This window comes from Companilactobacillus sp. FL22-3, from assembly GCF_054881455.1.
The window spans coordinates 1-115,343 of sequence record NZ_JBTYYZ010000001.1 but is presented as its reverse complement, the minus strand read 5'-3'; the positions used below and the strand labels follow the sequence as shown (position 1 = coordinate 115,343).

At 37.7% G+C, this 115,343-nt stretch carries 105 protein-coding genes, 1 tRNA gene and 1 other annotated feature (1 of these 107 running past the window's edge); of the genes, 77 read left to right on the top strand and 29 right to left on the bottom strand.

What is annotated here, in order from left to right; all coding sequences use genetic code 11:
- Both ACYT32_RS00530 and ACYT32_RS00525 read left to right on the top strand, forming a co-directional pair.
- Nucleotides 1-335, top strand: the 3' end of a protein-coding gene (locus ACYT32_RS00530; RefSeq protein WP_395263985.1) for a hypothetical protein. The gene continues 1,345 nt to the left of window position 1, outside the view; only the last 335 of its 1,680 coding nucleotides appear in the window; the start codon falls outside the window, past its left edge; it ends in the stop codon at nt 333-335.
- A 39-nt stretch (nt 336-374) separates the two neighbouring features.
- Nucleotides 375-2,087 (top strand): hypothetical protein, encoded by a 1,713-nt coding sequence (locus ACYT32_RS00525; protein WP_461793338.1) that lies wholly within the window; start codon nt 375-377, stop codon nt 2,085-2,087.
- 59 nt (nt 2,088-2,146) lie between these two features.
- Here ACYT32_RS00525 and ACYT32_RS00520 read toward each other — a convergent pair whose 3' ends face one another.
- Complete coding sequence (locus tag ACYT32_RS00520; RefSeq protein WP_395263983.1) at nt 2,147-3,535, bottom strand: hemolysin family protein; 1,389 nt, start codon at nt 3,533-3,535, stop codon at nt 2,147-2,149.
- A 226-nt stretch (nt 3,536-3,761) separates the two neighbouring features.
- Here ACYT32_RS00520 and ACYT32_RS00515 point away from each other — a divergent pair, with 226 nt between their 5' ends.
- The 7 genes from ACYT32_RS00515 (at nt 3,762) to ACYT32_RS00485 (ending at nt 8,047) form a co-directional block, all read left to right on the top strand.
- Nucleotides 3,762-4,319, top strand: coding sequence for a hypothetical protein (locus ACYT32_RS00515; RefSeq protein WP_395263982.1), 558 nt, complete (start codon nt 3,762-3,764; stop codon nt 4,317-4,319).
- 123 nt (nt 4,320-4,442) lie between these two features.
- Nucleotides 4,443-5,339, top strand: a complete 897-nt coding sequence (gene gnd / locus ACYT32_RS00510; RefSeq protein ID WP_395263981.1) for a phosphogluconate dehydrogenase (NAD(+)-dependent, decarboxylating) — start codon at nt 4,443-4,445, stop codon at nt 5,337-5,339.
- A 56-nt stretch (nt 5,340-5,395) separates the two neighbouring features.
- A complete protein-coding gene (locus ACYT32_RS00505) occupies nt 5,396-5,812 on the top strand; it encodes a fluoride efflux transporter FluC (RefSeq protein ID WP_395263980.1) in 417 nt (138 codons plus the stop codon).
- Nucleotides 5,809-6,153, top strand: a complete 345-nt coding sequence (locus tag ACYT32_RS00500) for a fluoride efflux transporter FluC (protein ID WP_395263979.1) — start codon at nt 5,809-5,811, stop codon at nt 6,151-6,153. Before ACYT32_RS00505 ends, ACYT32_RS00500 begins: the two co-directional genes overlap by 4 nt.
- 13 nt (nt 6,154-6,166) lie before the next feature.
- Nucleotides 6,167-6,586: a DUF805 domain-containing protein gene (locus tag ACYT32_RS00495; protein ID WP_395263978.1), complete on the top strand. Its 420-nt coding sequence runs from the start codon at nt 6,167-6,169 to the stop codon at nt 6,584-6,586.
- A 57-nt stretch (nt 6,587-6,643) separates the two neighbouring features.
- Nucleotides 6,644-7,210 (top strand): SOS response-associated peptidase family protein, encoded by a 567-nt coding sequence (locus ACYT32_RS00490; RefSeq protein WP_395264166.1) that lies wholly within the window; start codon nt 6,644-6,646, stop codon nt 7,208-7,210.
- Nucleotides 7,211-7,216: 6 nt separating this feature from the next.
- A complete protein-coding gene (locus ACYT32_RS00485; RefSeq protein WP_395263977.1) occupies nt 7,217-8,047 on the top strand; it encodes a methyltransferase domain-containing protein in 831 nt (276 codons plus the stop codon).
- Nucleotides 8,048-8,118: 71 nt separating this feature from the next.
- On the opposite strand, the gene ACYT32_RS00480 is transcribed toward ACYT32_RS00485, so the two are convergent.
- The gene (locus tag ACYT32_RS00480; protein ID WP_395263976.1) at nt 8,119-8,673 is read right to left on the bottom strand and encodes a TetR/AcrR family transcriptional regulator; all 555 of its coding nucleotides are present in this window, start codon (nt 8,671-8,673) and stop codon (nt 8,119-8,121) included.
- A gap of 139 nt (nt 8,674-8,812) precedes the next feature.
- On the opposite strand from ACYT32_RS00480, the gene ACYT32_RS00475 reads away from it, so the two are divergent.
- The 3 genes from ACYT32_RS00475 to ACYT32_RS00465 are packed head-to-tail and all read left to right on the top strand — an operon-like array spanning nt 8,813 to nt 12,808.
- The gene (locus ACYT32_RS00475; protein WP_395263975.1) at nt 8,813-11,197 is read left to right on the top strand and encodes an ATP-dependent DNA helicase; all 2,385 of its coding nucleotides are present in this window, start codon (nt 8,813-8,815) and stop codon (nt 11,195-11,197) included.
- Entirely contained in the window at nt 11,178-11,894 is a 717-nt protein-coding gene (locus ACYT32_RS00470; protein WP_395263974.1) for a hypothetical protein, read from the top strand. The genes ACYT32_RS00475 and ACYT32_RS00470 overlap by 20 nt, the downstream gene beginning before the upstream one ends.
- Nucleotides 11,891-12,808 (top strand): sce7725 family protein, encoded by a 918-nt coding sequence (locus ACYT32_RS00465; protein ID WP_395263973.1) that lies wholly within the window; start codon nt 11,891-11,893, stop codon nt 12,806-12,808. The genes ACYT32_RS00470 and ACYT32_RS00465 overlap by 4 nt, the downstream gene beginning before the upstream one ends.
- 143 nt (nt 12,809-12,951) lie before the next feature.
- On the opposite strand, the gene ACYT32_RS00460 is transcribed toward ACYT32_RS00465, so the two are convergent.
- Entirely contained in the window at nt 12,952-13,815 is an 864-nt protein-coding gene (locus ACYT32_RS00460) for an NAD(P)-dependent oxidoreductase (RefSeq protein WP_395264165.1), read from the bottom strand.
- 146 nt (nt 13,816-13,961) lie between these two features.
- Here ACYT32_RS00460 and ACYT32_RS00455 point away from each other — a divergent pair, with 146 nt between their 5' ends.
- The 7 genes from ACYT32_RS00455 (at nt 13,962) to ACYT32_RS00425 (ending at nt 22,451) form a co-directional block, all read left to right on the top strand.
- Nucleotides 13,962-14,813 (top strand): YitT family protein, encoded by an 852-nt coding sequence (locus tag ACYT32_RS00455; protein WP_395263972.1) that lies wholly within the window; start codon nt 13,962-13,964, stop codon nt 14,811-14,813.
- Between the two features lie 185 nt (nt 14,814-14,998).
- Nucleotides 14,999-15,577 carry an NAD(P)H-dependent oxidoreductase gene (locus ACYT32_RS00450; RefSeq protein WP_395263971.1) on the top strand — a complete coding sequence of 193 codons (579 nt, stop codon included), beginning with the start codon at nt 14,999-15,001 and terminating at the stop codon, nt 15,575-15,577.
- A gap of 151 nt (nt 15,578-15,728) precedes the next feature.
- Entirely contained in the window at nt 15,729-17,567 is a 1,839-nt protein-coding gene (locus ACYT32_RS00445) for an LTA synthase family protein (protein ID WP_461793337.1), read from the top strand.
- A gap of 120 nt (nt 17,568-17,687) precedes the next feature.
- On the top strand, nt 17,688-19,574 hold the full coding sequence (locus tag ACYT32_RS00440) for an LTA synthase family protein (RefSeq protein ID WP_395263969.1): 1,887 nt from the start codon (nt 17,688-17,690) through the stop codon (nt 19,572-19,574).
- Between the two features lie 124 nt (nt 19,575-19,698).
- Nucleotides 19,699-20,805 (top strand): DMT family transporter, encoded by a 1,107-nt coding sequence (locus tag ACYT32_RS00435; protein ID WP_395263968.1) that lies wholly within the window; start codon nt 19,699-19,701, stop codon nt 20,803-20,805.
- A gap of 114 nt (nt 20,806-20,919) precedes the next feature.
- Nucleotides 20,920-21,843, top strand: a complete 924-nt coding sequence (locus ACYT32_RS00430; RefSeq protein WP_395263967.1) for an aldo/keto reductase — start codon at nt 20,920-20,922, stop codon at nt 21,841-21,843.
- Between the two features lie 14 nt (nt 21,844-21,857).
- The gene (locus ACYT32_RS00425; protein ID WP_395263966.1) at nt 21,858-22,451 is read left to right on the top strand and encodes an NAD-dependent epimerase/dehydratase family protein; all 594 of its coding nucleotides are present in this window, start codon (nt 21,858-21,860) and stop codon (nt 22,449-22,451) included.
- Nucleotides 22,452-22,472: 21 nt separating this feature from the next.
- On the opposite strand, the gene ACYT32_RS00420 is transcribed toward ACYT32_RS00425, so the two are convergent.
- Both ACYT32_RS00420 and ACYT32_RS00415 read right to left on the bottom strand, forming a co-directional pair.
- Nucleotides 22,473-23,141, bottom strand: coding sequence for an ABC transporter ATP-binding protein (locus ACYT32_RS00420; RefSeq protein WP_395263965.1), 669 nt, complete (start codon nt 23,139-23,141; stop codon nt 22,473-22,475).
- The gene (locus tag ACYT32_RS00415; protein WP_395263964.1) at nt 23,141-24,199 is read right to left on the bottom strand and encodes an ABC transporter permease; all 1,059 of its coding nucleotides are present in this window, start codon (nt 24,197-24,199) and stop codon (nt 23,141-23,143) included. Before ACYT32_RS00415 ends, ACYT32_RS00420 begins: the two co-directional genes overlap by 1 nt.
- 127 nt (nt 24,200-24,326) lie before the next feature.
- Between ACYT32_RS00415 and ACYT32_RS00410 the strand changes: the two genes are divergently transcribed.
- From ACYT32_RS00410 to ACYT32_RS00390, 5 genes are all read left to right on the top strand, one after another.
- Nucleotides 24,327-24,887 (top strand): TetR/AcrR family transcriptional regulator, encoded by a 561-nt coding sequence (locus ACYT32_RS00410; RefSeq protein ID WP_395263963.1) that lies wholly within the window; start codon nt 24,327-24,329, stop codon nt 24,885-24,887.
- Between the two features lie 95 nt (nt 24,888-24,982).
- Nucleotides 24,983-26,605, top strand: a complete 1,623-nt coding sequence (locus tag ACYT32_RS00405) for an APC family permease (RefSeq protein ID WP_395263962.1) — start codon at nt 24,983-24,985, stop codon at nt 26,603-26,605.
- Nucleotides 26,606-27,435: 830 nt separating this feature from the next.
- Nucleotides 27,436-29,064 carry an APC family permease gene (locus ACYT32_RS00400; protein ID WP_395263961.1) on the top strand — a complete coding sequence of 543 codons (1,629 nt, stop codon included), beginning with the start codon at nt 27,436-27,438 and terminating at the stop codon, nt 29,062-29,064.
- A 111-nt stretch (nt 29,065-29,175) separates the two neighbouring features.
- Complete coding sequence (locus ACYT32_RS00395; protein WP_461793349.1) at nt 29,176-29,709, top strand: DUF1836 domain-containing protein; 534 nt, start codon at nt 29,176-29,178, stop codon at nt 29,707-29,709.
- Between the two features lie 5 nt (nt 29,710-29,714).
- Entirely contained in the window at nt 29,715-30,563 is an 849-nt protein-coding gene (locus ACYT32_RS00390; protein ID WP_395263959.1) for a DegV family protein, read from the top strand.
- A 90-nt stretch (nt 30,564-30,653) separates the two neighbouring features.
- On the opposite strand, the gene ACYT32_RS00385 is transcribed toward ACYT32_RS00390, so the two are convergent.
- Nucleotides 30,654-32,051 (bottom strand): SLC13 family permease, encoded by a 1,398-nt coding sequence (locus ACYT32_RS00385; protein WP_395263958.1) that lies wholly within the window; start codon nt 32,049-32,051, stop codon nt 30,654-30,656.
- Nucleotides 32,052-32,067: 16 nt separating this feature from the next.
- Nucleotides 32,068-33,057 carry a hydroxyacid dehydrogenase gene (locus ACYT32_RS00380; RefSeq protein WP_395263957.1) on the bottom strand — a complete coding sequence of 330 codons (990 nt, stop codon included), beginning with the start codon at nt 33,055-33,057 and terminating at the stop codon, nt 32,068-32,070.
- A 296-nt stretch (nt 33,058-33,353) separates the two neighbouring features.
- Between ACYT32_RS00380 and ACYT32_RS00375 the strand changes: the two genes are divergently transcribed.
- Together ACYT32_RS00375 and ACYT32_RS00370 are read left to right on the top strand one after the other, a co-directional pair.
- Nucleotides 33,354-34,574: a mandelate racemase/muconate lactonizing enzyme family protein gene (locus tag ACYT32_RS00375; RefSeq protein ID WP_395263956.1), complete on the top strand. Its 1,221-nt coding sequence runs from the start codon at nt 33,354-33,356 to the stop codon at nt 34,572-34,574.
- Nucleotides 34,575-34,588: 14 nt separating this feature from the next.
- A complete protein-coding gene (locus ACYT32_RS00370) occupies nt 34,589-35,716 on the top strand; it encodes a lactonase family protein (protein WP_395263955.1) in 1,128 nt (375 codons plus the stop codon).
- Nucleotides 35,717-35,730: 14 nt separating this feature from the next.
- Here the strand turns inward: ACYT32_RS00370 and ACYT32_RS00365 are convergent, their stop codons facing one another.
- Nucleotides 35,731-36,642, bottom strand: a complete 912-nt coding sequence (locus ACYT32_RS00365; RefSeq protein ID WP_395263954.1) for a LysR family transcriptional regulator — start codon at nt 36,640-36,642, stop codon at nt 35,731-35,733.
- Between the two features lie 97 nt (nt 36,643-36,739).
- Between ACYT32_RS00365 and ACYT32_RS00360 the strand changes: the two genes are divergently transcribed.
- Nucleotides 36,740-38,068, top strand: coding sequence for an enolase C-terminal domain-like protein (locus tag ACYT32_RS00360; RefSeq protein WP_395263953.1), 1,329 nt, complete (start codon nt 36,740-36,742; stop codon nt 38,066-38,068).
- 162 nt (nt 38,069-38,230) lie between these two features.
- On the opposite strand, the gene ACYT32_RS00355 is transcribed toward ACYT32_RS00360, so the two are convergent.
- Nucleotides 38,231-38,758, bottom strand: coding sequence for a PadR family transcriptional regulator (locus ACYT32_RS00355; RefSeq protein ID WP_461793336.1), 528 nt, complete (start codon nt 38,756-38,758; stop codon nt 38,231-38,233).
- A 71-nt stretch (nt 38,759-38,829) separates the two neighbouring features.
- On the opposite strand from ACYT32_RS00355, the gene ACYT32_RS00350 reads away from it, so the two are divergent.
- Nucleotides 38,830-40,248, top strand: coding sequence for an MFS transporter (locus ACYT32_RS00350; RefSeq protein ID WP_395263951.1), 1,419 nt, complete (start codon nt 38,830-38,832; stop codon nt 40,246-40,248).
- Between the two features lie 59 nt (nt 40,249-40,307).
- Here the strand turns inward: ACYT32_RS00350 and ACYT32_RS00345 are convergent, their stop codons facing one another.
- Entirely contained in the window at nt 40,308-41,654 is a 1,347-nt protein-coding gene (locus tag ACYT32_RS00345; protein ID WP_395264164.1) for a cytosine permease, read from the bottom strand.
- 199 nt (nt 41,655-41,853) lie between these two features.
- On the opposite strand from ACYT32_RS00345, the gene codA reads away from it, so the two are divergent.
- Nucleotides 41,854-43,086: a cytosine deaminase gene (codA, locus tag ACYT32_RS00340; RefSeq protein ID WP_395263950.1), complete on the top strand. Its 1,233-nt coding sequence runs from the start codon at nt 41,854-41,856 to the stop codon at nt 43,084-43,086.
- 55 nt (nt 43,087-43,141) lie between these two features.
- Nucleotides 43,142-43,825: a GTP pyrophosphokinase gene (locus ACYT32_RS00335; protein WP_395263949.1), complete on the top strand. Its 684-nt coding sequence runs from the start codon at nt 43,142-43,144 to the stop codon at nt 43,823-43,825.
- Between the two features lie 110 nt (nt 43,826-43,935).
- Here ACYT32_RS00335 and ACYT32_RS00330 read toward each other — a convergent pair whose 3' ends face one another.
- Complete coding sequence (locus ACYT32_RS00330) at nt 43,936-44,478, bottom strand: GNAT family N-acetyltransferase (protein ID WP_395263948.1); 543 nt, start codon at nt 44,476-44,478, stop codon at nt 43,936-43,938.
- Nucleotides 44,479-44,761: 283 nt separating this feature from the next.
- Between ACYT32_RS00330 and ACYT32_RS00325 the strand changes: the two genes are divergently transcribed.
- Nucleotides 44,762-46,432 (top strand): alpha,alpha-phosphotrehalase, encoded by a 1,671-nt coding sequence (locus ACYT32_RS00325; protein WP_395263947.1) that lies wholly within the window; start codon nt 44,762-44,764, stop codon nt 46,430-46,432.
- A gap of 48 nt (nt 46,433-46,480) precedes the next feature.
- Nucleotides 46,481-47,212, top strand: coding sequence for a GntR family transcriptional regulator (locus ACYT32_RS00320; RefSeq protein WP_395263946.1), 732 nt, complete (start codon nt 46,481-46,483; stop codon nt 47,210-47,212).
- 59 nt (nt 47,213-47,271) lie between these two features.
- Here ACYT32_RS00320 and ACYT32_RS00315 read toward each other — a convergent pair whose 3' ends face one another.
- The 3 genes from ACYT32_RS00315 to ACYT32_RS00305 form a co-directional block, all read right to left on the bottom strand.
- On the bottom strand, nt 47,272-47,994 hold the full coding sequence (locus tag ACYT32_RS00315) for a GntR family transcriptional regulator (RefSeq protein WP_395263945.1): 723 nt from the start codon (nt 47,992-47,994) through the stop codon (nt 47,272-47,274).
- Nucleotides 47,995-48,136: 142 nt separating this feature from the next.
- Nucleotides 48,137-49,213 carry a GDSL-type esterase/lipase family protein gene (locus ACYT32_RS00310; RefSeq protein WP_395263944.1) on the bottom strand — a complete coding sequence of 359 codons (1,077 nt, stop codon included), beginning with the start codon at nt 49,211-49,213 and terminating at the stop codon, nt 48,137-48,139.
- 162 nt (nt 49,214-49,375) lie between these two features.
- Nucleotides 49,376-50,215: a hypothetical protein gene (locus tag ACYT32_RS00305; protein WP_395263943.1), complete on the bottom strand. Its 840-nt coding sequence runs from the start codon at nt 50,213-50,215 to the stop codon at nt 49,376-49,378.
- 301 nt (nt 50,216-50,516) lie between these two features.
- On the opposite strand from ACYT32_RS00305, the gene rpsN reads away from it, so the two are divergent.
- The 15 genes from rpsN (at nt 50,517) to ACYT32_RS00230 (ending at nt 65,481) form a co-directional block, all read left to right on the top strand.
- Nucleotides 50,517-50,786 carry a 30S ribosomal protein S14 gene (gene rpsN, locus ACYT32_RS00300; protein ID WP_395263942.1) on the top strand — a complete coding sequence of 90 codons (270 nt, stop codon included), beginning with the start codon at nt 50,517-50,519 and terminating at the stop codon, nt 50,784-50,786.
- 511 nt (nt 50,787-51,297) lie between these two features.
- Nucleotides 51,298-51,447 carry a teichoic acid D-Ala incorporation-associated protein DltX gene (locus ACYT32_RS00295; protein WP_395263941.1) on the top strand — a complete coding sequence of 50 codons (150 nt, stop codon included), beginning with the start codon at nt 51,298-51,300 and terminating at the stop codon, nt 51,445-51,447.
- Nucleotides 51,448-51,468: 21 nt separating this feature from the next.
- Nucleotides 51,469-52,989 (top strand): D-alanine--poly(phosphoribitol) ligase subunit DltA, encoded by a 1,521-nt coding sequence (gene dltA, locus ACYT32_RS00290; protein WP_395263940.1) that lies wholly within the window; start codon nt 51,469-51,471, stop codon nt 52,987-52,989.
- Nucleotides 52,982-54,202 carry a D-alanyl-lipoteichoic acid biosynthesis protein DltB gene (gene dltB, locus ACYT32_RS00285; RefSeq protein ID WP_395263939.1) on the top strand — a complete coding sequence of 407 codons (1,221 nt, stop codon included), beginning with the start codon at nt 52,982-52,984 and terminating at the stop codon, nt 54,200-54,202. The genes dltA and dltB overlap by 8 nt, the downstream gene beginning before the upstream one ends.
- An 11-nt stretch (nt 54,203-54,213) precedes the next feature.
- The gene (gene dltC, locus ACYT32_RS00280) at nt 54,214-54,453 is read left to right on the top strand and encodes a D-alanine--poly(phosphoribitol) ligase subunit DltC (RefSeq protein WP_395263938.1); all 240 of its coding nucleotides are present in this window, start codon (nt 54,214-54,216) and stop codon (nt 54,451-54,453) included.
- 3 nt (nt 54,454-54,456) lie between these two features.
- The gene (gene dltD, locus ACYT32_RS00275) at nt 54,457-55,725 is read left to right on the top strand and encodes a D-alanyl-lipoteichoic acid biosynthesis protein DltD (protein ID WP_395263937.1); all 1,269 of its coding nucleotides are present in this window, start codon (nt 54,457-54,459) and stop codon (nt 55,723-55,725) included.
- Between the two features lie 336 nt (nt 55,726-56,061).
- Nucleotides 56,062-57,186: an acyl-CoA dehydrogenase family protein gene (locus tag ACYT32_RS00270; protein WP_395263936.1), complete on the top strand. Its 1,125-nt coding sequence runs from the start codon at nt 56,062-56,064 to the stop codon at nt 57,184-57,186.
- Between the two features lie 9 nt (nt 57,187-57,195).
- Nucleotides 57,196-57,993, top strand: coding sequence for an electron transfer flavoprotein subunit beta/FixA family protein (locus ACYT32_RS00265; RefSeq protein ID WP_395263935.1), 798 nt, complete (start codon nt 57,196-57,198; stop codon nt 57,991-57,993).
- Nucleotide 57,994: 1 nt separating this feature from the next.
- The gene (locus ACYT32_RS00260; protein ID WP_395263934.1) at nt 57,995-58,963 is read left to right on the top strand and encodes an electron transfer flavoprotein subunit alpha/FixB family protein; all 969 of its coding nucleotides are present in this window, start codon (nt 57,995-57,997) and stop codon (nt 58,961-58,963) included.
- Nucleotides 58,964-59,328: 365 nt separating this feature from the next.
- Entirely contained in the window at nt 59,329-60,540 is a 1,212-nt protein-coding gene (locus ACYT32_RS00255; protein ID WP_395263933.1) for a quaternary amine ABC transporter ATP-binding protein, read from the top strand.
- Nucleotides 60,533-61,396, top strand: a complete 864-nt coding sequence (locus ACYT32_RS00250) for an ABC transporter permease (RefSeq protein ID WP_395263932.1) — start codon at nt 60,533-60,535, stop codon at nt 61,394-61,396. Before ACYT32_RS00255 ends, ACYT32_RS00250 begins: the two co-directional genes overlap by 8 nt.
- Before the next feature lie 10 nt (nt 61,397-61,406).
- On the top strand, nt 61,407-62,312 hold the full coding sequence (locus tag ACYT32_RS00245; protein ID WP_395263930.1) for a glycine betaine ABC transporter substrate-binding protein: 906 nt from the start codon (nt 61,407-61,409) through the stop codon (nt 62,310-62,312).
- A 222-nt stretch (nt 62,313-62,534) separates the two neighbouring features.
- Nucleotides 62,535-63,401, top strand: a complete 867-nt coding sequence (locus ACYT32_RS00240; protein WP_395263929.1) for a helix-turn-helix domain-containing protein — start codon at nt 62,535-62,537, stop codon at nt 63,399-63,401.
- 137 nt (nt 63,402-63,538) lie between these two features.
- Nucleotides 63,539-64,663, top strand: a complete 1,125-nt coding sequence (locus tag ACYT32_RS00235; protein ID WP_395263928.1) for an AI-2E family transporter — start codon at nt 63,539-63,541, stop codon at nt 64,661-64,663.
- 29 nt (nt 64,664-64,692) lie between these two features.
- A complete protein-coding gene (locus ACYT32_RS00230) occupies nt 64,693-65,481 on the top strand; it encodes a hypothetical protein (RefSeq protein WP_395263927.1) in 789 nt (262 codons plus the stop codon).
- Nucleotides 65,482-65,533: 52 nt separating this feature from the next.
- Here the strand turns inward: ACYT32_RS00230 and ACYT32_RS00225 are convergent, their stop codons facing one another.
- The 5 genes from ACYT32_RS00225 to ACYT32_RS00205 all read right to left on the bottom strand — a co-directional run bounded on the left by ACYT32_RS00225 (nt 65,534) and on the right by ACYT32_RS00205 (nt 70,150).
- Nucleotides 65,534-66,745: an MFS transporter gene (locus ACYT32_RS00225; protein ID WP_395263926.1), complete on the bottom strand. Its 1,212-nt coding sequence runs from the start codon at nt 66,743-66,745 to the stop codon at nt 65,534-65,536.
- A 161-nt stretch (nt 66,746-66,906) separates the two neighbouring features.
- Nucleotides 66,907-67,356 carry a PTS sugar transporter subunit IIA gene (locus ACYT32_RS00220; RefSeq protein ID WP_395263925.1) on the bottom strand — a complete coding sequence of 150 codons (450 nt, stop codon included), beginning with the start codon at nt 67,354-67,356 and terminating at the stop codon, nt 66,907-66,909.
- A gap of 106 nt (nt 67,357-67,462) precedes the next feature.
- A complete protein-coding gene (locus tag ACYT32_RS00215) occupies nt 67,463-68,260 on the bottom strand; it encodes an ElyC/SanA/YdcF family protein (protein ID WP_395263924.1) in 798 nt (265 codons plus the stop codon).
- Entirely contained in the window at nt 68,247-68,909 is a 663-nt protein-coding gene (locus ACYT32_RS00210) for an HAD hydrolase-like protein (RefSeq protein WP_395263923.1), read from the bottom strand. The genes ACYT32_RS00215 and ACYT32_RS00210 overlap by 14 nt, the downstream gene beginning before the upstream one ends.
- Before the next feature lie 62 nt (nt 68,910-68,971).
- A complete protein-coding gene (locus tag ACYT32_RS00205; RefSeq protein ID WP_395263922.1) occupies nt 68,972-70,150 on the bottom strand; it encodes a CynX/NimT family MFS transporter in 1,179 nt (392 codons plus the stop codon).
- A gap of 95 nt (nt 70,151-70,245) precedes the next feature.
- Here ACYT32_RS00205 and ACYT32_RS00200 point away from each other — a divergent pair, with 95 nt between their 5' ends.
- Nucleotides 70,246-70,374, top strand: a complete 129-nt coding sequence (locus ACYT32_RS00200; RefSeq protein WP_461793335.1) for a hypothetical protein — start codon at nt 70,246-70,248, stop codon at nt 70,372-70,374.
- Nucleotides 70,375-70,914: 540 nt separating this feature from the next.
- Here ACYT32_RS00200 and ACYT32_RS00195 read toward each other — a convergent pair.
- Together ACYT32_RS00195 and ACYT32_RS00190 are read right to left on the bottom strand one after the other, a co-directional pair.
- Nucleotides 70,915-71,466, bottom strand: coding sequence for a TetR/AcrR family transcriptional regulator (locus ACYT32_RS00195; RefSeq protein WP_395263921.1), 552 nt, complete (start codon nt 71,464-71,466; stop codon nt 70,915-70,917).
- Nucleotides 71,467-71,477: 11 nt separating this feature from the next.
- On the bottom strand, nt 71,478-71,951 hold the full coding sequence (locus ACYT32_RS00190; protein WP_395263920.1) for a nucleoside 2-deoxyribosyltransferase: 474 nt from the start codon (nt 71,949-71,951) through the stop codon (nt 71,478-71,480).
- 422 nt (nt 71,952-72,373) lie between these two features.
- On the opposite strand from ACYT32_RS00190, the gene ACYT32_RS00185 reads away from it, so the two are divergent.
- A complete protein-coding gene (locus ACYT32_RS00185) occupies nt 72,374-73,324 on the top strand; it encodes an ADP-ribosylglycohydrolase family protein (RefSeq protein ID WP_395263919.1) in 951 nt (316 codons plus the stop codon).
- Between the two features lie 75 nt (nt 73,325-73,399).
- Here the strand turns inward: ACYT32_RS00185 and ACYT32_RS00180 are convergent, their stop codons facing one another.
- From ACYT32_RS00180 to ACYT32_RS00170, 3 genes are read right to left on the bottom strand one after another with little or no spacing between them, the layout of a single operon-like run.
- Nucleotides 73,400-74,254: an amino acid ABC transporter substrate-binding protein gene (locus tag ACYT32_RS00180; RefSeq protein ID WP_395263918.1), complete on the bottom strand. Its 855-nt coding sequence runs from the start codon at nt 74,252-74,254 to the stop codon at nt 73,400-73,402.
- A gap of 23 nt (nt 74,255-74,277) precedes the next feature.
- Nucleotides 74,278-74,916 carry an amino acid ABC transporter ATP-binding protein gene (locus ACYT32_RS00175; protein ID WP_395263917.1) on the bottom strand — a complete coding sequence of 213 codons (639 nt, stop codon included), beginning with the start codon at nt 74,914-74,916 and terminating at the stop codon, nt 74,278-74,280.
- Nucleotides 74,917-74,928: 12 nt separating this feature from the next.
- A complete protein-coding gene (locus tag ACYT32_RS00170; protein ID WP_395263916.1) occupies nt 74,929-75,582 on the bottom strand; it encodes an amino acid ABC transporter permease in 654 nt (217 codons plus the stop codon).
- 172 nt (nt 75,583-75,754) lie between these two features.
- Nucleotides 75,755-75,976: a binding site (T-box leader), on the bottom strand.
- Nucleotides 75,977-76,126: 150 nt separating this feature from the next.
- On the opposite strand from ACYT32_RS00170, the gene ACYT32_RS00165 reads away from it, so the two are divergent.
- From ACYT32_RS00165 to ACYT32_RS00150, 4 genes are read left to right on the top strand one after another with little or no spacing between them, the layout of a single operon-like run.
- A complete protein-coding gene (locus ACYT32_RS00165) occupies nt 76,127-76,444 on the top strand; it encodes a PadR family transcriptional regulator (protein WP_395263915.1) in 318 nt (105 codons plus the stop codon).
- Nucleotides 76,434-77,096: a DUF1700 domain-containing protein gene (locus ACYT32_RS00160; RefSeq protein WP_395263914.1), complete on the top strand. Its 663-nt coding sequence runs from the start codon at nt 76,434-76,436 to the stop codon at nt 77,094-77,096. Before ACYT32_RS00165 ends, ACYT32_RS00160 begins: the two co-directional genes overlap by 11 nt.
- Entirely contained in the window at nt 77,089-78,021 is a 933-nt protein-coding gene (locus ACYT32_RS00155; RefSeq protein ID WP_395263913.1) for a DUF4097 family beta strand repeat-containing protein, read from the top strand. Before ACYT32_RS00160 ends, ACYT32_RS00155 begins: the two co-directional genes overlap by 8 nt.
- 57 nt (nt 78,022-78,078) lie before the next feature.
- Complete coding sequence (locus tag ACYT32_RS00150) at nt 78,079-78,879, top strand: DUF975 family protein (RefSeq protein ID WP_395263912.1); 801 nt, start codon at nt 78,079-78,081, stop codon at nt 78,877-78,879.
- A gap of 87 nt (nt 78,880-78,966) precedes the next feature.
- On the opposite strand, the gene ACYT32_RS00145 is transcribed toward ACYT32_RS00150, so the two are convergent.
- The gene (locus tag ACYT32_RS00145) at nt 78,967-79,617 is read right to left on the bottom strand and encodes a metal-dependent transcriptional regulator (RefSeq protein WP_395263911.1); all 651 of its coding nucleotides are present in this window, start codon (nt 79,615-79,617) and stop codon (nt 78,967-78,969) included.
- 117 nt (nt 79,618-79,734) lie between these two features.
- On the opposite strand from ACYT32_RS00145, the gene ACYT32_RS00140 reads away from it, so the two are divergent.
- From ACYT32_RS00140 to ACYT32_RS00125, 4 genes are all read left to right on the top strand, one after another.
- Nucleotides 79,735-80,256 (top strand): HdeD family acid-resistance protein, encoded by a 522-nt coding sequence (locus tag ACYT32_RS00140; protein ID WP_395263910.1) that lies wholly within the window; start codon nt 79,735-79,737, stop codon nt 80,254-80,256.
- 54 nt (nt 80,257-80,310) lie between these two features.
- Nucleotides 80,311-80,384 (top strand) — tRNA-Thr (locus ACYT32_RS00135).
- A gap of 271 nt (nt 80,385-80,655) precedes the next feature.
- On the top strand, nt 80,656-81,525 hold the full coding sequence (locus ACYT32_RS00130) for a DegV family protein (protein ID WP_395263909.1): 870 nt from the start codon (nt 80,656-80,658) through the stop codon (nt 81,523-81,525).
- 170 nt (nt 81,526-81,695) lie between these two features.
- Nucleotides 81,696-83,318 carry a collagen-binding domain-containing protein gene (locus ACYT32_RS00125; RefSeq protein WP_395263908.1) on the top strand — a complete coding sequence of 541 codons (1,623 nt, stop codon included), beginning with the start codon at nt 81,696-81,698 and terminating at the stop codon, nt 83,316-83,318.
- A gap of 126 nt (nt 83,319-83,444) precedes the next feature.
- Here the strand turns inward: ACYT32_RS00125 and ACYT32_RS00120 are convergent, their stop codons facing one another.
- A complete protein-coding gene (locus ACYT32_RS00120; RefSeq protein ID WP_395263907.1) occupies nt 83,445-84,518 on the bottom strand; it encodes an acyltransferase in 1,074 nt (357 codons plus the stop codon).
- A 112-nt stretch (nt 84,519-84,630) separates the two neighbouring features.
- Here ACYT32_RS00120 and ACYT32_RS00115 point away from each other — a divergent pair, with 112 nt between their 5' ends.
- Nucleotides 84,631-85,296 (top strand): CPBP family glutamic-type intramembrane protease, encoded by a 666-nt coding sequence (locus ACYT32_RS00115; protein WP_395263906.1) that lies wholly within the window; start codon nt 84,631-84,633, stop codon nt 85,294-85,296.
- Between the two features lie 83 nt (nt 85,297-85,379).
- Here ACYT32_RS00115 and helD read toward each other — a convergent pair whose 3' ends face one another.
- Complete coding sequence (gene helD, locus ACYT32_RS00110; protein WP_395263905.1) at nt 85,380-87,653, bottom strand: RNA polymerase recycling motor HelD; 2,274 nt, start codon at nt 87,651-87,653, stop codon at nt 85,380-85,382.
- A gap of 333 nt (nt 87,654-87,986) precedes the next feature.
- Between helD and trpS the strand changes: the two genes are divergently transcribed.
- From trpS to ACYT32_RS00090, 4 genes are all read left to right on the top strand, one after another.
- Entirely contained in the window at nt 87,987-89,003 is a 1,017-nt protein-coding gene (gene trpS, locus ACYT32_RS00105) for a tryptophan--tRNA ligase (protein WP_395263904.1), read from the top strand.
- Between the two features lie 130 nt (nt 89,004-89,133).
- Nucleotides 89,134-89,571 (top strand): MarR family winged helix-turn-helix transcriptional regulator, encoded by a 438-nt coding sequence (locus ACYT32_RS00100; protein WP_395263903.1) that lies wholly within the window; start codon nt 89,134-89,136, stop codon nt 89,569-89,571.
- A gap of 25 nt (nt 89,572-89,596) precedes the next feature.
- Complete coding sequence (locus ACYT32_RS00095; protein WP_395263902.1) at nt 89,597-91,099, top strand: MDR family MFS transporter; 1,503 nt, start codon at nt 89,597-89,599, stop codon at nt 91,097-91,099.
- On the top strand, nt 91,099-91,830 hold the full coding sequence (locus ACYT32_RS00090) for a DUF4811 domain-containing protein (RefSeq protein WP_395263901.1): 732 nt from the start codon (nt 91,099-91,101) through the stop codon (nt 91,828-91,830). The genes ACYT32_RS00095 and ACYT32_RS00090 overlap by 1 nt, the downstream gene beginning before the upstream one ends.
- A 44-nt stretch (nt 91,831-91,874) precedes the next feature.
- On the opposite strand, the gene ACYT32_RS00085 is transcribed toward ACYT32_RS00090, so the two are convergent.
- Nucleotides 91,875-98,447: an SLAP domain-containing protein gene (locus ACYT32_RS00085; RefSeq protein WP_395263900.1), complete on the bottom strand. Its 6,573-nt coding sequence runs from the start codon at nt 98,445-98,447 to the stop codon at nt 91,875-91,877.
- A gap of 276 nt (nt 98,448-98,723) precedes the next feature.
- On the opposite strand from ACYT32_RS00085, the gene ACYT32_RS00080 reads away from it, so the two are divergent.
- The 3 genes from ACYT32_RS00080 to ACYT32_RS00070 all read left to right on the top strand — a co-directional run bounded on the left by ACYT32_RS00080 (nt 98,724) and on the right by ACYT32_RS00070 (nt 101,126).
- The gene (locus tag ACYT32_RS00080; RefSeq protein ID WP_395263899.1) at nt 98,724-99,368 is read left to right on the top strand and encodes an ABC transporter ATP-binding protein; all 645 of its coding nucleotides are present in this window, start codon (nt 98,724-98,726) and stop codon (nt 99,366-99,368) included.
- Nucleotides 99,361-100,134, top strand: coding sequence for an ABC transporter permease (locus ACYT32_RS00075; RefSeq protein WP_395263898.1), 774 nt, complete (start codon nt 99,361-99,363; stop codon nt 100,132-100,134). Before ACYT32_RS00080 ends, ACYT32_RS00075 begins: the two co-directional genes overlap by 8 nt.
- Before the next feature lie 71 nt (nt 100,135-100,205).
- Complete coding sequence (locus tag ACYT32_RS00070) at nt 100,206-101,126, top strand: Ppx/GppA phosphatase family protein (RefSeq protein ID WP_395263897.1); 921 nt, start codon at nt 100,206-100,208, stop codon at nt 101,124-101,126.
- Nucleotides 101,127-101,129: 3 nt separating this feature from the next.
- Here ACYT32_RS00070 and ACYT32_RS00065 read toward each other — a convergent pair whose 3' ends face one another.
- Entirely contained in the window at nt 101,130-101,636 is a 507-nt protein-coding gene (locus tag ACYT32_RS00065; protein ID WP_395263896.1) for a YbhB/YbcL family Raf kinase inhibitor-like protein, read from the bottom strand.
- A 31-nt stretch (nt 101,637-101,667) separates the two neighbouring features.
- Here ACYT32_RS00065 and ACYT32_RS00060 point away from each other — a divergent pair, with 31 nt between their 5' ends.
- The 12 genes from ACYT32_RS00060 to ACYT32_RS00005 all read left to right on the top strand — a co-directional run.
- Nucleotides 101,668-102,624 carry a hypothetical protein gene (locus tag ACYT32_RS00060; RefSeq protein WP_395263895.1) on the top strand — a complete coding sequence of 319 codons (957 nt, stop codon included), beginning with the start codon at nt 101,668-101,670 and terminating at the stop codon, nt 102,622-102,624.
- 21 nt (nt 102,625-102,645) lie between these two features.
- Nucleotides 102,646-103,347, top strand: a complete 702-nt coding sequence (locus ACYT32_RS00055) for an NAD-dependent protein deacylase (RefSeq protein ID WP_395264163.1) — start codon at nt 102,646-102,648, stop codon at nt 103,345-103,347.
- A 48-nt stretch (nt 103,348-103,395) separates the two neighbouring features.
- A complete protein-coding gene (gene metG, locus ACYT32_RS00050) occupies nt 103,396-105,414 on the top strand; it encodes a methionine--tRNA ligase (protein WP_395263894.1) in 2,019 nt (672 codons plus the stop codon).
- A complete protein-coding gene (locus ACYT32_RS00045; RefSeq protein ID WP_395263893.1) occupies nt 105,414-106,181 on the top strand; it encodes a TatD family hydrolase in 768 nt (255 codons plus the stop codon). The genes metG and ACYT32_RS00045 overlap by 1 nt, the downstream gene beginning before the upstream one ends.
- On the top strand, nt 106,178-106,759 hold the full coding sequence (gene rnmV, locus ACYT32_RS00040) for a ribonuclease M5 (RefSeq protein WP_395263892.1): 582 nt from the start codon (nt 106,178-106,180) through the stop codon (nt 106,757-106,759). Before ACYT32_RS00045 ends, rnmV begins: the two co-directional genes overlap by 4 nt.
- Nucleotides 106,746-107,624 (top strand): 16S rRNA (adenine(1518)-N(6)/adenine(1519)-N(6))-dimethyltransferase RsmA, encoded by an 879-nt coding sequence (gene rsmA / locus ACYT32_RS00035; protein WP_395263891.1) that lies wholly within the window; start codon nt 106,746-106,748, stop codon nt 107,622-107,624. Before rnmV ends, rsmA begins: the two co-directional genes overlap by 14 nt.
- A 79-nt stretch (nt 107,625-107,703) precedes the next feature.
- Nucleotides 107,704-107,991 carry a Veg family protein gene (locus ACYT32_RS00030; RefSeq protein WP_395263890.1) on the top strand — a complete coding sequence of 96 codons (288 nt, stop codon included), beginning with the start codon at nt 107,704-107,706 and terminating at the stop codon, nt 107,989-107,991.
- A gap of 211 nt (nt 107,992-108,202) precedes the next feature.
- Nucleotides 108,203-109,045: a pur operon repressor gene (gene purR / locus ACYT32_RS00025; protein WP_395263889.1), complete on the top strand. Its 843-nt coding sequence runs from the start codon at nt 108,203-108,205 to the stop codon at nt 109,043-109,045.
- A gap of 74 nt (nt 109,046-109,119) precedes the next feature.
- On the top strand, nt 109,120-110,508 hold the full coding sequence (gene glmU / locus ACYT32_RS00020) for a bifunctional UDP-N-acetylglucosamine diphosphorylase/glucosamine-1-phosphate N-acetyltransferase GlmU (RefSeq protein ID WP_395263888.1): 1,389 nt from the start codon (nt 109,120-109,122) through the stop codon (nt 110,506-110,508).
- Nucleotides 110,509-110,522: 14 nt separating this feature from the next.
- On the top strand, nt 110,523-111,503 hold the full coding sequence (locus ACYT32_RS00015) for a ribose-phosphate diphosphokinase (RefSeq protein WP_395263887.1): 981 nt from the start codon (nt 110,523-110,525) through the stop codon (nt 111,501-111,503).
- Nucleotides 111,504-111,669: 166 nt separating this feature from the next.
- On the top strand, nt 111,670-113,889 hold the full coding sequence (locus ACYT32_RS00010) for a lectin-like domain-containing protein (RefSeq protein WP_395263886.1): 2,220 nt from the start codon (nt 111,670-111,672) through the stop codon (nt 113,887-113,889).
- Between the two features lie 155 nt (nt 113,890-114,044).
- A partial coding sequence (locus ACYT32_RS00005) for an L-type lectin family protein (RefSeq protein ID WP_461793334.1) occupies nt 114,045-115,343 on the top strand: 1,299 nt, incomplete at its 3' end.

The following is a 115,343-nucleotide window of genomic DNA, read 5'->3' as shown; positions in this document are numbered from 1 at the left end:
TCTTTGACTTCAAGCAAAAAGGGTCAAAAATACAGTTCAAATATAAAAATGCTCAAAAGGCAAAAGTTGATGTTCCTGTAATCAGTTATCACGGTTATTCCGCTAAGAATTCCACTGGCAAGGTGTCGGAAATCAGAATGAATCAGGAAAATAATGGCCTAGGTCAGTTGACGATCGATGGCGCAGGGAAAGTTGAGATCGATTACTTCAAAACGACCATTCAAAGAATTAGCCGTAACTGTTCAATTTTTAGTCTGTTTATTTTAATTCTAGGAGTTATCTTTCAGAAAAAGTTACAAAATAGAGTATCTTTAGAGAATAATGAATTAGTATAATAAGGTGTGTTGCATGTATTACAAGGAAGGTATTCTATTTTGCAATTAACTTTTCTGAAAAATAAAAAAATTAAAACGAGTTTGCTGATTATTTTGACAGCATTACTCTTTGCTTTAGTCAGCCTTTTAGCGCTATATCAGGCTGAAATCAGTCATGGAAAAATCTGGGCCTATATCGCCTCGAGTGAAAATAGATTTCAGATGATGCGGATTGAAGGATTGTATCATTCGATGCAACGACATCAATTCTTTCCACTGATCAATATGTCATTTTTGAATGGATTTGGCTATATTGCCAGTATTTTTAATTCTGACTTATTACTGTATCCAGCGGCCATATTACGGTTGATCGGCTATTCTAGTGCTCAAACCACTGTGATTTATTTTTGGTTAATGAATTTTTTGACGTTTGGAATTTCATTTTTATGTTTCTACAAGGCGGTTCCAAAGTATTTCAATAGTCTCGTTTTTAGTTTTGTGTATACTTTATCGACTTATCGCTTGCATATGATGTTGTTTCGCCAAAATATCGGTGAAATCGGGGCACTGCTCTTTTTACCGATTGTGGTATTAGGAATTTATGAAGTCTTTTATGGAGATGAGAAGCACTGGCTGTATCTAGCTTTTGGTATGACTGGTTTGGTATATTCTCAAGCTATTTCACCACTGTTGGTGGCCAGTCTGATAGTGCTGATAGCAATTGCTCAATTTAAGGAATTGCAAAGTCACCGTAGGCGTTTGGTGTCATTACTGTGGGCCGTGATTGCTTCAACTTTGATGAGCCTAGCTTATTATGTCCCCATTTTTGAGCAGCTCCATCACACGAAGTTGATTTTGTCACAAGCTCAAGGCAGATTACCTGATATGGCAACTGACTTCGCAGACATTTTAGGGTGGAGTTTCAATAATACTATCACTCAACCAAATATCGGTTTGATTTTGACTGTCACAGCCTTGATATTATTGATTTCGTTGCCCAAGATTAAGGCGCCTGCTTTAAGACATTTTTCAATTCTAGGTATCTTGATGTTATTAGCTACTTCTAGCATTATGCCGTGGGTCGTGTTTAACCATACGGTCTTGAAATTTATGCTTTATCCTTGGCGCCTAGACTTGTTAGCCACTATTTTGCTGGCAATCGTGCTAGCGGCTGATCCTTTGAAGATTTTTGATAAAAAAACTTTCAAGTTAGGTTTGATTGCATTGACGATGATTTTTGCCGTTTCCGCAAGTTATCGATTAGTCACAGGTGCACCGGTACAAATGAATACCTATGACGCTTATAACCAACAGGAACCCTTTACGATCGATAAGGAGCAGTCGTATTTGCCAGTTGGGACAACTTTAAGTCAATTGCAAAGAAGCGCCCACAAGCCAAAGGTGGTCCAAGGACAGGCTAAGTTGAAAAACTTTAAACAGTATGGAACTAGATTGAGCTTCAACTTCAAACAAGCCAAAAAGGCCAAGGTTGATTTGCCGATCATTGCTTACTATGGTTTCCAATCCACGCAATCGAGTGGGAAGGTTTCTAAACTGCGTGTTGATAAGAACAATAACAATTTAGCTCAAGTTACCATCAATGGTTCGGGAAAAGTCACTGTCGATTACTTTGAGACTATGGCTCAAAAAGTCAGTCGTCGAATTTCCTTTTTAACCCTTTTGATTATAATTGCCGTCGTGTTTATTAATGAGTTAGAGTTAGTTGATTTCAATCGTATCGAAGGATTGAAGATCAATAATAAAGCCAAATGAAAAATGCCTTGCCAACAATCAAATTAGATTGTAGCAAGGCACTTTTTATTTGTTATAGGTTATTCTTTCAAATCATCAACGTCGGTCAATGATGCTAAATTATCTTGTTTAGTAACGGCGGTTTTATCGATGGAAACTTTAAACCAGTTAACGAAACCGTGGTCGAATTCAGCAACGACAAACTTGAAGTTACCCAATTCAATTTCTGAATCCTTCTTTAGGTTAGGGAACTTCTCAATCAAATATCCACCAACGGTGATAATATCGGATTTTTGGAATTCCTTAACATCAGTTCTAAAGTAACGTTCGAAATCGTATAACGTCGTTTTACCTGAAACGTTATAAGTACCATCATCATTTTTGACGATATATTCATCGGAAACATCATCAATCTCATCTTTGACAGTTCCAAATAATTCTTCGTAAATATCTTTATCTGTAACGATACCACTAGTCCCACCATACTCGTCAACGACAATAACGATAGGGGTCTGTTTCTTGATCATCTTGTTCAAAATATCTTGAATAGGCATTGTTTCTGGTACGGTATTAACTGATCTCAAGATCCGGCTGATACCAACATCGCCATCAACTTGGTTCTGACGGACGATATCGTAGGCGTAGACATACCCCAGAATCTTATCTTTATCGTTGTCAGCCACGACAGGGAATCTTGAGAAACCTTGTTGGAGGTAATCCTTGATGACGTCCTTGACCTTGTCAGTAATATCAACGACATAAAGACTTGTCCGATCGACCATGATATCTTTAGCTACTTTATCGTTTAACTCAAAAGCTCTTTGCATAAAGATAACGTCGTCTGGCTCCATATCGCCACCTTCAATCGATGACTTAGAGAGCCGTAAGATCTCTGACTGTGAAAAAACTTCGTTTTCGCTATCGGCTGGTTTCATACCAATTAAGCGAACGATTCCAGAGGCTGAAGCGTTCAGTAACCAAACGAATGGATAAGTTGCCAAATGGAAGAATCTCAATGGTGTAACGACCAACATCAACATGGTCATTGGCATATCAATGGAAATATTCTTTGGCACGATTTCGGTCAAAACAACTTCCAAGTAGGTTAGTAGCAATACCCCGATGATGGAACTCAAGGCATGAAGACCGCTGCTGCCCCCAGCTGATAGATGAACAACACCGAAAACTTCGACTAGCAGATATTCAATTGTACTTTCACCGATCCAACCTAAAATGATACCGGCAATACTGGTACCAACTTGGGTTGTCGAGAGGTACTCGTTGAGGTTGTTGACCATCATCAGAGCCCGTTTTAGCTTCTTTACATTACCTTCGCCCTTTTGAATTGCATCTTCTAGTTGGCTGGAACGAGTTTGCACGAGAGCAAATTCCGCTGCCACAAAGAAGAACGCAAAAATAAAAGTTATTAGAATGATAATAAAGTTTGTTGTTATCGTAGAACTAGACAATATATTATTTCCCTTCTATTCCTGTAAAACGCATTATACACCAAAGAAAAATTAACTGCTTTGGTCACGAGTAAATATTTTATTTTTACATCTTAAGTATAGCCAATTTTGTGGTTAAAATATAGTTAACTAGCACTAAATTTGCGAGGCTAACAGAAATTGTGGTTGAACTTAACTGGCTTTATTTTTATAATGAAGAGAATGAAACGACCTTGGGGGAATCCTTTTGAGTAAAGTAAAAACTAATAATTTATTAACTCCTGCACAAGCTGCTAAGGACTTAGACATCAGCGTTGCAACGCTACGCAAGTATTCTTTGATCGTTGAGAAAACGACTGAGAATAGCAAATATTTTGAACGTAACAGTCAAAATAATCGTCTTTATACAGACAAAAATATCGAAGATTTTAAGGAAATGGTTAAGGTGAGCCATGGCCCTAAAATGACGTTGGAAACTGCCGCTGCTCAAGTGTATCCTGCCGTGACATCAAATAATGACGATAATCCTAAAAGCGATGAGTTATCAGAAATGCAGACGACCATTGCTAAATTGGAATCTGAAAATAAAAAACGCGAGTTAACAATCAAAGAACTTCAACAAGAGTTAACCGATGCTCAAAAGACTAAAGAGCAACTTCAAGCTGAATTATCAACTTTGAAACAACAAGCTGAAGAAAAAGCTGAAAATACACATGTGAAAAATGATGAAACTATCAAAGAACGTGTAAATGAAAAAGTAGACGATGATAAACGAGGTCACTGGTGGAATAGATTCATGGGCTAGTCAGCCAATCAATCCACTAATATCAACCTTTCACACAACCGGTCCGCACCAAAATGTTAACTTTGGGGCGGATTTTTTATGTATAATTAGAAACTGTGATAAGACATATTAGGAGGATTAATTTTGAAATTAGCAATGATTGGGCTTGGCAAGATGGGAATCAATTTGACAGAAAATTTGATTCGTAACGGTAACGAAGTGGTGGCGTTTGATTTAAGCGACGGAGCCAGAAATGACGCTTCAACGCTTGGGGCACAAGTAAAAGACAGTTTGGAAGAAGCTGTCAAAGCTTTAAGTGCACCCCGTATTGTATGGGTTATGTTACCAGCTGGCGATCCAACCAACAAAACCATTGATACTCTAAGTAAGATTCTCGATGAAAATGATATTGTAATTGACGGGGGAAATTCATTTTACAAAGATTCATTAAGACACAACGAGATCCTAACTGCACAAAAGATTAAGTTCTTCGATGCTGGTACATCAGGCGGTATGCGTGGTGCTAACCGTGATGGTAACTTTATGATCGGTGGCGACGATGAAAAGACGTTTGAATATATCGAACCAATTTTCAAAGGAATTGCTCAGACTGATGGTTATCTATATACTGGCAAAGCTGGTAGTGGACATTACCTTAAAATGGTTCATAACGGTATCGAATATGGTATGATGCAAGCTATCGCAGAAGGCTTCGATGTTCTAGCTCACAGCCAATTCGACTACGATAATGAAGCAGTCGCTAAGGTTTGGGAACATGGTTCAGTTATTAGAGGTTGGTTGATGGAATTGACTCAATCAGCATTTTCAAAAGATCCTAAGTTAGATGAAATTAAAGGCGTTATGCATTCATCTGGAGAAGGCAAGTGGACTTTAGAAGAAGCTTTGAACTTGCAAGTTCCAACGCCAGTCATTGCGGCTTCGTTAATGATGCGTTATCGTTCACTAGAAGATGATACCGTTACTGGTAAAGTTGTCGCCGCTTTAAGAAATGAATTTGGTGGCCATGCGGTCGAAAAATAATAAATCGGAAAAACTTGTCTGGGACAAGTTTTTTTTAATTTAGAAAGGATGTAACGATGAAGCAACGCAGTGAAACTTTTATCTATTTATTGGTAGGAGCCTTTGTTGGTAGTGATCTTCGTTATTTGGAGAGTCTGATTTTTAAAACGAAGAGCGGTTTTCCCTTAGGAACGTTGATTGCTAATATCAGTGGAGCGTTATTGTTGCCGTTTTTGATCCATTATTTGCAAGACCGCTTCAAGCTGCCTAAAAAGATCATTTTGACTTTAAGTACTGGTTTATTAGGTTCTTATACTACTTTTTCCACTTTTACAGCAGACACATATTGTCTATTTAGCAACAGTCGGTGGCTTGATTTAGCAATTTATCTGTCCATCACGATGATAGGTGGTTTCTTGGCAGCGTTAGTAGGCAACTATTGGGCCGCCTCAAGGGCATTTAGTGATTATGTGAAGAGGAGACGTCTGAAATGAGTAATTTTTTGATCGTCGGCTGTGGTGCCACGTTAGGAGCCTTTTTAAGAAATGAATTAACACAATTACAGGCAAAAATAGCAATCGATTTTCCCATAATTACGTTGCTGATAAATATTTCGGGAGCCATTTTGTTAGGTATTTTAACTGCACAAATTCATGATGGTGCGATATTATTATTGCTAGGCACTGGATTTTGTGGTGGCTTTACCACTTTTGGAACCTTCAATATGGAATTGAGTCAATTGTGGTTCCAACGTCGAATGTGGCGTTGCTTTTGGTATTTCCTTTTGACGTATGTCTTTGGGATAATAGGTTTCGTCATCGGTATTCACATTTAGGAGAACATTAAACATGCAAATGAAAGAATCAGTCTGGAACGAAAGTTTTCGACCAGGAATAATCTCTTCAACAAAATTGTACTTTCAAGATTTATTTGTTGGTGCTAAACGTATGAGTCGTAAGGACTTTTGGTGGGGTGCTTTGGGCATCTCAATTATTGCTTATTTATTAGTTGCAGTTTTGATTTGGCTAATGACCAAGATGCCAATCAATGATTTCTATTGGAGCTCAATTATTGGTGTCGCAATTGCAATGACCATGAGCTATTATTGGATTGCTTTGTTTACGGCTATTATCAGACGGTTGCATGATCGTAAGTTGAGCGGTTGGTTAATTTTACTTTCCTTAATTCCATTTGGTGGATTGGCGGTATTGATCTTATTGTGCTTACCACAAAAGAATGCTGGTAATCGTTGGCCTAAACAACTATAGAATTTGTTAAACTAGAACAGAGATGTTCTAGTTTTTGTTTTTGAAGGAGGAATGATGATGTGTGGCCGTTTTTTGTTTGACCCTGATAAAAACCCGGAAATAAAGCGAATTTATCAATTGGCAGTAGCTGATGGCTATACTCCCAAGACAGGTGAAGTCTTTCCCACTGATGAGACAGCTCTAATCGTGGCTGGTTCTAAACAGGTGAAAGTCGTGGCGATGAAGTGGGGCTTTCCTGGATTCAAAGCGGGGCAGTCCTTGATCAATGCTCGTTCGGAAACAGTCTTAGAAAAATCAATGTTTTCCCAATCATTCTTGCAACGGCGTTGTGTTTATCCAACAACTGGATTCTTTGAGTGGAATAAATCCAAGCAAAAGTATAAATTCAATTTCGATAATAGTCCCCAAACATTATTTATTGCTGGTTGCTATAATTACTTTGACAATGTGGCCCGAAGTATTTTATTCACGACGGCACCGAATGAGTCAATGATTCAGATTCATGATCGTATGCCCTTGATTTTAGCCAAGAATCAGATCAATGCTTGGATCTATGACACCGATTTTGCCAAAAATTTTTTAAGTAGCGCCATGCCCCAGTTAAAGTCGCAAATAGAGGAATAGGTATTTATGAATAGTAAAATTCAAAAATTTAGTGAAAGTAGTGATTATTTTCAATGTCCCATCTGTGGAGAAGTCTTAGAATTTAACAATAATAGTTTGACTTGTGGACAAAATCATAATTTTGACATCTCTAAAAAAGGTTTCGTAGATTTTGTTTTAAACAAAAAACAAGTGAAAAATTATGATAAGGCTTCGTTTGAGAAGCGTCATTTGATTTTAGAGAGCGGAATGTACGATCATATTGCGGACAAAATGATGTCATTGATTCAACAGCTGAACTTGACCAGTATTTTAGATGTCGGCTGTGGAGAAGGCTATTATTCCAAAAAGATGGCTACGTTAGAGGGCCGAAAGGTCTTAGCCTTTGATATTTCTAAAGATTCAATTCAATTAGCAGCTAAAGGTGTCAATACACCTGTGCAGTGGTTTGTCGGAGATTTAGCTCACTTACCAATTCAAGACCAAGTGATTGATGGGATTGTGGATATCTTTTCGCCAGCCAATTACAACGAGTTTAATCGAATTCTTCAACCGGGAGGATTTGTGCTCAAAGTTATTCCCAACCAATATCATGTCCAGGAATTGCGAAAACAAGCTCAAGATCAACTGCAACAAGCCAGTTATTCCAATCAAAAGGTGTTGGATTACTTCCAAGAGCACTATCAACTGGTCGATCAGATTGATGCCACTAAGACGTACTCAGTTTCCGAAGCGCAAAGGGCAGCTTTTATCGGTATGACGCCGTTATTATTTAATGTGGATAACAGCCTGATCGATTGGAGCCCAGTTTCTGAAATAACTGTTGGTGCCACCATCTTAGTAGGAAAAATGAAGTAAGAATAATTTTTTAATAATTGCTTAAAATTGCAAAGAGCCATCTAACCCTTGTCTTGAGGTTTAGATGGCTCTTAATTTGCATATTTATGTAAAGCGCTTTTGAAATCTCCGCCGATTAATACTTCGATCTCATTAACCAGTTCTTGAGGATCTTCTTTCATATCATGACGGAACCAATCGAAAATCAGTGAAATGAAAGCCAAACTGTAAAAATGGGCGATGAAATTCTTGTGACGTTGTTCAACGTTCAAACCGACAGCTTGCTTTTCCACAATGTTTATCACATAACTGTATAGTACTTTAAAAAGATATTTGAGCATAACGTCGCGATAGGCAGATTGATAAGTATTCTTGGTGATCTTTTGATTTTTTTTAGTTAAGAGCATGATCTGATAAAAACCTTCCTGCCAGTGTTCGTAGTTAGCAGTCCGCTCAAGAATCTCTTTAGCTTCTAGACTAGCGGAATATTCAACTAACTCATAAATATCAGAGAAATGATTGTAAAAGGTCTGTCGAGTCAGATGGCATTCCGTCACAATATCTTTAACTGTAATTTGATCGATATTTTTGTGGTGGAGTGTGGTACACAAGGCTTCACGTAAAATCCGTTTCGTGTCTTTGGTCATTTTGCGTCCCTCCCTGCTCAATCGTGTGATACATATAATTATATAAGTTTCTAGTGAAAACGTCACCGAAAAAGAAATGATTACAGACAAAGTCGAACACATGTTTTACAATGTAACTTAGTAATTTGGGAGGTAAGTCATGACGACTAAGATTGGAATTCGTCAATTGGTAGAATTCGTTCTGCGTAGCGGAGACCTCATTGAGGTTAAGAACAGTCAGAACACGGCGCAAAATGGAGCCCGAATCCATCGTCATCTCCAAAAGTTGCGTTCAAAAGACGTAAATTATCAAAGTGAAGTTTATTTAAAGACGGCTGTTACTATGAATGATACGCAATACCTGATCTCTGGTAGAGCCGATGGCATCACTGCCCAAGCTGACAAAATAACGATTGAAGAAATCAAAACTTCAGAGCAAGCTTATGAAGATTTAAGCGATAACACCCTAGAATTGTATTGGGCTCAGGTCAAAGTTTATGGTTATATCATCTTACAAGACCATCCAGAATTTGATGAAGTTACCTTGCGTCTGACTTATTTTCAAGTGAATAACGAAGCCGTAACGACTAATGATCAAGTATTGAATCGGGCTAGCTTGACGAAATTTTTTCAAGAATTGATCGACGAGTACGAATATTGGTTAGTTCTTAGAGCAAAGTTACGAAAAACGCGCAATGAATCTATCAAACAATTGGCGTTTCCTTTTCCAAAATTTCGAACTGGCCAACATGAATTAGCGGCGGCCGTGTATAAAACTATCGTGCTCAAAAAAAGATTATTTGTGGAAGCACCGACTGGTACTGGTAAGACGATTTCAACCCTTTTTCCAGCAATTAAGGCTATGGGCGAAGAGAAGATTCAACGACTGTTTTATTTAACTGCTAAGCAAAGTACGCGCCATGTGGCTGAAGAGACGGTTACTTTAATGGCCAATCACGGATTAAAAATCAAAAGTATGACTTTGACGGCCAAAGATAAAATTCGTTTTCCTGAAGAAATCGACGTTCCACCGGAAGAAAATCCTTATATGGTAGGCTATTATGACCGCTTGAAACCGGCTTTGGCAGACTTGTTGACGAATGAAGATGCTATTACACGTTCGGTGGTTGAAAGATACGCACGAAAACATATGGTTGATCCATTTGAATTTTCCTTAGATGCTTCTTTGTTTTGCGACTTGATTATTTGTGATTACAACTACTTATTTGATCCACTGGTTTACTTGCAACGTTTCTTTGTGGAAAAAGATACGGACAACTTTTTCTTGATCGATGAAGTTCACAATTTAGTGAGTCGTTCGCGGGATATGTATTCGGCCACGATCAGTGATCAAGCAATTGCTAAATTATTAAAGCAGGCCAAAGCTATTGAAACGAAGGCAAGTGCTGATTTTCAAAAGCAGTTAAAAAAGGTTCGCCGAGTTTTTAATCAGATCAAACGATCGCTCAAAGAACTTGATAAGGAAGAGCAAATCTCAAGTGATGCACCTTTAGAACTACTAAAGGCGCTCGGTAAGTTTGATGATTTTGTTAGTGATTGGATGGCGGAACAAAAAAATTCGGCATTTTTAGACGATGTGAAAGACTATTTTTTTGAAGCTCTAACCTTTGTTAAGATTGGAGCGTTATATAACGACAGCTATAAGACTAGAATCGTTATAGAGGACAAGCATCTCATAGTTAAACAGCTTTGCTTAGATCCTAGTCATTTTATAGATGAATCGCTTAATTTAGGTCTGGGTGCGGTCTTGTTTTCAGCAACCTTATCGCCAATGGATTATTATCAGAGTGTTTTAGGTGGGATTGATAACAGTCTAGCTTACCGATTGCCATCGCCATTCCCCATTGAAAATCAGGAGATTTTGATCACCCAGTATATTCAAACGACTTATAAGCAGCGTCCGTTCAGTCAGGATAGTATTGTGGAAAGTCTCAAGCAAATGCTTGATGGTAAACTTGGTAATTACTTGTGCTTCTTTCCTTCTTACAGCTATTTGAAACAAATTCAGACCGCTTTTGAAACTCGCTATCCACAAATAAAGACGATAGTTCAAGCTAACGAGATGGATAACGCTGCCCGGCAACAATTTTTAGCTCAGTTCGTCGAAAATCCTACGCAGACAATGTTGGCTTTTTGCGTACTGGGAGGAATTTTCTCGGAAGGAATCGATCTGCGAAAAGACCGCTTGAGCGGTGTGGCAATCGTCAGCGTTGGTTTGCCGGGATTGAGTGCTGAGAATAATTTGATTAAAAACTACTATGATCAAAAAAACGGCCAAGGTTTTGAGTATGCCTATCAAATGCCGGGGATGAATAATGTTTTGCAAGCAGCCGGACGTTTGATTCGCGGCAGTCATGATGTGGGAGTCGTCTTGTTATTGGATCAGCGCTTTGCGAGTTTTCGATACACAAAACTTTTCCCCAATCACTGGCAGAACTATCGTCGGGTCAGTTCGTTGCCTCAATTAAGAGGAGCAGTTGATAACTTTTGGAAGGAGCAGAGCCATGAAAACAAAATTGACTAAGAATCTCGAGAGTACGCTCTATCAATATTGTTACGAACAAGGAGCTTATGTGGTCGAAGAAGTCTCAATGCCAGACAAAAAGGGAATCGTGGATACTTTAAGTTATCAACAATTGTCAGATGACCAAATCGAGTGGCGTTGCTATGAACTCAAGGTTACCAAAAATGATTTTCACTCTAAGGCTAAATTGTCTTTTATTGGAAATTACAATTACTTCGTTTTACCACAGAAGTTATACACCGAAGTAGCAGCAGAGATTCCTGCTCACATTGGCGTATTGATTTATCGGCCGTTTGATAAAAAGGCACTTGAAGCGACACCTCAAACTTTACGAGCTCCCGGTTTTTTAACCGTGGCCAAAAAAGCTCAATATCAAGACTTGCAAGTCGATGAAAAGCAGTTAACTAGTCACTTTGTGGCCTCGCTGTTTCGGGAAGTGGATAAAGCTAAACGGGTAGAAAAAGGGTTGCAGTTATATTCAGATGATAAATTGTACAAAGAACTACAAAAGCGCAGTAAGATTGGCTACGATATTTACCATCCTGACCATAATTTTTATGATCGCTTCAATGATGAATTAAAAGATCAAGCTATAACGGCGTTACAGGAAGAATTAGACGCCAGAAACGAAGAACTCCAAACTTTGAAGTTACAAATACAAGAATCACAGCAACCTGATTTGGAGGATAAGTTATGACCTATTTTCCTTATCTTCGTGGCCGGATGTACGATTTATTAGCCTTAAAAGAGCTTTGTGAAGCAGATCAATTAGGTTCTCAAATAGTTCCCATTATTGAGCCTGTGCGGGATTCCAAAGAATTGCAACAGACGGTTCAAACTTTCATTGAACATCAACAACCATTTAGTGTGATAGCTAATCCGCAAGTGAGTGTCTATGGCTTGAATGATACTAAGCTTTTCCCGTTGCCTGAATTGACTGATTTAGATTTTTATTACCCCAGCGCAATTTTAGCGGCCGATTTTAGTGGGGACTTTTTAAAACATAACCGCCAGCAATCAGCCCTTCTCATCGCGAATAACTTTGAAATGTTGAAAGCTTACCAAAATACCAGAGTTTTGCAGACCGTTAAACGTGTTTTTATTCCTGATGAGGCGCGAATGCATCGACTGGTTCCCAAAAAGGCGGCTCTCTTGAGTGATCCGTTGACTTCGATTAAACATGTTGAAGATTATGACATCTTAACGGATGAATTCTTTGAACCAGCATATTGGTATCAACAAGTTGACAATTTTACTGATTATAGCGATTATTCAATGGTCGGGCATATTTATTTTGACAAAGGAATGCCAGCTCGGGCAATCACCTTGCATGTAATTTATGTGACAAGTAAAGGCGATCTAAGAATTCATCATTTTGTTTCCGATAGTAATCAGACGATGGGTGGGCAAAAACAGAAATTTCAAGAAGCTTTAGCAAAATTAGTCGATTGGTCAGCTGAAAATATCTCTGGTCTCAACCAAACTCCTGCGTTACAAGAATTATTGAGTTATCAACAGGTGGATAAGTTTCCCGGCTTAGGGACGGTCAAAAAATTGTCGTTAATGCATCATTTTCAATTGATGAATCGATTACTGAATTTAAAAAATTAGGAATGAAAAAATTAATTATGCTATGGATCAAAAAAATCTCAGTGAATGTAACCATTAAAGGCGGTTAGTTCACTGAGATTTTGCTTTGCAAGACAGTCTATTTTCTTCCGAGACTGTGCGTTAGAGTTAGAATTAAAAACTTTTTACCACCATAATTTCACGAGGGCTTGAGTACCATCGTTACCAAGCTGTTTGTCATCAACTAATTTTTCGTAAAGCGCTTTGGCCTGTTTGGTCATTGGCAGATCCAAGTGCATTTTTTCACTCTCGTCTAGAGCGATTCGCAAGTCTTTGAGGAAGTGTTTTGAATAAAAACCAGGCTCAAAATCTCCTTTAAGAATGCGGGGACCATAATTTTCCAAACTCCAATTATCGCCGCCACCACCTTCGACAGTTTCTAAGACAGATTGTAAATCGAGACCTGCGGCCTTTGCATATACGAACATTTCTGTTAAACCTGTCATAGTACCAGCAATCATGATTTGATTAGCCATTTTTGCGTGTTGACCGGCTCCGTAGGGACCGAAGTAATGATTTGTCTTACCGATGATCTCAAAGATATTTTGCAGTTGCTCAAAGGCTTTTTTCGAACCTCCGACCATGATTGTTAAATTGCCATCACGAGCGCCAACGTCACCGCCAGAAACAGGGGCATCAAGGCATTCGACACCGGCAGTTTCAGCTTTTTCACCAATCTTTTTAGCCAAAGTGGGAGTACTTGTGGTCATATCAACGATAACATCACCAGCACTAACCCCAGCAAAAATTCCATCATCTTTAAAATAGACATCCTCAACATCTTGAGGGAAGCCAACCATGGTGAAGATAATCTCGGCATCTTTTGCGACTGCTTTAGGGGTTGAGAACCAATGAGCTCCCTTAGCAATCAGAGGATCAGCTTTGGACTTAGTCCTTGTATAAATATCAACTTCATAGTGGGCTTTTAGTAAGTTATTTATAATACCGCTACCCATTACACCAGTACCAATAAAACCAATTTTTTGCATCATATTGCCTCCAGTCATTAAAGTCATTATAAAATACAATAAAACTTGTCCACAATAATATGCTTAAACGGTTTTTAAACTAAGTTTGTTTGCTATAATTCTTGTGAAACGTATTCAAAATTAAACAGAATAAGGAGGGGATTTTTATGACATTTGTGAAGGATTATTATAAGAGTATATTAGCGGCCTTATTTTATGGGGTAACTTCGGCCTTAGGTATTCAATTATTACTGCAGCCAGCTAAACTCTACACTAGTGGCGTTACAGGGGCGTCACAGTTAATTGTCAACTTGTTACATGGATTTGCTAATATAAATACGCCAGTCTATCTCTGGTACACATTGCTAAACTTGCCTTTGATTTTATTAGCATGGTTCAAATTGGGTAAAAAATTTACCATTCTATCAATTATTTCATTTGTTTCAGCAGCAATTTGTATTCTGCTCATTCCACTGTATCCCCTCACCAAAGATCCGATATTATCGGCTGTCTTTGGAGGAATCTTGTCTGGTGCGGGAATCGGCTTGTGCTTCCGTTACGGATTTTCCACTGGCGGGACGGATATCATTGCTTTAATCGTTCAAAAGAGTACTGGCCGTTCCGTGGGACAAGTCAGTTTTGCCATTAATGCCATTATTATTATAATTGCAGGATTTGCTTTTGGCTGGAGTTTGGCACTCTACACAATTATTTCCATTTATATTACCAATTGGGTAATTGATAAGATGTACATTCAACAACAAAAGATCACCGTTACGATTTATTCCCACAAGATCGATGAGATTTCAAAAGAATTGCTCAAAACGCTCAATCGTGGCTTAACCCTTGATTATCATTTAAGAGGAGCCTATTCAGGTGAAGAGATTGGTTCAATTACCACTGTTCTGACGAAGTATCAGTTGTTCTTTGCCAAAAAAGTAGTAATGGATATTGATCCGGATGCTTTTATCAATATTCAACCAACTATGTCGATCTCTGGTAAATTTAATGACAATTAATTTTTTAGATGTGAAACCTTGATAAGTTAATCCTGACTTATCAAGGTTTTTTTAGTGATACCAGTTAGTTTAGTAAAGAAATCAGTGATTCATTTTTAATAAAAAAAATCTTACGTTATTGAAATCAAAAGTTTGTTCAAACAGATTATACTGCTATGTATGGAGAAAAGTGAGGAGGTTAAAAAATGAAGACTATTATCTATACGCATCCATACGCTGGCAGTTTTAATCATGAAATTCTTAATCGCTTAACATTCTCGTTCTCGAAGAATGACGAGGAGTTTGAAGTAATCAATCCTTATGCAGATAAGTTTAATCCGACCTTGACTGAGGCCGAGATGAAACTTTATAGCTCTGGTAAAACAGATGATGAATTAGTGCGCCGCTACCAAAGACGGATTGCAAGATCAGATGAATTAATTTTCATTTTTCCTATTTGGTGGCAGGGGATGCCTAGCATGTTGAAGGGCTTTTTTGATAAAACGATGCTTAAGGATTTTGCATATAACGAAGATAACGGGTGGAAAGGGCTACTGACTTATATTGATCGTGTAACGGTGATAACGACTTCAACTGTTACTAAGTCATATTTAGAAAAAGAGTGTGGTGATCCGATTCAAGCGGTCTTTATTGGACGTACTTTAAAAGATTTAGGAATCGATCCTCAAAAGGTTGATTGGATTCATTTTGGTGAGGTTAATACAACCACCGATCAAAAACGAGATGAATTCCTTGATAGTTTACCTGAACGATATTATCAGTAATGATTAATTTCAGCACAATGTCTCATTCTGCAAAATTAGACTAGATATAAAAAAAACTTGGTTTAGAATATATATAAGAATTATTAATGAGGATGTTGTGTAAATGCATATTAAAAGAAATATAGTGATAGGATGCTTGCAGATTTTCTTTATGCTGGCGTCTTCTTTTTTCATCGGGGTAGTATTGAATTATGCGCAGACGAATGATTTTATCTTTACGACGCAAATTGTGTTCGGTAGTAATTTAAATACTTATTTACTGACAGTATTGATTTTGTTCGTAATTTATTTGGGGTTATATGGTCTGTTCAATCGATTTTTCTATGCTTCGGCCATTTATTACTTGTTTTTTATGATTTATGCCGTCGCTGATCGCTTAAAAGTGACTTATCGTTCTGAACCAATTTTACCAAGTGATTTGTCGATGTTAAAAAACGTTAAGAGTCTTTTGGCAATGGTGACGCCTAAGGCTATTGGAATAGTCGTTGTGGCGCTTATCGTTATAGCATCGTTATCAATTCTTTTGGAATTGAAATTTGGGAAATTTATGTTGAAGTTCAAACCTTGGTTAAGGATGATCTTCATTGCTTTGACTGCTTTTAGTATCGGGATTTTTTATACCGCCAGTGATACTAATTCTTTGACCTATAAAACTTTAATGGCCGCGGGCTACACTAATCTGGATTCAAATATCAACCGTTCTGCTAATAGTAACGGTCCGATGTTAACCTTTTTGGGGAATATGTACGTCGATATTATGGATCAACCTAGCGGCTATAATAAACAAAATATGTTGAAGATTGTTAAGGAATATCAAGCTGAGGCTAAGAAGATCAATAAGAAGCGTGCTAACAATAATTTGAGCAAGCAAACTTTGATTTTTGTTTTGAGTGAAAGCTTTTCCGATCCCACACGGGTGCCTAATATTAAGTTGAACCAAGATCCTATGCCTAACATCCGAAGTATCAAGGAGAATAATACTTCTGGTCTGATGATGAGTTCGGGCTATGGTGGCGGGACAGCCAATATGGAATATATGGCAATGACCGGATTAGCTATGAATCTCTTCTCAGATACCTTGCAATCTCCTTATACTCAAGTTGTGAATAAGCAAGATTCACCAATCAATATTTCTAATAGTTTTAAAACTAGTGCTGCGATCCATCTTTATCATGGTAATTTCTATAACCGTAACTCGGTTTATCAAACTTTTGGGATCAATACTTTTAGAAATCTTGATACCAAGGGTAAGCTTGCACTGAAGTATACGAATACGATTCCAGGGATGGAGTATATCAGCGATGAGTCGGCGTATAACGATACCTTGTGGCAAATTGATCAAACATCTGGCGGCCAGTTTATCAATCTTGTAACGATGCAAAATCACATGCCTTATGAAAATAAGTACTCGAACAACGAGTTTAAAAGTACTGGCTCTGGTGTAACGGACAGCAGTCGAAGTCAGGTCAATAACTATACTAAAGGTGTCAGTTTGACTGATACCGCTACAAAGGACTTTTTGGCCAAACTAGATAATATTCAAAAGCCTATAACGGTAGTCTGGTATGGTGACCATTTACCAGGCATTTATGATAACGATGATATGTATAAGTATGATGTTGCGGAACATCAAACTGATTATTTTATCTACAGTAATAAGTATGCCCGCGAACATGGTCAGGGAACGACTAAGTTGACTGATGCTACCGCTGTGACAGATCCTAATGGTTTTATTCCATTAGCCTTGGAACAGATGGATCAAAAGGTAACACCATATTATGCATTGTTGACTAAAGTACAAAAAGAATTACCAGCCATGGCGAAAAATAGTGTTGAGAGCAGTAATTCCTTGTATGTTAATCAAGACAGTAAGGAAGTTTCGGAAGATAGTTTAACGACTAAACAGAAGAAATTATTACACGATTATCAGCTAGTTCAATATGATCTCACCGCTGGTCAGAACTTTACGAAGAATATCATCAATAAATAAAATGATTAATTAATGTAAATTTCCTTTTGGGAGATTTGCATTTTTTTTATTTTTAATTATAAGTAACGGTCAAAAAAGGTTAAGATATGTATTATGATTCAATAATTAAGGGTGTTTATTATGCATAGGAAAAAATCTTTTATTACTTATATTCTGCAATTGGTTTTCATTGTTGTGTCGGCTTTTGTGGTCGGATATTTATTAAACTATTCGCAAACAGGGTCATTCCAAAATACTGACGCTATCTTGTTCAAGACTAATATCGCAACCTATCTTTTGACGGTATTGATATTAGGATTGCTATATCTGGGATTTTATGCTTTATTCAATCGTTTCTTTTATTCGACCGCTCTATATTATATTTTGTTCACTATTTATATCATTGGTAACCGCATCAAAGTGACTTATCGTTCGGAGCCAGTTTTGCCTAGTGACTTGTTATTGTTGTCCAATACTAAGGAACTGCTTTCGATGGTCAGCCGCAAAGTTTTAATCGTCGCTGTAGTGGAGATAGTCTTAGTTATAACGATCAGTATTATTTTAGAAAAAATCTTTTCACAAGAGATGCTACGCTTCAAGCCGTTAACTAGAATCATCTTTTTGACTTTAGCTTGTTTAAGCGTTTTGAGTTTTTACAACGTCAATGATGAAGATTCTCTTATGAGTAAGGCAATGCTAAAGCTTGGTTATTCTAATTTCACTCCTAATATTGGTATGACAGCTACGACTAACGGTCCGCTCTTAACTTTTTTGGGTAATATGCATGTGGATATCATGGATCAGCCTAGTGGTTATAGCAAAGAGACCATGGATAAACTGGTGACCAAATATCAAAAAGTCGCAACCCATATCAATGAAACTCGTCCTAACAATAATCTGGACAAGCAAACTTTAATCTTTGTTTTGAGCGAAAGTTTTTCTGACCCCAGTCGAGTGCCAAATATCAAACTCAATGAGGAAGCTGCCCCAAAGATTATGAAAATCAAACAGGAGAATACTTCAGGTTTGATGTTGAGTTCGGGCTATGGTGGCGGAACAGCTAATATGGAATATATGACTTTCACCGGCTTAGCTTATAATCAATTTTCTAAATCACTGCAATCGCCTTATACGCAACTTGTTCCTAAGCAAGACCACCCCGTCAATATCGTTAACAGTTTCAATAATTCTGCTGCGATTCACCCTTATTATGGTAATTTTTATGATCGGCAGACCGTCTATCCTAAATTTGGCTTCCAAACTTTCAGGAATCTAAACACTACCGGTAAACTGGCTTTGAGATACACTGACAAAATCGGTAGCAGCACTTTTATTAGTGATGAGTCCTCCTATAAAGATACGCTTTGGCAAGTTAATCAAACCCAAAAGGGGCAGTTCATTAGCTTAGTTACGATGCAAAATCATATGCCTTACAATGTGCTTTATCCGGGCAAGCAATATAAGATTTTGAACGGCAAAGCGGCCGAGATTCCCTTGCAAGTACCACAATATGCTCAAGGACTACACTATACCGACGATTCGACCCAATCATTCTTAGAACAACTAGATGAAATCAAAAAGCCTATCACGGTTGTTTGGTACGGTGATCATTTGCCAGGGCTCTATGCCAAGAATTCTATGAAAAAATATAATGTTGTCCAGCATGAGACCGATTATTTTATTTATAGTAATAAATATGCGATCGATCATGGATACGGTACTAAGAAGTTAACTAGCAAGACTAAAGTTACCGATCCCAATGGGTTTATTCCGTTGGCTTTGGAACAGATGCAACAGAAGGTAACACCTTATTATGCACTGCTAACTGAAGTTCAAAAGAAGCTACCAGCCATGGCGAAAAATAGTGTCGGTCAGGATGAAAACTTATATGTTGATCAATCTGGTAAACAAGTTTATGCCAAAGATCTGACAACCAAACAGCGACAATTGTTACATGACTATCAATTGATCCAGTACGATTTAACGGCTGGCAAGGGTTATAGTAAGAGCAAGATCAATCAGAAATAAAAAATCTCGAAGTCGAAAGATTTCGAGATTTTTTATTTTGAAAACATTTTCATTTTTTACATCATTAAAATGAGAGTAGACTTAAAGTATTCACTTACAAAAAAATTGGGGATGAAATTAAGTTTTGAATTTTAAGAGTTTTCTTTATATATTGATACCAACGTTCTTATTCAGCTCAATGGAGATTGCGTTGAAAATTGCCGGAGGACAGTTCAATCCAATCGAGTTGAACTTTATTCGTTTCTTGATCGGTGGCTTGGCACTATTGCCATTTACGATTCTTTACTTAAAGAAAAATCAGATTCAAATCGATAAAGCAGGCTGGTTGAAAATTGCTTTGACCGGTTTTGTGATCGTAGTTGTCTCTATGACCTTGTATCAAATCTCAATCGGTATGTCGAAGGCATCAGTCATCGCTATTATGTTGAGTGCTAATCCAATCTTTGGGTTGATTATTGGTTTTATCTTCCTGAGAGAAAAATTATCTCGGACAAATGTTTTAGCTTTGATTTTGACTTTGATCGGTTTATTAGTAATCATCAATCCCTTGCATCTTTCGGGTGCCATGGGTATCTTCTTAGGTTTATTGTCATCTATCATTTTTGGAGTTTATGGCGTTATGTCTCGGGTCTATGGTGGAAAGCTCGGTTTAAACGGACTTTCAATGACTTGCTTAGCTTTCCTATTTGGTTCAGGTGAGTTAGGGATTTTGATGGGCTTGAGTCACTTGCCAATTGCTCAAAAACTACCAAGCAACTATTCGGAATTCGTCAATATTCCATTTTTCAAAGGTATTTCTTTACAGACACTGCCTTTGATCTTATATATTTCCGTTTTAGTTACCGGAGTAGCTTTTGGTTTGTACTTCGTTTCCATGGAAAAAGTCGGGATCTTACAAGCTTCCCTGATTTTTCTAGTTAAACCAGCTTTAGCACCTGTCTTAGCTCTACTTGTTTTAGGCGAAGCTATGACAGCTAATACAATCGTCGGAATCGTGATCATCTTACTCGGTTCATTGATCACTTTGATGGGCGAAAAGATTGCTTACAAAGTTATGGATATCTTTAGACGTGATAATCCTGAAGGCCATGTAGAAGTGGACGAAATGGCAATTGTTAAAGATAAAATTGAACACAGCGAACTAGCTCAAAAACGTCGTGAAGCTGAGGCGGCTGTTCGGAATTCACTGGAAGAGAAACGTCAAGAAACAGAAGCTCCTTCTGAAGATTAATTATTAATAAGATTATGCCAATGTGCATAATCTTATTTTTTTTGATTTAAATGAGCTATTATATGGGTAACGGTTTCAGAATGATCTGATTTTTAACTAGGAGGTCCAAATTTTATGGCGGATTTAATTAAAATTGGCAATACAGATGTTACTAGTAAAAAAATGGGATTAGGAACGAATAAAGTTGGCGGCAGCAATCTGTATGACGTCAAGGATGAAGATGGCTACAAGGTCGTCAAAGAAGCCCTAGATCATGGATTGAACACCTTAGATACAGCTTTTGCGTATGGCTATGGTCGTTCAGAAGAAATTATCGGCGATGTGATGCAAGGATATGACCGCAGTAAAATCGTCATCGCTACCAAAGCAGCACAAGATGCGAACAATGATTTTAAAATCAATAATGACCCTCAATTTCTCAAGTCAGCCGTCGATGAATCCTTAAAACGGCTCAAGACGGATTACATCGATATTTTTATCATTCATTTTCCAGATGAGAAAACACCGAAGAGTGAAGCTATCGGGGCATTAAATGAGCTCAAAGAAGCTGGTAAGATCAAGGCTATTGGCGTTTCTAACTTTTCTTTAGACCAAATTAAAGAAGCTAACCAAGACGGGTTAGTTGATCTGGTCGAAGACAATTACAGCCTGGTACATCGGGATGCCGAAAGTACCTTGTTCCCGTATTTACGTAAGAATCATATTTCTTTTATACCGTACTTTCCACTAGCGTCGGGCTTATTGACTGGGAAATACAGTGCGGATGATGCGAAGAAATTCAGTAAGAAGTTTAATCAGGCACAGTTCAGCGATATTTTGGCGGCAATTGAAAAGATTCGCCGAGTTGCCGATAAACACGAAGCAACTGTTACCCAAGTGGCGTTGGCTTGGTATATGAAGAATTCTGATATTTCTATCGTCATCCCTGGTGCTAGAAAGTCGGAACAAGTTGATCAAAATATTAAGGCCTTGGATATTGAATTGAGTAATACTGAGTATCACTTTATTGATGAGGCTTTTACAGAATTTGCAAAATAGGAGGAGTAGTATTTATGGCAAGAAAAGTAGTAATTTTTGGAGCAAATGGTTTTGTTGGCGGAGAGTTTGCTAAACAATTTATCGATAAAGGCGATCAAGTAACTAGTGTTTCAAGAACTGGTGAACCATTGGGCAACGAATCTTGGTATGACAAAGTAGACTGGAAGGTTGGTAATGCATTGACACCAGGATTTTGGAGCCAGTATTTAAAAGATGCTGATGTAGTTGTCGATACGATTGGTGAATATAAAGAACAACCTAATGAAAATTTAACTTATGAAAAAGTCAATTATCAAAGTGCTTTAAACGTGGCTGATGCCGCTGAAGAGTATAAGGTTCCGGTCTTCGTTTATATCTCAGTTGACGATATTCCTGGTGCTAATGAGCGCTATATAAGTACAAAACGTGATGCTGAAGAGAATTTGAAGAAGCGTAGTTTCAGATCAGTTTTGATGAGACCAGCAAGTATGCTTTCGGATGACGATCGAGCTGATAGTAAAGAGCCCCACCGTAGTTTGCCAGTTAAAGTAGTTGTTGCTGCCGCAATTAAGGCCGTCGATAATGAAAAAGATAACGTTACCTTGGGAATTGACGATATTGATCAATAGACATCAAAAAAGATGGGCTGCTTAGCTCATCTTTTTTAGTTTGCCATCTTCAATTTGCCAAATCGAGTCGACAAGATCGAGGACTCTCTCATCATGTGTCACCATAACGGCTGCCTTGTTTTCCTGATGAACGGTCTGTTGGATCAATTGGACGACTTCATGTCCACGTTGCGAATCTAAACTGGCGGTAGGCTCGTCAGCTAAAATCAAATCAGGCCGGTTGATAAAGGCTCGGGCAATGGCAACTCGTTGTTTTTCACCACCGGATAAAACATTCGGATAACTATCCAAGCGCTGTTCAAGACCCAAACTTTTAAGCAGGGTATTCGCATCACTCGGTTCTTTGGAAGAGATTTTTTGAATGAATTTCAATTGGTCGGATATTTTTAAATATGGAATCAAATCAGCATTTTGGAAGATAAACCCAATTTGATTTAACCGTAATTTAGTCTGTTTTGCTTGAGATAAGTGGCTGATATCTTGACCGTTTAGAGAAATTGTCCCAGAAGATGGGGTCAAGAGCGCACCCATAATCGTCAAAAGGGTACTTTTGCCAGCACCACTAGGACCGACGATCGCCGCAAATTCACCTTGTTTTACTTGAAAAGAAACGTCTTTTAAAACTTCATTGATTTGTTGTCCGTCAGGATAATTTTTGATGATATGCTTTAATTCTAAAACGTTTGACATTAATTGTTACCTCCAATTGCCTTAATAGGATCAACTTTGATGACTTTGAGTAACGAGAGACTAGCGCTGATCAAGGTTATCAATAAAAAGATCGCACCCGTTCCTAAAACAACCGTTGAACTGATACTAAATGGCATCGAAGCTGGCATTACTGAACTCAGCGCAAAAGTCACACCAAATGAAATTAAAATTGCCACTAAGGAAAGTAGTCCCATTTCCGAAATTACGTGTTTAACTAAATAGTTAGTTGTAGTACCAAGAGCTTTAAGCGTTCCAAAGTCGCGTAATTTTTGAAGATTGATGATGTAGAAGAAAACGGCCAATACGAAGAGGGAAATTATATACAAGAAACCAATCATTAAATAAAGCGACCCTTGTTCAGCTGAATAGCCTGGGATGGCATTGATTAGAGCTTTTTTACTAATGACTTGATAGCCAGATTTTTTTTGCAGTTGTTTTTTCAAAGCAATAGCATTAAAACCAGTCATTTGTGGAATGATGGTTTGAGACTGCTTTTGATTCAAATAAATGACAGGTGTGTGGGAATAGGCTTTATTATTGGTGAATCCAGCAATAGTAAAAGTCTTGCCACTGGCGGAATCTTTAAACTTATCACCTAATTTGTAGCCAGAAGTTTTTAATTTTTCGCTAACGACCACCTTTTTATTATCGTCGTTGGTCAACTTGTGGCCACTGACGATTTTGGGAGCTAAAAAACTGTTGGCATTGATGGTGAAATAAGCGATGTCAGTTTTCTTATTAGCCTGCTTTTGATGTTGAATCGTTGTTTGATTAACAGTCAATTTAGCAGCTGCTTGAGTTTTGAATTTATTCCAATCAGAGTCGGATAATTTAGAGCGGTTCAAACGAGCTTGGGAACCTTTCTGCAAAATGAATGTCTCAGCGGAAGTTTCTTTGATCGCCGAGCCACTGTCATTGGCCAAACCATTTGCAAGTCCGGTAATGAAGAGCACCAAAAAGACGATTAAAAAGATAATTAATCCCAATGCGCTAAATTTGAGTTTGTCATGACGAAATTCTTTCAGTGTTAAAAACATGATATTTCTACCTCCTTGATGCTTTCTATCTTAAAATGGAGGAGTATTAGGAACAATAAACAAAGAACTCATTTTTGTGTTTTAATACACATAAATGAGTTCTTTGTGCAGTGAAATGAGGAAGATTATGAATGAAAACGATCGTCGAACGAGACGCACTCAAAAATTAATCCGGGACAACTTCATTGATTTAATGGCCCAAATGCCAATTGATCAGATAACTATTCAAACTTTGGCTGATAAAGCCGATATCAATCGCCGAACTTTTTATCTACATTACACTGATATCTATGATCTTTTGCATAAGACCGAGGATTATGTGATGGAACACTTTTCTCAAACGTTGACCGAATTTGAAATTCCAGATGATCAAACTGTGATTGGAGCGGCCTTTTTCAAAAATGTTATGGATTATATTGGTGAGAATCAAAAAATGATTGGAGTTTTGTGTCGTAATCCTGATTCAGAATTGATGCAGAAGTTAATTCAGTTAACGGTTATTCACGGTAAAACTGTGATTCCTTTTGTGCATCCGGAAAATGCCCAATATATCTTGAATTACTGTTGTTGGGGGATGGTCGGCGTTTTACACACAGCTATGCGTCAAAAAGATTTTGATATTACAAAATTATCGAAATTGGCAGATCGGCTATTGTCTGTCACCCTTGAAGCGGACGGGATTGAATAAAAAATGACAAGAAATCGTTTTCAACTATAGGTAAATAACACAATAAGTTGTAAAATTTACGTCTGTAGTTAAAAGTTTTTATAAGGGGAACTATTATGGACGATTTAGAACCAAAAAAAAGCTATATTAGCTGGCCTGTATTAGCTCTGATGGATTTTGTTACCGTTATCGGTTTTGATGATTTAACTTATAACTTTCAAAATCAAGGTATGGGAGTTATTACATCCTGGATTATCATGTTATTTTTATATGTCATTCCTTATTCGTTAATGGTGGGTCAATTAGGGTCAGTCTTTAATCATGAGGGGGGCGGATTGACTTCTTGGGTTCGTGGAACTAGTGGCGAATTCTTAGGCTACTTTACCGCTTGGACATACTGGGCTGCCTCGATTCCTTACGTTGTTGATACGGCGAATTCAATCGTTGTTGGACTTGGTTGGGTCTACTACGGGAACGAGCATTTACAAGATCAAATGTCTAATGGTTGGTTTACTTTTTGGACCTTAGTAACATTCTTAGTCTTTATTGTTGTTCAATCACGTTTCAAACATTCTTTGGAAGTTTTGAGTACTATCGGTGGGGCAGCAATGTTTGGTATGACGGTCTTATTCGTTATTATGACGATTGCCGGTCTCGCTAACGGTGGTCATATTGCTACACAACCAATGAATATTCACACAATTATTCCTAAATTCGATTTACATTACTTAACGACGATTGGACTCTTGATCTATGCCGTTAATGGTGCGGAATTGATTGCTCCATTCGTTACTAAAATGCGTCATCCAAAGCGGGAATTTCCTAAAGCCATGATTATGTTGGCTGTGATGACTGCTTTCTTAACAATTTTTGGATCATTTGCCTTGGGTGTCTTCTTTGATGGCTTCCACGTGCCAAATGATTTAAAAATGAATGGTTCATACTATGCCTTCCAAGCCTTGGGAAGACAGTATCATATGGGTAATACTTTGATGTACATCTTCGCATGGACCGAAGTATTCTATCTCGCAGCACTATTGGCGGTGTTACTAGATGCCATGACCAGAATGTTGATTTCTGATACTGGTGCAAAGTACATGCCAAAAGTTTTGAGCAAGAAAAATGCTAATGGTTTACCAGTTAATGGGTATATTTTAACTTGTGGTTTGAGTGCTTTCATTATGTTATTAGGTGTCTTCTTACCAAGTATGAATGATATCTTCAACTGGCTCTTAAACTTAAATGGAATTATTTCCCCCGGTGTTACTTGCTGGATCTTCTTTGCCTTTATTAAGATCAGAATGGATAGTCAAAAATATCCATCAGATTATGTCTACATTAAAAATGATAAATTAGCGCTTTCTGTTGGTTGGTGGTGTTTAATTGTCACTGCAGTTGCAACCATCTTCGGAATTGGACCACAAGATGTTAAGTTCAATTCAGGTACATGGTGGTATGAATTAGCAATCAACTTCGTTGCCATAATCGTCTTGATCGGTTTGGGCGCTATTTTACCTTACGTCACACGCCGTGAAAACCGCAGTACAACCGGATCTGCATTCACACCTTTACAATGGACTGGAATTTTGACAGCTATCGTTGTAACGATCGTTGGTGATTTGTACTTAGGAGGTTCCAATTATATGCACAACATTGCTGCTATTCTTGGATTAAGTATATTAGGAATCGTGCTAGTTGTGCTGTTTGGTTGGAAAGAGTTTAACTTGAAAGACGCCTAAGAAGATTTGATTTGATAGTTCACTGCCGGCTTGCGTTCGGCTCTCAGAGCTCTCACTACAGCCTGGGGTGTTAAAACATGTTTGGATATCCCTTAAGTGAACAAGTTCAAAAGCTAAAGATAAAGGTCAAAAGCTTAAATGCTTAAGGTCTTAAAGATTTAAAGGCTTAAAAACAAATAGAACTGATACTTTTAATAGAAATTAAAAAAATGTATTGAATTGATATGAATATGTCAGTTCAATACATTTTTTGTCTTGTCTTTTATCTTTTGCTCTTAAGCACCAAGGTTTTCCAGCTTCCACTCCTACCAAGCTAAATAAGGAACGTAGGATTCCTATACATATCACTAACAAATCAAATATGCAGTAGCCCTAGTCAGGAGCGGAAGTTCTGGGGGATATCAGTGGTGAAATTTTACTTAATTGGCGGTTTTTGCCAATTTAGTAAACGGTCGAGCTTGAAGACCGTCAGCTTGCTGAGGGGCTCCAAGTCGGCCCACCACGTTCCATATCCCCCAGAACTGGAGCGGATGACGGCAGTGAACCAAAATAACTGCACTCCCAAAAAAGAGTCCATTTGTAAAACAGTAAACTTACTATATCCCACCCAGATTTTTTATGGTAAAATATTTCGAGTTGCTTATTTTCCATAATGTACACCAAAAGGTCAATCGTCAAGATTGCGGTCATGTCGGGTAAGTAAGCGCTTTAAAAATTTTGATATTTTTGAATCATTTTTCAACTATTTAGCTAAAAATATTGTATATTTGAAGTAACCGTTAGGTGAATAAATTAGGAAGAATGATTTATTTTCACTTGAGGAAAACGCCATGACAGAATTAGAGACAAAGAAGAAATACATTAGCTGGCCAGTCTTGGCCCTTATGGATTTTGTAACTGTAGTTGGATTTGATGATCTAACGTACAATTTCCAAAATCAGGGGATGGGCGTTATCACGTCCTGGGTAATTATGATTCTCTTGTATGTTATTCCATATTCATTGATGGTAGGCCAACTAGGGTCAACTTTTGATGATGACGGTGGAGGATTAACATCATGGGTCAGAGAAACTAGTGGAGAGTTCTTAGGCTATTTTGCTGCTTGGACTTATTGGGCTGCCTCGATTCCTTACGTCGTTGATACGGCGAATACGATTGCGGTCGCTTTAGGTTGGGTCGTAAATGGGAATGCTAAGTTGCAGTCGCAAATGTCTAATAGCCACTTCGCTTTGTTTACACTCTTGATCTTTATCTTTTTCATAATTATTCAATCCCGCTTCGAGCGTTCGCTGGAAATACTTAGTACTATCGGTGGAATTGCAATGTTTGGTATGACGGTCTTATTTGTTTTAATGACGGTCACAGCCTTGTCAATGGGTGGTCATATTGCCACTAAACCATTGACTTTCCATACGATTGTCCCAACTTTTAATTTGCATTATTTGACAACTTTAGGATTTTTGATTTTTGCAATCAATGGTGCTGAAAGAATTGCCCCATTCGTAACGAAAATGCGTAATCCTAATCATGATTTTCCTAAAGCAATGATCATGTTGTCGATTATGACGGGATTTTTAACAATCTTCGGTTCATTCTCATTGGGAGTATTTTTCAACGCCTATCATTTACCAGATGATTTGAAGATCAATGGTTCCTACTATGCTTTTCAAGCTTTAGGAGAGAGATTCCATCTGGGGAATACTTTAATGTATCTATTTGCTTTTACCGAGATTTTCTATCTAGCCGCTTTGCTAGCAGTTCTGCTGAATGCAATGACTAGAATGTTGATCTCCGATACAGGCAATCGCTACATGCCAAAATTCTTATGGAAAACCAATTCCGCAGGTTTACCAATTAATGGGTACATTCTAACCGTTGGTTTGAGTGCCTTTATCATGGGATTAGGTATCCTGCTACCTAATATGAAAGATATTTTCAATTGGTTATTGAATTTAAACGGTATTATTTCACCGGGTGTTACTTGTTGGATCTTCTGGTCCTTTATCAAGGTCAGGATGAATGATGATAAGTACAGTTCGGGCTATGTATACATTAAAAACAAAAAATTATCATTGGCTGTTGGTTGGTGGTGCTTGATCTTAACTGGTGTGGCCACAATAGCCGCAGTTGGACCACAAGATGTTCCATTCGCCTCATCCATGTGGTGGTATGAATTAGTTATCAATTTTGTAGCTATTATTGTTTTAATAGGTTTAGGATTCGTTTTACCTTACATTACGAAGCGGGAAAGACGCAGTCAAACTGGCACAGCTTTTACCAAAATCCAAAGTTTTGGCATTTGGGTTGCGATACTGGCAACGTTGTTAGGAGATTTGTATCTTGGTGATATTAATTTCAATCGGAATGTAGGTTATATTATATTATTAACCGCCGTAGGTCTCATCCTAGTGATTGCGATGGGATGGCGTGAACATGATGTGAAAGAAAGTCTTGAATAGAATTCAAGGCTTTTTTTTTTAAACATTTTTATACCTAGTTTTAAAAACTAGATTGCATAGTTAAGATAACTATGATAGATTGTAACAGTAATTATAAAAGGGGCGCAGATGATGGATGAATTAACAGCATGGTTGAATGAAATGGAACAATTTCGGTTACCAAGATTTGAGGAATTACCAGAGTTGGATTTGTATCGAGACCAATTATTGACTTTAGTGGATAAGTATATCGGTCCAATTTGGTTGGAAGATGGTCCAGTGGTAACGACTTCGATGGTCAACAACTATGTTAAAAATGGCTTATTGCCACATCCTGAAAAGAAGCGCTATACTCGTGAACATTTGGCTTATTTGATTGCCATTACTTTCTTAAAGCAAGTTGTATCAATCAATGAGATTCAAGAGGGATTGGAAGTTCAAACTAGGTTGAATGGTGGAATTGGCAAAGCTTATGATTTCTTCTGCGATAAACAGGAGTTAGCCTTGAAGATGTTAAACCATCGAGAAGAAGGACAAGTTTTATCTGAAAAAAATCAATCATCGGCTTATTTGTTAGTCGAAATGGCCACGATTTCCTTTGCCACGAAATTAGTTACGAAAAAGACATTAATGATTGAAAAGCATAATTCAAACGAAAAGAGTTAATAATAATGGAAAAGATTGCTGTATTGGTAGATTCATGTTGTGATTTGCCAAAAGAATATCTTGAAAAAACCGGTATTTACGAATTACCAATGCAAATTGCTTACCATGACAAGACTTATCTTGATCGGGTCGAGATTTCTGCAGAAGAAGTATATCAACAATTACCAGTAGAGATACCTAAAACATCCTTGCCATCCGGTGATTCAATTCAAACAACCTTAGACCGTATTGCTCAAGATGGATATGATCATATCGTATCGATTTCAGTTTCTTCTGGCTTAAGTGGAACTTTTAATTTCTTGAAAGTTTTTCTAGATGAAGATGATCGTTTCACGACCGCCTATTTTGATACGAAACAAGTTGCGGTAGCCGCAGGATTAATTGCCGTCGGTGCTAAGAATATGATCGATGAGGGCGATTCATTTGCTGAAGTAACCAGTAAAGTTGCAGAGATGATTACCAAAACGGTAGTTTACTTCTGTATTCCAACTTTGACTTATTTAAAAGCTGGTGGTCGAATCAGTGCTACAGCTGCTGCCGTTGGTGGGATGTTGAAATTAGCACCAATCATTACTTGTAAAACCGATGGATCCTATACGATTGCTGCTAAAGCTCGTGGCATGAAAAAGGGTCAAAAGATGATGTTAAATTTTGCCGAAGAGTTCTTAGATGATAATGAAAAATATCTCTTGGCGGTCGGTCATGGTGCTGATGAAGCAGGTGGTCAAAAAATGCTAGATCTATTGCATGAGAATGGCATTAAGGGTCAACAAGAATTTTTAGGACAAGTTGGGCCAGCGCTTGGAGTTCATACCGGACCAGGTTTAGTCGGTGTTGGAATTGTTAAAATCTAAAGTATCAATGTTGATTAAGTTGTATTTAAATTTATTATTGAATGAAAAAAAGTCGTCACTCCTTTTGGAATGACGGCTTTTTTGATCAAATTAAGCAATACCCATTAATTGCCAGATAGGTACACAAACGAGTAAACCGATAATATTTAATATCATATAACCGATAGATGATTTGGCCATTGCACCACGAGAAGCCATACTATCTTGAACAGCAGCACTACCAGTTAATATAGGAGCGTTCATGTAAGATAGAATCCAGACGTTAACGCTGGTTGTAACAATGATGGCGATAATTGCTGGGCTAAAGCTCATTTGTGAAAAGAATGGAAGCAGGCCAATCGTTATCAATGTACCTGTGGAAATCAAAGATACGACAACAAACTTACATAGATAAATAATGATAGGCAAGGCGATTACCGTAATGTAGATATTATCGATAATTGGTGAAATAGCTGGAGCTAAGATTTTTCTCAACCAAGTTGTTAATCCAGCTGATTGCATGACATTACCTAAGGCCATAACGGTACCAATAAAGATGATGGTGTTCCAACTTAATCGAGTCTTGAAATCCTCCGGAGTCAAAACTTTTAATGCGACAAGAACACTGACACCAATAATGGCAGTAATAGCTGCAGGGATATTGAAGACTGATTCCAAAATCCAGAAGACAATTGCTATTAGGATGACAGTCGCAGTGATTTTTTCCTCACGTGACATAGGACCCAATTCATTCAATTGTTTAGAAATAAATTCCCGTGAAACAGGCTTATCATCCTTAGGCTTGAATAAGAAGGTCAATAAGAAATATCCCCCGATTAAAATAATGATAGTCCAAGGGATCATCATGATAAACCAATTTCCCCAGTTCAATTGGGCTTGAGCTTTCGCAGGTAATAATCCTTTGAAAGCATAGTTTTGAGCTGTAGCGCTTAAGAAACTAGCTTCAGTGACAAAGAACCCCCAGAGTGCAGCAAGAAATAGTCCTGAACTGCCTTTACCGAAAGGCTTATATCCCAAGGCATTGCTGATTCCCTTGGCAATAGGGGTACTCATAGCTGTTTTGGGATGGGCACTGGGAATCATAGGAGCAATAATTGTACCCGCTGTAAATAGAGCAAGTGTTTGACCCCTAAAATTAGCTGGAAAGAAAGTCATGATTTTTAAAGCAATACGTTTGATTAAACCAGTTTTGGTGGCGGCAGCACCTAAGCCTAGACCTCCAATAATAATCCACATCGTCGTTGTGGAAAAAATTTGATAAGCAACTTCAAATTTAACAGCGCCTAAAACGACCCAAGAAGATAGCATTAACAAACCAGTGGCAAAACTAGGAATAACATTAAAAATCCAGAAGATATTTGCTGTGACTAGAGAAGCCAAAACAATCATACCTGCATGTGTTAGACCATGAGGAGTTGGAATAAAGAATGTGATAATAACTCCAAGAACGATCCCAACTATGCCGGCAATTAACTTTTTGTGTTTCATAGTGGGTTACCTCTTGTTATTTATTTTTCGATGCTAAAGCTTCTTGATTAACTGGAAATTCTGGCGTTTTACCGTTTTGAAAGTCAATTATTGCTTGTGCAGCACCTAGTCCGAGTGCTTGGTTAGCTTCAACTGTCGTACCGGCCATATGACTCGTCAAAATAGTATTTTTACTTGTAAATAATGGGTTGTCTGGAGCTGGTGGTTCAGGATTAAAGGAATCAATGGCAGCACCTGCGATAGTTCCTGAATTTAAGGCATTTGCTAAGTCCTTTTCATTAATAATTCCACCACGAGCTGAGTTAATAATGAAAGCTGAATTTTTCATTTTAGTCATTTCATTAGCAGTGATCATATTTTTTGTTTCTGATGTCAGTGGCATGTTGATGGACAGAAAATCTGCAACTGGATAGATGTCAGTTAAGTTTTTGTAGAGTTTTATAGGTGAATTTTTCAAATATGGATCATATCCTACGACATTCATGCCGAAAGCTTGGGCCAACTTAACAAGCTCCTGACCAATTTTTCCTAAACCTAAGATAGCTAAAGTTTTACCTCGTAATTCATTGCCGTTTAGTGAGAATTGAGTTGAAAATCCAGGCAGTGAACCAATCTCGGCTAGTTGATCTTTCTTTTCATGGATCAATCTATTAGAATCTAGAACTTTTCTACTGAGCATTAGCATAGTGGTCATAACATATTCCGCAACTGCAAAAGCATTTGCACCGTTGACCTTAGCAACTAAAACATTTCTTCTAGTTGCCTCATCAACATCTACATTATTTATACCGGTACCATTACGTGAAATAATTTTAAGTTGTTCGCCAGCATCAATTACCTCCGCAGGCAATTCTGATGAACGCATAATTACGGCATATGCGTCTTTAATTTCTTTTTTCATCGTTTCAATATCGGTTCCAGCAGAAACATGAACGTCGAAACCGTTATCCTCAAGAAGCTTGATTCCTTTATCGTCAATCTTTTCGCTTAACAAAACCTTCTTCATAATGTAAAAACCTCCTAGAAAAGTTACGTATATCACTAACTCGATTTCAATGACAATTATAGTTATTTTTTTCACTATATTACAGTCACCAAATGGACCCCAGACGAACTAAATATTACATATAAAATACTTGAAGAATGAATTTGTTTGGTTTTGCAACCCCTTACAAAAATAAAATAACCAAAAATATGAACAAAAAGTTCAGCAGGGGTAAATAGTTGAACTGTGCATTAGTGAAAAATGTAACTACAATTAATTTGAAAATAGTTGCACAATGTAAAACGAACGGAGGGAAAATGATGAAGATTGTTAGCGTTGATATTATGAAGGTTCCAAGTGAAGATCCTAGTTTTAGTGGTAATGGTCAAGGGTCTAAGGAAGATTGGTGTCCACTAGTAATCAGAATTAATACTGATACCGATATTTGTGGTTTTGGTGAGGCCGGTTTGGCTTACGGTAAAGGTTGGCGTGGTGGTTTTGGTATGCTGCAAGACTTTAGCCAGGTAATTATTGGTGAAGATCCACTAAATATTGAAAAGATCTGGAATAAACTTTTTAGTACAACTTATTGGGGGATTGCTGGTGGTGTTGTTGTTAATGCAGCTATAAGTGCTATTGATATTGCATTATGGGATATCAAAGGTAAATATTACAATGCTCCAACTTATGAGATTCTTGGGGGTAAAACTAATGATCATCTCAGAGCGTATGCTAGTCAATTGCAGTATAACTGGGGCGAGCACATTGATAAACTAAAGTTGATAACGCCACAAGATTATGCTGAAGTAACGAAGAAAGTCTTGTCTGAAGGTTACGACGCATTAAAATTTGATCCCATAATGTTGAGTGATCAGCCAGACGGCGGAAGAGAATGGACAACCAAAGGAACAGTGTCACAACATGTAATTAAAGTGGCCTATGATCGTGTTAAAGCCATGCGTGAAGTTGGTGGAGATGATCTGGACATAATTATTGATATGCATGCCAACTCAGATACAACGTCCGCTATTAAAATTGGGCAAGCACTTGAAGATTTGAATATTCTTTATTATGAAGAACCAGTTAATACGTTGAATCCTGACAATACTTTGGAGGTTTCGAGGAAAGTTAATATTCCAATAGCAGCTGGTGAAAGAGTTTTCACACGCTGGGGCTTTAGAAAATTCTTTGAAGACCGTTCTATCGCAGTTGCTCAACCAGATCTATGTTTAGCTGGTGGAATTTCCGAGGCAAAAAAGATTTGTGATATGGCACAAACATATGATGTCAATGCTCAGGTTCATGTCTGTGGAGGTCCAATTGCAATTGCCGCAGCTCTTCAAGTTGAGGCAGTTATTCCCAACTTCTTAATTCATGAAGTTTATCAGCGTGCAATCAATGCTAAAGACCGTTCTACATGTAAATATGACGATTATCAGCCAGTTAATGGATTCATTGATATTCCAGATAGACCTGGTATTGGTCAAGAATTGAAACCTGAAGTTATTGCTCAATGCAAGAAAGTAACTATTAAATAACGGAGGCTTTTAAAATGAAAGATAAATTTATTTTAGGTGGTTATACAGAAAATAGTTATACGCCCAACAATCAATCAGAAGGTATGTATATTGCTACGCTTGATACCGATAAAAAGAAAATTACGGATATAAGTTTATTAGCCAAGGTTGACAATCCAGCATTTCTAAATTATTCACAGACAGATGGAAAAATTGCGACAGTTTTGACTAAAGATGGTAATCAAGGAGGAGTAGGTATTGTTGACATTAAGTCCGGCAAATTAATTTCTACTAGTTATTTGCCTAAGAAGCATGGATCCTATGAAGCGTATGATGCGGCTAAGAATCTCTATTTTTGGAATGAGTTACCCTATACAGTGCCTTCATATATTTCAATTGACAGTGAACACAAGGTTTTGTTTGCTGCAAACTATAATACTAATGCTATTCATACTTTTAAGATGAATGATAGATATGAGATTACTGAAAGCCATACTTATCCAATAGAGGGCCATGGTCCACTCGTTGAACAAGATCATGCTCATATCCATTTTGCAAGAGAATTACCAGATGGAAGATTGATTGTTTGTGGACTGGGTTGTGATAAATTGTTCATTTTTGATGTTAATTTTGATACAGCCGAATTAACTTTAAAATCAACGTTTGAAACTAAACCAGGTTTTGGACCCCGTCAATTGGCGATTGCTAAGAAAACAAACTACATTTATGTTTTAGGAGAATTGTCAAGCCGTGTCGGTGTCGTTGAGTATAACCATGAAAATGGCGAATTGAGCAGAATTGAAGATTATTCTAATATTCCGGAAGGTTACGTTGGTCATAGCGGTTCGGCCGCTATTAGATTGTCAAACGATGAGAAGTTCTTGTATATTTCAAATCGTGGACATGATTCTATTACTGTTTATAAGGTTTTAGATGGAGGGCAACATCTAGAAAAAATTCAAAACATTAAAACAGAGGGTATTTTTCCACGAGACTTTAGCTTGAGTAAAGACGGCGACTTCTTACTTTGTGCAAATCAAAATACTAATGATCTGATTCTCTTCAATCGAGATAAAAAGTATGGTTATTTAAGCATTGCTCAAACTGATATTAAACATGATGCTTGTGTTCGGGTCCTTGAAGCAACAGATTTTTTGGCATAAAAAAAGAGAAGAAATTATTTGAAATTTCTTCTCTCCAATTCAGAAATTAAGTTTTTAAGTGATGGATTTTTATTGGTAGGTCGGTATAAGAAAGCTGAAGCATAATATTTGTTGACGTTGTCTGTGATTTTGAGAAATTTTATCATGGGATTCTGAGCTTTTTCTTTAGATAAAAAGGGACTTGGATAGAAACCAACTCCATTATTAGAAGCAACCAACATGTCACGTTGTTCTAATGATGAAACCCGGCTGATTTGTTCAGGTGTGAGGAAACCTTCAAATTTATCGAGAAAAACTTCTCTTAAGTAATATGATTCAGAGGAACTGTAGTAAAGTACTTTCATGTGTTTTATTTCATCCAAGCTCACAGAATCTTTTTGACTTAAAGGGTTATTGACGCTGACACCAATCATTAATTCACCTTCAGCCAATTTAATCATCTTCATAGACATGAAGTCGGCGTTTTCACGGGATAGATTGTAATACGGAGTGACTGCGAAGTCTAAATTATTTGCCTTCAATAGTTTGATTAAGCGAATACCGCTTTCCTCTTTTAATTCAAGCTTGATTTTAGGATATTTTTTCATAAAAGGGGCAATTACGGTTTCTAGAATCACCGTCTGATTTAGCGATGAAAATCCGATTCTTAAGATTGGTGTTAGTTTTTCATTGATAGTTTTAATTTTAGTTAAAGCATCATCATAGGTATTGATAATATCTTGTGCTGTTACGACGAATTGCTTGCCGGCACGATTTAATTTAGTACTATTTTTCTTTCGCTCAAATAGTGAGATTCCCAGTTCATTTTCAATCTGATCCATCTGTTTTGAAACTGCTCGTGGTGAAAGAAATAATTCTTCAGCGGCGGATTTGAAGCTACCATTTCTGGCGACAGATAAAAAAGTTTTAAGCCGGTTAATTTCCATTAAACTACTCCCAAATTAAATAAAAAACTTTAACACTTAATATTATACATGAACCATTGTTGCTTTTATTCATCATTAATTAGACAAGGAGAAAATTATGAATATTCCAAAAATTGAAAAGATGGATGTATATCCAGTTGCGGGTTATGACAGTATGTTATTAAACCTAAGTGGAGCTCATGGCCCATACTTTACTAGAAATATTGTTGTTTTAACTACTAATGAAGGTCAAGTCGGTGTTGGTGAAGTTCCTGGTGGTCAAAAGATCACTGATACTTTAAATCAATCAAAAGATTTAGTCGTGGGAAGAACAATCGGTGAATATAAGGATGTTCTTTTAAAAGTCAAAGAGAAGTTTTCATATTTGGACAAGGGTGGCCGTGGACAACAGACATTTGATCAACGAATTATGGTTCACGCACTAACGGCTATCGAAACTTCATTCCTAGACTTATTAGGTAAACATTTTCATGTTCCTGTGGCCGCATTATTGGGAGATGGTCAACAACGTGAAAAAGTCGGAGTTTTAGGATATTTATTTTATGTAGGCGATACCAGTAAAACAGATATGCCTTACTTACAAGATGATGATACAACTAGTGATTGGGGTAAGCTACGGCGTAAACCAGCCATGGATCCAGAATCGATTGTCAAATTGGCCAAGGCCGCTTATGACAAGTATGGATTCAAAACCTTTAAGCTCAAGGGTGGAGTCTTTGATGGCGAAGATGAAGTTGCTGCAATTAAAGCTCTGCATGAAGCATTTCCAAATGCCAAACTTGATTTAGATCCAAATGGTGCTTGGTCATTGAAACAAGCCATTCATTATGCCGATGAATTGAAAGGCATTTTACATTATATTGAGGATCCATGTGGAGGTGAAGATGGTTTTTCTGGTCGAGAGATCCTTTCAGAATTCCAGCAAATTACACACATGCCTACAGCTACAAATATGGTTGATACCGATTGGCGACAAATGTCACATGCAATTGCATTGAACTCTGTGTCAATTCCATTGGCTGATCCACATTTCTGGACAATGGAAGGGGCTGTAAGGGTAGCTCAATTGTGTAATGAGTTCAACTTAAACTGGGGAGTTCACTCAAATAATCACTTTGACATCTCTTTAGCAATGGTTGCCAATGCTGCCGCTGCTGCTCCTGGTCGTGTTTATGACGTTGACACTCACTGGATTTGGCAAGATGGTCAAAATCTTACTAAGAATCCATATAAGATTGAAAATGGTCAGTTGACGGTTCCTAAAACTAATGAAGGTTTAGGAGTTGAAATTGACCTTGATAAGATTAAACAAGCTAACGAATTGTATGTTGAAAAAGGACTGGGGGCACGTGATGATGCAAAGGCTATGCAATTCTTAATTCCAAATTGGAAATTTGATCCAAAGAAACCATCAATGGTTAGATAATTAGAAAGTAAATGAAATAATACCCCGCAATTACTAGTTGCGATAATCCTTTTATGATTGTCAGATGAAATAAATTCATTTGATATTCATGGAGGGATTTTTTAATAGCGTAAAGTTTGTGCAATACAATAAAACCAAGTACCCGGGATATTAAGATATAGCTTAATTATCTTGAAATTGTTTTTGCCAGAGGATTAATTCAGCCTTCTTATTTGTTAATTCTTTCTCAATGATCAATTGTCTTCCTAATTGTTCAGGGTGGTTAACCACCTCGTTCAATTCTAATTCCAATTGAGCTACTTCAATTCGGAGTGTCTGACAGCGCAAATTTAGTAAATGTTTTAAAACTTTTTCATCTGTTGAACCTAAAAAGTGCAACCTCAAAATAAAATTATCGTTATCTAATTGGGTATTACCTTGATTTAAGGGTGCTAGAAGCCATTCTTTAAACAAAGTGTGACCGTCGGCAGTTAATTGATAAGTCTTTTTTCGAGAAGCTTCTTTGGGCATTATTAAGGCAATCAATTCGGCCTTTAAAAGACGGTTAAGTTCAGGATAAATTTGGCTAAAAGGAGCGGTCCAGAATTCAGCTTTTTCTTGATCAAAAGTCTGCTTAATATCGTAACCGGTCATTGGTTTTCGACTCAATAAACCTAAAATCATATATTGTAAAGTATTGAAACGTGCCATATAAATCTCCTTTAATAATTAATATTTATATATTAATCTATATATATTAATATATAGTATTGAGGCGGATTATGGAACAAGTGAAGAGTAAAAATTTGACGATGATTTTGATTGGGATTGGGATTGTCACATTCATGTCTACACTTGATAGTAGTATTGTAACTGTGGCATTACCAGTTCTGAGTAAAGCATTGCAAACTAATATGAGTTTGATCAATTGGGTCGTAACCATGTACTTGATTGTTTTAAGCAGTACTTTGATGATTTTTGGAAAGTTAGGGGATAAGTTTGGCAAGATAAAGTATTTTAAATGGGGAACAATGATCTTTCTCATCAGTTCTGCTTTTTGTGCTTTATCAGTTAACTGGTGGACTCTAATAGTTTCTCGAAGTTTACAAGCTATTGGTGCGGCAATGACGATGGCAACTTCTAACGGTATCATTGTGGAACTTTTCCCTGAAAACAGACGGGGACAAGCGTTAGGCTGGATGGGTTCATTTGTATCCCTAGGAGGGATCGTTGGCCCAAGCTTAGGCGGTATTTTATTAAACTTTTTTTCTTGGCATATTATTTTTTGGTTGAACGTGCCGATTGGTATTTTTGCCTCGATTATTTTATTCAAATATTTGCCTAGTGAATTGGATAAAGTGTTTGCCAATAATAGTTTTGATTCAATTGGCTCAATTATGCTTTTAACTGGTTTCACCAGTGTTTTCATAGGTATTTTATTGGTTCAACAATGGGGATGGACTGATTGGCGAATTATTTGTTTAATGATTGTCGGATTATTATTATTAGTTGCGTTGTATCATTATGAAATCAAACAGGCAGATCCCATTTTACCAGTGTCATTATTTAAAAATGCTTGGTTTAGTATGCAATTGTTAGCTTGTTTTATGGTATTTATCGTTGATTTCTTTTTTGACGTATTAGCACCCTTTTATTTGCAAAATGCTCGTGCCTTTAGCCCACTATTTAGTGGCTTCTTTCTCTTGATTTTTCCAGTCGTACAATTATTTATTGCTCCAATTTCTGGCTCATTGGCGGATCATCATGATCCTTTTAAAATAACTTTATTGGGATTAGCGATAATTAGTTTTGGTCAGATTTTCTATGTCATGAGTAATTTGAATAATACCATTTTGATTTTTGCAATAGGTGCTGCCTTGGCAGGATTAGGTAACGGATTATTTCATTCACCTAATAATGTCTTAGTTATGAGTAATGTCTCTGAAAAAGATTATGGTTCGGCAGGTAGTGTTTACAGCTTGGCGAGAACGGTGGGTATGGTAGTTGGTTCAACGATGTCGACGACTCTGCTTTTCAGTTCAATGTCGATTTTTCATGGCAGTCGGGTCAAATCGTATTTAACAAGTGATCCGCAATTATTTATCGACGGAATGCATGTTACATTTGGCTTTTCTTGTTTTGTCAGTGTGGTTTTACTAATAGGAATCTTTTTATGGCACCAAAGAATTAGTCGAAAATAAATGAAAATAGGCCTGTCATTACATGTGCAAGTGTAATGACAGGCCTATTTTACTGTGGGCTATTTTGCAGACATTTTAGCAGCTACAAAATAGCATAAAGCAGTGATGATCATAGCAGGGAAAGTTGCTCCGACTGTATTCACGATAAAGCTAAGTTGGTTGAGTCCTAAATAACTGGCGACACCGATTGCCCAAGTGACAATGGCTACGAGGTTGACACCCTTAGAGTACCAATAAGTCCCATTCGGTTTGGAAAATTGATCAACTTGATACTTTTGTTTCTTGATGAAAAAGAAGTCAATCAAGAAGATAGCAATTTCAGGTCCCAGAAACATTCCGATTCCATCCAGGAAGGTTTCAAAAGTAGTCAGGAAGCTGGCCACATAAACAGGGATGAAAGTCATGACTGTAGCGACTAAGGTTACGATCCAAAGAGCTGGAGTCAGTTTTAGGCGATGAAAGATATTAGTTAAAGCTGAACCAGCGGCCATTAAGTTAACGGCATTGGCAGTAGTACTCGTGATAACGATGACTAACATCGCCAAGATACCAAGGCCAAGTTTGGCGGCAATCGTACTAGGGTCAGCATTGTTAGGATCAAATTTATTAATAGTGATGGCTGTGGCAATCGTGGCAATCAAGCCAATAAAGGCAAACCAGAATAGTCCGATATTAGCACCGAAGAATGAAGCTGTTGTAGCTGCCTGTTTATCTTTGGTGAAACGACTGAAGTCAGCCGCCGCCGTTACCCAGGCCAGATTAAAGGCAGCTAGGATATCGACGATTTTACCACTAGGCAATTGGAATTTGGCGGCAGGTTGATATTTTACGATATCGTTAAAGGGAACTGTTTTTAAGACGACGACTGATTCCCAAGTTACTAAAACGATAACTAGAATAATACCGATTCGTTCGATCCATTTAACTGATTTTTCTCCTAATGAAATGGAGATTAGATGTAGAATGGACATGACGACAATCCCAATGATAATACTGAATTGATTATGGAATGAAGAATTATTCCAACCTAGGATGTCTTTTAAGATGATACTGATCGAGGTTGCGGCAATAAACGTGTTGATGGCTGCCCAACCAATGAATTGGACGACATTGACGATTGAAGGAATGATCGAACCTTTCACGCCAAAGGATGGCCGGGTCAAAACCATCGCCGGTAAGCCAGTTTTATAACCCATATACGAAGCTAGGCCTAACAAGACGTAAGATAATGAGCCGACGATCACCAAGAGTGTTGAAGCTTTGATCAAACCGACTGCGGCAATTACCCCACCGATGTACCAAGTCCCGTTGTTAGCATTAGCCCCGATCCAGGTGGCAAACATGTCCCACTTCGACATTGCTCTTTGATCAGGTGTTGTTGCTTGAATATGTTCTTTATTAGCCATCATAACCCCCATAATCTTGAGCAGTAAAAAAGGACCGCACGTAAAGTGAGCAGTCCCTCAATTATCAAATTTACCGCTCTTTTGTCAGCCTCTCTGGACTGCTTTTAAAAAGATATATTGCTGTAAGTTTAAGGGAGAAATTTGGCATTGTCAATTAAAAAATTGTATACTATATCAAAATTTGAAGGAGTGTAGCGTGATGTTATTACAACAAGTCAGAATTGAAAATCAACCTGCTCAAGATATCAGAATCGAAGATGGAAAATTTACTGAGATTGCCGATCATCTGACGCCTAAGGGTGATGAAGAAGTGATTGCTGGTCATGAAAAATTAGTTCTACCACCATTCGTTGATCCACATGTGCATCTGGATAGTGCTTTGACAGCCGGACAACCAGAGTGGAATGAAAACGGAACTTTATTCGATGGAATTCGCATTTGGTCAGAACGTAAAAAGAGTTTGACCTATCAAGATGTTAAAGAACGGGCAATTCTTGCTTTGAAAATGCAAGCAACTCACGGAATTCAATATGTCCGCTCCCATGTGGATGTAACTGACCCTAGTTTGAAAGCTCTGAAAGCTTTGATCGATGTTCGTGAAAGTGTTAAAGATTGGATGACTCTGCAACTAGTTGCTTTCCCTCAAGAAGGAATCTTGTCCTATCCACACGGTAAGGAACTGATGGAAGAGGCGGTTAAATTAGGTGTTGATGTTGTCGGGGCAATTCCACATTATGAATTCAATCGTGAATATAGTGTTGAATCGATGCACTTTGCTTTTGACCTAGCTCAAAAAAATGACTTGTTGTTTGATGCACATACTGATGAAATCGATGATCCAAGTTCTAGAAGTTTGGAGACCATCGCTACTTTAGCCTATGAAAGCGGTATGGGACAACGTGTGACGGCTTCACACACCACCGCTATGGGTTCGTATAACGATGCTTATATGTATAAATTGATGCGTCTTTTGAAGATGTCGCAGATGAACTTTATCTCCAATCCGCTAGTCAATATGTACTTAGGCGGGAGATTCGATACCTATCCAAAACGTCGTGGTTTAACCCGAGTTAAAGAATTGAACGCTGAAGGTATCAATGTTGGCTTCGGTGAAGACGACATTAAAGATCCATGGTATCCCATGGGCAACGGCAGTATGCTGGATGTTTTGGCTGAAGGATTACATGCTACTCAAATGATGGGCCATCAGCAAATCATGGACTCATACAAATTTATTACCATTAATAGTGCTAAGATCATGCAAGTTCAAGATCAATATGGCATCGAAATCGGCAAACCAGCTAACTTTGTTTTGATGAATGCTCATACGTTCTATGAAGCTTTGAACCGTAAGGCACCAGTCTTATTATCAGTTCGTAACGGCAAAGTTATCGGTAAAACAAAACCCGCTGAAACAGAATTATATATTTAAATAATTCACGATATTAATGTCTTGAGTTTACGATTTTAAGAATAGGGATGAACGAATGATATTAGAAAAATCTAGTGTGATTAATGTAAAGAAGTTACAATCACAATTAGGCGGCCTCAGCAATCAGCCTAACATTGAGGAACTAACCAAGTTGATCAAGCTGTATCAACTGTATCAAGCAGGTCAAAAAGAAATCAGTACTAAGTTAGAGAACTTGGATTCAGAGTTTCAAGTCAACTACGATTACAATCCGATTCATCACATGGAATCAAGAATGAAAGATCTGCAAAGCCTGCTCCAAAAAGCTGAACGTAAAGGCTATCCGCTGACCGCTGACAGTATTAAAGAACATATCTTTGATATTGCCGGAATTAGAGTGATTACCAATTACCGTGATGATATTTACAAAGTCGAGAAATTATTGACTGATCAGACTGACGTAACGCTCTTAAAACGTAAGGATTATATTAAAGATCCTAAGCCTAGTGGGTATCGCAGCTTGCATATTGTAGTTAAAGTTCCCGTCTTTCAGGCGAGTGGAACAATTGATATACCAGTTGAGATACAGATTCGTACTGTGGGTATGGATATGTGGGCCAGTTTGGAACATAAGTTGCGCTACAAAACTGATGCCGATCAAGCATTAGTCGACCAATATGGCGGTCAATTGAAAGATTACGCGGCCGAATTGGAGCAGATTGAACGTGGTATGCAGGAAATTCATAAGACACTAATTTAAATAATTTCACAAAAAAAGTGTATTGAATTGGAAAATTCAATACACTTTTACTCTTTGGTAAACTTTGTTGATAATGGGACGATTTAAATAGATAGATAAAGATTTCTTCATTAAACTGCTGCTTCGGTGTCGTGTCCCATTAACCAATCAGTTTTAGTCAACTCATAGGCCATTAATTGTCGAACTTCGCCAGTATGAGGTGAGGGGAAGGTTCCTAATAATCCTAGATCGTTCATGCCCATCTTTTTCATTACTAAACCGGAGCGGGTATTGGTACTTGCATAATGGGCTTCGATTCGTTCGAAATTCAAATTGTTGAAGCCATAACCCATCATGGCACTACCAACTTCAGCCACATAGCCATGACCCCAGGCACTCTGTGCTAAAGCATAAGTTAAAATACCAGTGGTATTTTCAGGATGGAATTCATAGAAACCGATCAACTTGTGTTCATCTTTTGTTTCGATTCCAAATGTATAAGCCGTATTATAAAAATGGCTTTCAAAAATCGCAGTGAAATTAGTTGGCGTTTTGACGTCACGATATCGAGTGTAACGGACGACCTTTGGGTCCAACAAAATCGCTTGTAATTCATCAAAGTCCTTCAATTGAATCGGACGAATGATTAATCTCTCTGTTGTAATTTGACGCATCCTTCTTATCTCCATTATTAAATTAGAACTAGAATATAAACTATTCTGACGCCCGTGTAAACAATTTTATTTTTAAATTTTGCTGGCGGTGTCATATGTTACTGGCATAGGGTTTACATATTATTTGATTGAAATGTTTATTATTCAATAATATGCAAAATAATAATATAATGATGTATGAAATTGGAATTTTTAATCAGTTTGACAGTTGTATAAACATATTATAAACTTGACGGCGTTAAGTAGAAAAAAAAGTAATTTTAAATTGAGGAGTAACATTTATATGAAAGAATGGCAAAAGGAAACTGTCTATCAAATTTATCCCCGCAGTTTTCAAGACTCTAATGGTGACGGAATCGGTGATATCAATGGTATCATTTCGCGCCTAGATTACTTGCAAGAATTGGGAATCGGTTTGATCTGGTTGACACCAATGTATCGTTCACCAGGAAATGACAATGGTTATGATATTGCCGATTATTACCAAATTGATCCAGTATTTGGAACCATGGATGACTTTGAAAATCTATTGAAGGAAGCACACAAGCGTGATATCAAGATCATTATGGACATGGTATTGAATCATACTTCAAATGAGAATCATTGGTTCAAGGAAGCTTTGAAGTCTAAAGATAATCCTTACCATAATTTTTATATTTGGCGCGATCCCGTTGATGGTCATGAGCCAAATAACTGGGTTTCTAAATTCAGTGGCAGTGCTTGGAAATATGTACCAGAATTAGATCAGTATTATTTGCATCTCTATGATGTGACAATGCCTGATTTGAACTGGCGTAATGAAGCCTTACGTCAAAAAATCTTTGAAATGTTGAAGTTTTGGGCCGAAAAGGGTATCGATGGTTTTCGCCTGGATGTTATCAATAATATTTCTAAAGACAAAAACTTGCCCAATGACACATTTGCGACGCCTTTGGATGATGGTCGGAATTTCTATACTAATGGACCTCATGTTCACGAATATATTCATGAAATGTACGAGAAAGTGTTTGGACCCAATAAGTTTATAACAGTTGGAGAACTTTCTTCGACTCCCATTTCTGAAGCGGTCAAGTATACCAATCCCAATCGTCAAGAGTTGTCGATGGCGTTCACTTTCCATCATGTTAAAGTCGATTACACCGGGGGCAATAAATGGACTCTGGGTCACTATAATTTGACTGACTTAACTAGGATCTTGAGCGACTGGCAAGTGAAGATGAATTCCCAAGGCGGTTGGAATGCTCTATTTTGGAACAACCATGATCAGCCACGAGCAATTTCTCGTTTTACTGACGATGACAAGTATCGTGATCAATCAGCAAAGTTGTTAGCGATGGTCGAATTTGGATTGCAAGGTACACCGTATATTTATCAAGGCGATGAGATCGGCATGAAGAATGCTTACTTTACTGATATTAGTCAATATAAAGATCACGAATCGATCAATGCCTATAACGAAATGATCAGTAATGGCGTTGATAAAAAATTGGCGATCAAGATCTTGCAACAAAAGTCGCGTGAGAATTCTCGATTACCAATGCAATGGGATTCAAGCAAATATTATGGCTTTACCACTGGAGAACCTTGGTTAAAGCCACTGTATCATGATGACTACTCTGTCGAAAAAGTTCTGAAAATGAAAAATAATATTTTTAATTTTTATCGTGCTTTGATTTTCTTGCGAAAAAATAAGGTATTATTAACAGAAGGGTCATATCGATTACTGAATGCCCAAGACAATAGCGTTTATAGTTATGAAAGATATGATGATAAGAGTAAAATTATTGTTATGGCTAACTTTACTGATCAAGAGCAAAGAAGGCCTCTCTTGGACGGTTTCAATTTATTGTTGGGAAATTATGAGGGAATTGAAATTGACAATGGAGAAGTGATTTTACGGCCTTATGAAGCAGTCATGTTGGAGAAAAAAACAGCACTTGTGGGGAGTGTTTAACTAGCAGAGGGTAACTTTATTAAACGTAGTACCAATTGAGGAGACATTATGCCAAAGAATTTATATTCAGATATTTATCATATTTTAAAAGGAGAGATCGACAGCAATGTCTATCCTCCAAAGACGATTTTACCTGGTGAGGAAGATTTGTCACAACGGTTCAGTGTTACACGGAACACAATTCGCCGTGCCCTAAAAAAATTGCAAGCTGATGGCTTAGTATACACAGTTAAGGGACGTGGAGTCGTAGTCTTGGAACCAATCGTTGATAATCGGGTAATCTTTTCTGCCGCTAATCATTTTGGCTTTCAAGATCTCATGAGTTTTCCTCAGAATAAATTCATCAAGAAATTGACGACGAAGGTTTTAGAATTTAAAGAAGTTGAAATTGATGATAAGCTGTCCAAACACACATCATTTACCGTCGGAGATACAGCTTTTTACGTTGAACGTTTGAGAATGGTCAATGGCAAAGCAATGGCGATCGATACGAGTTACTTTAGAAAAGAGAGTATGCCCAACCTTTCGATTATTGATGTTGAAGGATCTGTTTATCAATATATTCGTGATGAAGACCTCTTTAAAATTGCGGCCGCACGTTCAATCGCTTCGGTGGAGACAGCAACTAAGAAGGAATTCGATAACTTGGATCTTGAAGATGCCAATTGTGTCGGCGTCTTAAAAAAATATGTTTACAGCGACCTAGGTAATTTATTTGAATGTACTGAGACAAAATATATTCCTAACCACTATTCACTAGTTGGTTTTGAATCGTATTAAAGTGTAAAAGAGCTCTGATCCCGTTGACGGAAACAGAGCTCTTTTTCATAGTCTTGGCTTTAGAATTTAATGATCTGGTTGAAGATAAAATTATCAGGAATAAAGTGAGATTCAGTATATTCGAATTGCTTACCATCATCGTTAAAAGCAAAACTAACCATATTGCCAATACAATTGTTAATGCCAAGATTGAGATTTTCATAATCGACTTGGTTTGCGTGTTCGATCCTCAATTGGCGTTTGACCACGGCAATTTTCATGTGTAAAACATTTTTAATGTAATCGTAGATTGATTCTTTAGCAATCTCCGGAGTAATATTCGGAACAACTTGTGCATTGAAATAGTTAATATCGAGGACGGCATTTTTGTTATTGATTCGACGAACTCGCTTGATTGCATAGACGGGAAGGCCGACTGCAAAGGAAGTTTTGTGGCTGAGGTCCTCATCGACGATAACTTGTTTGAAATCGGCTATGATCGTTGCGCGATGGACATCTTCAGCATTATTCAAGGCATGGATACTGTCAATTTCTCTAAGACTCAGATTGATCTCGTTGGCATGAGAAGTCTGTTCAAGTACCACGACACCTTTACCTTTAACAGAATAAACTAAACCTTCATCGGAAAGTTGTTTGATGGCCTTGTGGATGGAATAGCGACTAACATGAAATTCTTCAATGAGTGAATCTTCGGTAGGCAGGCGCATCCTGATATTATATTTTCCATTGATAACTCTTGATTTAAGTGTTTGATAAATATCTTTGTTAGTAGTTTCAGTCATAAGTAACGCTCCAATGTAATTGTTAATACTATTTAATAGTATATTATATTGAAAATGATTTAAACCTGATTTACTTAAAAATGGAATAAAATTATAAAAAGATATTCCAAAGTTGTTATAGAACTGACTGGACTGTTAAAAATTAAATCATTTTTTGCCTAATCAGTTGTTGCTGGACATACTTTGCAACTAACTTACCTCCTGCAGTAGAGAAGTGAACGTGATCGCCACAATCGAATTCAGGTTTTAAGCGATTGTCATGACTAGTCAGACTATCCAAATCAATCGCGTGGGGCATTGTTAAAATCTCTTGATTGATAGCTTTTCTGAGAGCTTCTTTTGTTGGACTCCAAGCTTGAACGTCTGCATTGATATTACCTTGTGCGGGAGTGATCGTCATAGGGATAAACTTGATGTTTTGTTGTCGGCATTTTTCTTTTAAGAGTTTAATAGCTGTAATCACAGCGGACTTACTAGGTAATTCATTCATGGGTGTACCAGTGCCAGGATGCAATAAGTCGTTGATTCCTTCCATAAAGATAACGATATGGGGTTGATAATCGATCAACATATGGTCAAATCGGGTTAATCCCGCTTCGCCAAAGCTTGTTGACCATTGTGAAGTACTGTGGCCCGGATGAAGGAGACGGTTGCCGGAGATGCCATAGTTAGCAGTCATAATTTGAAAGTCTTTCTCCAAGTTATAAGCTAATGGGGCGGAAAAGTTACCCTGGTTAGTTAGAGAATCACCAAAAAATGCAATGCGCCGATAGCTCTGATTAGTCTGGACTTGTAATCCACAGATACCAAAGAAATATTTCGCTACTGTCGGATCAGTTTCGCTTGTCTTAAGCAGTTGATTTGAGATAGTTGATCCAATGGTATGAACCGTTTGATTAGGTGAATCCAATTCGATTGATAAATATGCATCGCCAAGCAGATTGAAATTGATCCAGTCAGACCAATCAGTGATTCGAGGCTCAATCGAAAAATCGCTTTGACCATCCTTAGTGATGACTGTTTGGGGCTGATCTTTAGAATAAATAGTCAGCTTGGAAATATGTAATGGTTTTTCATCGTATAAGGTGCAAAATTGTAAACGAAGTTTGTGAGAAGCCAGCGGTTGAAAAATTGCTAGAGACTGATGACCGGATTGGTTTATCTTGTCAATATTTTGATAATTTGAAAAATTATGTTTCCAAGTAGTTGTTGCAATCATTATCGACCCTTCTTTTTACAGGTGTTTGAATTACTTTAATGATAGCATGTTTAAACATTTTAAACTGACAATTAGTTATATTTTTGTATTTTTTTTGCAAAAAAATACTCATAAAATCCTCGAACGGGAATTCTATGAGTTATTACTTAAAATTGAATTTGACTAGTTAGTCTTTGTTGGTGCAGCATTCAAGGTCCAAGTTACGACAGCATTCATATTTCTTGAAGATGGTTTAGTAGTACTATTGTTACCGTCTTTAGGAATATGTAAACTAGCTGTATCGGGGGTATTGAATTTAGCACTAATAAGTCCGCCGTTATATTCACCAGGTTGTAGATTAATAACGTTTTCTGCAGCCTGATCACTGCTAAGAGATACCTTTTGGGTATATAGTTCCGTAGCATTGTTCGAAACATTATTGTTGTCATCGTCCAATAATGCAATTTTATTTAGATCCAAAATTGCAATAAGTGAGCTTGTATCTGTATCACTTTGGGTGGGATGCAACACACTAAGTGAAGCTGAGAGTGAGAATCCAGGCGCAGTTTCAGAATAATTACGTGAATCGATTACTTCTAATAAGCCACTGTCATTACCATCACGACCGGCAGTAGCAGTGGAATTATTAGTCCCATCATCAACAACAAAATCAGATGAATCAACGGTGTTATTAACTAGTTTTTTAGTATCACCGATTACCATTTTTCCAAAATTAAAGTCAGGGACCGCTTCTAATGTTAAGACCCCTGAGACTACGTTTACTGTAACTTGGGAAGTTGCTTGCGCTTTGCCCGTACTATCGACGGTAGCAGTGGTTGTATCATCAGTAGGAGTAGCAGCTGCAGATGTAGAACTGGCGGCAGTATCGGATGCTGTTATTGCCGAGTATGTTATCGGCATACTTGAAGTTGTAGAAGCAGCTTGGGCTGTAACGGTGGGTGCGAGGGACAAACTAAGGCTAGTCAAAAAAAGCAAACTTGCAATACTTTTGAACAGTTTCATTAGTCGCCCTCCTAACTTGATTTTTGAAAGTCTTTTTGAGCTTTCCCTATGCTTAAATTCTAGCAAAATATCAAGATTAATTTGTATCGTTATTGATAAATGTTTTTTATCTAAAATGGAATAAAGCACTGATGTAGGCGTTCACTATTGATTTTATTTTTTTTTTTTGGAAAAACTTATTATTTGCAAGTAATCAATTTATTTGCTATTGTACCGTTCTATTGTTAAGTTTGTGATGACGATAAAAAAACTAGCGAAGACTTTCTACTATATAAAGTATAAAAAGGAGTCTAGTTAATAAATGGCACGTAAAGCAAAAATTGAACGTGAAAAGCGGCTACAGGAAACAGTTGCACGTTATGCTTCAATTCGACAGGAATTGAAAGCCAAACATGATTACAAGGGGCTAAGCGAATTACCTCGGGATGCTTCACCAGTAAGATTACATTCACGTGATTGGAGTGATGGACGTCCCCACGCTTATTTGAGAAAATTTGGGATGTCCCGTTTGAACTTTCGTAAGTTAGCTCACGAAGGAAAGATCCCTGGTGTTAGAAAAGCCAGTTGGTAAAACCAAATTTACATAAATTTGAATAGTATCATATCACTTTTAATGAGAGCGGGGCAAAATTCGTTTAGTTTCCGGGCATTAATAGTAAAAAGAGCGGCAACTCAATTTTGAGTTGCCGCTCTTTTTATCAGGAAAATCTCCACCTTACAAAACTGTCACATGAGACTAACACTTTGGTAATTATGGGATTCAATTATTTACTTTTATATACAGTCGCTTGATAATAAAACACGTTAATAAAGTGTGAAAACTAGTCGTGAAAATATTTGAATAGAATGAAAACAGTTACAATGCGTATATTTTGAAAAGGAGCTAGTGTTTCTTATATAATAAACGTGTTTAAACATGCTACCAGTTTTTCAACTGAATAAGTTGGCGAAATTGTAAAAAAAAATTTACAAAATATGCCAATTACGACTATCACTTTTTTATTATAATGTTTATATGGGAAGTATATACAGGCGTTGATATAGTTTCCACTTAGGCAAACTCTTTCGTGAGGTGTTGATTTATGAAAAATGACTTTATCAATTTTTTGAAGAAGCCAGTGACAATGTTCATTATTAAAACAGTGGTATTTTTCGCTATTTTCATAGTGCTTCTATATATCTACGGTTATAACGGCGTTGGAAGTGCCAAATTTATTTATAACGAATTCTAGCAGGACGAAAGGAAAAAGTTTATGAATACAATTATTGAAAAAATCACCACCGCTGCATTACAAGCACCAGAAAAAATTTGCTATCGAAATGGTGATGAGACGCATACTTATCAAGAACTTTTGCAAAAGTCTGATCGTGTCGCAAGTTTCTTGCAAGATAAGTTTTTACCTGCTCAGAGTCCAATTATTATTTTCGGTGGACAACAATTTGAAATGTTAGTAATGTTTTTAGGTGCTATCAAGGCTGGACATGCTTATATTCCAGTTGATGATGGCTCAGATCCTTCGAGAATTATTCAAATCGATTCAGTTGCTAACCCAGCTCTGATCCTCAATTGGAGTGATATTAGTGATTTTGGAGTCGATACACCTCAAGTTTCTAAAGATGAATTAACAACAGTTTTTGCCTCAGAGAACAATATTTATGATGACAGCCGTAGCGTCGGGCCTGATGATAACTTCTATATTATCTTTACCTCAGGTACTACTGGTACGCCAAAGGGTGTCCAAATTAGTACTAATAATATCTTAGATTTCTCACAATGGGCCCAAGAGGAATTTGACTACAACTCAGAGATGAGTATGTTGTTGCAAGCACCATTTTCATTTGACTTGTCAGTCTTTGATATTTATCCAGGCTTGATGAGTGGCGTAACACTTAACGTTGTCGACAAAGATACAACTAAGAATTTCGGTTTGTTACAAGAGGCAATCGTTAATTCTGACTTCAATACTTGGGTATCTACACCATCATTCTTTGAAATGTGTCTTTTGTTTAGTGGCTTTGATGCCGAACATATGCCTCAGTTGAATAAATTCATCTTCTGTGGAGAAGAATTAACCCATGCTACGGCCAAAAAACTATTAAAGAAATTCCCTGATGCGAAGCTCTACAATACTTATGGCCCAACTGAAAATACTGTGGCAATCACCTCAATTCAAATCGATCAAGCAGCGTTAGAAAAGTTTGACCGTTTACCAATCGGTTATTTGAAGTCAAATATGGATTATCGTATCAATGGTGCTGTGGATGAGAAGACCGGCCGTTTGACTGGTGAATTGCTTGTCAGTGGTCCGGATGTTTCTAAGGGTTATTTGAACAATCCTACTCAAACTGAAAAAGCCTTCGAAGAAATTGACGGTAAAATTTTCTATCATACAGGTGACATGATCAGTGCTGCTGATGATGGATTGTTATTCTATCATGGTAGAACTGACTTCCAAATCAAGATGCATGGTTACCGAATCGAACTTGAAGAAGTCGACTCAATGCTTGGTAATTTGGAACAAGTTAAACAATCATGTACAGTTCCGCTATATAACAACAAGAATCAAGTCAGCAAGATGATTGCTTGTATCGTTCTTGAAGATCAATTTGAAGATGACGACGAAAACGACTTAAGTTCTGATATTAAAGATTCACTAAAAGAAACCACAATGGAATATATGATTCCTAATGTGTTGAAGTTTGTAAAGCAACTACCAATCAGTAAAAACGGCAAGATCGATAGAAAGACTTTGATAGGCGAAATTAATGGGTAATTTTACAAATATCACGCCTTACAGCAGTCCCCACTATTTTATCTACTTAATGTTGCTTTTACTGCCCATAATCATCGGATTGTGGTTTGGTAAACGTTTCAGAATTTATGACTTCTTCGCAACGGTCGTTATTTTAGCCACAGCATTTTTCGGTGGCAATATGAAGCAAGGTATTTCATTACTGTGCTACGTTTTATTCGAAATAATCCTTGTTTCCATCTATCTGTCATATCGGAAAAAACATAACGATTTCTGGATCTTTACTCTGTTCGTTGTCTTGGCAATCGTGCCTTTGGTCTTCGTCAAACTGGACCCATTGCTAAATAATCAAACTATTTCTTTGTTTGGATTCATGGGTATCAGTTATTTAACCTTTAAATCGGTTGAAGTTATTATGGAAATTCGTGATGGTTCGATCAAAAAAATTACCCCATACGAATTTGGCCGATTCTTACTATTCTTCCCAACTATTACTTCTGGACCTATCGACCGTTTCAGACGTTTTCAAAAAGATGTCGATAAGGTTCCTAGTCGGGACGAGTATGTTGAGCTGATGAGAAATGGTGTTAACTATTTAATGAAAGGCTTGCTTTACAAGTTCATCATCGGATACTTCTTTGGAACATTATTGCTTCCTCGAGTTCAACTCTTAGCATTGTCGTACAAAGATTCTGCTCCACTGGGATTATCTTGGTGGGTATTAGCGTACATGTACGTATACAGTATGTATTTATTCTTTGATTTTGCTGGTTATTCATTATTTGCCGTTTCAATCAGTAATTTCATGGGTATCAAGACACCAATGAACTTTAATGCGCCTTTCAAGTCCAAGAATATTAAAGATTTCTGGAATAGATGGCACATGACACTTTCATTCTGGTTCCGTGATTTCATTTATATGCGTTTGATGTTTACGATCATTAAACACAAGTGGATCAAAAATAAAGTTACTATCGCTAATCTTGGTTATGTGACCTTATTCTTGATCATGGGATTTTGGCACGGTGAGACTTGGTATTACATTGTTTATGGTATTTTCCATGCATGCGCAATGATTATAAATGATGCATGGCTCAGATATAAAAAGAAACATCGCGACAGTATTCCAAGCAACAAGTTTACGCAAGCATTTGCGATATTCTTGACGTTTAATATCGTATGTTTCAGTTTCCTGATCTTTTCAGGATTTTTCGACAAATTATGGTTTAGTTAGGAGAGTTTATTATGGATGAAATTAAAACAAAGGTAATTGATATTTTAAAGGATGTAACAGGTTTGGACGACGCTGGTCAAGATGCTGATCAAGATCTATTTAAAGATGGTGTGCTTGATTCAATGGCAACTGTAGAAGTTTTGGTTAACTTACAAGATGAATTTGGTATTACGGTACCAGTTTCAGAATTTGATCGTTCACAATGGTCAACAGTTAACAAAATTGCTCAACAAGTACAAGAATTGGAATAGATTATGAAAAAAAAGTTATGGATGATTTTTGGACCTGTTATAGTTGCCGCAGTGGCTTTAATGCTGCTTCTCTGGACTCCAATCAACTTTAAGACCTTAACACCACAAAAAGTTAGACAAGCTGCTACTTCATTGGATGTTAGAGTTCTTAAAGGTGAGAGCGTGAAGAACGCCGCTGAGAAAGAGAATTACATTCCTATCATTGGTTCATCGGAACTTTCTAGAATGGATCCGTTCCATCCATCTTCCATGGCGCAAAAATATCATTGGAAGAACAAGCCATTTTTACTTGGTAATCCAGGTACGGCTTCGCTCACTCAAGCAATGAATGTTGGTGGAATGGAAAACCTCAAGGGAAATAAAGCTGTTTTTATTATTTCGCCCCAGTGGTTTACCAAAACCGGTGTCCCAGCCGATGCTTTTAAGTACTTCTTATCGCCCTTGCAATTGACAGGATTTATTTTGAATTCTGATCATGGTGATAAGGCCATGAATAAGTATGTTGCCAATCGAATCCTTGATTTGGGTGTCGATAAAGGACCCATTGAGGATGAGGCTTTAGAAAGAATTGCTGCTGGTAAGCAAATTACTTCGTTTGAACGCTTTTATATTCAAAGATTTGCCCGCTCTAGCTTAAAGAGCCAAGATGATCTGTTTGGTTCTATCTCGATGAATGATCATGAAGATGTCATCAGCGATGCAGCTAGCAAATTGCCTGACAAGTATAATTATAAAAAATTGAATAAATTAGCTATCAAGATGGCTAAAGAACATTCAAATGATAATGCCTATCAGATTGGTAATAAGTTCTATGACAAGCAATTGAGAAAACGAATGGAAACTTATCGCAATGCTCATCGACACGTAACTTATACTCATTCGCCTGAATACAATGACTTCCAAGCTTTACTTTATATGTTTGCTCAAAATAAGACCGAAGTATTGTTTGTGATTCAACCAATTAACCCATATTGGGTCAAGTATACAGGGATGCCAATGAGCACAATCACTAATTTTGACACCAAGATCAAGTATCAATTGAGATCTCAAGGATTCAATAATATTGTTGATTTATCCGAACTTAAAAATCCCAACTATATCGCCGAAGATACGATTCATATGGGCTGGCGTGGTTGGTTATTGTTAGATCGTCATTTGAAAGATTATTACAAAGATAAGAAGGCTAATCCCAAGAATACCCAATATAAGATGGACAGCTACTTCTTAACTGACAAGTGGGCTAATAATACAGACTTTTCAAATAACAAATAAAAAGTTAAAAGAAAAAGTTCAGCTTTCTAGTTTTGCTAAATAAGGAGAGCATAACAAAACACTTTTAGCTTTCAGTATTAAGTAAATAGAGCGGTAACTCGATTTTTGAGTTGCCGCTCTATTTGGGTTAAGCGAAAGAAGCTGTTTTTTACGCAAGATTAAAGTTAAAAATGGTTATGCCTACTGCCAGCCTTTTTTAATATTTATATGTAATTCGATACATTATAATTATATTTACAATTACTATTTAATGCCTTATTATTATTTTATTAGAATATTGCTGTGATATTTTTTTATAGATATTTGTGAATAAATTAACATGTGAGGAGTAAGCTGATGGATCAAAAACAGATGAGTAAAGAAATCCTTTTAAGAATGGTCAAGGCTTTTACTGAAAATGAAGTTGCACCATATGACATGGAGATCGATCATACCCGTTCTTATGTCAATAATCTTTTGGATAAAATTAAACAAGCTGATTTTCTCAGCACGATGTTGCCAGAAGAGTACGGTGGAGCTGGATTTGATGGTGAGACCACTGCGGCCATGATCAATGAAATTGCTCGTGGGAATGCCAGCTTAGGTGTAACTTTAGAAGGTCATTTCAAGTTGATCGATCAAATCGTTAAGTATGGAAATCAAGCTCTAAAAGATGAATATTTGCCACAAGCTAAGTCGAGAATCATTGGCTTTTCAATGACTGAACCAAGTGGTGGTTCAAATCCGTTGGGGATAACCTCACATGCTGAAAAACATGGCGACAAGTGGATCATTAATGGTGATAAAATTATGATCACTAATGGTGGATTAGCTGAGATCTATTGCGTTTTAGTTAAAACTGCACCAACAGAGTTGTCATTTTTCGTTGTGGACAAGGACATGCCAGGATTTGAATATGGTAAGCAAGAAAACTTCTTAGGTCTTACTGGTGTGCCAGTTGGCGAAATTGTGATGAATAATATTGAAGTTGATGAGAACCATCTTTTAGGCAAAGTTGGAATGGGAAAAGAAATCGGCGACAGTGCTCATAATGATGCTCGAATCTTAATGGGGGCCGTTTTGACCGGTATCATGGAACATGAGCTGAACATTGTGACTGACTACGCCACGCATCGTAAGGCCATTGATACACCGATTATTCAAATGCAAGGTATTCAGCGTAAAGTGGCTGATATTGCTATTGCTAAAGAGACAACGAAATTACTCTACCAAAAGGCAGCTTGGTTAAAAGATCATGGCCAAGACTATGAAGAAGAGGCTGCAATGGCCAAGGCTTATGGTAGTCGTAGTGCAGTCAAGTCAGGCGATGATGCCTTACAAGTTTTAGGCGGCTATGGATACAGTTTAGATTATCCAGTGGAACACTTGATCAGAGACGCTCGGGCAATGGAATTAGCTGAAGGAACTGTCGAAAAGATGCGGACAGCCATTGCTTTGATTGAAGCAAAGAATCGGGCCTAGGAGGTTATTATGAAAATAGTTGTTTGTATTAAACAAGTGCCAGAAACTACCAATGTAAAGATTAATGAAAAAACTAAGAATATCGATCGTCGCGGCTTAGGCGGTGTAATCAATCCCTATGACTTACACGCAGTCAAGACGGCACTCGATTTAAAAAAGAGTGTCGGCGGCGAAGTGATCACAATGACCATGGGTCCAAATGATTTTGCGGTCTCTTTACGTGAAACTTTAGCTCTAGGTGCAGATAGTTCAATCTTACTGTCAGATAGAGCTTTTGCTGGGGCCGATACTTTAGCCACTGGTTACGTTTTAGCTCAAGCAATCGAAAAGATTGGCGACGTAGATGTAGTCTTATTAGGACAACAATCAGTCGATGCTGATACAGGTCAGGTAGGTCCAATTATGGCAGAATTATTAAGTATGCCTCAAGTGACTTACGCTAATAAAGTCGAGGCTAATAACGATAAATTAGTGATCGACCGAAACTTGGATACCGTGGCTCAAAGAATTACCGCTCAGTTGCCAGTGCTGTTAACAGTAACAGATTCGATCAATCAGCCAGAATATACCAATGTGGTAGAGATCGCCAAGAGTTTCAACAAACCTTTGACGACCTGGCATGCAGCTGACTTGAATCTTGAAGAAAAACGTGTTGGACAAGCAGGGTCACCAACAATCGTCCGTTCAATCTCTTCACCAGAAAAGAAGACAAAGGTGGGTCACAAATTGTCCAATGACCCAGTTGAGGCGGCTCGTGAGTTAGTTGACGCCTTGAGAAAACAAAATATTTTGACGGAGGAAGATTAAGATGGCAGTGATCAAAGAGAATTGGGTGTTTGCTGAAACAGAATTAGACAAAGTCAATCCAGTTACTTACCAACTAATAACTAAAATGAAACAGATCAGTCATGATCCACTCGTCGTGATCTTGATCGAAAAAACTTCGGCAAATTTGGAACAAGCCATTACTGAATATGGTCCCGACAAGATCCTAGTGATAAAAGATGACGATTTAGTTGCCGGCGATGATTTGGAGTTAACTAATGCCTTGGATAATTTGATCAAGAAGCTGGGCACACCTAATACCTTGGTATTTCCAGCTACTGTTTTTGGCAGGTCGGTTGCCCCCAGATTACAAGCTCGACTAAGAACTGGTCTAACAGCTGATTGTTTGGACTTAAAATTTGAAGGCAATCTCTTAGTTCAAACGAAGCCTTCATATGGTGATAACATCATGTGTGAGATTACGATTCCTAATCATCAACCGAAGATGGTCACGGCCCGTCCTAATGTTTTCGCAGCAGAAAAAGTTGCCAATCCTCAGACTGAGATTGAAGAAATCAAGGACTTGGACTGGGAAAAAGATACTCAATTGACGGTTGTAAGTGAAAACTTGCCAAAAGAAACTAGTGACGATGTTTCCCAAGCCAATAGGGTTGTTGCTTTAGGTCGAGGTGATAAGACTGAATCTGGAATTGAAATGGCCGAAAGTCTTGCCCAAAAACTTCATGCTACGATTGGAGTAACTCGTCCGTTAACTGATTTGGATAAATATACGGTTAAAGAACAAATTGGTCAGAGTGGTCAAACTATTGCCCCTGACTTGTTGATTAATTTGGGTATCTCTGGTGCGGTACAATATACTGCCGGAATCAGTAATGCTAAGGTAGTGGTTTCAGCTAATACTGATGCCAATGCCCAAATATTTAAGTCTTCAGATTATTACTTTGTCGGCAATGCTTATGAATTTTCAAAAGCACTCGAAGCAATTCTTTAGACAAATAACGTCTCGAAAACAAATGCCTCTTGATTCTAAAAACTAGAATCAGGGGGCATTTTAAGTTGATTTTAGTAATTTAAATAAGATTTTTTTATTTTAATTTATCATCATGGCAAATAAAACTCGCAAAGTAAGATGAAGCATGGGATAGCGCGTTAAATTTTTACATCAAATTTAGGTCGTTTTTGTCCATAAAAATGCTTACAGCAAAACTGATAATTTGCATAAGAAAATTATATTTGTTAGGGTTATATAGTTCGCTGTTATTTGCATTGCTTAAATAATAGCTTTTTTATTTACAATTAATGCATATTTCATTTAAAGAAAGTGCATTTTTTTCAATTCCAAGAATGGGGGATTTAATGAGTACTCAAAAAAGTACAAAAGTAGAAGTCAACAATTTAACGAAAATCTTTGGTAAACATATTGCCAAAGCTAAAGAGTTAAGCCGTCAAGGAAAAGATAAAGCAGAAATACTGAAGGAGACGGGTGCCACTTTAGGTGTCGACCGAGCTGATTTCAAAATCTATGATGGAGAAATCTTTGTCATCATGGGTCTGTCCGGTAGTGGTAAGTCAACTTTAGTCCGAATGATCAACCGTTTGATCGAACCTACTGAAGGTGAGGTTTTGATCGACGGTGAGAACCTAATGAAGATCGACAAAAAAGAACTTCGTGAAGTTCGCCGAAAGAAAATGAGTATGGTGTTCCAAAACTTTGGCCTCTTGCCTAATCGAACTGTTTTGGAAAATACTGAATATGGCTTGGAAATTCAAGGTGTCGATAAAGCGACTCGCGAAAAGAAAGCTAAAGAAGCACTAGAAACAGTTGGTATCACAGGCTATAACGACGAGTATCCTGATCAATTATCAGGTGGGATGCAACAACGAGTTGGATTAGCTCGAGCCTTAGCCAATGATCCTGAAATTCTCTTAATGGATGAAGCTTTCTCAGCTTTGGATCCATTGAACCGAACTGATATGCAAGATCAGTTATTGGATATCCAAGAAAGATTACATAAGACCATTATCTTCATCAGTCATGATTTGAACGAAGCCTTGAAAATTGGTGATCGAATCATGATCATGAAGGATGCCAGAGTAATTCAAACTGGAACTCCAGAAGATATTTTGACTCATCCAGCTGATGAGTATGTTGAAGAATTTATTGAAAATGTTGACCGTAGTAAGGTCCTTACCGCCGGTAATGTTATGATTCGTCCAACAGTTGTCAACATTGAAAAAGCTGGTCCAAGACTAGCCTTGAAGTTGATGAAAGACAATGAAGTTTCAACCGCCTATGTCATTGATTCACGTCGTAATTTACTTGGTATCGTCGATGCGAATGATGTGATCAAATTGGCTCGCGAAAAGAATGGTGATTTAACTTCAATTGTTCAAACGAAAGTACCAACAACGTCAGAAGATACGCCTATTTCAGACTTAATGGATGATATTTCACAAACCGGTATCCCATTTGCCGTTATCAACGATAAGAAACAATTGATGGGAATCATTGTGCGTGGTGCCGTCTTAGGTGCTTTAGCCGGAAATGAGGTGAGCGATTTTGAATAGTCTCTTCTTAAATAGTATTCCACAAATACCACTTGCTAATTGGATCGACAAATTCGTTGATTGGTTAGTTCAATTTACTGGCTTTTTCAATGCCATTACTAATTTTATTGGTTCGATCAACAGTGCCTTTCAATGGGTCTTTGATTTGATTCCAATTTGGTTATTTATCGTAATTGTATTAGCTCTCACATATTATGTGAACCGGGATCAACAAAACTGGGGACTCTTGATTTTTGAATTCCTAGGTTTGTTATTGATTTGGAACTTAGACTTTTGGCGTGATATGACCCAGACCTTAACGCTAGTTCTAACTTCCAGTTTGATTGCCTTAGTTATCGGAATACCACTTGGTATTTTAATGGCTAAGAGTCACACTGCTGAAGTTATTTTGAAACCGATCCTTGATTTCATGCAGACTATGCCGGCCTTTGTTTACTTGATTCCAGCAGTTGCTCTGTTTGGTATCGGGATGGTGCCAGGTATCGTCGCTTCAGTTATCTTTGCGATGCCACCAACAGTTAGAATGACGAATATGGGTATCCGTGAGGTACCGGATGAATTGATTGAAGCCGCTGATTCATTTGGTTCTACTGAATGGCAAAAATTATTTAAAGTTGAATTGCCAATTGCTAAAACTAGTTTAATGGCTGGTGTCAACCAAAGTATGATGCTATCACTTTCAATGGTTGTTATTGCTTCAATGATCGGTGCTATGGGCTTAGGAACGAAAGTTTACTTTGCCGTAGGTCGAAACGACGCTGGTAATGGTTTTGCCGCAGGTTTAGCGATCGTTATTTTAGCTATTATCTTGGACCGATTGACTCAATCACTAACTAGAACACGCAGAAAACATTAGGAGGGATTATTTGAAGAAACAAAAGTTTATTAAACTTTTCTTATTAGCTCTACTGATTATCCCAATTATTTCTGCTTGCAGCTCCCAAACTGCTCCTTACAATAGTAAAGAAAAATTGGGTTCACAGATTAACTATACGATCACTGGGATCGATGCTGGTGCCGGTATCATGTCCTCGACGCAAAAAGCTCTGAAATCATACGGACTTGATAAAGACAATTGGCAACTTCAAACGAGTTCGACTGCCGCAATGACGAGTACCTTAGACAAGGCAATCAAGGATAAACGTCCCATCGTTGTCACAGGTTGGCAACCACATTGGATGTTCACTAAGTATCCAATCAAGTTTTTGAAAGATCCCAAGAACGTCTATGGTAAAGCCGAACATATCGATACGGTAGTTCGTCTAGGTTTGAAGAAAGATAAACCAGAAGCTTACACGATTTTGGACCGATTCCATTGGAAACCAGCTCAGATGTCTCAAGTGATGTTGAAGGTCAATAATGGTATGGACCCACAAAAGGACGCTAAACAATGGATTAAGGACAATCCCAAGTTAGTTAAGCAATGGACTAAGGGTGTCAAAAAAGTACATGGTCAATCATTGAAAATGACTTATGTTGCTTGGGACTCTGAAATAGCTTCAACCAACGTGGTGGCACAAGTTCTACGTGATCAAGGTTATAAGGTCACGATTCAAGCTATGGAAATTCAGCCAGTGTGGGCCTCAATTGCCACCGGTGCTGCCGATGCTCAAGTCAGTGCTTGGCTGCCTAAGACTTCAGGACTCTTTTATAAAGACTATAAAGGCAAGTTCGAAGATTTAGGTCCTAATTTGGAAGGTGCCAAAGTGGGACTAGCAGTGCCCAAGTATATGACTAACATTAATTCCATCGAAGATCTAAAAAATAAGTAAAAAACTCAAAAATCGGAAGAAATTTCGGTTTTTTTTATTGCAATAAAAATAATCATCGCTTTTTGGAATATTACGCCATTGGGGCAATTCATATAATATATAGAAAAATATTTATTCACCTGACGAATCGTCAGAAAACCCGTTCAAACAATGACAGCGTATAAACTAGGGTATATAATTATATTTGATTGATTTATAAATTTTTTATATAGGAGCAACGACGTGGATATACAAACTTTTATTGATAAAAGAAAAGAGTTGGGTATCTCTCAAAAAGAGCTAAGCGATGGTATTTGCACCCAAGCCACTTTGAGTAAGTTTGAAAATAATGGCAAGATACCCTCATTAAAAATTTTGATTCAATTGTGTAATCGATTGAACCTAACTTTGGATAGCATTATTGGTGTAAAAGATGGTAAGAATCAAGCTGTCATCAAGCAGATGAATAAGGCCGAATTCAATTTAATTATTCAAGAGTATGAAGACGCTTGGAATATTATCAAAGCTATCAATATTGACGATTTTGAAGACGACAAAGATGCCTTGATGCAATATTACTATCTCAAAGGCTATTTAAATGTTTTAGATAATGGCGATTTATTTGATGCCGTCTTTGATTTCAACCGAATTCTGTCAGAATTGGACATTCATGGAGAAACTATCTTTACTTTCCTAGGTTTTGTGGGGATGGGAATGGTCTATGCTAAACAAGGCGACGATACGAAGAGTGAATATTATTTCAGTAAGGTCTTTAATAATATTTATACGATGACGATCGATGACTCCTCAAAGATTTGGCGTTATATCAACATTATTTTCTATTGTGCGATTTATTATTCTGAACGCAGTGATTTGGAGACAGCCAATACTCTGTTGAATTATGGTGTCAAAGTTTGTTCAGAGAATCATGTTACATATTATATTGCGAGAATTTATGCTCAGCTAGCAATGAATGAAAACCGTGTTAATGGCAACAATCAGCGAGTCCAAGATTTGATGAACAAAGCTTTAGTCTTTTCTGAGTTCAATCAGAATAAAAAGGAAATCGACTTAATCAACCATTGGGTTGCGAGTAACGCTGTCAAATAACCGACAACCACAGAATGTATAAGAACAACGAAACGACCTACTAATTTTTAAGAAATTGGTGGGCCGTTTTTAGGTGAATGTTTAGTCTTTTTACCTGATATGATATATTGTTTAGAAAGATATTGAGGGAGTAAATTATGGAAATAAAGCGTAAGCAAGTCATCAGATACAGCCTATTAGTTATTGCACTGCTGGTTTTATTGATTTATCCAGGCCAAGTTTACAATATTTTTTTACGACTGCTAGGAATTGTTATGCCCTTGATCTTAGGAGGTGTCTTAGCTTATGCACTCAATATTTTAGTCGTAATACTGGAGAAACATTTATTCCCTCATACAAAAATAAAGTGGCTACAGCATAGTCGTCGAGGAATTGTTATTTTAATCACTCTTGTGATAGTAATTTTAATCATGACGGGCGTCTTTCGGTTGGTATTACCACAATTTGTCAGTGCCTTGACCGACTTCTTCAAATCGATTCCCAGCTTGATTACTGATATTTCTGATTTAGCTAAAAAGTTGAATAATAATTCGGCCATCCCCGATCAACTTAAATCCGTCGATATCAATTGGACGACGATCCAAAGTAAAGTTATGAAATTTTTGACTTCTGGAGTCAGTGGACTGTTTGGGTCAACCTTCAAAATCGTTACCAGTTTAGCCAAAGGAATCTTTAATTTTATTTTAGCCATCACTTTTGCAATATATATCTTAGCGACGAAAGAAAAGTTGGTTCAGCAAGTTAATAAAGCTGGCCAAGCTTTTATCAAAGAGAAATATCTTCAAAAAATCAAATACTTTATTGATATTACGAACAAGATGTTCAGTAGTTTTATCGTTGGACAAGTCACTGAAGCGATTATCTTAGGAACGTTGTGTGCTTTGGGAATGTTATTGTTCAAGTTTCCGTACGCTTTGCCAATCGGAGCTTTCGTTGGCGTCACCTCATTGGTACCAATTTTTGGAGCTTGGGCTGGTGGCGCTGTGGGATTCTTGTTGATAGTCGTTGATTCACCATTAGATGCAATTTTATTCGTAATTTTTATAGTTGTTCTACAACAGTTAGAGAGCAATTTAATCTATCCCAGAGTCGTGGGTACTTCGATCGGTCTACCGGGAATTTGGGTACTAGCTTCAATCACTATTGGCGGCGGTCTTGGTGGGATTGTCGGAATGCTATTAGGTGTACCAATTGCGGCCACAATTTATCAATTAGTTAAGAATGAAGCTGATCGGCGTTTAGCCAAAGATGCTGGGTTATAATTGATGAAATTGTTCAAGGAGAGATGAATGTGTGGAATAATTATTTTGGATTTGTCATAACTTTCGTACTTATTTTTACACTAGTCCCATATCTGACCTCAATGTTAACTTCTTGGTTAGGTCATCTGTCAAAAGTGACTTTAGTTGATAATTTAGGTAGCAATAGTCAATTAGTTGTTGGTGGTTTAGGTGTAATCATTCACGAATTAGGTCATATGATCTTTGCCTATTTATTTGGACATCAAGTCACGAAGGTGCAGTTGTTGAATTTGAACTACCAACGATCAGGCTCATTAGGTTCAGTCGATCATCGCTGGAATGATCGAAATGTTTATCAAATGTTGGGTAATTTTTTTATTGGTTTAGCACCGTATTACATGTGTTCGATCGCATTATACTTGTTACAAAAGTTTTTGTTGAAAGCTCGATTCAGTATCAGTTCATTGACGCAAAGTTTGAATATCAACTATAATTTGTCTCCGAGCATTATCTTTGATTCAGTTCTCGACAATCTCAAGTCGAGTTTTTCCAATGCTTCTATAGGCATGATCGTGCTGTATATTGTCTTGACGATCATGATTGCCAGCACCGGTTATGACTTGAGTAAGAATGATTTCATGACTGTTAACAAGGGAATATTGCCTTGGGTGGTAACTTTGATCGTTTTAGGGTCGATTTTGTACCTCTTCAATATTCGCACCCCAATTATAAGTGGTTCAGTATATTTCATTGCCTTTTCCATTTTGTTTATGATTCATGCCATCATCAGTATTTTGTTCTCAATTGTGATTATCAAGATCTTGAGTTTTTTCAATTAGAAAATTTTAAAAGGGTCATTCAATTCATTTATCGAATTGAATGACCCTTTTGTTAGATGTTTTGATAATTCTTAGCTTTCAAATTGGAGATAGTTAACATGACCAATAAGCTAATGATATAAAGCGTTGAGATGAATACCATCACGTTCATGATATTGTAGTGGTCTAAGATATAGCCGATAGCTAAACTAGAGAAACCACCGATACAACGACCTACATTCATGATGACATTATTAGCCGTAGCCCGAACTTCCGTTGGATAGAGTCGGCTGACGATGGCTCCATAACCGGCGAACATTCCGTTAGAAAAATAACCGACGATTGCTCCGACAACGATCAATGACCAGACGTTGCTAGGCAGTGTTAAGACATAGACCCCGATGGCAGAAGCAGTTAAGAAGATTCCAAAGGCTAAACGAGGTCCTAAATTATCGAGGATCCAACCGAAAGTTAGCATACCGGCACACATACCTAGAATCGTAGCAATCATCCAAGTTGAAGCCCCGACTGTTAGGTTAAGTTGTTTTTGCATAATAGTTGGCAGCCAGTTCATTAAACCGAAGTATCCGGCAATTTGGACGATGGCCATGACCATCAAAGCGACTGTTTGGTAAGCCATCTTTGGTGTGGCGAAAAGTTGTTTGATATTACCTTTTGTTTTCTTGGAGGAATTAGTAAATGAATTACTTTCACGAAGATGTCTTCTGATGAAGAATGTGATGATAACTGGGATAACTCCGAATAAGAAGAGTGCATGCCAGCCTAAAGTTGGTAAAATCAAGGCAGCTAAGAGTGAAGCAAAGATGGCACCGATTTGTCCAGCAACACCAACCCATGAAGAAACACGGCCTAGTTTTTCCTTGGAGAAGCTTTCAGCTAGAACGGTCATGCCGATGCCATACTCACCACCAGCACCAATACCTGCAATGAAGCGACAGAGGTAAATCATAGTCAGATTATTGGCAAAGTACATTGCAGCTGTCGCAAAAGCGAAGATAAAGATGGTGTGGCTGAAAGTTTTGATCCGACCAATTTTATCAGCTAAAATTCCAAAAAAAATACCACCTAATAACATACCAATATTTGTGATGGTCGAGATGAGTCCCGCCTGTGTTCCACTCAAATGCATCTGGGAGATTATGGATGAAAGTGCAAACGATAAGAACATCACGTCCATATTTTCCAATCCAAATCCTGAAGCTGTGGAAGCAACCACTTTAGCCTGGTAGCTATCTAGCTGGTTCGATTTTGTTACTATTTTCATTTCTATTCCCTCCAAAATGGACGCTCACTGACGTCGTTTAATTTTGCTTGAATGTATAATAGCACAAGATTTTTGACCTAACAAGGAACAGACGCTATAAATAGGCACAAAAAAAGTCGTCAATACCATATCTTGCATAGTATTGACGACTAATTTATTTTTTAATCAGTAAATGATTGATTGAGCTTGTTCAAGTCGCTATCTTGGAACTTAATGTCATCCAATTGGTCAGCTTTGTCATGTAAAGTCTCACTAATTCTATCAGTGATCTTTGCGACTTCTGTTTGATCAGCGGCATCAGGGAAGACCCCAACAATTAAATAGTCGACAGGTGCGGCGTCATTGCCCCAAGCAATAGGATTCTTGAAGGTCATCATCATAGTATGTACACGGCTCTTACTGTCACTTGTGGCATACATGAAGACAGCCCGGTTTTCAATGAGCTTGTTACCATTGGCTGCACTAGCAAAGATACTGCTTTGAATGCTTTGTTCATCAAGATTGAATTCTTCAGCTGTCTTCTTGGCAGCTAATTTCAAAGCGTTAATTTGGGTGTTATCCTTTAATTCAACATTTGCGGTGGTGTGATTTTTTCTAAAAATTTTAAACATAATCAATATCTCCTTGCGTTTTAAGTTATGAAGCTATTCGACATGTCTTACTTCTCTACATCAATTATGATATTCTATCGAACCCGTTTCATAGCAAGGGAAAAGTTTAATTTTTTTTAGAAGAGTATAAATTGTTGCTGGGACGGTTGATTTGAGGGTACTTTTCATTTAAAGCTTCAAAAGCTGCTTGGACATTTTGAGGAATATCGACATGGGCAATAAAATTCTTGCCGTTTGGTCCATAGCCGTTTGAATCATCAGTTAGCCGAGGAATTTCGCCCATTAGAAGCTGCATGTAACGTTTAGGAGTCCACATTCCGAGGATCTCTTTGGAAAATGCCACTTGTTGATCTTTGAAGATCAGTTCATTTTGGTAAGTCGCAAAGTTGATGATTTGTATCGATGGCGAAAGATATTTAGCTAAACAGGCACTCATCCGTTTTTGCATCGTTGCGTCTTGAGCCAAAATAATAGACCGGAAATCAAGATGATTTTCAGCCAATAGTTGCAACAGATAGGTGATATTGTTTCCACAGTTAGTCGATTTAGTCTCCAAGTAGTCTACTTCAAGATTGAATCTTCTCTTTAATAACGCCGCAAAGATCTCAGCTTCTTGCATTTCTTGGGCAGGGATGTCCGGGTATTGTAACGCTACAGCCTTTTGTAACGTTGCCGTTGTGTGTCCGAAGCCACCGACAATGACATATTTTTTGGCAACTTGTTGCTGAATCGCCGTAGCTAAAATATCGACTCCATAAAGAATACTGCCACCGAATAAGACGAATACGTCAGCTTGAGGTAGTTGATATTTGGCTTGCAGAGAAGCTTTAGAAAGAGCACTGATATCACGTTGTCCTAAAAATTTTCCCAGCAGATTAAAATTGTCTAAATCATTTTGCAGCATCAATTTTTTGCACACCTTCAGGAATGTCGACTACCTTGTCCACAATGTAATCAGCACCAGCATTGTTTAACTCTGCATAGTCGCCGAAACCATATGTTACGCCTAATGTGTGGACGTTATTAGCCACGCCGCCTTCCATATCTGTCATTCGATCGCCAATCATAATTGATTCAGAAGCTAACACCTGACTGTCATCTAAACCATAATGAAGAATTGCTTTTTTGGTATTGCGAGTCGTCTCATCATCAGAAGCACCATAGATTCCTGAGAAGTATTGCTCTAATCCAAGATGGGGAATAAGTTGCTTAACTAATGATTCAGGTTTGACTGAAGAGACATATAATTTATATCCGTCAGCTTGTAAGTCTTGCAGAGTGTTTTCCATCTGATTATAAATCTTTAATTGATAGACACCTTTATCGTTATAAAAAGCTTGGTAAGTTTTAATAGCTTGAGGGTAGTCGGCTTTAGGGAGATTAGGATAAAATCTTTCCAAACTATCAACAAGCGCTGGTCCAATAAATTTTTGATAAGTGGCTAAGCCCAAGTTTTCCAGATCCATTTTGTCGGCCATATATTCAAGAGCATTGACGATACCTTCTTGAGTATTGGCAATCGTGCCATCGAAATCAAAAAATAAGTTCTTCATTTAAGCAATCTCCTTTATATATCATGTGTTTTTATTATAGCAAATAATAAAATTAGTTATAATCATTCTGCGATTGGTTTGTGACACGCCACTAAGATTCCTGATAATGTTAATAGCACTGATAGAACGACCAGAATCAAGATGATCAAATTCCAAGAGCCAGCCAAATTTTCAATGAAACCGAATAATACCGGACCGAAAGCGGCTAATAAATAACCAGCAGATTGCGCCATCCCTGAAACTTCGGCTGTTTGGTAAGGATTAGTGGTCTTTTCGGTAAAGAAGATCACCGCCATATTAAAGGCTAAGCCGGAACCAAAACCTGTTATGATCGTAATCAAGATGAGGTAGAGGCTGTTATTAGTTGAAACAAGATAACCTAAAGGTGCCATTGCGTAGCCAATAAAGAGCATGATCAATAATTTTTTCATACCATTTTTGCGTATCGATAAGAAAGGCACGACAAAAGAACAAGGGAGCCCACTTAGTTGTAATAAAGTTAATAAATTACTGGAAAAAATCGTGCCGAGACCGTGGCTCTGCAAAATAGATGGTAGCCAAGTGATAAAGGAATAGTAAACAATTGATTGTAAACCAAAAAAGACTGTTATCAACCAACCCAAGCGTTGTTTCCAAACACTCTGGTAATTTAACTTCTTGTCAGCAGAAGTACTCTCATGATGATTGGAGCGTAAGTTAGGAATCCAAAAGATCAAGGCAATAATTGCTACAACGGAAAGAATCGCTAGCGTAGATTGCAAACTCATTTTAGTGATAAAGAGACCGGATAACGCCGTACCAATGGCCCCGATAAGGAGCATCGACATCGTATAAAGACTAGTTCCTAGTGGAATATTGTCAGGTAGACGTTCCTTGATTATAGCTGGAACTAAAACATTACCACTGTCAATTCCGATTCCAGCTAAAAAAGTCCCCAACAGCAAAGCCCAAATAGTAGGGATGATTCGCAGGTAACTACCAACGATGAGAATGATGAAGAAGACAAAAATCGTCAATTCATTACCGATGCGTTTAGCAATTTTAACGAAAACCGGTGAAAAAATAGCGAAAGTAATCAAAGGAATAGAAGTGATCAACCCAGCTAAAGATTTAGGAATACCGAGATCCTTTTCAATCGTGCTTAGAAGTGGCGGAATAATAGTAATGGGGAGCCGCAAGTTGGCTGCAACCAGCATCATACTGATCAGAAACCATTTTTGATGATTTTTTGTTGACTGCATTGTAACCTCCTAAAAAACAATACTTTAAGTTTAAACCTGTAGACTAGGTCAATACAACTATCCTTCTTTGGATATGTTGATGGGGAGGTGATTTTTTGGTTCACTGCCGTCATCCGCTACAGTTCTGGGGGATATGGAACGTGGTGGGCCGACTTGGAGCCCCTCAGCAAGCTGACGGTCTTCAAGCTCGACCGTTTACTAAATTGGCAAAAACCGCCAATTAAGTAAAATTTCACCACTGATATCCCCCAGAACTTTCGCTCCTGACTAGGGCTACTGCATATTTGATTTGTTAGTGATATGTATAGGAATCCTACGTTCCTTATTTAGCTTGGTAGGAGTGGAAGCTGGAAAACCTTGGTGCTTAAGAGCAAAAGATAAAAAGCAAGACAAAAAAATGTATTGAATTGACTTATTTTTATATCAATTCAATACATTAGTAGTTATTAAAAGCATCAATTCATTTTATCTTTTAAGGATTTAAGTTCTTGCCCTTAATCTTTAGCCCTTGAACTTGCCTTAGCTCTTGAACTTGTTCACTTGAGGGATATCCAAACATGTTTTAACATTCTAGGCTGTAGTGAGAGCTCTGAGGGGTCTCAGCCATGAAATTGTTCTTAGTGGGCGAAGCACACTTAGAACAAGGCTCGACTTTGAAACAATTGTGCACTTCAATTGGTTCAAAGCGATGCCCATGGCGTTCCAGACCCCTCAGAGCCGAACGAAAGCCGGCAGTGAACCACCATCAACTGCAACGTTTATTTCTATTTAGACCATTTAGCAAAGAAACTAGCTGTAAAATCAATAAACTTATCACGAGAAACCTTGAAGTCGTTATCTTCAAGATACTCGACCAAACCAAGCAAACCACCAACGATAAAGCTGATCATCAATTCCGGAGTATCCGACTCAGTAATCATCTTAATCAAAGGATCATTTTGACTGGCGGGGTCCTTGCTTTTCTTCTTAACAATATCCTGTAAAATACTGCGAAATTCCGGATAAAGATTAGCCTTAGTCTGATATTGCGGTGAAAGATGATGGATAAAGCTATTATTTTTCTCCATAAAATCAGCAATTTGGTAAACAATCGTTTTAGCGTTCGAAGTATTGTTGAGCAAATCATCTAATAAATAAGAAAAAACTGCGTGCAATAATTCATACTTATCGCTGAAATAACGATAGAAAGTACTGTGATTAATCAGAGCCTCGTCACAAATATCACCAACTGTGATCTTCTCGAAGGTTTTCTTTTGAAGTAAGGAAATCATCGCGGTGATGATCGACTTTTCCGTTCGTTGAGTTACTTGTGACATGTTGCATCCTCCTAAAGTACTTTGACGTTTTCGTAATGTGGCATTAATGTATTAAAATTATAGTCCTTTATTTTTTTAATGCTATCCTTTCCGTTGAAAAAGGCAGTCAAACTTCCAGCTAGCATGAGATTTAATGGTTCGTCGGTCATATTACGAACACCAATGACAGGGACATTATTAGCAAAGGCATAGCCACATTCCCACATTGTACCAGAATCTGGCTCTAATTCGTTTTCTTCTATCTTATAGTCTAACATTGCAACAACGACATCTGAAACATTAATATTGTTGATATCATGCTTGAAGACAGCGGTTTGCCATTCGAATGAACCAAACTCGGCAGCAGTATAGTCATCTTTGCCTGGTCGGAAAATATCGCCAATCGTTTTGTTGGCAGCAAGTAAGTCCTGAATTTCATCGAGGCGTTTCACCTGATTATCACTGAAAAATGGTCCGGCTAAGTAAACACGATTCTTTTTTTCCATGGGTATGTAGCAACTCCTTTATATTTATACTCTAATTATACTGAAATGTTCGGAAAATGCTCGAAAAATTAGCTCGAAGACCGTTATTTTTTCAGTTATAAGGAGTAAATTTTCAATAAATACTATCATAAAAAATAAGTTTTAAATTTTGTTGAAAAGCCTTTTCATTTCAGATATTAGATGATATAACTTTTATAAGCACGGAGGCATTGCTTATGAAAAAGAATTTACAGAATAGTCGTAATGACAAAAGAAATGTTAGCTTACTTGCGGCACTAGGAATTTTCCTGGCATTTATTCTGCTGATTTTTTAGGGAAACGTGCTTATAGATGGGAAAAAGTAGTATTCTTAATTAGAAGACTAAAACGGCTGGGACTAGATGAAAATTTAGTCTCAGTTTTTTAATGGAGGGCTGAAGTTGGTGAATGAAAGTCAAATCAAAAATATTCTATATGCTGGCGTAGTCGGCGATGCTTTAGGCGTTCCTGTGGAATTCTCTAAACGTGATTCATACTATGTTGATTCAATGATTAATGGGGGTGTTTGGGAACAACCTGCTGGCAGCTGGTCCGATGATACTTCCTTTTCACTTCCATTAATGGAGAATTTAACTGAACAGGGTGATTTGAATCAATTAATGAAAAAGTTCGAGAATTACATGTTTCACAACGAATATACCCCTGACAATTTAGCCTTTGGTATCGGTGCGACGTGCAAAAAAGCGATCATCAATTGGTCAGTAAATCAGTATGACCCTTTAAAGTGTGGTGATCCCAGTGTAGAAGCCAATGGTAATGGGGCAATCATGCGACTGGCACCTTTGGCAATTCATTTAACCGATGAAAAAGACTTATCCAAACGGCTTAAACTGACACGTGAATATACTGTTTTAACTCATCGACATGCTCGAGCAATCGTGGGTAGTTATATTTATTTAGAAATCTTACACGGACTTTTGAATGGTCAGGCGCTGCGAACAATCTTGAGTAAATTACCTGATCAATTGAATCAAGCTCTTCAAAATCGTCCAGAAGAGTTAGCTCAATTGGCTCAATATGAATTGATGTTTCAAACAGACTTTGATGCAACACTGCGTAAGGATATCAAATCTACTGGATATGTAGTGGATACACTTTTGGCTAGTATTTGGTGTGTTTTAAATAGTACTAGTATCGATGGAGCTATCATTATGGCCGTCAATTTAGGTGATGACACCGATACGATTGCTAGTATCACGGCTACAATTAGTAGTTGTGAAAATCTAAGTGATCAAGTTAACAACGACTGGAAGTCTCAACTGAGAAATCCCCAATTATTAGAAAGCATTATTGTTCCGTTTGCTCGAAAAGAAGCGGTTCGAGAGTTAGTTTAAAGAAATTGAAAAAGAGACACTGCTGATTAATAGCGGTGTCTCTTTGTTGTTGTGTGGCTTTCAAAAATTCTTTGCTTATTTTTCAGGTTGAATTAAAGAATTATCAGAGTTTCCAAACCATTTTTTGTTGATCTTTTGTAGTTCACCAGTGTCAGCTAAGTGTTGTAAAGCTTGATCGATCTTTTTCTTCAAAGTTTTGTCACCTTTACGCATTCCCACGGCAAAGTCTTCGCCATCAAAGCCACCGGTTGTTGTCCGATAGGAACTAGGATCTTTTTCTTTACTAATATAGTAACCAGCATAAACACTATCGATCAATAAACCTTGAATACGATTAGCATTCAGATCCATCAAAGCATTGTTGAAGGAATCGTAAAGGACCGGTGTTTTGCCTTTGATGTAGTTCTTGAGCATTTGTGGATGTTCATCGAGAAGACTAGCTCCAGAAGAACTAGTTTGAGCTCCTAAAGTTTTGTTTTGCATGTCCTTAAAACTGGTAATATTTTCCTTAGTTTTGGTAACTAAGACTTGGCGGTTAGCCATGTATGGGCGTGAAAAGAGCAATTGTTTTTGACGAGCAGGTGTAATAGTATAACCGTTCCAAATTAAGTCAATTGTCCGATTTCGTAATTCAGTCTCCTTCATGTTCCAATCGATCGATTGAAAATCGGCTTTGATGCCGTATTGTTTAAAGACAGCTTTGGCTAAATCAATATCGTATCCGACAAGCTGCCCATTTTTTTCACGAAAGCCCATGGGAACGAAGGTATCGTCAAGTCCAATAATGACACGGCCTCTCTTTTTGATGTGAGACCAAGTGTCAGCGGTATTGGCCTCTTGGGCCACCGACTTGGAGTTATCTGAACAACCGGCCAGACTGAGACTGAAGAAGGCTAATAAACTGAGTAAGATAAATAGCTTTTTTTTCATATTATTTATTAATCCCCCTATTTCTAATCATTTAATGGTTTAACTTCAAGCAGTTGGTCGGCAATTTTTTTGGCAAAATCAGGGTCATGGGTAATGACGATTTGAGTAATACCGGTATTCTTGAGATCTAAGATCACTTGGGCAACGGTATCGCGTAAACTTGGATCCAAAGCTGAAGTTGGTTCGTCATAACAGAGGATCTCTGGTTTCATTGCCAAAGCTCGTGCAATAGCAACTCGTTGTTTTTGACCTCCAGATAGTTCAAAAGGATATTGATTTTTCAAACTGGTCAATCCTAATTGTGCTAAGAGGTCTTCTACATTTTTTTCAGCAGTTTTTTTATCTTGTTTTAAAACCATTTCCGGTGCTAAAACGATATTTTCTAAAACTGATAAGTGCGGAAAAAGATTGAAGTCTTGAAAGACTACCCCGACCACTCGTTCTTTGACAGATTCGCCGAAGGGATCAAAAGTTTGCCCGTTGAGGAGAAAACTGCCTGAATCCACTTTTTCTAAACCAGCAATGCAGCGTAACAAGGTAGTTTTACCAGCACCACTAGGTCCGACAATACTAAGGATCGAATTATCTTTGACCTCGAGATTGAGGTTATTTAAGATGGTCTTGCCATCGAAGCTTTTAGTTATATTTTCTAATTTCAACATATTGATTTTCTCCTAACGGTAATAACTGAAACGTTTTTCTAAGACTTTAAGCACCCAAGTACAGATCAGAGTTAATAGTAAGTAAATGACACCAACTAATACTAGTGGCAATAAGGTTACATCACGTGAACTGGCAATGTTTCCAGCTCTTAGTAAGTCGCCTAAGCCAATGACATAAACTAAAGATGAGTCTTTGACTAAGTTAATAACTTCATTTCCAATTGAAGGAAGGACGATTTTGATAACTTGAGGAATAATAATTTTTCTGATCGTTTGCCAGTAACTGAGTCCCAATACTTTAGCACCTTCGAATTGACCTTTGCTGACAGTACTAAAACCACCACGAAAGATTTCTGCAAAGTAAGCTGTGTAATTCAAGATAAAGGCAAACAAAGCGGCGTCGTAACGTTCAAAGACGATATGTGCGAAAGGCATGTTAGGTAATCCGTAAAAGACAAAGATCAATTGTAATAGCAGTGGCGTTCCCCGCATGACCCAAATATAAAATGATAAGATCCAGCTCAAAGGTTTAAACTTCGAGCTTCTGCCCAATGAGACTAGAACGCCTAGTGGCAGGGAACAAATGATTGTCCAAAAGAAAACCTTCAAGGTCATTACAGTCCCACTTAATAGTGACGGTAAAATTTCAAAAATATAATTTAACATGGCTAATTTCCCCTTTGTTTAAATACAAAAAAATCCTCTAGCAAAATAATGCTAGAGGACGTTTTGACGTGGTTCCACCTCGAGTTCGTCAGCACTTCACAATACTGACCTCAAGAAGTTATTGCAAACAAAGTAGTAGCCAAAATAAAAACCCCCTTAGTCAAAAACTGACTAAGAGGGCGAATTTTCGCGGTACCACCTCTGGTTACTAATATCTCACGATATTAGACTCATGAAGTTACAATAACTTCAGCTGTAACGGTGCTACCGAAATGACCTACTATAATTCAATCATTCAACTTACAGATGTGTTTCATCAAGGACCAGATTAACTCGCACCACCGTTAACTCTCTGAACTGATTTGCTCGATTACTCTTCTGTCGTCGTTTTTGTATTTGTTTTAAAATGTTGAAATTATCGTACGACCATTAATAAATAAAGTCAAGCTTTTTTATTAAAAATTGACATACGTTATTATTTATAATATATTGTTAATGAACAAATATTATACGACGTATAATATCATAGAAACGAGGAGATCTTATGGCAATTCAAGTCTCAACCGAGATTCTTGAAGGTTCGGTGCTGGCTTTGTTAACCAAAGAGGATTACTACGGTTATGCGCTAACCCGGGAAGTTAAGAAAGTATTTCCAATTTCGGAATCAACCATGTATCCGATTTTACGTCGTCTAAAGAAAGAAGCTTGGTTAAGCACATATGATCAAGCTTATGAAGGACGTAATCGCCGTTACTATAAAATAACTGATCAAGGTTTAGAACGTTTAAACCAAATCAAGAGTAACTGGCAAGAATTAAAAACTGCGACAGATGCAATCTTGGAGGGGAACAATGAAGAATAAGGTGATTGATTCTTACATTGATGAATTTGAAATATATTTACATCAGTTAGATGCAAAAGAAAAACAGGACGTCTTGGAATTTTATCGAGAATATATCATTGATGCTAATCTACAAACTAGCGATGCTATCATCAATGAATTAGGAACTCCTAAGCATTTAGCTCGAAAAGTCTTAGCAGATTATTCGATCAAGATGTCAGAAGAGAATTATCAAAATGTCCAAGAGGGCGAGATCACCAGCAATCAACGTTTTTCACGTAATTTGAAGATGATCGGTTTAGTCATTTTGGCACTAATGGCTTCACCAGTAGCTATTATAGTGGCAATTATTTTAATTCCGTTGATTCTGTTATTCATCGGGATAGCTGTTTTTATGGTCTTGTTATTCCTTTTCCTAGTAGCAATGTCAGTGGTTGGTGGAATCGGGGCTATTTTCATGGGCGTCTCAGTCATCTTCCAATCATTTGCGACCGCTATTTTCTATATTGGAATTGGTCTATTGATTCTGGGAGTCGATTTCTTCATCATTCCGATCATTATCGCACTGTTCAAATGGTTCTTCAGCGTCATCGTAATTTTCTTCCGTTGGTTAGGTAAGAAATTATTGCATGGAAGAAAGACACCAATGAAGGGGGAAAAACAAAATGCGTAAGTACTTCGTAACAGGTTTTTATTTACTGATAATTGGTGGCTTGCTTTTACTTGGCGGAGTTTTGATGGGGGCTAATAGGTCAGTCATTTGGGATCACGGATTCAAAGTGGCACAAGAAAAGGATGAGACTTATCCACTTGCCGATTTCAAGAATGTTTATGTCGAAGGCAAAGACGTTGATGTCTCCATTCGATTTGGTGACCGTTATAAGATCCATATCGCCGGCGACAAATCACAAGCACCTACGTATAAAGTTAAAGATGATACTTTATCAGTTGTCGGACCTGAGAAAAAAGGTTCAATCGGCGTCGATGTTTTAGGACATGAAAAGGTAACTATTACTATTCCTATGAACAAGAAGTTAGACAATGTTCATTTGAGAACGGCCAAAAGTAACTTGCAGCTCAATGATGTAACGATAAACAGTTTGGTGAAAACCGCTCAAGACATGGACTATGACTCCAATATAGCTCTAAATGATGTTACGATTCATAACGCCGCTGATATAACGGTATATAACGCTGCCTTTAATGTCAAAAATTCGAATATTACTAACTTGAATTTAGCGGGGAGTGAGTATTCAACGATTAAAACAGACAACACCACAATTAAGGATTCGCATTTGAACTTGGATGGTTCTACCTTGGCAATCAAGCAGTCCAATCTTGATTCAATGCACGCCGTCATTAATCATGGAAAAGTCAATTTAACTAGCACTGTTTTGATGAATAAGAATAAATTCGATTTGTCTAATTCTAGTAAATTCACTGGTAGTAATCTGACTGTCGATGGTTTGAAATTGGCCCTTGATAAAGGTTTAGTCAGATGCTACAACAAAAATTATGGTATTCAGTATGAAAATAAAGCTGATGCTGCCAACTTGCTTGATGTTAAGGGTACTAAGGGAACGATTACGATTAAGTAAATTAGGTTGTCATAGTTAACTTTGTTATAATAGGAGTATTTATTGCGAGGGATATAGATGAATACTAACTATAATCGATTATCTGCCATGGAGATTCGTCGGGAAGCTCATCGAGCCTTTCGAAAGGATATTAGAGGGACGATTTCATTAAATGTCATTCCCATTCTCTTAAGATTTTTGGCAGTATTTTTTGGAACTAAACTGTATACAAATTGGATGAGTAACTTAAATGTTAATCTAGCTGATCCAGGTCAAGCTAGCCGTCGTTTAGCTGAAATTTCTAATAGTATGGCTAACGATCCTAGTTCTGCGGATAAGTATATGTTGACGTTGACGCCACAAACGAGTGTGGCTGTTTATGCTTTTATGTTATTCTTCATTATGATTTGCGTAGGGGTTTCTTATACCTTACTAGATAAAATCAGAAATCCTGATTATCAGATCAATTCACTGCGCGACAGTCTTCAAGCTTTTTCAGGAAGGTACTTCTTTCCGTTGATCTTTATCACGGCGCTCTTCGGCTTATTCTTAGAAGCTGGGTTGATGCTGTATATCATTCCTGGAATCTTCTTCTTCTTGATATTTTCACAAGCCTTTTTTGTTTTCAAAGATGACGTGGCCGATCAGGGAAAGTGGAATTTCAGAATGGCTTTTTCAACCTTTAGTCGTAGTTCAATCTTAATGCGTGGTTACAAATGGACTTACTTCTCACTTTGCTTTGAATTCTTCTTTTGGGAAATTCTTAATGCTTTAACGCATGAATTATTGTCTATTTGGCTCCAGCCTTATGAGCAATTGACAATGGCAATTTTTTACCAAAAAGTTTTAGAAAATAATCGACAAAATCAACAAAAATAAACGAAAGTATCACCAAACATGATTAGCTTTCGAATATAAAAGTAAAGCCGCCTCTGATTCAAAATGCTGAATCAAAGGCGGCTTTTTTTAACGTGTTTCAACGAAAATATAATCAATGGCTTTTGCACCAATCGTAATGTTAGTTCCATCGGCTTTTTTGACAACTAGTGAATTATCAAATTTTTCATGTTTGATGACTTCAATTGTATCGTCAATTTCCAAGTTTAAACTGCCAAAGTATTGTAAAAAGTCATAATTATCGGAAACTCGCACGATTTGTACTTTCGTACCGTCGGCAATCATACTGAGCAATTTGTCGTCAGCGTCAGTTTCACCTTGGCCGTTACCAGGAATGATACCACCGTGTGGGCAACGTTGAGGATGATCCAAAAAATCATTCAGACGATCAACTAAGTCGTCATCAGAAGAATGTTCCAGTGCATCGGCGTTATGATGAACATTGTCGACGGGATATTTTAAACATTCGTGAAGGAAAACTTCCCATAAACGGTGGGTCCGGACTAATTTTTCCGAAACCTTGTTACCCTTTGGAGTTAAGACAATTTTATTGTAAGGAGAATGCGTTAAATAGCCCTCACTAGCTAATGCATTCAACATTTCAGTAACGGATGGGGCGGAAACATTCATGATTTCGGAGATCCGTTTGTTGGTAATTTTGGTAAAATCATAATTTAATTCATAAATAGTTTTTAGATAATTTTCTTTGTTAGGGGACAATTTTGCAACCTTTCGTTTAACCTAATAATATTATTAGCCTCTTTATTATAGCGCATATCGTTAAACTTTGATAATTTATAATGTTAAAATGTTTACATTAAAAGGGAGGGATTTTTTATGAGCGAGCCAAAACGCCGCTTTGATTGGTTCGGTTTTATTATTGGACTGATCTCTTTGTATGCGGGTTATTTAGTGATCTGGTATCCATTGAAAAGTTTGTCAACGATTGCAGTTATCTTTGGGGTCTTTGTTATTTTAAGAGGGGTCTACCAACTGTGGTTCGGTTCTCAAATGACACGTTTTCTAGGTGTCAGAAGTGGTTGGACAATTTTTTCAGCCATAGTTAATATTATTATCGGTATTATTTTTATCGCACATGTCAACGTAGGTGTGATGGTTATTATTTACATGTTTGCTATTTGGTTCTTGCTAGATGCCGTTTTCCAAATTATGACTTCACGGTTCTACCATTTCTTCGGAAAAAAATATTATATTTTAATCGTAATTTTGGCATGTTTGAACCTACTATTCGCCGTTATCTTGCTGTTCAATCCAGTGCTTGCTGGAGGCTTTATTGTTTTCATGCTAGCCTTCTTCTTCTTTGCAACTGGAATTTCCGAGATTATTGAGGCATTTTAATAAAAAAGCATTTTCTACGTCTATAAATTTTGGTAAAATGTAGGAAGTGTAAATGCCGTCTTAGCTCAGCTAGGTAGAGCATCACCATGGTAAGGTGGGGGTCGTCGGTTCAAGTCCGATAGACGGCTTTTTAAGTTTAAACGAGCAAGAATATCAGTTTTCTTAATAAGAGAGTTGAATGTTGTTAAATCAGCAGTTTCAGCTCTTTTTTGTTTTTCTAAATGTTTTACACATATGGGAAAATTCGTATACTACCTCTATTTTTTGAGATTAAAAAAGTAATATTTCCTCACAAGAATGTCCTAATGTTCGGTAGGAGATGAATAAATGGTATTATTAATCAGTAATTTAAATACAGAATAAATTTAAATTGCTACTTCAACTTTAGGAGGTGGGAGCATGTATCAAATATTAGCTGATTCAGAGTGTGACTTGCCATTGGAAGTTCTTCAAGCAGGTAATGTCAAAGCAATCAGTTTTCACACTAAAATAGGAGACCGGGATTTGATCAATGACTTTGGGGAAAGTTATGATATCGATGACTTCTATAAACAAATTAAAGCTGGTACGATGCCTACTACGACTCAAGTGAACGTTGGCGAGTACTTTGAATTCTTCAAACCATATGTCGAAAAGAAAGTTCCGATCGTGTACGTTGGATTTTCCAGTGGGCTCAGTGGGTCAATGTCAAGTGCTAATCAAGCTAGGGAGATGCTCTTAGAGTCTTATCCAGAAGCTGACATTCGTATTGTTGATACTTTAGCTGCTAGTGGTGGCGAAGGCTTAATGGTCTTGAATGCTATCAGATTACAAAAGTCAGGTGCCACGTTAGATGAATTTGTGAAATGGTTTGATGACAATAAAATGTTATTGCAATCTTGGTTCACAGTCGATAATTTGAACTATCTTTATCACGGCGGACGTATTTCACGAGCTTCGGCAACATTGGGGACTATCCTGCAAGTTAAACCGATTCTTGATGTTGATCCCAATGGTAAATTAAGGATGGTTTCTAAGGCACGAGCCCGTAAGAGATCACTCTTGGAGATTGCGGATAAAGTCATTTTGGCGATGTCTAGCGATCCCCAGCAACCGATAATTATTACCACCAGTGGGGATTATGACGCGGCTGAAGTTGTTAAGGCACGAATTTTAAATAAATTTAGTCAGGCTGATATAAAAATTTATCCAATCGGGATGACAATTGCTAGTCACACTGGATTTGGATGTGTGGCAGTCTTTGCTTTTGGCGAGACACCTCGGGTCTAAATAATAATGAAATTATAATTTAGCTATTCAATTACGATTGAATGGCTTTTTTTTAATATAATTTGACAATCAAATTTTAGAGCGTAATACTTGCGTTATAAGTAATTTATTACCAATTTAATAAAATTGATAATAATTACACTAAATTGATGAGGGTGATTTAGTTAATTATGCTAAGAAATAAGGGTAAAGAATGGGCATTATCCTGTGTAGCTGTCAGTGCGGCAGTACTTATGGGAATGAGTACAACAGTCTATGCCGATACAACCAACAATAATGTTAATTCAGAAAATACAACAATTAATAAAGAAAGCGTTACGTCTGCTCAAACACAGAGTTCAGCTGTGACTCAAGCAACTAATGACTCTGTACCCGATGGGGGACATGTAAGTGATGATTTTTCTAATGAAAGTCAAAATCAACTAGGTTATGCGTCAAACTTCCATATTTTTGCTAACGAAGCTCATTTGAATGCACATACTAACGGAAATGTTGCTGTGGGGGATTTTTATGGCAATGTTAACTTTGGTACGAATGTCATTGATGGTGGTTTAGATAGAGAGGTCTCATATATTCAAACACCACACAATATTGCCAGCAGTTCTTTTGTAACGAGTGGCGATACACGTGATAATAAGGTCGTTTTCGGTGAGAACAATAATATTGATGTTTCAAACAGCAATCGTCCAGCAATTAACGGGACTAATTTGGATCACATCAATGGACAAGAGATTTACCAAGATAAGAATAGTAATGAATACATTGATATTAAGAACTATCTGGATAACTTTTTAAGTAACAAGTCGACTTCTTTAACAGCTAAGACGCCACAAGTTTCAGTAACCAATAGTGACTTCCCCGATAAAAATCAGCGCATTATTAATTTACAGGAGTACCAAGTAACCGCTGATAACAAAATTATCATTGATTTAGATCCTAGTGTATTAAATGAGAATACGCCATTAACAATCTTTGGATTATCTGATACTGCTGGTGGTACCAACGTTATCATTAATGTTGATACTAAGGGTCAAGATCCTTACGAAGTTAACTCACAAATTAAGTTGATTTATAGCGATGGGACTACTAACAATGATGTCACCCGTCCTAATCAGGAAACTGAATACTTCGATGACAACCATTTGCTTTGGAATTTCTATGACAGTACAGCAGCAGATAAGCTTTATCAAGGCCAGGTCAATATCCAACGCCCATTCCAAGGTAGTGTTCTAGCTCCTAAAGCAACAGTAGACGTTAATGCCAACTTAGACGGAAATATTGCCGCTAATAAGGTTGTTGTGTCTGCCGAAACTCACCGTTGGGATTTCCAAGACGATTCTGAAACGGAAACTGAATATGAACGTCCAATAACAATTCCTGGAGAACTACCAGAGTTACCTGGTGAAGAAGGCAATGAAGGCGGCAATATCATAGATCCTGATGATGAAGAGGAAGCAGAGGTTGATCCAGACACTGGTGACCTTATCGAAGTTGATGGAGGCAGTGAGGGTCAAAAACCAGATACTGATGACGAAGATGATTCAGAACAGGACAAGGACAAAGATCCTAACGATGAAGACAAGTTATTAACTGACGATAATTCGGATAAGGATAGTTCTGATAAAGACAGTAACGATACTGAATCACAGACGCCAAATAATATAAATACTGATAAGTCAGGACTATTGCCTCAAACAAGTCAAACAAATGGAATTTTGATTACGATTGGCGGCTTGATTTTGTTAGCCTTTGGCTTGATCTTAAAAGCAACTCACATTAAAAAAGAAGATTAATTAATCTTAACCTTTTAGTTTGGAAGTTAATTTCGAGCTAAAAGGTTTTTTATTTAGAAACTAAAAAAGTCTCTGAAACTTTCTGACAATAATTTCATCAGATGGTCATCAGAGACTTTTTATTAATTATTTCTTTTTATGAGTTTTTCCAGTGAGCAAGTAGTTAAGACCAGGGATCAAACTAAAGATCCAAATAATGGCAACAGATAAGATGGCTACAACGATATACCGCAAGAATAAGGCAATCAACCCATGTACGGCTATATTTGAAGCAAACCATGGTTCAACGTACAAGATAAAAAGGTTGTGAACAAGGTAGACGCCAAAGACTAGTGGTGACAAGAATTCAAAGACTTCGATAGTCGTTTTAGATGTGATGCGGTTGCCCCATTTTTGTAAAAGAATGAACGCAGCGACAGACATCACGGGAATAAAAATTGAAGTTACGTAATAACCATTGTTAGGGTCATAAATTTGAGGTACAGCGGTTGAAACGTAATTTCCAGCAATGCCAGCGATTAGAAAAGTCAACAGTAGGACAAAATTATTAATATTTTCAACTTTTACTTTAGTTAACAGATAGCCAAGAATAAAGTAGCCCGTAAAACCGCCAATCAAAAAGAAATTAGCTACTGGGGATAAAGTCAGCATCGCTTGTTGGTCTTTGGGTAACAATACCGCTAAAGATGGTAACAACGAACAAGCAACTAACCAAATACCGGTAATGTAAACTAACATTTCCGTAGTCGCATTTTGAACAAAAGTTTTGATGACTGGAGAAAGAATATAGATTCCGATCAGAGGATACATGAACCAAAGTGTTGGTGAGGTGGGATGGTTCAAGATGGTTTTAACGGAACTAACAACATTGTGCAGCGATAAAGCATGAGCATAGATTCCGACAACAATCGGTGAAATAATTGACCACATAATGAATGGAACCGCAACTCGAGGAATTCTTTGTTTCCAAGTGTAAGTAAGTGAAGTAGTTTTTTTGCTATTCAGTAATAATGACCCGGAAATCATGAAGAATACTGGTACGCTGATATGGGCCAAATAATTGAGGATTTTGGTTACTTGCCACTGACCGGTACCGATATTTTGGGTTGTGTCGATAGCTGATACGTGAATAAAAATGACCAAAAAGATAGCGATAACTCGAATGAAATCAAGATAAAAAATACGATGGTTTTTATTCATTAATAAGTCCCTCCAAGAATACTCTATTAATAATAGTTGAAAACCAGTTGAAAATGAAGCATTAGCGTATGATATAATTACAAAGTAAAATTATTGATTGGAAGAAGTTAATATGCGCGTAGGAGATTCCCCAAGTACCGATTTTACCAGATATCTGATTTGGATAGCATTTTCGATTATTACCTTATTTTTAAAAAATAATGTGGTAAATCAAAAAGGATTTAATATTCCTTTGTTGTTTTTGTTTATCGCTGTCGGATTAATTACGTTATTCTTGATGATTAGAAAATACATCCGTGAAGAGAATTCTTTCTCGGATACGGCGGAGGGCTTCGTTTATTCATTAGTGTCTAATGCTGGCTTAGTTAGTTTAATGATCATCATGGTTTGTCTTTTGAGAATCATGATCAGTTATTTGCAAGTAACTGGAAAGCTAGCTAGTTTCGTTAATGATGATATTTTGAGTTCAGACCAGAATGTTTTTTTATTTGATATGATTGCCAATGTGTTCGTTATAGCGGTTCAGCAACAGTTAGTTCAGACTGGATTTTTCTTTAATTATTTCTTTAGAAAGACTTCTTCAAGCGGTGCCATTTTAGGAATCATTTTTAGTGGCTTAATTGCAGGTGCCATCAGTTTACCTGGTTCGTTATTGCAGTTTGCTATGATGACAGCTTTAGGTTGGTGCTACGCCTTGACATATCTTTATACAAAAGATGAAAAAATGGCGATTTTTGTAGCCATGGTCAGTGCAGCGGTTGGTACGATTATAATTTAATGTAAAATAAATAGATAACAGAAAAACAGCCACCAAATTTCAACTTTAGGGAATTTGGTGGCTGTTTTCATGTTTAAAATAATCTATTTTTCGGTAATTAAGTCAGCTGATTCTTGGCTCAATAGTGGCGACAAAGTTTTATCAACACAGAGAGTCAAACTGTGCATGGCTCTTGTACAAATCGTGTAGAGGACATCAACGCTGCGGGAGTCAGGATAATTCTTAGCTGAAATATCGTGGCCAATCACGGCGTCAAATTCCAATCCTTTGGCTAGATAAATTGGTAAAACTAGAATTCCCTTGGGAATAGAACGGAAATTGGCATCAACAAGGGTCACAATCGATTCATCGCTAAAGTGGGTATAAATCTGTTCCGCTTGAGCTTGATTACGGGTCAAAATAGCGACTGTATCGTATTTCTTGTTCAATTCACGTGCGGTATCTTTTAGACCCTGATAGTAATCGTCGTTGTCGAAGACTTTGATTACGGGATCTTCACCTTGTCTGGAGAAGGCTTTAACTTCGTCTCCATTAGGGAGTAATTTAGTCGCAAAGTTAGTGATTTCAGCCGTGGAACGATAACTTTGGTTCAAAGTTATTGTGGTGATCTTCTTTTTCTTAAAGAGATCGTTGACTTCGGTAACTAGATCTTTTTGACGATAAGAACTAGTCAATACATCTTGCGCTCTATCTCCTAATAGGGTCATTTTAGCGTTAGGGAAAGAGTGAGCGATATATTTCAATTGCGCCATCGTATAATCTTGAACTTCATCAATGAAAATATGTTGGATGGCATGATTGATTCCACCATCAGTTATTAAATCACGTAAGTACAGGATGGCAGTGGCGTCAGAAAGATTCAATTTATGAGCTTCAATTTGATCATCGATTGATTCGATCATAGTTTGCCAAACATTCTCTGAAACTAAGTCTTGGCGTAATTCATTGAGTAAGAAGAGGTATTCTTTGTAGGGATTGAAGAAATAATTATTGATCAAAGCGTTGTAAATTGGGGCATAACGCTCACGTAAGAATTCTTCGGCAATGATTTCACGTTGATTGGTCGACTCTTCGATATTGTGATCAGTAATGATCTGTTGAAAGTCTTCATCGAATAAGTTGTCGATCTCTGCTTGTACCCAGTCTTCTGTTCGATCTTCATGGATGCGTCTTTGTAGACGCTTGATCAAGATATTTTTAGTTTTTAAGAAACGGTCAGGGATGTGATAGGCATGATTGACTTGATCATAAATTTGGGCAATTTCTTCTTTAGTAAAGAAAGGTTTGCCATCAAAAATAACATCTTCAAAATATAAAATATGGTCAGGGTGGTTTTCTTCAAGTTGGGCTAACTTATCGAGAAATGCGCCGCTTTCTTTATATAAGCGCATTTTAATAGTTGTCTCTGGTAAGTTGCGTTCGTCTTTTTCATAGCGCTCAAAGAGAGTTTCAACTTGAATACCAGTCAAACGCAGTGCCAAAAATTCGTTTAAAGTAACTTGTCGCATATTTCTTTCCCCAAGACTTGGTAAGACTTCTGAAATATAGTTACTGAAAAGTTTATTTGGTGAAAAGAGGACAATATTGTCAGCGTTCATAGTTGAACGTGAATGGTAGAGTAAGTAAGCCACCCGCTGCAAAATCGCAGAGGTTTTACCAGAGCCAGCCACTCCTTGGACTAATAAAACGTCTGAATGGGTATCACGAATGATAGTATTTTGCTCATGTTGAATCGTTGCGACAATGTTTTTTAAATATTCATCGCTATATTCACTGAGGACGGACTGTAGGATTTCGTCGCCCACAGTTTCGTTAGTATCAAACATTGTTCTAATTTGATTATTAACGATTTGAAATTGACGTTTCTTCTTTAAATCAACCGTTGTTGGCCCGTTGGGAGTTTGGTAATGAACTTTACCAAGCATACCATTGTAGTAGATTCCCGAAATTGGTGCCCGCCAATCGTAGATCAAAAATTCGCCATCATCGTCTTGCAGGGTAGAAGTTCCAATATAAAGAGTGTCCTCTTCGCCATCTTCAACGATATCGATTCTGCCGAAGTAAGGCGATCCTTGGAGATTTTCGAGTTTTAATTTATTGGAGTTTAAAATATTTTCGTTTTCGACTGCCAAGGCCACCAATTGTTTCTGCTGTTGCACAGATGCATTAGTTTCCATTTGGTCATCGACTTCAGTAGTATTGACTTTGGTATTTTCACCGTAATTACGTTCGATGCGATGCGTTTCTTGATGTGCTTGAGCAATACTTTTATCAACGCGTTCAATTCTTCTGTCAATCTTGTCAGCAACTAAATTGACGCGCTTTTGTTCTTCTGCTTTCGATTGATTGATCGTCATAAAAAATACCTCTCGTTGACAATTTGTTGGTTTTTCATTATGCTAATAGCAATTAGAGTACATTACAGCATAGACATTTTTTAGTACTAATTCAAGTAAGTTGGTTCAGAGAATAACTTCATGGCTGAAAAAGTTATCAACCTTGTTTTGGGAAATGGGTTTGGTTTGTTACCTTATAACTTAAAGTGGTAGATTAAACTCTACAAGACAGGTGGTACCACGCTTTGGCGTCCCGTTATTAATAGATAACGGGGCGCTTTTTTATTTTTAAGCAGACCAGTATTATAGCACCTTTGAAATGTCGATGCACATGTAATTTTTGGAGGAAATAAAATGAAAACTAATACAATTTTAACTGGAGACCGTCCTACTGGTAAATTACATATTGGACATTATCTTGGTTCCTTAAAAAACCGAGTTAAGCTCCAAAATGAAGGCAAGTACAAGATGTTTATCATGATTGCCGACATGCAAGCTTTGACCGATAATGCCAGAGATCCAGAAAAAATTCGGACTAGTCTGATTCAAGTAGCCTTGGATTACCTTTCAGTAGGAATCGACCCAGCAAAGACGAACATTTTAGTTCAATCCCAGATTCCAGCTTTGAATGAATTGACGATGTATTATCTTGATTTAGTTTCCTTTGCTCGTTTGGAAAGAAATCCTACTGTTAAGACTGAGATCAAGCAAAAGAGTTTCGGTCAAAGTATTCCTGCAGGTTTCTTAACTTATCCTGTCAGTCAAACTGCTGACATCACAGCATTTAAGGCTGATACAGTTCCAGTTGGCGATGACCAAGAACCAATGATGGAACAAGCTCGTGAAATTGTCAGAACGTTCAATAATACTTATAACGTTGATACTTTAGTGGAACCAGAAGGCTACTTCCCACCAAAAGGACAAGGCAGATTACCTGGGATTGATGGTAATGCCAAGATGAGTAAGTCATTGGGCAACTGTATTTATCTATCTGATTCAGCTGATGAAGTTACTAAGAAAGTTATGTCAATGTACACTGATCCTGATCATATCCACGTTGAAGATCCTGGCAAGATTGAAGGCAATACGGTCTTTACCTATCTTGATGCCTTTGGAACAGATACTGAAAAGATTGCTGAATTGAAAGAACAATACCAAGCTGGTGGTTTAGGCGATGTTAAGGTTAAACATTATTTGAATGATGTTTTACAAGAAATTCTCGAACCAATCAGAAACCGTCGAGCTGAATATGAAAAAGATATTCCTGGCGTTTACGATATCTTAAAGAAAGGTAGCGATAACGCTAATATCGTTGCTAATCAAACACTTTCTGAAGTTAGAAAAGCAATTGGCGTTAACTACTTTGATTAATTTCTGAAAAAATAATATTGATTTCATGAAAACATATTGCACTTAACTCTTGATTTTATCAAGAGTCAGGTGTAATATGTTTTTTTGTTCCAAAAAATAAAAGTTTTTTTAAATAAAATGAGGTAAATTTATGGATGATTATGCTTTGGTTAGGTTTGTAATGAAATATACATCAATCAAACGTCGCATTGCTGCTAATTATTTAAAAGAAAAGCAATTGAATGTTTTTGAAAGTATTATTTTGTCGATCATTTATAAAAAGGGTGCTTGCACTCAAGACAAGCTGGGCGAAATCACGATGTCTGACGGTGCTCTCATTGCTCGTTCATTGAAAAAGCTTGAAAATTTCGGCTATGTTTTACGAAAACCAGACCCGACAAATGGTCGTCGCAAAGTGGTTTCCATCACCGAAAAGGGAACTGAGCTCACTGATACAGTTCGTAATAAGTTTAAAGCTAGTAATCGAACGATGCTTCAAGGTATTACGACTGAAGAACAGGCTCAGTTGGAGAACATTTTAGAAAAACTTTATAAGAATTTAGATAGTATCGAAATACCTTCTAAATAATTCAAGGGAAGAGGAATTTTTTATTATGGATAGTAATAAAAAGATTGTAGATGCACATGGAAAAACCTTCAATCGTAATTTGATGGTTCTAGTGCTTTTAGTTGGTACGTTCTGTACGGTTTTAAACGGTACTATTTTAACGACTGCGTTTCCAACTTTAATGAAAGAATTTAGTGTTACAACTTCAGATGTTCAGTGGTTAACAACTGGATTTTTGATGGTTAACGGGATCATGATCCCAGTTACTGCTTGGTTGAGCAATAACTTTAGTACCAAAGTTTTATATATTATTGCAATGTCAACTTTCTTAGTCGGAACAATCATGTGTTTCGTGGCTCCAAGTTTTGGCGTTATTCTTGCTGGTCGTTTGATTCAAGCGGTCGGTGTTGGTATCACAATGCCATTGATGCAAGTAGTTATGTTGTCAGTCTTTCCAGCTAATAAACGTGGTAGTGCCATGGGATTAGCTGGTTTGGTAATTGGACTAGCTCCAGCTATCGGACCTACACTATCTGGTTTCATCATTGATAACTGGACTTGGAGAGATCTTTTCGGAATGATCATTCCAATCGTTATCTTAGTTTTGATTTTGGCCTTTTTCTTTATGAGACCAGTTATTCATACACACCGGACAAAATTGGACGTTCTTTCATTGATTGAATCAACTGTTGGATTTGGTGCTATTCTTTACGGATTCTCATCAGTTGGTGATAACGGATGGGGTTCAATGACGGTCCTTGGTTCGATTGCCATCGGTCTTATTTCGATTGTTTTATTTGGTTATCGTCAACTACATTTAGACAAACCATTTTTGGAATTACGTGTTTTTAAGGAAAAGAAATTTGCGATTGCCGCAGCCTTATCATCAGTTACCAATATGGCGATGATCGGTGTGGAAATGGTCTTGCCTTTGTACCTACAAATTGTTAAAGGTATGTCAGCTTTCCATTCAGGTTTAACACTCTTGCCTGGTGCCTTGATGATTGGTGTCATGAGTCCTATCACCGGTAACGCTTTTGATAAGTTTGGTCCTAAAGATTTAGCTCGGATGGGTATGTTCTTATTAACTGCCGGAACAATTCCTTTCTTGTTCTTAACTCAAGATACCCCCGTACTTGATATCGTGATTCTTTATATGATCCGTATGTTTGGTATTTCAATGGTTATGATGCCAGTTACAACTGATGGTATGAATTCCTTGCCATTTGATTTAATGAGTCATGGTACTGCCGCAAATAACACTGTTCGTCAGGTCTTCAGTTCGATGGGTACTGCTATTTTGGTCAGTGTTTTAACTAATGTAACAAACAACTTGAAACCAGGACAATCATTGTTGAAATCAGCTCCACTTCAATATAAAGATAACTTTTTCAATGCTACTTTGAGTGGTTATCATGCCGCCTTTGCTGTAGCTATCTTATTCTGTGTGATCGGTCTTTTGATCAGTTTCATGGTCAATAACAGTTCTAAATCAAAGACGATCGATGAAACAACTTTAAAGAATACAAAATTGGCAGGTGAAGAATAATGGTTCTCATTTCAATCTTAATTTTTGCGGTTTTAGCTTATTACTTCGCTGTCTTTTTGAGAAATAAGAAAGTTGGTTATACCTTAGCTTTTACTTCCATCGCATTATTTATTTGTAGTTTATTCTTATTGATTTCAAACGAATATGGTCATTTTGGAATGAAGCAAGTTGTCACTGACAAAACTTATCAAATTCAATCAGTTCAAAAAGGAACTAATCTTTTATTGAAGAAAGAATTAGGTACTAGCGGTAAAGAAGATGTATACATTTATCGGACTCCAGAAACAGCCAATAAGAAGAAACCAACGACAACCAAGGTCGATGTTAATGTAACTAATAAAGTGAAAACCGGCAATTATTCGGCAGCCACTTTAGATAAAAAGACAACTCATTGGGAATATAAGAATGGTTTTTATTCATTCCTCTTCGGAATCTCTGGAAATAATAAGCAGTTTGTTCGTCAAACTAATACTTTTAAAGTTGGCAAAGATTGGTTGGTTCTAACTACTACTCAAGCTAGTCAATTGCAAAAGAAGATGAAGAGTAAAGCCTTCCAAGCTCAAATGAAACAAGAAGGTGCTACTTACGTTAAAGCAGCAATGATGAAAGCCATGCAAGCTAACCCAAGCATGACTAAAGCACAACAAAAACAAGTAATGCAACAAGCTCAAAAAGCCTTTAAGGCTCAAGCTCAAGCCAAATTGATTCAAGAAATCAAGGCTCAAAAATAAAAAGTATCTCCAGCAATCCAATTGGATCGCCGGAGATATTTTTTTTAATCAAGTTTTACATATTGGTTGGAAGCAACACGATAGAAACGTTGACCGTTGATATCAGTTAATCGATCAACATCCCAACTTGAATTTGCCGGAAGTGATTTTCTTAGTAATTGACCTCTAGCATTGTAAAGTGGGGTATTTTGTTGAGTCGTGTATGTTGTTTCAACAGGAGTGTAAGTATCGATCTTGGAATCTTCAACATATTGGTTGGAAGCGACGCGATACATCTTAACCCCGTTAATAATTGCCCAACCGTCAGATCTCCAAGCACTGCCAACTGGCAAGACTTCAGAAACTTTTTGACCTTGGGAATTGAAAGTATTGGTTTTAACCGTGACATTTACGTCGGTATTTAAAGGATTGAAAACGAAGACGACGCCATTATCAATTTTAATAAATTTGTCCACGGCAATTTGATAGTAACTTTGGCCCACAATTTTCACGATTCGTGAGAATTTCCAAGCAGTATTTGGCAATAGAGCGATATTGATTGCTTCACCTTGGCGGTTATACATTTCAACATCAAAGCCGAAGGTTCTCACGATGCCATGTTCTGTCGATTCAATACCGATATATTGACTGGCTTCAACGTATTCACCGTTATTTAAAAGATAGAAGTGTTTACCGTTGATTACAGCAGTACCTTTGACACCAACTGAAACTAAGTAAGCATCATCTTTAGAATTTGGATCAAGGTAATGAACATTGACATTTTGATCGTTAGGATTGGTCTCACTAGGCTTATTTCCAGTGTCATTGGAGACAATAGCGCCAGTATTTCCGTTACTGTTAGTGTTAGGAGTTGTTGTTTGGGACCCAGAATTAACGTTACCAGTAGTGGAACCTTGAGTAGCGATTGCCGCATAAGTTAGATTGACCGTCTGCGGATTTTGGCTAAAGTTACCCGTCAATAAGGTTAGGGGACTAGTAAGAGTGTAACCGTTTAATTGGCTAATTTGAGTTAGATTATATGGATCACCGATTTTATTCCCCGCAAGAGTCTTAGTTTGAGCCACGCCGTTTACAATAATTGGTTTGCCACTATTATCTAAGAAGTTGATCGTAACAGTAGGATGAGCTTGAGTGATCAGTGGTTGATTGACCGTGGTGGATACTTCAAAGATCGCATTGCCTAAGTGTTCGAGAACTGCTGAATTAGCACTGTATCCATTGCTGAAACCATAATTGCCATAACTTAGAGTTTTGGCTGTATCATCAAAATTATTCAATGTATAAGTGTCGCCGGTATTGTGAGTCAAGTTGCCGTCAGCTAAGTTAGCTGCTGGAACTGTCGTTGAGTAAGTGAAAGTATTTGCGAGGTCTTTTCCATCAGGGTCCAAAACTTGAGGACTGGTAAAAGTAACTGGTTGTTGGTCGACTGCAAAGACAGGTGTTGAGTCGTTTACTGTATTACTTACGGCATCGATAAAGACACCTTGACCAGTTTCGGATGGTTTTAGAGGTGAAAAGTCATTGATTAACGAATTACTGAAACCAATCATGTGCGAGCTTTGTCCATTATTAGCAAATTTATTAATAGTTGGAGCGAGCTGATTTAATTCTGGTTGATTTATTCCATCATTTGTAGTGCTACCTTCAAAACTAAGGGTATTGGCTTTGGAGAGATTCAAATCGCTGATTTGTGAGACATCGATCTCTTTTTGACTAGGATCGCTGAAATCACCACCGATTTTGACGCCATCCAAATTCAAGTTGTCTAGTGGTCTTAAGTCGGTGTCAGCTTTAGGGTCAGAAGCAAGCATAGCTTGGAAACTAACCGTAGTCTTTGATGGCAATAATTGTAAATATTGTAAACCGTTGAGTGTCTCCAATGGGGTACTCTGTTGGTCAGAAAGCGAGGCACCAGGGATGGCGGTAGAATCTGGGCCATTGGGATGAGCTAAGTCATAGAGCGTCATCGAAAGGTCAAGGTTGCTACCAGTATAATTTTTGATATCGCCGACCGTTAAATTATTGCTTAATGGAATATTTAAAGCATATTTGATGGAATTTGCTAAATTTTGGTCACCAATATTTACAATCGTCGCATCAGTCAGGTTGCTTGGCAATGCGTAGGGATCATTAGGATTTGTGGTGTTATTAGATGTATTGGTATTAATGGTAGTTGACCCTGAACTATTATTGTTGGTTGTGGAAGTGCCACTGTTGGTCGTACCAGAGCCATTTGTCGAAACATTGGTGGTTGATGATCCAGTTGTGGAATTAGAGTTATTCGAAGTAGAACCGATGTTACTTGTGCTGCCTGTTGAAGCGTTTGAAGTGGTTGTTGAATGGCTTGTACCAGTTGAAGTATTGGTTTGTGTGCCAGAAGTAGTGCCACCATTAGTTTGAGTAGAAGTTGTGGAACCAGTATTCGAAGTGGAAGTGCCACCCATATTTGAAGAACCTGATGTGCCAGTATTTGAAGTTGAACTGCCACTTGAGGTTGAAGGAGAACCAGATGTGTCAGGCTTTGTAGAAGTTGAACTGGTATTCGAAGTAGAACCGGAAGTTCCAGGTTGAGAGATGCTTGTGGAGCCATTTGAGGTAGAGCTTGAAGTCGAGCCATTACCTGTATTAGAAGTAGAGCTACCGCTCATATTTGAAGAAGAACCAGATGCATCAGGTTTTGTACCATCAGTTGTACTTGAAGTTGAACCAGAGTTACCAGTTTGAGAAGTACTTGTAGAACCATTTAAGGTAGAACTTGAAGTCGAACCATTACCTGTAGTAGAAGAGGTTCCAGTATGCGTATTAGTCCCCGTACCTGTACTGGAAGTAGAGCCAGAATTACCAGTTTGAGAAGTGCTTGAAGAACCAGTGTTTGAAGTTGAGCTGTCTCCAGTAGTAGAAGAAGTACCGGCATTTGTAGAAGTAGAACCCGTACTTGTATTGGAAGTCGAGCCACCAGTCATGTTTGAAGAAGAACCTGATGTACCAGTGCTTGGAGTAGAAGTCGAACCAGAATTACCGGTTTGAGAAGTGCTTGAAGAACCAGTATTTGAGGTAGTATTGGAATTTGAACTACTTCCAATAGTAGAAGAGGAACCGGAGTTTGTAGTAGAACCTGTTCCAGTATTAGAAGTAGAGCCATCACTCATATTTGAAGAAGAACCCGATGTACCAGTGCTTGGAGTGGAGGTCGAACCAGAGTTGCCGGTTTGAGAAGTACTTGAAGAACCGGTATTTGAGGTGGTATTTGAAGTTGAGCCTGTACCAGTAGTAGAAGAGGAACCGGAGTTTGTAGTAGAAGAACCTGTAACTGTGTTGGAAGTAGAGCTGCCACTCATATTTGAAGAGGAACCTGATGTACTAGTACCCGTATTTGAAGTCGAACTGCTTCCAGTATTAGAAGTAGAACCTGAGGTATTAGGTTTTGTAGTATCAGTTGTACCAGTGTTTGTAGAAGTTGAGCCTGTACTTGTATTAGAAGTCGAACCAGAATTACCAGTTTGAGAAGTACTTGAAGAACCAGCATTTGAAGTTGAACTGCTACCTGTAGTAGAAGAACCTGTACCTGTGTTGGAAGTAGAGCCACCACTCATATTGGAAGAGGAATCTGATGTACTAGTACCTGTATTTGAAGTCGAACTGCTTCCAGTATTAGAAGTAGAGCCTGAGGTATTAGGTTTTGTAGTATCAGTTGTACCAGTGTTTGTAGAAGTTGAGCCTGTACTTGTATTAGAAGTCGAACCAGAATTACCAGTTTGAGAAGTACTTGAAGAACCAGCATTTGAAGTTGAACTGCTACCTGTAGTAGAAGAACCTGTACCTGTGTTGGAAGTAGAGCCACCACTCATATTGGAAGAGGAACCTGATGTACTAGTACCTGTATTTGAAGTCGAACTGCTTCCAGTATTAGAAGTAGAGCCTGAGGTATTAGGCTTTGTAGTATTTGTTGTACCAGTAGTAGAAGAACCAGCATTTGTAGAAGCCGAGCCTGTGTTAGAAGTGGAGCCACCACTCATATTGGAAGAAGACCCTGATGTACCGGTATCTGTATTTGAAGTAGAGCCCGAGGTATTAGGTTTTATAGTATTTGTTGTACCAGTGCTTGGATTAGAAGTTGAACCGCTACCTGTAGTAGAAGAAGTACCAGAATTTGTAGTAGTAGATCCTGCACCCGTATTAGAAGTAGAGCTACCACTCATATTGGAAGAGGAACCTGATGTACTAGTGCCCGTATTGGGAGTCGAACCAGAATTGCCAGTTTGGGAAGTACTTGAAGAACCAGCATTTGAGGTAGTATTTGAAGTTGAACTGTTTCCTGTAGTAGAAGAGGAACCAGAGTTTGTAGTAGTTGAGCCTGTGTTGGAAGTAGAGCCCGAGGTATTAGGCTTTGTAGTATCAGTTGTACCAGTGTTTGAAGTAGAAATTGAACCAGAATTACCAGTTTGGGAAGTACTTGAAGAACCAGTATTTGAGGTGGTATTTGAAGTTGAACTGCTTCCAGTAGTAGAAGAACCAGAGTTTGTAGTAGTAGAACCTGTACCTGTGTTGGAAGTAGAACCACCACTCATATTGGAAGAAGAACCTGATGTACCAGCATCTGTATTGGAAGTAGAGCCCGAGGTATTAGGCTTTGTAGTATTTGTTGTACCAGTACCGGGAGTGGAAGTAGAACCGCTACCTGTAGTAGAAGAAGGGCCAGAATTTGTAGTAGTAGATCCTGCACCCGTATTAGAAGTAGTGCTACCACTCATATTGGAAGAGGAACCTGATGTATCAGTGCCCATATTGGAAGTCGAACCAGAATTGCCAGTTTGGGAAGTACTTGAAGAACCAGTATTTGAGGTGGTATTTGAATTTGAACTGCTTCCAGTAGTAGAAGAACCAGAGTTTGTAGTAGTAGATCCTGCACCTGTATTAGAAGTAGAGCTACCACTCATATTGGAAGAGGAACCTGATGTACTAGTACCCGTATTGGAGGTCGAACCAGAATTACCGGTTTGAGAAGTACTTGAAGAACCAGGATTTGAGGTAGTGTTTGAAGTTGAACCATTTGTACTGGTAGTAGATCCTGAAACGTTGGTGCCAGCGTTATTTGACGAAGTATTTCCAGTTGTACTTGATGTACTCGAATTAGAGTTACCTGTAGTTATAGAGCCACTGTTGTTATTTGTTGAACTGCCTGATGTAGTTGTATTCGACCCAGTGTTGGCGGTCTGACTACTTGAACCGGTATCGGGATTGGTATTAACTGTTGTAATTGGTGCATAGGTTAAGTTAATAGTTTGAGGATTTACTGTATAACTTCCTTGTAACAATGTGGTCGGACTAGTCAGATTATAGCCTGGGAGTTGGTCTTCAGTAGTAAAGTCATAGGCAGCACCAACGGAGCTTCCTTCGACGGTCTTTGTCTGCAATACTTTATTAGTTGAACCATCAATGTAATTGATTGTGACGGAGGGATTAGCTTGAAAGACAACAGGTTGGATAATGTTAGTTGATTCAGCTAGTGTGGCATTGCCAACTTGTTGATTAACTGCAGAATTTCGTGCATCGTAGCCGGCGTAACCAAAGTTACCATAAGTTAAATTTTTGGCATTATAGTCAGGATTATTCAAAGTGTAGTTATCGTTGCCATCATTGATCAAGTTACCGTTTGGAGGATAAATTCCATTAACGGTTGGTGAAAAAGTAAAGGTATTAGCAACGTCTTGACCATTTAAACCGATGACTTTAGGACTTGTGAAATTTAGGGCCTGATTATTCATGGCATAAACGGTGGTTGGTGCACTGACAGTATTAGTAGTTGCTGAAATAGCGGTGGGAGCTCCAGTTGAAGTTCCAGCTAAAGGTGAAAAGTCGCTGATTGAAGAATTATTAAAAATAATTGTGTGTGCGCTTTGAACGTTATTATTAGCATAATTAACTAGCGTTTTTGCGATTGATGCTAGTTGGCTTTGATTGACGCCATCTGTTGGTGTAGTGCCCTCAAAATTGAGTACGTTGGCGTTGGAAAGATTGACGTTATTTAATTGACTAATATCGATCTGTTTTGTCGTAGGGTCACTAAAATTGCCACCAATCGATAACCCGGATAAGTTCAAATTATTCAAAGGTGCAAGATTGGGGTCTGCTTTTTCATCGTTGGCTAATACTACTTGAACTTGAACCTTGGTCGATGAGGGTAACATTTGCAAATATTGAAGGCCATTCAAACTTTCGATTGGGGTAGTAATGATGTCGGGAATATAGCCGCCGGGTCCAGTAGGTGAAGTCACTCCCAAGTTGGGAGTAATAGTATCATATTCGACCATTGAAATATTGAGGTTGTTTCCTTTGTAGGATTCAATTTGACCAACCGTAATCGGCGTAGTAGTGAAGATGTTCAACGCATTTTTAACTTCGCCTTCCAAATTAGGATCGGTAAAATTAACAACGGTATCGGCTGAAAGATTGCTTGGCAGTGCATAAGGATCAGTTGTTGTACCAGAATTGTTAGTTGAAGAACCAACTGAGGGACTGGTGGTGGCTGCTTTTGCGGTCTGATTGACAGTTGAACCTAAGATTGCGGTTGAAAATAGGGAGACTCCTAGATAGATTGCTTTTTTCTTTAATAACATTTTTTCTGTCCTTTCTATTTTGTTCGGCTATATCCTAATTTTTTTTGGCTCTCAACAAAAATATTTGAAACGACGATATTCAGGACTTTTTTTGAGAAGTCTTTATTGATAAGGCATATAGAACTTTTTTGTGAAATAGACGAAACGGAGGGTATAAAATGAGTTAAGATACTTGTAATAATAGTGGCAGCGTAAACATTGCTTTTTGTAAGCTAATCATTAGGAGTCTGTTGCATTTATGTTGATAATTAATTGTGAGAAATGGGAGGCGATATTTTGTCTAAGATATTTGAAGTGAATGAACTTTTTTATCAAGTCGGTGAGACAAAGATTTTAAAAAACATTAATTTAGACATCGAACAAGGCCAATACCTGACTTTTATTGGGCCGTCTGGGAGTGGGAAGAGTACCTTGATGCGGATCTTGGCTTCGATGATCAGTCCTACTTCAGGAAAGGTGCTTTTTCAAGGGGATGATATTGAAACTTTAGAGCCAACTCAATATCGGCGAAAAGTCTCATATGCCTTTCAGCAGCCAACACTATTTGGAAAGACAGTCCGTGATAATTTGATGTTTCCATTTGAAGTTCGTAATCAACAATTTGATGAAAGTAAGGTTGATCAGTACTTGAAAATGGTCAATCTGGAATCGGATTATTTAGACAAGAGCGTCAATGATGTTTCTGGAGGCGAAAAACAACGGATCGCTTTGTTGCGTAATTTGTTGTTTCAACCAGAAGTTTTGATAACGGATGAAGTTACTGCTGGTCTGGATGCTGAAAATAAAAACATTGTCCATAAGATGTTAAATGACTTCAATCAACAAGGACTCACGATTCTGCGAGTTACACATGACGAAACCGAAATTGACGATTCGGCTGATACGGTGACAATTAAGGGAGGAGAGCTTGTAAATGACTAATTTAACGGTTTCTAATTCAACCTTAGCATTAGGATTTGTCTTGGTTTTAGTGGCTCTGATTATTGGCTACGTAGAAAAGTTACATATTGATAAAGATATTATTATTGGCGTTGTGCGGGCTATCGTTCAATTGTCGATCGTTGGATATATTTTAAAATTCGTGATCAAAGCTAATGACATTTGGCTCACCTTGGCCTGCTTTTTGATTATTGTCGGCAATGCTTCTTGGAACGCAGGTAAACGTGGTAACGGTATTCCTAAAGCCTTTCAATCGTCGTTGTTAGCTATCTTTGTGGGGACAACTATTACTTTGGCGACATTAGTTCTGACTGGTTCAATCAAGTTTGTTCCTGAACAGATCGTTCCTGTAACCGGAATGATTGCCAGCAATATTATGGTGGCGATTGGGTTATGTTATCGGAATATGAAACAGACCTATACAGATCGTCATCAACAAGTTTTGGAAAAATTGGCTTTGGGAGCAGATGTGAAATTAGCTTCGTTAGATATTTTGCGTGATTCAATTAAGAGTGGAATGCAACCAACCATCGATTCGATCAAAACACTGGGATTAGTTAGTTTGCCTGGAATGATGTCCGGTTTGATTTTTGCTGGAGTTGATCCAGTTAAGGCCATCAAATACCAAATTATGGTAACTTTTATGTTACTATCAGGAACAAGTATTGGATCGATTATTTCTTGTTACTTGGGCTATAAACAGTTCTTTAATCACCGTAAACAATTAAAGAATGAACTTATTTCTTAGCTTTCTTAAAATAGACCTACTATGTAGGTCTATTTTTTTATATAATTGGTACAATGGGATGTGATGTAGATTTGAAGTTAGCAGTTATAGAAATTGGATCTAACTCCATTAGAACATCAGTGTACAGATCTTCAAAAAAGAATCGTTTTAAAACTTTAGACCGTTGGCGTGAACCAGTGAGACTAGGAAAATCTATTACTCAAAGTCGACTCTTGACCAACGATCAAATTGAAGAAACAATTGATGTTTTAAAGAAATTTCAAATTCGAATTGAAAGATACCAAGTTGATCGAATCAGCTTGATTGCCACTGCCGCTGTTAGAATGGCTAAGAACCAGGAGCAATTGATCTTTGCTGTTCTCAAAGAAACAGGCTTAAGACTAGAGATCATTAACGAAAAAGAAGAAGCATACTATGATTACGTTGCAGTGAGAAGTACGATGCGGATCAAAGATGCGTTGATCGTTGATGTTGGTGGCGGAAGCAGTGAAATTAGTTTGGCTAAGAAAGGTCGGCTCAAACATGGTTTGAGTATTCCAATCGGGGCCATTTCAATTTCTGATTTGTATTTAGCGAGTGATCCAATCCAAGCAGAAAAATTACAAGCAGCAAGAAAAGATATCGCTCAGCGTTTAGAAGACCTGCACTGGATGAGTGCGCCAGCAACCTTTGTTGGCCTTGGTGGTACTTTGCGCGCTGTGACGAGTATTTTGAATCGTGAAGGTAAAAATAAAAAAACCTTGCACAATTCAGTTATTTCGTGTGACCAAATCGACGAACTCTTTGATAAATTGATTCACGCTTCTCTTGAAGAACGAAGTCAAATCAAAGAATTGAGCGATGGTAGATACGAAGTTATTTTGGGAGGCATTTTAATAATTTCTGAGATTATTAAAAAAACCCCCTCTAAAGAAATTCGTTTTTCGAATTTCGGCGTTAGAGAAGGTTATGTCTTTAGTTATTTTCACAAAATGAATCTTCAAGATAAATGATAATTATGCACGGCTTGGAATAGTCATCTTAGCAGAAGCTAAAATGTGTCCGTCCATCTTGTGCAGTAGTTCGTTCATCCAGAAACCATTTTCCAAATCAAGATTGTCATCTAGAGCAAATACCTTGAGTACGTAATCATGGGTTTGATCAGGTGGATAAGGTCCGTTGTAACCTGTGGCCACATCTTTAGGACCATCTAGTAATGGACTGGCAGAACTATTTTTGCCTTGAACGACTGGTTTATTGGCAATTTGACTGAAGTTCTCAGGTATCTCAACTTGTGAACTAGGAATATTTGCGGCTGTCCAGTGAATCCATTCAAATCCACAAACTGGAATGGAGTCAGGATCAGTAAAAGTCAAAGCAATAGTTTTTGCGTCTGCTGGAATATCTGATAATTTAATTGGGAAACTGATAACCGGTTTCCCATTTTTTATATCATCTGGAGCAGCGTATTTACCATATTTGTCTGGCAATAAGTTGTTAGGTAAGTCTACTTTTATTTCCATACAAAAATCTCCTTTATATGAGGTAATAATAATGCAACAAATAAATCTTAATGAATTGCCTGATTTCATTGTAGAACAGGTTGAAAACATTGAACAACAATATAATAAGAAAATTGAGATATATTCCCAATTCGAACCACAAAAACTTTTAACATTAGATCAAGCTAATCATACTGTGGATCAAGATCTCGTTAAGGTTGTAATTACTAATGAAAAATATGCCGATTTCGTCTTGAGTCACGAGTTACATCATATTGAATTGGAATTCTCCGATGAGCCAAATATTTCCTCTGCAGTGACGACTGGTCAACGTGAGCGTGATGAGAGAGTTCTGGCGATTGCTAATTCAGTCTTCGAGACTTTGGAACACGTTACGGTTTTAAAGCGTCAAAAAGCTGATCAAACTTTGACGGATGAAGTCAAGGCCGAATACTTGAAGGGCCTTGAAATAGCTTTACATCCTAACGTTTCGTTAGATAATGCCAATATGCGTTTCTTCCGGACTGTAATCATGTTCGATGGAATGATTTTCGGTGAACATGCTTTAGATGATAAATGGAAAGACGAATTTCCTACATCATTTAAGTATGCTTTGAAGATGGCTAAAATTGTTGAAGAAAACGACTTGACGGTTCCCTTCCAATTCAGAAGAGCTTTGGTTAATAGTCTCGATGCTTATAATGAAATTATTATTTCCAACGGTTATCAAGGAATGCATTTCCATACTTTCTTGAACGTCACACCGGTCGTATCCAAGCGTCAATTACGTTTGAGTTTGAACCAAGTCTATCAGATCAAGCATTCCGAATATAAGAACCGGGCTACTGGTCGAGACGGCTTTGCTCTGATCAGCATCAACGATGGTCAAAGCGTGGCCACTTTGAATCTTGACCCTAATAAAGTCACCCCCGAATTTTACAAAACTTTCTATCAATATACAGTTGAACAAGTTTTTAAGGAACAAGGAACTGATTATTTAATAAGATAGGAGAAAATAATGTCCGATAAAATTGAAGAGTTTAAAGAATTGTTAGCACAAGCTAAGTTTGTAACTTTTCTAACTGGTGCCGGCGTTTCCGTACCATCAGGGATTCCTGATTATCGTTCAAAAAATGGGTTGTACAAGCGCAAGAACTACAATTTTCCACCTGAATATATGTTGAGCCATGATAATTTGGTCAAACATCCGGATATCTTTCATGAGTTCGTGGTCGAAAATATGTATTTTCCTGACGCACAACCGAATATCATTCATCAAAAAATGGCCGAGATCAGCAATCAAAAAGGTGCAATCGTCACGCAAAATGTTGACAAACTGCATACGAAGGCTGGGGCAAAAAATGTCGTAGAATTTCATGGTAATTTATACGATAATATTCATTGCCTAACTTGTGGCAAAGAGTTTGATTACAAGTATTATTTAAAGGATTTTCGCCATCATGAGGACAACGGGATCATTCGTCCGGGGACAACTGTCTTATATGGTGAGAATATCAATCCAAAGAATTTTCAAAATGCGGCCTTAGCAGTTCAAAAAGCTGATCTTTTAGTAGTTGTCGGAACTAGTTTCAAAGTTTATCCATTTGCAGGATTATTAGAGTACAGTTCACCCCAAGCTAAATTGGTTGTCATTAATAAAGAAGATTTAAACCTTGATTCATCTATTTTGGCTATCGCAGACGATGCCACGAACGTTTTTTCACAAATTTAAAAAAATGCTATACTTAATATCAATTTAGTAGCGGTGGAGGTTAATATATTGACTGAAGAGAAAAAGACTTTTTATATCACAACACCCATTTATTATCCATCTGGAAAATTAACAATTGGGAACTCATATACAACGATCGCAGCGGACACGTTGGCTCGTTATAAACGTAATGAAGGCTATGATGTGTTCTTCTTAACGGGAACTGATGAACATGGTCTCAAGATCGAACAAAAAGCTGAAGAAAAACACATGGAGCCACAAGAATACGTGGACATGATGGCTAAAGGAATCAAAGAGCTTTGGAAGAAGCTTGATATCTCAAATGACAAGTTCATTCGTACGACTGATGACTATCACGTTAAAGCAGTTCAAAAGATCATTGAACGTCTGATTAAACAAGGGGATATTTATTTAGGCGAATACAAAGGCTGGTATTCAGTCGATGATGAAGAATACTTCACCGAATCACAAATGGCTGAAGTTTATCATGATGATGACGGTAATGTTATCGGTGGGAAAGCTCCTTCTGGTCACGAAGTTCAATTGGTTAAAGAGCCTTGCTACTTCTTTAAGATGAGCAAATATGCTGACCGTTTATTGAAGTATTACGAAGATAATCCAACTTTCATCGAACCAGAGATTCGTAAGAATGAAATGATCAATAATTTCATTAAGCCAGGATTGGAAGATCTAGCTATTTCTAGAACTACTTTCAATTGGGGCGTACAAATTCCAAGTAATCCAGAGCACGTGGTTTATGTATGGGTCGATGCACTTTTGAACTATATTACAGCTCTAGGATATGGCAGTGATGATGAATCACTCTTCAATAAATACTGGCCTGCTAATGTTCAATTTGTCGGTAAGGAAATCGTCCGTTTCCACACTATCTATTGGCCAATTATTTTGATGGCTTTAGGGATTGATTTGCCTAAGCAAGTCTTTGGTCATGGCTGGTTGTTGATGAGACACGGTAAGATGTCTAAGTCGAAAGGTAATGTTGTCTATCCAGAGATGTTAGTTTCTAGATATGGTTTGGATTCACTACGCTATTATCTAATGCGAGCTATACCATTTGGTAGTGATGGTGTCTTCACACCCGAAGATTATGTCGACAAGATCAATTATGACCTCGCTAACGATTTAGGTAATTTATTGAACAGAACTATTTCAATGATCAATAAATATGACGATGGTAAGATCGTAACTGTCAAAGCAGCTACTGAACTTGATAAGGATCTTGAAGCAGAATATGCCAAGACATTAGTAGCTTATCGTGAACACATGGATAAGTTTGAATTTCCCGATGCATTAGCTAGCGTTTGGTCATTCATTGGACGTGCTAACAAGTATATTGACGAAACACAACCATGGGTTTTGGCAAAAGATGAAGCTAAGAAGGCTGAATTACAATCAGTTCTTGGTCATTTAGCTGAATCATTGCGTTTAATTGCCCTTTTGATCAGCCCAGTAATGACTCAATCACCTGTTAAGATGTTTGCCCAATTAGGACTTGATTATGATCATGATAAGTCACTTGAATTTGGCGACACAGTAGTTGGCAAGACTGTAACCGACAAACCAGAACCAATCTTCCCACGTCTTGATGCTGAAGAAGAAGTTAATTACATTAAAGGCAAGATGGCAGAAGAACAAGCTAAGCATGGTACTGGCAAGTTGAGTAAATCTGCTCAAGCTAAAGCTAAAGAACAAGCAGAAGAAGATGACGAATTCCCTAAAGAAATCGAATTCGATGATTTTGCCAAAGTTAAGATGGTCGTAACAGAAATTCTTGACGTTAAACCGGTTGAAAACTCAAGTAAATTGTTGCAATTCAAACTAGACGATGGTTCAGGCGTTGACCGTCAGATCCTTTCAGGAATGCACAAATTCTATCCTAACTACAAAGAATTGATCGGTAAGAAAGTGCTGGCAGTTGTTAACTTGAAGCCTCGTCGGATGGTTGGCGAATGGAGTAACGGTATGTTGCTTTCAACTGAAAAGGGTGATGAAGTCAAACTGGCAATCGTTGATGATTCACACAAAAATGGAGCTATTTTAGGCTAATGAAAATCTTTGATACGCATACACATTTAAATGACGAGGCTTTTGCAGGTAAGACGCAACAGTTCATTGATAATGCAAAGGAATTAGATGTTGTTGAGATGGCTATTATCGGTTCAAACGAACAATTTAACCTCGATGCGATTCGACTAGCCCAAAATTACCAACCATTGCATGCCGTTGTTGGCTGGCATCCAGAATTTGCTGAAGAGTATAATCAAACGCAGCTGATCAATCAAATCCAGCTACCCGAGGTAGTTGCTATTGGTGAAATTGGTCTCGATTATCATTGGGAAGAAGATCCAGATCCAAAGATTCAACAAAAGGTCTTGATTCAACAACTCGATGTTGCTCAACAATATAACATGCCAGTCTCAATTCATTGTCGTGATGCGTTTGATGATATGTATCGTATTTTGAAAGACCATGATATGTCGAAGTCCGGTATCATCATGCACAGTTTCAACGGTGATCTTAAATGGCTGAATAAGTTCTTGGACTTAGGTTTGTGGATTTCATACAGTGGAGTCGTTTCTTTTAAGAATGCTCCAGAAGTTCATGAATCGGCAAAGAATACGCCCTTAGATCGCCTATTAGTTGAAACAGACGCCCCTTATTTAACTCCCGAGCCTTATCGTGGACATGCTAATCAACCAGCTTATACGAGATATGTGGTCGATGCGATTGCCAAATATAAGGATATTGCACCGAATGAGATTGCTGAACGGACTTTCAATAATGCTCACCAAGTGTATAATCTACCAGTATGAAAAAAATAAAAGAGATTATCGTAGTTGAAGGTAAGTCGGACACCAATCGCCTAAAAGATTGCTTTGGAGACTTAGGCGTCGACACGATTGAAACGACTGGCTCAGCTATCAGTCAAGAAACAATTGCTAGAATCAAAGCAGCTCAAAAAAAACGTGGCGTGATTATCTTTACTGATCCAGACTTTAACGGCAACCGTTTGCGCACCATCATTCAAAAGGCGGTCCCTGATGCTAAACAGGCCTTTTTGCCCCGTAACAAAGCCGTTCCTAAGCATAGTGATGGCAGTCTAGGTATCGAACATGCTAAAGACGAAGATATCAAATCCGCATTAGCAGCTGTTTATACGCAAACTGAAAGTGATTTTAAGGATTACGACCAATCTGATATGGTTAATTTAGGACTGATTGGACGAACTGATTCTCATCAGCGGCGCTTATTCGTTGGTTCCGAGTTGAAGATAGGCTACACGAATGCGAAACAGTTTTTGAATCGTTTGAATATGTTTCAAGTGGCACCGAAAGATTTGTTAGCAGCGGTTAAAAATTTTGATAAAGGAAGTACTCATGACACAAAATAGATTAAGTATTGCTGATCCTATTCGTACGAATGACATCATGCGTAAATATAAATTGCGTGCAAAGAAAAGTTTAGGACAAAATTTCTTAACCAATGAAAAAGTTTTAGACGATATTGTTGATGCATCTGGATTAAAATCTGATGAGATTGCCATTGAAATTGGACCTGGTATCGGTGCCTTGACGGAAAAATTAGCTCAAGTAGCCGAACACGTCTATGCTTTTGAAATCGATGATAGTTTGATACCAGTTTTAGCCGATACATTGCAATATTACGAAAATATCGATGTGATCAATCAAGATATTTTAAAAGTCGATCTTGATCAATTTGTTAAAGACCATGATTTAGTAGGTAAAACAATCAAAGTTGTAGCTAATTTGCCTTATTACATTACGACACCGATTATGTTGAACTTGATTGAAAGTGACTATCCATTCCAATCCTTAGTACTGATGATGCAAAAGGAAGTTGCTGAAAGAATCACTGCTAATCCAGGACATCGTGAATATGGTTCCTTGTCGATCGCCGTCCAAACGCAAATGAATGCTAGAATCGACCGGATTGTCGGTAGCAAGTCATTCATTCCTCGTCCCAAAGTTGATTCAGCGGTCGCAGTGCTTGATCGATTACCCAAAGAGCAGATTGATATCGCAGATCCAATCTTTTTCAATAAATTGGTACGTTCAGCTTTTATGCAAAAACGTAAGAGTTTAATGAATAATTTATTGAATTGGCTAGGCCGTACCGATGAAAATCGTGAAAAAATAAAAAATGTTTTTGAAAAATGTGGAATTGCTGAAAATGCCCGTGCAGAGCAAGTTTCAATCGATCAATTTAAACAGATGGCCGTAGAGTTTGCTAAGTAAAAGGTTAACTACCTCAAGATTTTGTTGAAATTTTCACAAAAACGTGGTAAAATTTCACTCCTAAGGAGTGATTATTATAATGCCAACATCATTAAAGACAATTAAAAGTCGACTAGATTCACACTTAGGTGAGAATTTGACCATTGTCGCACAAGCAGGTCGTAAGAAAGTTGTCCGTCGCCGGGGAACTTTAGCAGAAACGTTCCATTCAGTATTTGTCGTAGATTTGGATCAAAATGAAAATTCTTTTGAACGTGTTTCATACAGCTATGCTGATTTGTTAACAAAGTCAATTGATATTCAATTTGATGGTGAAGAACCCGCTGAAGCTGCTTCAGACGCTGAAACTGAAGCTGAAGCTGAATAGTTATAATAAGCTTTTGTTAATTTGAAGACACACAAGATATTGTCAGTCTTTGAACATTGATTTTGAATAACCTCTGATTTCACACATCGAATCAGAGGTCTTTTTTTGTGAAAGTTAAGATAATCTATTGACTTGGTTCGAAAAAAACATGAATTGTTCATTGTTTTGCTTTATAATCTTGTAGGTAGATATGTTTTTAGGAGAAAAAAAGATGAAAACACGAAGAAGCGAACGTTTAATTGACATGACTCGCTATTTATTAGAACGACCACATACCTTGATTTCTTTGGCATTTTTTGCAGATCGTTACGAATCAGCCAAGTCATCAATTTCTGAGGATTTAGGTATTTTGAGAAGAACTTTTATGATTCGGGGAATCGGAGTTCTTGAAACTTTACCTGGAGCTGGTGGGGGAGTAATTTTCACACCGGGAATTTCCAAAAAAGAAGCGACTGAATTTGTTGAGAGTACTGCCAAACGCTTAGTCGAACCCAATAGAATTCTGCCCGGAGGGTATTTATATTTGACAGATTTATTGGCTGATCCGGAGCTGTTGAGAACTGTTGGCCGCATGATTGCTACACAGTACTCACAGAGTTCAATTGATGTCGTCATGACAGTTGCCACAAAAGGTATACCAATTGCCCAAAGTGTCGCTAATTTCTTAAATATTCCATTTGTTATGGTCCGTCGTGATTCAAAGATCACAGAAGGTTCAACAATTAGTGTCAACTATGCGTCTGGTTCATCGGACCGAGTGGAAAAGATGGAACTTTCTAAACGAAGTCTTGATGAAGGCTCACGGGTGTTAGTAGTTGATGACTTCATGAAAGGCGGCGGTACGATCAATGGCTTGCGTAGTTTGATCTCTGAATTTAACGCTATCTTTGTTGGTGCGACCGTCTTTGCCGAAAATATTAATATTCACAGTCAGTTTAGTGATGAAGATGTGACTTCTATTTTTAAAGTGACTAAAATCGATACAAAAAATAAGATTTTGAACGTTGAAGCAGGAAATTATTTGACTAATACCGATTTCAGTTATTTTGAGTAAATTCTTAATTGAGCAGTCATATATAATAATGCTATTATATATAAGGATATTTGAATGACTGAAGGGAGTTTCTGATGTCGAATCGTTATGTAATAATTCTTGCTGCCGGAAAAGGCACGAGAATGAAGTCTAGACTATATAAAGTCTTGCACCCTGTTGCAGGGAGAGCCATGGTTGACCATGTGTTGACACAGGTGGAGAAGGTTAAGCCAGATTTGATCGAGACGGTTATCGGTAATGGTGCTGATAAAGTTCAAGAACTATTGGGCGACCGGACTAAATATGCCTTGCAAACAGAACAATTAGGTACAGGCCATGCTGTATTGCAAACTGAGGATGTTTTGGGAGATAAAGATGGTATTACTCTAGTGGCTACTGGTGATACACCTTTGTTTAGATCTGAAACATTTGAAAAGTTGTTTGATTTTCATGAAAAAGAAGGCGCTGCAGCAACAATCTTAACTGCTCATGCTGATGATCCGTTCGGTTATGGACGAATCATTCGTGACGGCAACGGTAATGTTGAGAAGATCGTTGAACAAAAGGATGCCTCAAGAAGTGAACAAGAAGTTCAAGAAATCAATACTGGTGTCTTGTGCTTTGATAATAAGTTGTTATTTGAAAACTTGCACAAAGTTAAGAATGATAATGCTCAAGGCGAATACTATTTGCCTGATGTGATTTCATTGCTTAAACAACAAGGTAAAAAAGTTTCTGCCTATCAAATGGCTGATTTGAGCGAATCACTTGGTGTCAATGACCGAGTTGCTCTATCTAAAGCTGAGAAGATCATGCAGAGAAGAATCAATGAAGAACACATGCGCGACGGTGTAACAATCGTTGATCCAGATAATACTTATATCGATGTTGATGTTGAAATCGGCAACGATACTGTCATCGAACCAAATGTTAAGATCTTTGGTCAAACTAAGATCGGTTCAGAATGTGTTATCGGTTCAGGCTCAAGAATTTCTGATTCTGAGATTCAAGACAATGTTGAAGTGATCAGCTCAACGATTGAAAATGCTATTATGCATAAGGGAAGTAATGTTGGCCCTAATTCACATCTTAGACCAAAAGCAGAGATTGGCCGTGATGTTCATATCGGTAATTTCTGTGAAATCAAAAACGCTAAGATTGGCGATCGGACTAAGGTAGGTCATCTAACATATGTTGGTGACGCTACTTTGGGTACGGATATCAATGTCGGTTGTGGTGTAGTATTTGTTAACTACGACGGTGTCAAGAAATGGCACAGCAATATCGGCGACCATTCATTTATTGGCAGCAACTCTAATATTATTGCTCCAGTTGAAATGGCTGATCATTCGTTTATCGCTGCAGGTTCAACGATTACAGATGATATTCCTAAGCATGCAATGGCAATTGCACGTCAAAGACAAACAAATAAAGAGGATTTCTGGGAAAGATTACCTCTGTCAAATAGTGAAGAATGGAAATAAGGGTGAATAATTAAATGTCATGTCAAAATAACGAACGACCAATGAAGATTTTTGCATTGAATTCAAACAAGCCTTTAGCTGAAAAAATTGCTAAAGAGGTTGGTGTACCATTAGGTAAATCATCAGTTACACGTTTCAGTGACGGTGAAATTCAAATTAATATTGATGAGAGTATTCGTGGTGCCGAAGTTTTCTTGATTCAATCAACTTCAGCTCCAGTTAACGATAATTTAATGGAACTTTTGATCATGGTTGACGCCTTGAGACGTGCTTCAGCATCAGTAATCAACGTGGTGATTCCATACTACGGTTACGCACGACAAGATCGTAAATCACGTTCCCGTGAACCAATTACAGCTAAGTTAGTTGCTAACATGTTGCAACGTGCCGGCGTAGATCGTGTGCTTGCACTTGATTTACATGCTGCCCAAATTCAAGGATTCTTTGATATCCCAGTTGATCACTTGATGGGTGCCCCATTATTGGCTGACTACTTCTTATCAAATCATCTTGAAGAAGATGCTGTGGTTGTTTCACCTGACCATGGTGGTGTTACACGTGCTAGAAAATTAGCTGAATTTTTGAAGACCCCAATTGCAATTATTGATAAACGTCGTCCTCGTGCTAATGTTGCCGAAGTGATGAACATTATCGGTAATGTTAAAGGCAAACGAGCTATCATTATTGATGATATGATCGATACTGCCGGTACTATTTCACTTGCTTCACAAGCTTTGATCGACGCTGGAGCTACAGAAGTTTATGCTTGTTGTACACATCCAATCCTTTCCGGCCCAGCTATTGAAAGAATCGAAGCTTCTCCTATTAAGACATTGGTTGTAACAGATTCAATCAATCTTCCTCAGGAAAAAGTTATCGACAAGATGGTTCAAGTTTCAGTAGGTCCACTGATTGGTGAAGCTATCAAACGTATTCATGACAACGAACCAGTTAGTCCATTATTCAATACACGTTTTGAAAGAAAAACAAAATAATTATATTAAAATATAACAAAAATACCATTATTTTATATTAAAAAATAATGGTATTTTTGCGTTTTTATATATAAAAATGATATCTTTCTTTATTCACAAAAGCTATAATCGAATCGATTAAAAACTTATATTTGATGGCAATGATGTGGATAGGGAGGTATCAACAGTGTTTAGAGTGAGGATTGTTTGTTGTGCAGTTTTTATTTCGCTTTCATTAATACTTTTAAACGTTAAGATAGTAGCAGCAGATGCGACTGGAGATGCACTTGCTGAGGCTGAGTACGGTTTGAGTATTGCTCCTAATAAACTGATACTTAATAGTGATTTATTTACAGTTGGAGATTTGAGTCAGTATGATGATCCAAGCAATACTTTGACGGGAAAGGGGAAAAATCTGGCCCAACTTCAAACGGTCGATGGTCGTCCAGTTTCGGCTAGTAATCCTTATCGGGCAATTAGAATGACTTATAATAAAGGCCAAACTGCTTCAATCTGGTCAAATATGAGTGGCAGTAATTATTTTGACCTCGGGAAAGATCAGACTTTAACTATGTGGCTGTATTTTGGTAGGGCGAAGGTAAAACCTGGTGATGGCATGGCCTTTGTACTCCAAAATGATCCTAAAGGTACAGGTGCTTTTTCTAGTCTGTATAATAAAATTGGTGCTGGTGAAACTTTGGGTGTTTGGGGAGTCGATACGGATTATAGTGTAGATAGTAATATTACACTTGCTAAATCAGCCATTCAAAATAGTTGGGCACTTGAGTTTGATAGTAATAAAAATACTAATCCTGCTCCAGGAGGCGCTGACTACTTTGATGCAAATATTGCTACCGGTTCGCAACATATTGCTGATGGTGAACCTGGAGATTCTAAAATGTATAGACGATACGGAACTAAACCAACTTTCACTTGGTTGGGGCACCTTAAAGATGGCGGATATTATTACTCTATGGCTCACGGTAATGCTTCAAGCGCCGCTTTAACAGATGGTTTATGGCACCATTTGACAATTAAGTGGGACGCAGCCAAAAAGATTTTACATTATAGTTTTAATGACAAGAAAATGGATGGATCAAAAGGAGATTATCCAATTGAACAGAATGTGCCAATCGATACCAATATCTTTGGTACAGTAAATCAAAATAAATTACTCTGGGGTTTTACTGCTACCACAGGTGACTACTACCAGCCTAATTTAGTTGTTTTTGAATCGATTCCGGCCGTAGTAGAAGGTGATGTCAGTTCTTCGATTCAAGATATTACCAAGAATGAAGATGTTAAAGCTAATGGAATAGTTGATTCTTCTGATAAACTGGCACTTAATTATAAATTAACTTATCAAAGCGGTAATAAGGCTTGGTCCAATATTCAAGCTAAGTTGGTTTTACCAAGTCTGCTTAATTACCCATCTACCGGGACCCTTGGCAAGATTACTTATAGTGATGGTTCAGTCGAAGATATTCCAGCCTCAAGTCTAACTAAAGATCATACTTTGAATCTTACATTAAAGAAGTCATTGTCAAATTCATTGAATAAAGCCACGATTACGATCAATGGAACTGCCCCCAATGTCAACGTTCAGACTCTTGTACCAGAAGTTCGTTCGGTAATTGACAGTCCGGTTTTAATTAAGTCAGTCGATACCATACCTTTTTATATCGCTAAGAGTAAACCATTGCTGTTGAGTGTGGATCAAAATGAACTTACCGTAAATCCAAATGATTCCGCCAAGATAACCGGCAAAGTATCTAATAATGATGGATCGGCGGTCAATAATTCTCAAATTACGATCTATCCCACCTTAAACGGAACCAACTTGGCGGCCTTTCCATTGGGAAGTAGTGGTACTGATGGCAAGTTGACTTATCAAGTTCCTTACGCTAAATTGACTCAAGAAAAAAATACATTAACCTTATATGCCAAAGATACTACAGGTAATATTTCCAATAGTGTATCGGTAATTATTTCAAAACAAGGTTCATTATCATTAACGGTGAAGGATTCCAGTTTTAAAACAGTCAATCAAACCTTTGCAGATCGGCTGATTCCCAGAAATGGTGACTGGGATATCAAAGTTAATGATAGCCGTGATGCAGGTCAAGCATGGCAACTGTCGGCTACTAGTACGGGATTGTTCTGCGGAACGACCAAATTTCTTGGCAATATTATTTTTCGTGATTCGTATAGCCATGAAAACGAGTTTAGTACAAATTCGCCAGTTATAATCGCTGATGGAGTAAAGACTGGTAACAATATGCAAATAACCAATATTAATGATAGTTGGAATTCTGCTACCGGGATCTTATTAAAAGCTACCGGACAAGAACTGGCAGGTTTATATTCTGGAAAAATAGTTTGGACATTAGTAGATTCCTCTAAGTAACAGGACCTCTTTTAAGTAGAAATATCCTTACCTTTTAAAACTTATGATATTTTTATCAGAAATAAATATCGTTTTTAACAAAAAATTTTATTACGGTCTATAATATAAAGTGATAGATTTATTTCTGCAATGTAAAGTTTTAAAAGAGGTTTAGTATGAAAAAGAGATTATTTATATGGCCAACTATTTTATTATTACTATTACTTTGTTTTGTCGAGACGACTGAAAATAATACTTTTGCTGATTCTTCTATTGATGCTCTTAATGATGTAATTGCAGGATTGCAAAGTGCGCCAGATAACTTGGGACTTAAAGACAAGAATGGCAATGTCTTATTTGTACCAGGAGATTTTAGCGGGTATTCAGGCAATCCAACCAATAAGGCGCTTCTTCTAAATTCTAGTGCTAGTACTACTGGAGTTTTGCGAGCCATTCGAATGACTAGCTACAAGAACGAAACTGCCGCCATGTGGTCGAATGTAGCAAACAATAATTATATTGATTTAGGGCAAAATCAAACGTTGTCAATGTGGCTATATTTTGGTGATACAAGGGTGACACGTGCGGATGGAATGGCATTCGTTATGCAGAATTCGGATGCCGGAATCAAAGCATTTTCCAATAAAAATGGAAGTATTGCCGGTGGTGAGACTTTAGGAACTTGGGCTGTCGATAATGATAGAGATGTTAGTTCCAATGTTGATTTAGCTAAAACGGCTATTCAAAACAGTTGGGCTTTGGAGTTTGATACTCATGTGAATAATAGTGCAACTCCTGGGGCTGCAGATTATTTTGACTCAGGGAGTAATATAACTGGCCAACATATTGCTTACGGAGAGCCGGGAAATTTTCTTACTTATAATCGTCAAGGTACTAAACCAAGTTACTTCATGGGGACTTATTTGAGCGGTGGATATTATTATTCTATGGCGCATGGTGAGGCTCAAAATGTTAATTTGATCAACGGACAATGGCACCACTTAACACTTCATTGGTATGCGACCCCTGGTGATCAACATATAACATATAGTTTCGATGATAAGAATCCTGATGGTTCAAAAGGTACTGATCCGAAAAGTGCGACTGTTCCCGTTGATACGTCATTATTCGGGACTGTTCCTAATAATAAACTCCGCTGGGGATTTACAGCAACCACTGGTGATTACTATGAACCCAATTTAGTTGCTTTTGAATCTATTCCCTCTTTAGTTGAAGGTGATATAACTTCAAGAATTGATGATCTCACTCAGGATAAAACAGTTGAAACTAATGGGACGGTCAATTCAGGCGATAAATTAGGAGTCAATTATCTTTTGAAATATCAAAGTGGTAATGAAGATTGGTCTAATATTCAAGCTAAACTGATATTGCCTTCATACGTTACCTATCCAACTACTGGCAATGTCGGTACAATAACGTATAGTGATGGCACAATTGAAAATATCCCTGCAAGT

Bases quoted from the DNA above. Each gene is read 5' to 3' on its own strand.
- ACYT32_RS00505 (WP_395263980.1), top strand. From the start codon at position 5,396: ATGAAGCAACGCAGTGAAACTTTTATCTATTTATTGGTAGGAGCCTTT.
- ACYT32_RS00500 (WP_395263979.1), top strand. From the start codon at position 5,809: ATGAGTAATTTTTTGATCGTCGGCTGTGGTGCCACGTTAGGAGCCTTT.
- ACYT32_RS00495 (WP_395263978.1), top strand. From the start codon at position 6,167: ATGCAAATGAAAGAATCAGTCTGGAACGAAAGTTTTCGACCAGGAATA.
- ACYT32_RS00490 (WP_395264166.1), top strand. From the start codon at position 6,644: ATGTGTGGCCGTTTTTTGTTTGACCCTGATAAAAACCCGGAAATAAAG.
- ACYT32_RS00485 (WP_395263977.1), top strand. From the start codon at position 7,217: ATGAATAGTAAAATTCAAAAATTTAGTGAAAGTAGTGATTATTTTCAA.
- ACYT32_RS00480 (WP_395263976.1), bottom strand. From the start codon at position 8,673: ATGACCAAAGACACGAAACGGATTTTACGTGAAGCCTTGTGTACCACA.
- ACYT32_RS00475 (WP_395263975.1), top strand. From the start codon at position 8,813: ATGACGACTAAGATTGGAATTCGTCAATTGGTAGAATTCGTTCTGCGT.
- ACYT32_RS00470 (WP_395263974.1), top strand. From the start codon at position 11,178: ATGAAAACAAAATTGACTAAGAATCTCGAGAGTACGCTCTATCAATAT.
- ACYT32_RS00465 (WP_395263973.1), top strand. From the start codon at position 11,891: ATGACCTATTTTCCTTATCTTCGTGGCCGGATGTACGATTTATTAGCC.
- ACYT32_RS00460 (WP_395264165.1), bottom strand. From the start codon at position 13,815: ATGCAAAAAATTGGTTTTATTGGTACTGGTGTAATGGGTAGCGGTATT.
- ACYT32_RS00455 (WP_395263972.1), top strand. From the start codon at position 13,962: ATGACATTTGTGAAGGATTATTATAAGAGTATATTAGCGGCCTTATTT.
- ACYT32_RS00450 (WP_395263971.1), top strand. From the start codon at position 14,999: ATGAAGACTATTATCTATACGCATCCATACGCTGGCAGTTTTAATCAT.
- ACYT32_RS00445 (WP_461793337.1), top strand. From the start codon at position 15,729: ATGCTGGCGTCTTCTTTTTTCATCGGGGTAGTATTGAATTATGCGCAG.
- ACYT32_RS00440 (WP_395263969.1), top strand. From the start codon at position 17,688: ATGCATAGGAAAAAATCTTTTATTACTTATATTCTGCAATTGGTTTTC.
- ACYT32_RS00430 (WP_395263967.1), top strand. From the start codon at position 20,920: ATGGCGGATTTAATTAAAATTGGCAATACAGATGTTACTAGTAAAAAA.
- ACYT32_RS00425 (WP_395263966.1), top strand. From the start codon at position 21,858: ATGGCAAGAAAAGTAGTAATTTTTGGAGCAAATGGTTTTGTTGGCGGA.
- ACYT32_RS00420 (WP_395263965.1), bottom strand. From the start codon at position 23,141: ATGTCAAACGTTTTAGAATTAAAGCATATCATCAAAAATTATCCTGAC.
- ACYT32_RS00415 (WP_395263964.1), bottom strand. From the start codon at position 24,199: ATGTTTTTAACACTGAAAGAATTTCGTCATGACAAACTCAAATTTAGC.
- ACYT32_RS00410 (WP_395263963.1), top strand. From the start codon at position 24,327: ATGAATGAAAACGATCGTCGAACGAGACGCACTCAAAAATTAATCCGG.
- ACYT32_RS00405 (WP_395263962.1), top strand. From the start codon at position 24,983: ATGGACGATTTAGAACCAAAAAAAAGCTATATTAGCTGGCCTGTATTA.
- ACYT32_RS00400 (WP_395263961.1), top strand. From the start codon at position 27,436: ATGACAGAATTAGAGACAAAGAAGAAATACATTAGCTGGCCAGTCTTG.
- ACYT32_RS00395 (WP_461793349.1), top strand. From the start codon at position 29,176: ATGGATGAATTAACAGCATGGTTGAATGAAATGGAACAATTTCGGTTA.
- ACYT32_RS00390 (WP_395263959.1), top strand. From the start codon at position 29,715: ATGGAAAAGATTGCTGTATTGGTAGATTCATGTTGTGATTTGCCAAAA.
- ACYT32_RS00385 (WP_395263958.1), bottom strand. From the start codon at position 32,051: ATGAAACACAAAAAGTTAATTGCCGGCATAGTTGGGATCGTTCTTGGA.
- ACYT32_RS00380 (WP_395263957.1), bottom strand. From the start codon at position 33,057: ATGAAGAAGGTTTTGTTAAGCGAAAAGATTGACGATAAAGGAATCAAG.
- ACYT32_RS00375 (WP_395263956.1), top strand. From the start codon at position 33,354: ATGATGAAGATTGTTAGCGTTGATATTATGAAGGTTCCAAGTGAAGAT.
- ACYT32_RS00370 (WP_395263955.1), top strand. From the start codon at position 34,589: ATGAAAGATAAATTTATTTTAGGTGGTTATACAGAAAATAGTTATACG.
- ACYT32_RS00365 (WP_395263954.1), bottom strand. From the start codon at position 36,642: ATGGAAATTAACCGGCTTAAAACTTTTTTATCTGTCGCCAGAAATGGT.
- ACYT32_RS00360 (WP_395263953.1), top strand. From the start codon at position 36,740: ATGAATATTCCAAAAATTGAAAAGATGGATGTATATCCAGTTGCGGGT.
- ACYT32_RS00355 (WP_461793336.1), bottom strand. From the start codon at position 38,758: ATGGCACGTTTCAATACTTTACAATATATGATTTTAGGTTTATTGAGT.
- ACYT32_RS00350 (WP_395263951.1), top strand. From the start codon at position 38,830: ATGGAACAAGTGAAGAGTAAAAATTTGACGATGATTTTGATTGGGATT.
- ACYT32_RS00345 (WP_395264164.1), bottom strand. From the start codon at position 41,654: ATGGCTAATAAAGAACATATTCAAGCAACAACACCTGATCAAAGAGCA.
- codA (WP_395263950.1), top strand. From the start codon at position 41,854: ATGTTATTACAACAAGTCAGAATTGAAAATCAACCTGCTCAAGATATC.
- ACYT32_RS00335 (WP_395263949.1), top strand. From the start codon at position 43,142: ATGATATTAGAAAAATCTAGTGTGATTAATGTAAAGAAGTTACAATCA.
- ACYT32_RS00330 (WP_395263948.1), bottom strand. From the start codon at position 44,478: ATGCGTCAAATTACAACAGAGAGATTAATCATTCGTCCGATTCAATTG.
- ACYT32_RS00325 (WP_395263947.1), top strand. From the start codon at position 44,762: ATGAAAGAATGGCAAAAGGAAACTGTCTATCAAATTTATCCCCGCAGT.
- ACYT32_RS00320 (WP_395263946.1), top strand. From the start codon at position 46,481: ATGCCAAAGAATTTATATTCAGATATTTATCATATTTTAAAAGGAGAG.
- ACYT32_RS00315 (WP_395263945.1), bottom strand. From the start codon at position 47,994: ATGACTGAAACTACTAACAAAGATATTTATCAAACACTTAAATCAAGA.
- ACYT32_RS00310 (WP_395263944.1), bottom strand. From the start codon at position 49,213: ATGATTGCAACAACTACTTGGAAACATAATTTTTCAAATTATCAAAAT.
- ACYT32_RS00305 (WP_395263943.1), bottom strand. From the start codon at position 50,215: ATGAAACTGTTCAAAAGTATTGCAAGTTTGCTTTTTTTGACTAGCCTT.
- rpsN (WP_395263942.1), top strand. From the start codon at position 50,517: ATGGCACGTAAAGCAAAAATTGAACGTGAAAAGCGGCTACAGGAAACA.
- ACYT32_RS00295 (WP_395263941.1), top strand. From the start codon at position 51,298: ATGAAAAATGACTTTATCAATTTTTTGAAGAAGCCAGTGACAATGTTC.
- dltA (WP_395263940.1), top strand. From the start codon at position 51,469: ATGAATACAATTATTGAAAAAATCACCACCGCTGCATTACAAGCACCA.
- dltB (WP_395263939.1), top strand. From the start codon at position 52,982: ATGGGTAATTTTACAAATATCACGCCTTACAGCAGTCCCCACTATTTT.
- dltC (WP_395263938.1), top strand. From the start codon at position 54,214: ATGGATGAAATTAAAACAAAGGTAATTGATATTTTAAAGGATGTAACA.
- dltD (WP_395263937.1), top strand. From the start codon at position 54,457: ATGAAAAAAAAGTTATGGATGATTTTTGGACCTGTTATAGTTGCCGCA.
- ACYT32_RS00270 (WP_395263936.1), top strand. From the start codon at position 56,062: ATGGATCAAAAACAGATGAGTAAAGAAATCCTTTTAAGAATGGTCAAG.
- ACYT32_RS00265 (WP_395263935.1), top strand. From the start codon at position 57,196: ATGAAAATAGTTGTTTGTATTAAACAAGTGCCAGAAACTACCAATGTA.
- ACYT32_RS00260 (WP_395263934.1), top strand. From the start codon at position 57,995: ATGGCAGTGATCAAAGAGAATTGGGTGTTTGCTGAAACAGAATTAGAC.
- ACYT32_RS00255 (WP_395263933.1), top strand. From the start codon at position 59,329: ATGAGTACTCAAAAAAGTACAAAAGTAGAAGTCAACAATTTAACGAAA.
- ACYT32_RS00235 (WP_395263928.1), top strand. From the start codon at position 63,539: ATGGAAATAAAGCGTAAGCAAGTCATCAGATACAGCCTATTAGTTATT.
- ACYT32_RS00225 (WP_395263926.1), bottom strand. From the start codon at position 66,745: ATGAAAATAGTAACAAAATCGAACCAGCTAGATAGCTACCAGGCTAAA.
- ACYT32_RS00220 (WP_395263925.1), bottom strand. From the start codon at position 67,356: ATGTTTAAAATTTTTAGAAAAAATCACACCACCGCAAATGTTGAATTA.
- ACYT32_RS00215 (WP_395263924.1), bottom strand. From the start codon at position 68,260: ATGCTGCAAAATGATTTAGACAATTTTAATCTGCTGGGAAAATTTTTA.
- ACYT32_RS00210 (WP_395263923.1), bottom strand. From the start codon at position 68,909: ATGAAGAACTTATTTTTTGATTTCGATGGCACGATTGCCAATACTCAA.
- ACYT32_RS00205 (WP_395263922.1), bottom strand. From the start codon at position 70,150: ATGCAGTCAACAAAAAATCATCAAAAATGGTTTCTGATCAGTATGATG.
- ACYT32_RS00195 (WP_395263921.1), bottom strand. From the start codon at position 71,466: ATGTCACAAGTAACTCAACGAACGGAAAAGTCGATCATCACCGCGATG.
- ACYT32_RS00190 (WP_395263920.1), bottom strand. From the start codon at position 71,951: ATGGAAAAAAAGAATCGTGTTTACTTAGCCGGACCATTTTTCAGTGAT.
- ACYT32_RS00180 (WP_395263918.1), bottom strand. From the start codon at position 74,254: ATGAAAAAAAAGCTATTTATCTTACTCAGTTTATTAGCCTTCTTCAGT.
- ACYT32_RS00175 (WP_395263917.1), bottom strand. From the start codon at position 74,916: ATGTTGAAATTAGAAAATATAACTAAAAGCTTCGATGGCAAGACCATC.
- ACYT32_RS00170 (WP_395263916.1), bottom strand. From the start codon at position 75,582: ATGTTAAATTATATTTTTGAAATTTTACCGTCACTATTAAGTGGGACT.
- ACYT32_RS00165 (WP_395263915.1), top strand. From the start codon at position 76,127: ATGGCAATTCAAGTCTCAACCGAGATTCTTGAAGGTTCGGTGCTGGCT.
- ACYT32_RS00160 (WP_395263914.1), top strand. From the start codon at position 76,434: ATGAAGAATAAGGTGATTGATTCTTACATTGATGAATTTGAAATATAT.
- ACYT32_RS00155 (WP_395263913.1), top strand. From the start codon at position 77,089: ATGCGTAAGTACTTCGTAACAGGTTTTTATTTACTGATAATTGGTGGC.
- ACYT32_RS00150 (WP_395263912.1), top strand. From the start codon at position 78,079: ATGAATACTAACTATAATCGATTATCTGCCATGGAGATTCGTCGGGAA.
- ACYT32_RS00140 (WP_395263910.1), top strand. From the start codon at position 79,735: ATGAGCGAGCCAAAACGCCGCTTTGATTGGTTCGGTTTTATTATTGGA.
- ACYT32_RS00130 (WP_395263909.1), top strand. From the start codon at position 80,656: ATGTATCAAATATTAGCTGATTCAGAGTGTGACTTGCCATTGGAAGTT.
- ACYT32_RS00125 (WP_395263908.1), top strand. From the start codon at position 81,696: ATGCTAAGAAATAAGGGTAAAGAATGGGCATTATCCTGTGTAGCTGTC.
- ACYT32_RS00120 (WP_395263907.1), bottom strand. From the start codon at position 84,518: ATGAATAAAAACCATCGTATTTTTTATCTTGATTTCATTCGAGTTATC.
- ACYT32_RS00115 (WP_395263906.1), top strand. From the start codon at position 84,631: ATGCGCGTAGGAGATTCCCCAAGTACCGATTTTACCAGATATCTGATT.
- helD (WP_395263905.1), bottom strand. From the start codon at position 87,653: ATGACGATCAATCAATCGAAAGCAGAAGAACAAAAGCGCGTCAATTTA.
- trpS (WP_395263904.1), top strand. From the start codon at position 87,987: ATGAAAACTAATACAATTTTAACTGGAGACCGTCCTACTGGTAAATTA.
- ACYT32_RS00100 (WP_395263903.1), top strand. From the start codon at position 89,134: ATGGATGATTATGCTTTGGTTAGGTTTGTAATGAAATATACATCAATC.
- ACYT32_RS00095 (WP_395263902.1), top strand. From the start codon at position 89,597: ATGGATAGTAATAAAAAGATTGTAGATGCACATGGAAAAACCTTCAAT.
- ACYT32_RS00090 (WP_395263901.1), top strand. From the start codon at position 91,099: ATGGTTCTCATTTCAATCTTAATTTTTGCGGTTTTAGCTTATTACTTC.
- ACYT32_RS00085 (WP_395263900.1), bottom strand. From the start codon at position 98,447: ATGTTATTAAAGAAAAAAGCAATCTATCTAGGAGTCTCCCTATTTTCA.
- ACYT32_RS00075 (WP_395263898.1), top strand. From the start codon at position 99,361: ATGACTAATTTAACGGTTTCTAATTCAACCTTAGCATTAGGATTTGTC.
- ACYT32_RS00065 (WP_395263896.1), bottom strand. From the start codon at position 101,636: ATGGAAATAAAAGTAGACTTACCTAACAACTTATTGCCAGACAAATAT.
- ACYT32_RS00060 (WP_395263895.1), top strand. From the start codon at position 101,668: ATGCAACAAATAAATCTTAATGAATTGCCTGATTTCATTGTAGAACAG.
- ACYT32_RS00045 (WP_395263893.1), top strand. From the start codon at position 105,414: ATGAAAATCTTTGATACGCATACACATTTAAATGACGAGGCTTTTGCA.
- rnmV (WP_395263892.1), top strand. From the start codon at position 106,178: ATGAAAAAAATAAAAGAGATTATCGTAGTTGAAGGTAAGTCGGACACC.
- rsmA (WP_395263891.1), top strand. From the start codon at position 106,746: ATGACACAAAATAGATTAAGTATTGCTGATCCTATTCGTACGAATGAC.
- ACYT32_RS00030 (WP_395263890.1), top strand. From the start codon at position 107,704: ATGCCAACATCATTAAAGACAATTAAAAGTCGACTAGATTCACACTTA.
- purR (WP_395263889.1), top strand. From the start codon at position 108,203: ATGAAAACACGAAGAAGCGAACGTTTAATTGACATGACTCGCTATTTA.
- glmU (WP_395263888.1), top strand. From the start codon at position 109,120: ATGTCGAATCGTTATGTAATAATTCTTGCTGCCGGAAAAGGCACGAGA.
- ACYT32_RS00015 (WP_395263887.1), top strand. From the start codon at position 110,523: ATGTCATGTCAAAATAACGAACGACCAATGAAGATTTTTGCATTGAAT.